Origin of the sequence: Synechococcus sp. UW106 (assembly GCF_900474015.1) — a bacterium.
GTDB lineage: Bacteria > Cyanobacteriota > Cyanobacteriia > PCC-6307 > Cyanobiaceae > Parasynechococcus.
This window is the reverse complement of the sequence record NZ_UCNV01000008.1, coordinates 380,665-486,746: the sequence shown is the minus strand read 5'-3', so window position 1 is coordinate 486,746 and position 106,082 is coordinate 380,665. Positions and strand designations below refer to the sequence as shown.

Genomic DNA, 106,082 nt, shown 5'->3' with positions numbered 1-106,082 from the left:
CGGATCCTGAACATTTTCTTTCTGTTCTCGAAGAATGTTGTGATGCTCGGCGTCTATAAGAGCTGTCTCAGCCTTCGGAGTAGCGCAATGCTTTGAGACCCATCACCAAATGGGTTCGGAAGCTTCCAAGAGCCATCACTTGCTTTGGCGTCCTTGTATCGCTGACGGCATCACCCTGGCCTTCAATCCAACGCAGTAATTCCTGGGTTTGATCAGCCCAGGCTGTGAGGGCTGCCCGAAGCAGTTCGTCATCGCTGAGCTTTCCCTCAGGGAGGACGGATGTGTCCATCGCCGCTCTCAGCAAGGCGCTGAGTTGCTGATGGCTTAACGCGTCAGGAACGAAGGGATCAGAGTCGATGCTTAAGAAAACCTTTAGCCGATCCTTTGACGGTAGTGCAGCGTTGTCGATGGCGATACCCGTTTTTTGACCCATTCCTTCAGTTATGGAGCCCTTGATCCGGGTCAACGCTCAGCCCGCGTGTCGCCAGAGCGATCCGCCGGGCGGCCAAAAGGGCCGGGTAGGCCAGTGCTGAGCGTTGCCCATCGCAGAACAGCGTTGACAGCAACCTCAGCAAAGGATCACTGGGCTTCATGCGACGGCTGAGTTCCGCAATAGCTTCACTTCCATGCCAACGATGCTCGCCTTCGATCAGAACGGCGCCGTCCCTGAGAGGCAGCCCGAGGGCGTTGAGCTCATGGCGGATGCTGTGATCAGCGCGCCCGTCAACAATCCGCAGGTTGGTAATGCCAGCCTTGAGTTCACTGCGTAAGGCGAATTCCCGACAAAATGGGCATCCGCCGTCGTAGATGAGGGTTAAGGGCATTGCTGAATTCTGTCGCGAAGGGCCTTGGTCTGGCGATGCTTCTGGTCTGTTGGTTGTTGGTTTCCCCCCAGCCGTCGTGGGCCGATTGGATGTGTGACGGGGATCGCCTCAGCGTCGAAATCACCCGGGGAGCTGTTGATGTCACCGGTTTGGCGGATGGCATTCCCAATTCCGCTGCGGGAACCCTCCCCGGGGACGGTGTTCTGGTGCGCTGGGGGGATCTTGTCTTGCAGCTTCCGCGCACCAACAATGCTGGAGCACCCAGTTACACCGATGGCCGTTGGTGGTGGCGTGTGGTTGACGCTTCTGAACCGGAATTTTTTGAACGTCGTGGCACGGTGATTCACCATCAATGCGAGCCGGTCTGAGCGTGAACTCAGTTACGGCCGTGGGCATTTTCGCCGGTTCGACTTGCGTGTTCCTCCGTAGCGGTAACCAGCCTGATTTCGAAATTTCGGCCAGCAGGTTTCGCACACCAGGATCCAGCTCGTCTGGAGAGAGGTGGTGACGCGGAAATGCACGTGTCCTGGCCGTCTGCAGTAGTCACAACAAAAGTGTTGGTTTTTCCACAATTTGCTAGGTGATTGTTGCGTCTGATCACCGTCTCGTTGGATCTGCTGAGGAATCTGCTTTTGGGGCACAGCACAGAGCGATTGGCTTCGCATCGATGGGGTTCAAGGATTTCTGACACTGCAAACCTGGCAAATGTATTGCCAGCACAGCATTCTCAAGACCTGATCAGAGGATTCTGTCTGTGCTCGGAAGGCACTGCGAGCTGTTTTCCACGCTGATTCCCGAAACCATTGACCTGGTCGGGATTGTTTGCAGAGCCCTTGTGGAAAAGCTGTGTATAACCCTACGAATCGCTCGGCGCTTGGGCGTTGATGGAGGCTTTCAGGGCTGCCGTTTCATGGGCGCTGAGGTGAGCCTCGACGGCCTCAGGGTTGTTGTTCAGGTAGTGGATCCACTCTTCGTAACACTGCTTCTGTCGTTGATCGGTGATGGAATCAGCGTCTGCAAGAAAGGTGGCGATTGTCTCCCGTTCTTTTTCTGTCCTTGTGTTGAACAGGACCTCCTCGATTTTGGAAAGCCGCGCTTCGATGCGGCTCAGACGGTTGTCGAGGGAGGCATCCTGTTGCGTCATTTTTTCGAGGAACGGATGGTGCCGTGATTGTTGCGGAGAGCCCCAGGGTTGACGCAATAGTACATGCGCACTAAAACAGATGTACTGCTCTGTTGCTCATGTCTGCGAGTTCTCCCTACGCCACATTTCGCGCTGATGAGTGGATGCGTCACTCCTTGATCCGTCCGCGCAAGGCGTTCCCGTCAGCGGCGTCAGGGATGTCGCAGCCTCGTGCAAGGTCTTCCACTTCTGTTCGCTGCTGCGATGCCGTCCAGGGAGAGCTGTTTCTCTTCCCCGTTGTGATGTGTTGATCGAAGGTCTCTGCGACAAACGTTTGCAGGAGTCGCTCTTTGTCTCCTGTTCTGCCAGTGTGCTCTTTGGTTTTTGTTGCCAGACCATGCTGTTGTTCGCCTCCCAGACGGCTCAAGGCGGTCCCACTGTCATCCTTCCGGCCTTGCTGATCACCGGTCTCCTCGTCGCAGCATCACAAGCTTTCGTACCCAAGGGCGGCGATCAGGACTGAGCATTGGCGTTTTGACTCAGCGAAGGGCTGAGAGAACGTCAGCTCCAAAGTCATTGGCATCAAACCCTGGCTTTTTAGGCGTTTGTCCTAAGCGCACGACGACAGCTCGCTGAGATGGGGCTATCAGGAGCAGTTGTCCCTGATAGCCCTCCGCTGAAAAGCTGTCAGAGGGAAGATCATGTCGAGATTTGCGCCGACTGAGCCACCAGTGTGCTCCGTACCCCTTCTTGGATCCTCGTGTTGCTGTTCGGGCGTGCCTGACCCAGTTCTGGGGTAAAAGCTGCTGACCGTTCCAGTTCCCGTCATCCAAGTAGAGCTGACCAAACCGCGCCCAATCTCTTGCGCTGGCCCAGACCAACGACGAGCCAACCAAGGTTCCACTGTTGTCGGTTTCGAGAACCGCCGTCGTCATGCCGAGGGGGCGGAACAACTGTTGTGAGGGAAAGTTCCAGTAACGCTGATCGTCGTCGATGGCGTGTCTCAGGATCCGGCTGAGAATGTTTGTTGTTCCGGATGAATACCTCCACTTTCTGCCGGGTGTCTTCGCCAGGGGTTTGCTGGCGGCGAACTGAGCCATGTCTGCTTCCTGGGTCAGCATCCGCACCAGATCCGAGTTCAGCTCTCCCGTCGATTCCTCGAAGGCCAGCCCGCTGTTCATTCTCAGGAGCTGATCCAGGGTGATGTCTTGTCGAGGGTCCTGCGGGTCGCTCCACTCGGGCACGGTCGGTGGGCGTTTCAGATCCAGATGTCCCTCTCGGATGGCCAGTCCGATTAGGGCATGGGTGATGCTTTTGCTCATCGACCAGCCGATCAGCGGCATCTCGGGAGCGATCCCTCTGGCGTAGCGCTCAGCGATCACCCATCCGTTCTGCACCACCACCACAGCTCGGGTTCGTTTTGGAGTGAGTGGATCGTCTTCGCGAAATGCGCGATTCAGAGCCTTGCTCAGCGCCTTGCTGTCGATCGCCGGTGGCTCTGCACTGGCTGTGGAAACGAGGGGCCACGGCTCACCGGTTGCGGTGGGATCCTTTGAAACAGGGGCTGCTTCGCTTGGTGGCTGGGGGATGGGTCTGCCGTTGATCCGTTGGCTGCAGCCATCTCCATCGTTTTGAACCGCTTCAGCACGAACCAATCCGAATAGGGCACTGGCTTCAACGCGTCCACCGGTCTGGTCGATCTTGGTTTGAATCAGCCCCTTGCTGGCAGCCAGGTCTTCGCTGAGCATCCGATCTGGATCCATTCCAGCCATCAACACGCCACTACACAGCTGTTTCGCGCTGAAGCTTGTTCCTGCTCTCGCAAAGATGATCAGGTGCCGCAGGGGTGGTTCCAGGCCAGCCGCTGTGCTGAAGGCCACTGCTGCAGCGGAGATCAGCACATAGCGCCAATGGTTTTTCGTCACCCAGAACCGCCATGATTGAAGCGGGGGAGATCCCCCGCTTCAATCATGGTTGGAAAGTTGGTATCAGTACACGTCGTAGCTGACACCGCGGTAGCGCAGTTCGCGCCCACCGCTTGGGTGTTGCTGTGGATCGATCGGTTGGTAGGTCACGCCGCGATAGCGCAGCACCTTGGCTTTGACTCCCACTGGCGTGTGCACCCGGTCGATATGGCCCTGATGGCGAAAGGCCCTGGCCATCTGTGTTCTGGCCGTCTCGATGGCCTGATTGCGCACAGTCCGTGCCTTGATCAGTTGAAGTGTGTTCATCTCTCTCTTGCCCGGTGTCCACGCCCCCGTTGCCTGGCGTGAATCTGACTGCGGCCTGCCGAAGAGGCTCAACGTGAGTTCATTATAGGCCTGTTCTGTAACAACGGCTACCGTTCTGCCGTTTCCTTGTGGGATTTGTTGCCAGCATGGGGATGGATTTGGACTTCGTTTGTCCGGAGCAGTTCCCCTGGTTTGCATTTGCGGTCCATCCGCAGCTGGTAAGACAACCTTTGCTGCACATCTGGAGGAGCAGCTTCGAGCTAGGGGGCGTCATCCACTTCTGATCGCCTGCGATGACTACTACCGCAGTGGCTGGTCCTCCGTCTCTCGCTATGGGTTCGACACGGTTGATGCCATCGATGCTGATCAGCTTCGACTGCAGGTGAGCGCTGTTCGCTATCGACAGCTTGATTCCTTGCGCAGTTATGACATGCGCGCCCGAAAGGTTGGCTCCAGGCCGTTGAACCAGCCCTACGATCTGATTCTGGTTGAAGGCTCCTACGGACCGCAACTGCTTCTGGAGGCTGTGCCGATTTCGCTTGTTGTGTACATCGAGACCCCCGTTGTGCAGAGGCTGATCAGGCGGCTTTGGCGTGATGTACGCGACCGCCATCGGCCAGTGATTTATGTGATTCGCCAGATGCTGCGGGAGATGCTCCCGGCTGAGCGGCGCTTCATCTATCCCTTGAAACGCCGTGCCGACGTCATTGTTCGGGACGTCGAATTTGGTTTGAGCGATGTTCTGGGCAGAATTGAATAATCGTGGTTGACTTCTCAACCCGAAAGAGCACCTGATGTTCAGGCTCGATTTCAATTTATTTCTTTTTTGAAGTTGGCTTGTGCAGGTGAAGGGCGAAGGCCCCCACCCTGTTCAGCTCATGCTCTGCGCAGCCCCGGTTTTGAGGGAGGACGGTTCGGGTTTGATGTGCAATTCCACGGGTCCTTATGGGCCGGATTCCTTCATCTCCGACCAGAAGCGAAAGATTCACTCGAATCAGACCACACCCCCATCGCCGTGGAGCATCAAGTTTTTGGCTTGCAGGGGGGATTTGCAGAGTGGTCACTCTGGGTTTTCTTTCTTTTTGACCAGATCCATTCCATTCACTTCGGCGACCACCTGATTGGCCCAACTTGCATGGACTACGCGATATGTCCCCAATGTCGCCATGGACTTGGTGCGAGCGTTGACAAATGCCTTGAACTCAGTCTTAAAGCAAATTTCACGCCTCCATTGACAGTCATTGTCTTGTCGTTCGATGCAATACATGCTGAAAACCTCGTTCAGCACATACAAGCCATGCAATGTTCATACACCATGAATATTCGGACTGACTTCGGGATCGTTTCTTTGATTCCTCACAGTGGTGTTTGGTAGAAGTTGGTATTGCCGCTGCGCTCTGCCACCCATCGAGCGTGTAACTTCACTTTCCCTACCAGAAAACTTAGAAGTCGCATGGAATTTGTGGATGTCTGAATAGTGCTCGCCACGGCACTACAGATTTGGATCTTTCGCTCCATCATCTTGGAGTCAGGTCGGGAAGAAGACCTGAAAGCCGGGCAGAGCGATGTCCGACGAGATCTGTGATTTGATCTCAGTTTCGTCTGGGGTCAAGTCCGTTCTCTTTTATTAAAATATGGTCGTGTCTGCGCACTTATGGGTCGGCCTTGCAATCTATTTGTCTGTTCGAATCGCTCCGGTGGTGCATCATCGTCGGCCACGCAAAATTGCACAAATAAACCCCTGCCAAAGGCAGGGGCGATAATTCAACAGGTTTCGAACTACTTGGTGTAAGAAACGCCCCGGTAGGTGAGAGTGGGGTGGTTGTCGTGGACGAGTTCCTGCCGGCAAGTGTTGTAGTGCTCACGTCGGTAAGTGAGTTCAACGCAGGCCTTAGGAGCAGTAGTCGCTCCGGCGTAGGTGTGGCCTCGATAGAGAAGTGCAGTCATGGATGTTCCTCGAAGAAATCCAAGTCCCCGTTCCGTGGCTTGGAGTGTCTGCGCCCCACAGGAGCGGGGTGAACGTTTGTAGCTGTTGCTACAGAAATTATTGGTGTCTCCTTGGCGGCTGTCAAGACCTGCTGGCAAAAAGAAACCCCCGCCATAGGCAGGGGTTTCAGTTTCAGGAGTCTTTATTTGTGAAGCTGCCCTCGTGTGGGCTCTGCAGACTTGTCTCTTGAGCAGCCGCCAGCATTGGCGACGTTTGCAAAAGCCGCCATGGTCATCACGGCGAGAACGATGGTGCCACCGATAAAAGCAAGGTTCGGGGAGCGCTTCATCTGGGGTGTGGCTTAGAGCCCGCGAACCCTATCCACCTTGTTGCCCTTATCGCTTTAAGGCCTGAGTCGGCCGATGCCATATCCAGTCAACAGACCAACGGCTGCTCCAACGGAACCAGCCGTTAGTTGCATTCTTTCGTCTTTGCTGAGCCGGCCTGCAAACACCAATGCAGCTGAGACGACGAACAGCAACAGAGCGGTGACCAGAACTGCATCCAGTGAATTACTGGCCGGCTTCCCAGGTGGGCCACCACTTCTTTTGCCCGGTTTCGTAGGGGGATGTCCTCCTGGCGGGTTGGTCGCATCAAGTTCACTCTCGATGCGGTTGATTTCCTTTTCCGGCGAGGTCGGATCCATGCACAAATTTTGTCAGGGATCAGAAGTGGCGAAACGCTTGAGGTAACTGCGCAGCGTTGCAAAAAAAAACCCCGCCGAAGGCAGGGGTTTCGAAACGCTTCTCGGGAGTGTGACCTTGTTTCCACCCCGTGAGGCGTTTTTCCTCACAAGACAATGATGCCGAGTGGAAGCGTGCAGTGGGATCGCTAATGGACACCCTCAAGGTTGGCCCCAAGTTGATCCAGGTTGATATCTGCTTCGAGGCTGTTCCTGTCTTTGAGTAAAGGGCCTGGCACTTCCCTTTGGTGCATGTGGGTTGTGGTTGTCGATCTGATTTGATGAGATCAAGTCAGAGCTCAATAGCGTCGCCCCAGGCCGGCGATGCGAGCCGTTTCCATCCCTGGGTCTGCAATGACGCCCAGAGCTGTTCTGCCTCTGACTTCCGAAGGTGGCGGCGCTCCTTCAGCAGCGGTGGGCCCTCTGGCATCCGTCGGCCTCTGTCGATGAACATCTTCGGCTCGTTGATCCATGCCTTCTGATCACGGTGGAAGCGCCAGATCCAGTAGCCGTCGCTGTCGATCAACCAGCCTTCTCCCATCACCGTTTTGCTAGTACGTCAGTACTAATCGCGCTGAGAAGTGGTTGTCAAGTGTTCCCATACACAAGGAACGTTCAAAATGTGGGCAGGCCCATCAGCACACCCCCCCATCGTTGATCCATAGAACAACACCTTTGATGAAGCGCTATTGGTTAAGCGCTGTTGGTGATCGCGGTGCGTTGAGGGATGTTGAACGATCACTGCTTCCAGCTCCCGAATCTCCCTCTCTTTTTTCAGCCTTCAGTTCAAGCAGTTAGACCGTTATTCATCGGTTTGTTTCCAGGGCCAGTGCGCTGGCCATTCTTTTTTCTTCAGCCGATAGGAAATCAGCCCACATCCCGAGGAGGAAGCTCAGGGTGGTTAGAGCACGCACCTGCTCTTTCGAGCCAGGTGCGGTGTATTTGAAGTCCATAAACATCCGATCGGCTGTTTGTTGCTGTTCCTTGCACCGGGCATCGATGGACATCGTCAGATCTGGGACTGGGACTTTTTGATGACTGGTAGGTCGGTTGGTTGGGCTAGTACGTAAACGACAGCTGCCGAGAGGACTGCTGTTACGACAACAGCTGCGGCGATGGCGGAGGTGTAATCAGTCACAGGAGCTCAAACGGCTTGTGTTAAGAGGTTAGGAGTTTTGCAACGGATTGTGAATGGTTGTTTTTGCTCCCTGCTCTGGGGCTCTGCGGTCTAACTTTTCGAAGTTGCTTGCTTGTGGATGGCCATCATCGTGTCGTCCAGCTCCCCGACATCCCGCAAGCCTTCGGCGCTGAACCAAGCTGCGTTCTCCCAGCTAAACCCTTCTCCGAAGGTGTTGTCTGGTGCCGTGATGTACCAGTGACAATCCACGTCCGGGGTGTCGACAGAGCATTGGGACCAATCTGGTTGCCATTGCGGCACCTGCACCCACATCACTGCCGCAAAAACCAGTGAGAACAAGGCTTTCAGCATGAGGCTTCTGAGACGGGTGTGAGACCCTAGGCGAATTCGCGTGACGGGCTCGATCCGATTGCGGCTCTCGGCTTTGCTCAGCTGTCGGGAACGATGTGGGTGACCAGGTCGGCGCAGACCCAGCGGATCGCCCCTGAATCCACGTCAGCCACCTGGAACAAGGTTGGAATCCTTGGATCCCTGGCGCCGCCGTCGACGTGAATCACGTCGGCCATCCACCAGTCGTCGGAGTCGGTGCTGCCGCAGATCACGGTCATTCCTGCTCTGACGGATAAAAAGATTGGCTCCTGGGCTGCGGGGCTGTGGCGCGTCGGAGAGGTTGAGCCCTCAGCAGGCATTAGTCTTGATTAGTTTACTTGTACTATTACGAAAGTGCTGGTTTCTGGGTTGATGCAACACGTCGTGGAGCATCTCGAATTGAGAGGAGGCGCTGTCTTTTGGCACGGATCGTCTGATCCAGCTATCAAGCAATCAGGACCTTCAGAGTCATGGCCTCTTACAACATCAGCATCGAGGGTGGCACCAGCTTTTCATGCCCTGATGACGTCTACATCCTCGATGCGGCAGAAGAAGCTGGTGTCGATCTGCCCTATTCCTGCCGTGCCGGAGCATGTTCAACATGTGCCGGTCGCCTGGTGAGTGGCTCGGTTGATCAGACCGATCAGAGTTTTCTGGATGATGAACAGATCGGCCAGGGGTTTGCTTTGCTTTGCGTGAGCTATCCCACCGCTGATTGTGTGATCAAGGCCAACGCCGAAGAGCATCTGTCTTGATCAGGGTTTGCGGGTGATCACTGGACGGCGCCGCTTCGGATAGAGCTCATGGCACATCGAGCAGACAGTTCCGTCGCAGCCCCGTGCTGTACAGAACTCGCGCCCCCAGAAGATGATCTGAAGGTGTAAGCGGTTCCAGTGCTCCTTCGGAAAGAGGCGCTTTAGATCCTCTTCTGTGCGAGTCACATTGCTTCCGTCGCTCAAGCCCCATCGCTGGGCCAGCCGGTGTATGTGGGTGTCGACGGGGAATGCGGGTACGCCAAAGGCTTGGGCCATCACCACACTGGCTGTCTTATGTCCCACACCAGGTAATGCCTCAAGCTCCTCAAAACTCCGGGGGACATCGCCGTCATAGGTCGTGACCAGAATCTGCGCGAGACGACGCACATTTTTGGCCTTGGTCTTGGCCAGCCCGAGCTGACGGATGAAACCGAGGATCTGTTCATCTTCAAGTGCCGCCATGGCTGCTGGGGTGGGGCCCGCGGCAAAAAGCGCCGGTGTGACCTCATTCACTTTCTTGTCGGTGCACTGTGCACTCAGCAGCACAGCAATCAGCAGCGTGAATGGATCGCTGTGATCCAGGGGAATCGGTGTTTCCGGGTACTGCTCGTTGAGGCGTCGCAAGATCACCTCCACTCGCTCGGGCCTGCGCAAGGTTTCACCGTGGTTTCTGTGATCCTGGCGCGTTTTTCTGCCTGCAGCGTTCCCTTTGGCGATTGCATCGCTTCGTTGCAGCGTTTTACGGCCACTGCACCAGCTGCTTTAGGACCGGCCAATGCGATTCTTGAGCAAGCCAGGTCAGTCTTCGTTGAAGCTGTTCGACTTGAAGCGTTCGGTGGTGTTGCTGCTGGTCATGGTGAGCGTTCTGCTTGCGTCCTGCCGCAACCAAGACCAGGAGCGCGCAACCGATTCGCGGCCGCAGGTGCTCACCACCTTCACGGTGCTGGCAGATCTGGCCAGGAATGTGGCTGGTGATCGGTTGCAGGTGGCCTCAATCGTCAAGCCTGGCGCTGAAATTCACGGCTACCAACCCACCCCCAGTGATATCGAGCGAGCCAGCAACGCAGATCTGATTGTGGAGAACGGACTGGGTCTGGAGTTGTGGGCCCGGCGCTTCACCGCCGCAGCTGGGGATGTTCCCACGATCACACTCTCGGACGGCATGGATCCTCTGCTCATTGCAGAAGATGCCTATGCGGGGAAACCCAATCCCCATGCCTGGATGTCACCCCAGCGCGCCATGCTGTATGTGGATCATCTGCAGCGGGCTTTTACACAACTCGATCCAGCTGGTGCGGAGGTCTACGCCTCCAATGCAACGGCTTACAAAGCCAAGCTTCAGGCTCTTGATGACGAATTGCGGACGGTGATTGCTGCGCTTCCTTCACAACAACGTTTGCTGGTGAGTTGCGAAGGGGCCTTCACGTATCTGGCAGCGGACTATGGGCTTGAGGAGGCGTATCTCTGGCCGGTGAATGCTGAAAGCCAGATCACCCCAAAACGCATGGCACGGTTGATCAACACCGTGCGAGAGCGACAGGTTCCGACCATCTTTTGTGAAAGCACCGTGAGCGATAAAGCCCAACGGGAAGTGGCGGCTGCTGCAGGTGCCCGATTCGGCGGAACTTTTTATGTGGATTCACTCTCATCCCCGGACGGGCCAGCGCCCACCCTGTTGGACCTGCAACGGCACAATGTTGGTCTAATTCGCAAGGGCCTGGACCTGTCCGAGAGCAACCGCTGATGCGTATCGAGGCCGACCAGCTGTGTGTTGACTACAACGGCACTGTTGCCTTGTACGACGCCAGCCTGCATCTCCCCGCGGGTTGCATCTGTGGTCTGGTGGGGATGAATGGTGCGGGGAAGTCGACGTTCTTCAAAGCCCTGACTGGGTTTGTTCGCCCCTCGCGTGGCCGGATTCGGATCAACGGCAGCAGTGTGGCTGATGCTCAGCGCCATCAATCGGTGGCCTACGTCCCCCAGAGTGAGGGTGTGGATGCCCAGTTCCCAGTGTCGGTTTGGGACGTGGTGATGATGGGCCGTTACGGCTCGATGAATCTGCTGCGGATTCCCCGCAGCTCGGATCGCGTGGCCGTACGGGATGCCCTGACTCGGGTCGATCTGCTCGATCTGGCGGAGCGTCCTCTCGGCACCCTTTCGGGTGGACAGCGCAAGCGCACGTTTCTGGCGCGGGCGATCGCCCAGCGCGCTGATGTGCTGCTGCTGGACGAGCCGTTCAATGGGGTTGATGTTCGAACCGAGCAGCTGATGGCTCAGCTGTTTCTTCAGTTCCGGGATGAAGGCCGCACGATTTTGATCTCCACCCATGACCTGGGCCACGTCCGTGATTTTTGCGACCTGGTCGTTTTGATCAATAAGACCGTCCTCGCCTATGGGGAAACCTCGGAAGTGTTCACTCCTGAGAACCTCGCCTTGACCTTCGGGGGAGTTCCGCCGGATCTGCTCACCGGAAACAGCTCCCCCGAAGAGACGTTCTGATTAAAGACCTCTCTGTTTAGTCGGTGTTGGCTCCCGTTTCGGTTGGCTGCACCGGCAGCTTCAAACCGGTTGACTGCTGCAACTGTTTGAGCAGCGTGGCGATCGTGAGGGTTGTGCCTCCTTCTTTCTCTCCGATCAGGCTGACCTCCTCTACCTCAACCGGCTGAACGGTATCGCTGAGCATTTTTAGTAGTGGCTCCAGCTTCTGGAGCAGGAACAGGCGCTTGGCGTCATCCCCGGAACGCTTCAGCGATTCCACCAGATCCCGCAGGCCTTCCGCCTGGGAACGGCCCTGTTCAATGATCGTTGCGGCCTCCCCTTTCGCCTCCGCCATCATCGTCTGACACTCCGATTCCGCCGGCGCGACGATGTCGGCCTGCAGCTGTTCGGTCACCTGCTTGATCCGTTCGGTTTGTACGGGGAGTTCAGCTTCAGCGCGGGCCAGTTCTGCCCCCACGCTCGCTTCAACTTCTGCGACCAGTGCTGCCCGTCTGGTGAGGGCGTCGGTGGTGCGCTTGTCCGCATTTGCGGTGGCGACCGCCAGGTCCTTGTCAAGGCGGCGTAGGTCCGTCATGCGTTTGTTTTCCGCCTGTTGCACAGCCGACTGGGAGGTGGCTTCCGCTTCGGCGATGCGCGAATCCCGCTTCAACTCCACCAGTTGCTTACGGCCAATGGAATCGAGATAGCGAACATCATCAGAGATGTTCTGAATCTGCAGGGTGTCCAGAACCAGCCCTAGCCGTTGAAGGTCGTCTTCGGCTTCCTCCAGCAGCGTTCGGGCAAACGTGATCTTGTCTTCATTCAATTGTTCCGGGGTCAGACTCGACATCACCCCGCGCAGATTTCCTTCCAGGGTTTCCTTAGCAATGTGTCGTATCTGCTCTTGGCTTTTGCCGATCAGACGTTCGATTGCGTTATGGATCCCGGGTTCATCTCCGGAGATCTTGATGTTCGCCACACCGGAGACGTTCAATGGAATGCCTCCTTTGGAGTAGGCATTTTCCACACGTAAATCGATGATCATGTTGCTCAGATCCAGCCGCATGACTTCCTCCAGAACGGGAATCCGCAAGGCGCTGCCGCCTCGAACCGTGCGGTATCCCACGGATTGGCCGCTGCCGGTGCTGCGTCGCAGTCCGGCGAAGATCAACACCTCGCTGGGCTGACAGATGTAATAGAGCTGGCGTAGCAGGATGATGAAGGCCCAGAGGCCGGCAGCACCGGTGAGGCCGATGGCGAAGAACATCAGAAATCTCCTGAAGTACGAGTGGTGGTGCTGTTGCTCAAGGTGGCCAGCAGATCAATGCCGAGGATCTGATGCACCTGATCGAAGAATTGACGCACCACCCGATGGTTGAGCTCCACAAGGCTGGCCAGGCTGGAGGCGTCGTTCCCGTCCAGCGTGGTGATCCGCTTGAGCTGAATGCGGCTGGGCAGTTGCGTTGCCTGGTTCAGCACCATCTCAATTTGCTGCAGAAGAAATACCAGTTCCGCGGTGTTGCCAGCCTCGTCCCACACCTCGGTGAGCAGATCATTCACCAGCGCGCTGGCTTTCACATCTTCAGCCGTAGCGGCGGCCCGGCCCCTGGCTCGTAGTTCCTTGGCCTGTTGATTGGCCTGGGCAGGAAGAACCTCCTCAGCCTGCAGCCGCAGCCGCTCCAATTGGGCACGAACCTGCTGCAGTTTCTGTTCAGCTTTGGCTTGCGCCTCGAGTTCAGCCGCAGCCGTGCGTTCTTCTTCGGATCGCGCCTTCTTTTCCATCTCCGCGATTTTGGTTCGGACGGCGTTGTCTTTTTGCAGCACGGTGGTCTCAGCCTCGGTGCGCACGACCTCGGCTACCTCTTCCATTTCCGCTTCCACCCGTTCGGCCTGACCGATTGCTTCCGCCTCGGCAATCTCGGCGTCTCGCACGATCTGGGCAACGCGTCGACGGCTGATCGAGTTCAGGTAGTCGACGTCGTCCGAAACGCTCTGAATCTTGAGGGTGTCGAGCTGAAGGCCAAGCCGCCGCATGTCTGAACCGACGTCGTCAGCGATCTGTTCGGCGAATCTCAGTCGGTCTTCATTCACCTGCTCGGGTGTCAGCTGAGCAAGCACGCTGCGAAGGTTGCCTTCTAGGTTTTCCTTGGCAACCTGCACGATCTCGTCTTGGTGATGGCCGAGAAATCGTTCAATGGCGTTGTTGCGGATCTCAGGATCCGTGCTCACCTTCACATTGGCAATCGCCTGAATGTTGAGGGGAGTACCGCCATGGGAGTAGGCGTTGCTCACCTCAACAACAACCGGCAGCAGCGTCACATCCATGCGCCGTGCCGTTTCCAGGATCGGTTTCACGAAGGTCCAGCCACCATTGGCAACCACGCGATAGCCCTTCGTTCCCTGCCCCTGGTTTGAGCGTGAACCGGTGACCACGAGCATTTCGTTGGGCCGGCAGATGCGGATCATCCAGCGGCTGATCAGGTTTAGAGCCACAAGGGTGACCAGCACAACGCCGGCTCCCCCGATGATTAACTCACCTTGATTGCGGTTGCTGAACTGAACAGATGGAGGTCCGGTCTGAGCCTGGAACAGTTGCTTCTGCATCCGCTTTTTTGAGATCCATTCCTGGCATAGCGACCGTGTTCCAGATCGACCATCACAACGCTGGCGGTTGAAGGGTCTCAACACGCAGTGTGTGGTTGTCGCTGGCGACCACAATCACCCTTGTGTTGACTGCCAGAGCTCCTTTGCAACTCAGCGCAGGTCTCCGCAAAAAAGTTCCCCGAACCGACAACTCCACGAAACCGCGCTGCTCGGCGTCCATCGCCAAGGTCACCACCCCCTCCAAGCCGATCAAGTCGTCGCTGCGCACCAGGCTGTCGGCTTCCTGTCGGCCGATCAGCCGTAGCAGGCGCGTCGCCGCCAGACCCATACAGCAGCCCAGACTCAGGGCAATCAGGCTGGTGGGCCAGCCAGAACTGTCGCGCACCAGAAGTTGGATCAGGAGTCCGCACAAGCCAAAGCCGGTTAATCCAAACGACCAGAAAGGTGTGCTGAACAGCAGACTGAGCTGTCCCCCTTCGCCATCGACGCCACCGTCATCGTTCAGGGAGAGGCTGATCAGCACCATCCCGGCAAGGAGACAGAACAGGTAGGCGTTGAGCATGGTGAGCGCTGTCAGAGAGCAGTGTCGGGCATGACCTCGATGAGAGCCTGCTCCAGGTCCTGCATGAACAGCTGCATGGACTCGCGTCGGTTCCTGAGGTACCCGTTCAGTCTTGGTCTGACCGGTAAGGCTCGCCCAAGCCGCAGTTCCACGCGCTGTGGTCCGAGGCTCGGCTGCCCTTTCCAAGGCTTGTCTTCGATCCAGCCAATCGCCTCTTCCACCAGAAGCAACATTTCAGCAAAGCGGTCAAAGGCGGACCGATCGCTGATGTAGTGACCACTCACGCTGGTGAAATGCTCCACCAGTCGCATGCGTGTGAGTTGGAGATCGGCTTCCCGAGCCTCCCAGTCCGCCAGACTTCGCTCCAGGGGAGGGAGCTGATCAACACCGTCCCTGTAGATCCGATCCCATGCGGCTTGTTCGATCCGACGGCAACGCTCCTGCAGATTGCCGACGGCATGCAAACCGAAATGGGCTTCGGCTTTGGCCAGGCCATGCAGGCGATAGGCCCCAATCCGTTCGCTGAAAGACTTTTCTGGATCTGGCTTCAGCCGCTCAAGTTGCTCAAGGGCTTTGAGCAGATTCATACCGATCTGAATCAGCCGTTCTCGTCGGGTTGTCTCGGGATTCCCTTGGTAGGCGGCGGCGGTGGGAATGCCCAGGTGGCGTTCCAGGGCATTCAACCGAGCATCGAGGGCCCCCCAGTTGTGCTTCCTCCAGCTGTACTGAATCCCCACAGGCAACACCTCCAGTTGCCTTGAGTCGCCTGCTTTCTCCAGATCCTCAGCAGCCCAGAAGGCCAGTTGGGCGACCCCCGGTTCCAAGGGAGCCATCTCACCGGAGAGATTGTTCGTCGCTCCTTCCGGCGCCACCACCAGGGGGTAGCGCCCCTGAACGAGAGCCGCACGCGCCTGGGCGAGGGCCGGGCGGTCCAACCGGCCGCGATGGATCGCGATGCCGCCACTGCGTTGCAGCAGCCAACCGATCACCGGGCCAGCCCAGATCGGAATGCCGCGGTCGTAGAGAAACCGCAGCAGGATGGGGCGTGCCAGGTGCAGATGGTGCTGCCGTGCCGCTCTGGGTACACGGTTCCAGAACAGATCCGCTAGCACCAGCGGATCGCGGGTGCTGGGGTGGCGGAATGCAATCAGAAGATTGCAAGCTCCCGACTGCTGTGCTGCAAAGGCTCTTGCCAGACCCTCTGACGCATCGCCACTGCTGATTTCCAGCCCTTGACTACGGAAGAGCAAGGGCAGCACCCCGCTGACCACGTCCTGAACGATCCGGCTGGCGCGGGTGGGCAGTCGGCGCAAAGCAGGACGAGCGTTCTGGGTAGAGGCGCGTGGCATCGAACCGGCTGCAGCGCGCCCATACTGATCCGATGGAGCTCTTGCTGGAACCCCTCAGTCACGCCTTCATGGTCAAGGCGCTATTGATCAGTGCCCTGGTTGGGGGCGTTTGTGGGCTGTTGTCCTGCTTCATGACTCTGAAGGGATGGGCGCTGATGGGCGATGCCGTCTCCCATGCCGTCCTTCCCGGCGTTGTTGTTGCCTACGCCCTTGGCCTGCCCTTTTCACTGGGGGCGTTCGTCTTCGGTGTCGGTTCTGTTGCTGCCATCGGCTTTGTCAAGCAAAAGTCGCGGGTGAAGGAAGACACCGTCATCGGCCTTGTCTTCACCGGTTTCTTCGCCCTGGGTCTCGTGCTCATTTCGAAGACCCGAAGCAACATCGATCTCACCCACATCCTGTTCGGCAATGTCTTGGGCATCTCGGCCGGGGATGTACGCCAGACCCTTGTGATTTCCTCTCTAGTTCTGGGGGTATTGCTGCTGTTCCGGCGGGATCTCATGCTCTTCTGCTTTGACCCCACCCATGCCCGATCCATTGGGATCAACACCGGGCTCCTGCACTACATGCTGCTGGGGCTTCTTTCCCTGGCCGCTGTCGCCGGCCTACAGACCGTAGGCATCATCTTGGTGGTGGCCATGCTGGTGACCCCCGGTGCCACGGCTTACCTGCTCACCGATCGCTTTGACCGGATGACTCTTCTGGCGGTGAGCAGCAGCATTCTCTCCAGCGTTCTGGGGGTGTTCATCAGCTACTGGACCGACAGTTCCACCGCCGGTTGCATCGTGCTGGTGCAGACCGCACAGTTCATTCTTGCCTTCCTCCTGGCCCCTGGGCAGGGGGTGCTCCGGCGTCTCTGATCTGTTGATCAGTGGTCGTCGTCGTCCCAGTCGTAGATGTCGTTGAACCGCTGGACGCCGGCTTCACGGAAGTGAAACTCCTCCATGGCAGGCCCCTGCCTCGAGGTCGCTTCCGTGGAACCAGCCTGGTCCCACGGCTCGCGGTAATCCTGATCGTCCTGCATTGTGCGGGACGATTCAGGAGGCTTCGGCGTCATCCCATTTGGCTTTGCCATCCAGCAGTTCGATCAGCTCCTGCAGCCTGCCCATGGTGACTCTTACATCTGCACCGTCGGGAAGGACACCATCGGCCACCACGTTGTAGTGGTCACGGCACTGGTTGCGCAGCTCCTGGAGGCGTTTTTTGGTGATGGTCTTTTTCTGTTCTGCCGTTGCCATGGAGGGTGCAGGTACTGGCACTCATCCCTAGCAGAGCAGGGTGCTGCTTTTGGGGCTACCCGGGAAGGACCTGGCGAAACCCATTGGCTCGACCACGTTGAGCGGGGTTTGGAACAGCTCACTCAACGCGGTCGGCCGCAGCATTTCACGGGGATTGCCGTCGCCCACGATGGTTCTCTGGGTAAGAAACAGCACGCGCTGCATCTCCGGAACAATGGTGTCCACCTGGTGGGTGACTTGAACGATGGAACTGGCTTTATTGCTTTTGATTCGCCCTAAATCGTTCCAACCCAGTTGTTCTTGGTGGTTGCGTCAAGTGGCTGAATCCAGTCCGTTGACAAGACGTTGACAACGACCTGGGAATTCGGCTCGCGTTGACAACGATTCGGCGTCCATGCGAGCCAGTACCATCGCCCCTATCAGCCGCTTGCTGTTCTACCACTTCCATCAGTGCCGCAAACCCGTAGGCGAATGCTTCGCCATGACGCCATGGCGGCTTTGGACAAGATGCTGAGAAAAGGCTGGCGGCGGTGACTTTCCGTAATGCTTGTTGCGACTGTTTAGGTCAGAATTAAGCCAGCATCTCTACTTGGATGAAGCGCCTTCTCGCATTCGGCACCCTTGCCCTGGCATTGGCCGCATGTAGTCCTAATAAAGAAGCCGAAACGTCGTCCACTTCAACAAAACCTTCAATTTAAGATGTTTTCATTAGTTCTGAGACTCTGAACGGAACTGCTTTTAAGTACACTGCAGGCAAACCAGAGTTGCGCCATTACCGGGTTGAAATTTCTGCTGGATGAAAGATTCCTCTTCATACTCACTCAGCTCCAATGATGGTTTATGTGCAAGATGTGAGATCTGGCTCTTTGCTTAATACTCGAGTCCCGCCTGACGGGACTGAAATTAAAACTATTTTCAAGCCCGGCGAGGCATTTGTTGAAGGCGCCAATGAGCCTCATTATGTTGACAATGTTGGGAAGGAACCAACCATTGTTTGGGTGACAGTTGCTTCTGTCGAAGGCATGCCTACAACAGAGTTTATCAACGAGTGATTTTGGCGTAATACCGATTGCGACTGTTTGACTGTGCGTAAGCCCAATAAGGCTTGATTACGCCACCCAATCAATCGAGCCCTAGCCACCCTTCCAGAAACTCCCTGCATTGCCTACGGGCCGTGCAGTTCTCTTGTTGTGAATGGTTGCGGGCCTCTAACTCCGCCAGCTGTTTCAGCCAACTCCAGCGACCGATCGCCAAAGCCTTCTCTTCAATCTCCCCTTGGCTTGCCTTGCGTCTGCGCTTAGCAGCCATCACCCCAAGCGCTTCAACAGCACCCTGCTCAGCAACACCGCATCCATCGCTGTGATGGTCACCGGTGCATGGCATGCGCGTCCGATTCAGTTTTGGTCATCACTTGCGGGCTTCAATGTCCCAGATAGACATCACAGTTCTAGGTGGCGTCAATAAACAACATTTCAGCAAAAACCCCGTCATTGCTGACGGGGTGGAGTGTTTTAGGTTTTGTCGGGGGTTGGATTAGGTCTAGAGCTCCAATGGTTGTCCCTTTAGTGGATTAGCTCTCACACGAAGTAATGGCAAACCCAGATAGGCACGACAGAATTGGAAGGCATAGAATGGTTTGTTGACTGTATTTCCTGCATGCCCAAGGTCCTCTCTTTTGAGGATTGTCAAGGCGAGTTCCCGACGACGGGAGGATATCTGTTCGTCAGGTATACCCTGCATAGCAATGAGGCGAGCACAATCTCGAAGAATATCAGGACCAGAATTGCTCTTGATTGGACCCGTTGAACAGGCTCCTAATAGCAGACAACTAAGAAGCACCGTCAATCTGATTATTCCTGTCACAGATATCTTGGAAATATTACGAACCACTATAAAGCTCATTCAATTGAAGTTGGATTTTCTCGATCACCCTTGTCTGTTCTTTGGTTCTGGCTTCCCATCCAAGAGACTCGAAATAAGCAAGACGTATACTCTCCCACCTCAAACCAAATTCGAGTTTCTCCATTGGTGTGTAAGTAATTGCCATCTCATGGTTCTAAATTCAGTAAACTCTAGTGATGTGGTCTAAGGACTTGAAGGCTGTGTGTGGGATTCAGTTTCGTAAAAGCCGTACCAACGGGGGTAGTTATATCACTAGCTTACAGAGACGTTTTTAAACTTGTAGGTAACGGGAACGCCATCTCTCATCTACTGAGTCTGGTCAATAGCGACAACAACGCCCCATGCTTTCCCCTTGAGGGTCTTGTATAGCCTTTTAGCCCACCAATTCAGGCTGCGAAGCCAGAAGGTCATCACGATTGAGATTGAGCACAGTCGTTAGAACATCATTTTCAGCATCACTGATCAAAAGGCTGCTGCCATCCTGAATGAACTGCAAGTTATAGCCATTAACGTCAATACGATCATTCTGAGCAATAGAGAAATCGCGGATAACATCATCACCCTTCGAGATTTTGAAAGTATCAGCATCTGAACCACCCGTCAGGATGTCATCTCCTTTGCCACCACCAAGGGTGTCATCACCAGATCCACCAATCAGCTCATCGTTATCCTTACCTCCATACAGCGAGTCATTTCCAGATCCACCAATGAGGATGTCGTTGTTATCTTTTGCCTTGAGGTAATCGTTACCAGCGCCACCTTTTATAACATCGGAGCTATCCGCGCCTTGGAGGAGGTCATCACTACCGCTACCAGTAATTTCTTTAGACTCGTCTTTATCGACAGGAATAACCTCAAAAATCTTTGGATACGTAATAATCTTAACACCATCTGCTTCGTATTCAGAAAGATCAAGCCTCGAAGATCTATGAATTGCTATTGTCTCTAACGGATTGTTTGCAAATGCAGCATCGCCGATAGTGGTAACGCTTCGTGGAATCAGAACATTGGTTAGATCATTATCCTTGAATGCCTCATCGCCAATCTCGATTACACTATTTGGGAGAACAATACTGGTTAGATCGTTATACTCGAACGCCTCTGCGTCAATAGTAGTAACATTATTTCCTATCTCAACCGTTGCCAGGTTATTGTATTTAAATGCCTCTTTGCCAATCGTAATAACACTATCCGGGATAACAATATTGGATAATTGGTTGTACTCGAATGCATCTTCTTCAATGATAGTAACACTATTTCCTATCCTAACCGTTTCCAGGTTATTGTATGTAAATGCCTCAAAGCCAATCGTGACGACACTATCTGGTATATCAACACTGGTCAGGTAATTTTGATCGAATGCCTCGTCGCCAATTGTGATCACGCTATTACCAATATTGACGCTTGTTAATTGATTCTCGCTAAATGCTTCTTTGCCAATCGTGACGACACTATCTGGTATATCAACACTAGTTAGATTATTATGTTCGAATGCCTCGTCGCCAATTATAGTTACACTATTTCCAAATTCAACACTGCTGATTTCGTTGCTCCAGAAAGCACCCACGGGAATCGTGGTTATACTATCAGGAATAATGACACTCGTTATATAAGCATCTGCGAAGGCATAATCGCCAATCATAGGGACTCCAATGCCTATTTCAACGCTTTCCAGACTGCTTCCGTAAAATGCGTAATCACCAATTGTGACAACACTATTGGGAATAATAACGCCTGTTATCGATTCGTGTAAAAATGCATTATCAGCAATTGAAGTATAAGCAACTGGTATATCGACCTCTAGCCCAAGCTGTAGCAATTCTAATGCAATTGCCCTAGTTAGAACTGACATTGCGGAAAGCGAGGAAAAGATTACTTAATCTTTTTGCATGATACCATTAAAATTAAATCCATCAATGCTGATCTAGATAGGGTCTAATACAAGTACATCAATCTTCGGGTTGTCAGGCCGTATCAATCCTATAAGCTTAAAATCTGATGACGAATTATCATGCCATAGATCACTTATTTAAGAAATATTTTAGACATTAATTGTTCTTGTAGGGATAGCAAGAAAGCTCGCCATTGCTGACAGGGTGATCTATTTGCGTCTATAGCCTTATCGATACTGACTTAGCCATACAAACTCCATATCAAAAATTGTGGCGGAAAGTTCCTTGTTGAGTCAAGACGTCCACTTTTGCTGAAGAGAACTTTGGAAGAGCTAACTTTGGAAAGCCAATTGAGGGAATTTCAAAATCAAATTCTTCTGAAATTGACTTCACAGCCTCAAAAATAATAAAACCTGCGACACCTATCATCACAACTGCAAACAGAATGGTGTTGAGGTCCATAAGGAAGTCGCTAGAGCGGCTATTAAAAGCCTCAACAATCCGAAACAGAGAGCGTGTAAAACTTAGCAACTGATTACAAAATTTAATAAGTATTTGCACTTATTCGCTTTCTGCTCGCCTGGGATGCAAAAAACCCCGCCTTCCAACGGGGTGAATGTTCTGTCGGGAGATGGATAGCGACAATCGCAACGCCCCCTGCTTTTCCCTTGTGGGTCTTGTATAGCTTTCAGCCCTTGAGACAAGGCATCAGGCTTCCCGACAAGTCCATCAGTGATACATGTTCACGTCTGAACCGCGGGTGTGAATCTTGACCCTTCCGATGCCACCATTATTGACGTTCAATACGTCGCCTTTGTTGATGTTGGTGTTGTAGTGCATCTGTGACTGATCGTAGTAGTTATAGTCGGTTTGATAGTTGTTGTTAGTTGTATAGCGGTTGTTGTTATTGCTATTGATCGCGTTGCCGTGGCCTTGGATGTAGTTGCCGTTGCCGTAGTGAGTCTGGGCCTGAACTTGAGCAGGTGCTGCGATAAGAGTCGCTGCAGCAAGAGCGGTTGCAAAGAGTTTCATGATTTGGTTGAAGTGATTTGTTTTATCCGGGAGGGACTCTCATCTCTCCATGTATTCAGTATCGATTGGGTTGGCTTGACTCACCTCCCCTGTTCGAGGGATTTTCTGGCTAGTCCTCTCCCCCATTTGGGGCAGGCACTCTCTTAGTCAATCGCGCCCACTCCGCTGTTCACGTTCGATCCGCGGGCATGAACATTGACTTCCCCGTCGCCGTGACTTTCAACGTTGTAGACATCGCCCTAATTCTGAATTGTCTCGTCGACGAATTTCCTGCTCCTAACACCCTCCTCTCCAATCCCGCCCCTTCGTCATCACATAACGCCAGCCCAAATTCAGCCGTCGTCACGCTCTGCGCTAACCGCACCACATCACCCTTCTGCAACTTCATCGTGTGCCCCATCCAGGAATCGCAGGGCCCCTGCCGGTCTTCCACTTAGCTCGCCACCACTGCACCCCATACCTCGCCGCATCCAATGAGTGATTGGCGCAGCCGTTAGCAATCCTCTCCACATCTCGTGGATGTCTTGGCAACGTCGGCCATGTAGCCATCAACCCCTCACACGCCTTCGTCCACAGCAGCCACGGCGTTTCGGCATCACGGCCCGCTGCCTGCAACATCGTCCGCACCAAGGCAAGCCCATTGGCCTCCCGTTGGTTCATCTTCCCGGCACGCAAACCGACAACACGCTGCTTTGAAGTCACCAGCAGTTGACCCGCGATCACTACTCGTTGCGTTGAATACTGCGTCGTCAGCCACCACCTTTGTTCTGCCCGGGCGCAGGTTCCAACGGCTCAACCACTCGATGATTCCCGTCGCTTGTTCAGCGTTCGACAGGTAGGTGCCACGGGTCCAATCGCGCTGGCCCCCTGCAGTGCTGGCAGCCACATAGAACTCATCGAGGAGCCATATCGAATCCTTTGGCGCACCTTCTAGATCAGGCAGGCAGAGATAGGCCACCGTTGGGGCAGAGCAACCCCAGTCCATGCAGAAAAACGCCCGCCGCAGTTGGTCTTGAGGGATCCTGACTGGCCGCACATCCCGCAGTGATCGCCGGATGCCAAAGCTCGACCCGAAAAACGCACTCGCAATATCAACATCCAGTCGCCCATGCAGCCACGCATCAAGCAACGCCGGGTCATCAGCCGCTGCAACCTTGATGTTCCGGATGTATTGATCCATGTCCAGGCAAGACCTGGCGGAAGCCATTCTTTTCGACTACTTCCAGCGGCGTTTTGAACAGCTCGCTGAGTTCTTTTGGTCGCAACAACCCAGCTGGGGAGCCGTCTTTCACGATTGTTCCCCCATCGAGGAATAGCACGCGCTGCATCTCCGGAACGATGGTGTCCACCCGGTGGGTGACTTGAACCACCGTGGTTCCCGCGTTGATCAAGCCTTGGAGAATCGCCAGCAGTTGATGACAGGCCCTTAGATCAAGGGCGCGGCTGGGCTCATCCAGCACAAGCACCTCTGGTTGGTGGACCAGGGCGCGAGCGATCAGAAGGCGGCGCCGCTGTCCGTCCGACAGTTCTCCATAACAGCGTTCACGGATACCGTTGAGCTGCAATTGATCGAGCAGATCACGCGCTTGCTCCCACTGCTCAGGGTTTGGCTGCTGATCACGACCGAGCCGCGTTGCACCGAAGAAACTGCTCACCACAACCTCATCAACAGCTGTCTTTGGATGAAGCCGCTGTTCCAGCTCGCTCGACACCACACCCAGGCGGCTGCGCAGCGACCAGAGGTTCACCGTTTCACTGCCGAACAGACGCAGATGGGAGTCGTGTCGAACGATCGGGTAGAGGCTGCGGTCAATCAGTTTCACCAGACTGCTCTTGCCCGCACCATTGGGGCCCAGCACCGTTGTCGACTCCCGCAGCGTCAGTTGCAGATTGAGGTTGTGCAAGACCGGGCGACCGCCCAGCCAGGCCTCGATATTGCGGAGATCCAGCCAGCTTTCAGTGGTCATGGCCCTCCTGAAGCAGCCGTTCAATCACGATCGATAGGCGTGGAGCGACGGGCCGCAGCTCCTGCTGCCGCTCACTCCATATCGAGTCACTAAGCAGTTCGCTTAGGGAGACCAGCTTCATCTCCTGACCCTCCTTCAACTGCAGCTTGTTCAACGGCACGCTGAGGAGGCCGCGGAACAGATGGGCCACCCGGTTGCCGCTGTCATCGCTGAACCAGGGCTCGAGCGCCACGCTGGGTGACCAGTGGATCTCCTCTTGAAGTTCCCGATGCACGGCTTCGATGGCTGTTTCGCCCGGCTCGAGGTGGCCGCCAAACAGTCCCCACTGACCTGGATAGATGATCGTGTCGATGTCGTCACGCAGCTGGAGCAGCCATCGACCCTCCCGCTGCAGCATGGCCAGGGCGACGGCGGGCTTCATGGGGAGTCCTGCTTGAGGCGTGACCACTGAGCCAGTCCCCCACCCCGGCCACGCGCCGTCAGCGTCCCCTGCTGTTCGTTCAGCTCGATCAGCGCAAAGAAGGGCAGACGTTGCGGTGGCGGTGGCGGCAGGCTTCGCCGATGCAGCACCTGACCAGACCAGGAGAGCTCCAACGTCGCGAAGCTGAACACCAGTAGTGGCCTTGAACCTTTCAGATGGGCACTGCCACTGAACTGCAACTTAAAACCGGCCAAACAGACCTGATTGATGATTGTTAGGTCTTGATCGCAGCGTTTGAGAGTCAGGCTTGCCTGCAGCCAACGCAGCAGTGTTGCGGTGCCAGGAGCCGGCTCATCGCCGCTGCGACTCCAGGTCTGCTGCAACATCCAGCATCCCGGTAATGCCTCGATCTGAATATCGCTGCCCCCGCGGCGAATCTGGCGCTCCCGGGCCAGCAGGGCTGCGGCAGGCTTATCAGGCACGGCTGAGATCATGGAGCTCTGCAATCTCCCCATCTTTTCGGAGCCGACCCATGGAGCGCGACAAGCGCCGGACACCTCCCCTAACGGACCTGCTCCTGCGGGGTCTTCGCATCGGCTCCAGCACCATCGCCATTGTCGAACTGCTCCGCAGCGATTGGATTGGAGGTGGTCTTGCCAGCCTGGCCTGGCTGGTCTTCGTTCAGGTGGAGCGGCGTCGTGCCCCCCTCAAGCCTCCGTCCTGAGAATCGAATCAATGCAGTTCGGATGTTGACGGATGTAAGCGTTGAACTCCATGGCCAGCAGGCGCGCCTCAAAGGCGTCGGTGGCGTAGAAGCACGATTCCAGCTTTTCTCCGTTGGATGTCTTGTGGCGCACTGTGTAAGCAGCCCGTCCCTGAGCAATGCTGGCCATGGATGAATCGAGCAACGGTTTCAAGCTGGCACTCCTGCCATGTGGAATTCCATAACCATTCATTCATGTTTGCGTTTCAACGCTTCGTGAAGCTGTTTGAAGCATTCGCCAGTCGTTCCGATCCCTCTGTCCTCATGGTTTTGCCCATGGTCTCTTCCTCTCTGGCGTTCAGACTCGCTCTGGCGTCCCTGCTGTCCTTCGGGACCATTCCGGCCCTGGCCGATTGGCAACCTGTGGAGGAACCGGCGGTCTGGCAGTCGCGTCGGAGCCGCCTGCTGCCGGGTAACGGTTGGATCTTCATGGAAGCACTGGAGACCCCATCTCTCAAAGCGGCTGAATACATTCGCTCTCCCCAAACCGTGGGCGGTGCTGTCGAGGTGGAGGCGGGATTGTTGATCCAGCGTGGAGGACAAGACCGGTGGACCCACCGAGTTCTGCCGATGCGTGCCAACTGCGCCAGCGGTCAGCTTGAGCAACGCGATTCCGACGGTGCGTGGAGTGTCTACCCCGGTCGCGACGGAACTGTGGTTAAGGTCCGCTGGATTTGTGCGTTGTGATGGGTCGGCCTGCTTTTCGTTATGAAAAACCTGAGCGTTTCGGTGAGTCGCTGACCACAGCACGTCCCTGGAACCGTTCCGCTCTGACCGATGTGGAACGCCTTAACGGCCGTGTGGCCATGCTTGGTTTCGTCGCTGCGGTGGTGCTTGAAAAGCTGACCGGATTGGGAATCTCAGGTCAGCTCGGCGCTGCTTTGCGTTGGTACCTGCAGTTGGGTTGATCGATGGCGGTTGTTTCTGTTCTTGAGGACTCGCAACGGTTCAAGTTGGATTCCTCGGATGACGCGATCTTCTACAGCGAGCCCCGCTTTGTTCATCATCTGGATGCCGGTTTTCGGGCTCGCCTGACGACCCTCTATCGCGAGCGCATTCCCCCCTGCGCCCAGGTGTTGGATCTGATGAGCAGTTGGGTGAGCCATCTCCCGGAGGATGTCAGTTACGACAAGGTCATCGGCCATGGCCTCAATGGAGATGAACTGAAAGCCAATCCCCGTTTGGATCAGCACTGGGTTCAGAACCTGAACCAGGAACAGACCCTTCCGGTGGAGGCTGAGTCGATCGATGCCACCCTCATCGTTGCCGGTTGGCAGTACCTGCAGCAGCCGGAGCCGATCGCCGCTGAGCTGTTGAGGATTACCCGCCCCCGTGGTCAGGTGATCGTCGCGTTTTCCAATCGGATGTTCTTCACTAAGGCTCCACAGGTCTGGACCGATGGTGATGACGGCGATCACCTGCGTTACATCGCTGATGTGCTGATGGCACAGGGCTGGCCCCAGCCGGAAATCATTGCCGAAGACACCCGAGCCGAAGGCGTGATGGGTTTGTTCGGTGGCAAGGGTGATCCCTTTTTCGCTGTCTTGGCTCAGAAACCTCTCCTCTAATCCCTTCACTTTTCTCGGAATTGAGTGATGGACGTTGGCCTGAATTGCGGCAGCTTGAGGCGAGAACCACAATCACCATGAGCTTCACCCTTCCGGGTCTTCTCCCCTGGCGGTTCAGGATCGTGTTGATCGGTCAGCAGATTGTTCTTGAGGCTTCTGCAGAGGGGCAACAACTGAGCACCTTTCTTGAACCTGGTGGAAGCCGAATCCGGTGTGGGTACGACCTCATCGATGCCCCGCAATGTGCGTTGATCAAATGATCAGCACGATCTGATCTTGTCCGGCACGTCTCGCCTGTCCCAGCCTGTTGTCATCCTCGGTGGTTTTCTGATTACCGATGAGGCGTATCGGCCCCTCGCCGATTGGATTCATCAAGCCACCGGCGCTCCAGTGCGCATCGTGCCTGCATCCAGATTGGATTGGCTGGCAACGAGTTGGGGCTTCGGCTGGTGTCGCTTGTTGGACCGTGTCGATTCCTGTGTACGCGAGCTTCAGCGCCAGTCTCCGAACGAGCGCGTCACCTTGATCGGTCACAGTTCCGGTGGGGTGATGCTGCGGCCGTATTTGGTCGATCAGACCTTCCTGGGACGCTGCTTCAACGGCGCAACCCGGTGCAACCGCCTGATCACCCTGGGCAGTCCCCATCAGGCTATGCGTGCCACACCGCTACGGGCACGTGTGGATCGTGCGTTTCCGGGTTGCCCTGAAGCTGATCAGGTGGATTACGTGGCTGTTGCGGGTCGGCTTGATCCTCTGGGATCAAATGCATCAACCTTTTCAACCCGCACCTCCGCCCGTAGCTATCGCCAGATCATGGGCGACCCGGATTTAGAGGGCGATGGCTTGGTTCCGGTTCAATCGGCTCTGCTGCGCTATGCCCGTTGGATCGAGCTTTCCGATACGGCCCATGGTGGCTTGTTCGGTCAAAGTTGGTATGGCTCGACGGATCGAATCGACCATTGGTGGTCGCAGCTGGGTGATTGAGCTCCCAGCGGCGTCACGCGATCGGGCATTGTGGCGTGCTTCGGGGATCAAGTTGTGCAGGAATTGAAAGGCTTTGGCGGACAGGCCAGCACGTCCAAGCGGAAATCAAGCAAAAAGCGCAAGCCAGGAACGTCGAACCATCGACGTGACCAATGCCCAATGGGGCGCGATCCCGGTCTCGAAGCCATTCAGGCCCGACAGTGCCTTGCCTTGCCGTTGACCGGTCGCTTGACCCTTTCACAGGTGAAGCGGGCCCACAAACTCCTGGCTGTTCAACATCACCCAGACAAAGGGGGGGATCCCGCGCTGATGACACGGTTCAACACAGCCCGCGATGTGTTGCTTCAGCCAGAGATGGAGCTGCTTGCTGCGTGAGGCTGGTCAGTTGCTATTGCTTCGGCCGAGAACCAACCAGGTGATCAGCATGAGACCACTCAGGCTGACAACGGTGTAAATCCAATCGGCGTACGGCGTCCAGAACAGTCCCGCAACGGGGGCTGTCATCTGTCCCAGACCAGCAGTAGGACGACAAACAACGCACCGAAGACGAGGAAGGGGGTGAGCAGAGTCAGCAGAGACTGTGTTTCGATCTTTCAAGCTGCAGCAAGCGGATCATCCGGCCGTCTGTTTTGATCTGTCAAATCTCTGTCATTCACTGAGATTCAGGCCAGAGCTCGATGCCCACCAACATTCAATGGGATGGAGATGTGAGATGAACAATCGTCAGCGTCAACTTCTGGTTGTTTTCCTGGCTTCGATGGGTTTTGGTTTGTTGGGTGGCCTGGCTTATCGCGTCACGTCCCAATTGATCAGGCCGGGCAAGATTGATCTGGATCGGGCGTCGCCTGATCAACAGATCAGGCCCGCGCTGAAGGGTGCTCCGTTGCCTGCGAAAAACAGACTCCCCAAAGGATCCGACTGTGTCGTTCCTCCTGGTGGTGGTCCGCCTGTCACGAAGGAATTCCAGCCCTGTTGATTCCATCCTTGGTACAGGATCACTGGACAATCTTCAAAAGAAAAAATAAAAAAGTGCCTTCTGGATACCCGGAATTGTTTCAGTTGTTCTCTCTGATACCGAAATCAATGCAACTTGCAGAGAATGTTCCTTCTCTTATTAACCACGTATGAACAGCGACCAGCGACTCAGCTATCTGCACCTGATGAACAAAGCCGCTGAATCTGAAGACAGGCAGAGCTACTTCTACTATCTCAAGCTTGCTGAGGAAACGCTGCAGCGCCAGGATCCTGAAGCTCTCTGGAAGCCTGCAAGCTGATTCATCGAATGATGTTGGCCTTGAAAAATCCGAATCCAAGGCCAAATGATGATGATTTATCGCGATGCAGTGTGACCGCGACATCGAAATCGAGCAGATCGGAGTCTTCGATATCCTCACGCTTCAGGTTGAACGCGTTGTCGGCTTCGAATCGATCGATGATTGAATCGCGATTGGTCTCCAGATAATCCACGACCTGTTTCAGCACATGGTCACGCCAAGCCTCGCTGGCTTCGTTGCTGACTCGATCAGACATGGGGGATTGGAACCTGTCTACAGATTGAACCCAAGCCCAACGTTGACGCGAGTGCCGTAGTTGTAGGGACGAACAGGAGCAAGCCAGGGCGCTGGAGCAACAACGACTCTTCGGCTTAAGGGTGCATACCTCCGGCGTAACGGTGCATAGACCGGGGCGTAAGTGCGGTAGTAGGGGCGATAGGTCTGTTTAACCGCCTTGTTGTAGCCCTTCCGGTATCCCTTGTTGTAGGCCTTCTGCTTCTTGTGGGAGTGGTGATGGTGATCGTTGTGGGCCTGGGCAGCGGGGCTGACACCGATGCCTGCGACTGCAATCAGAAGCACAGCTGTACTGAGACGTTGGGCGAGCGACATGGCCGATCGTTTGACTGATCCGACGCTATCCAGCGTGGATGGGAAAACCATTTCAGCTTTCCGCTCAAATGTGACGGGATGCTCCTCGTCGACAGATTTTCACTCCGTGTCTGTGCGTTGCTCCAGCACAAAGCGCAAAGCCCACAGTCCGGCATAGGAGCTGGTCAGGAGGAGGAGGATCAAAATCAACACGACGCATCCTCATTGGAGGATTGTTTTAGCTGAACTGCGATTGTTCTGTGGATGTAGCAGTTCAATTCACTTCCACCAAGTGCCTATGCCATCGGAAGCAGCCTCGATTCTCCTTTGCCTGGTTGGTTCAAAATAGCGATTCAGGGCTCAATCTTGTTGCCGTTTAAATGGCTTATTTGTTCATATCTTCCAGTACCCGTACCAGTCGGGATGTGGTGGTGCTTCTTCGATATCTGGGTCAGCTGTCAGTTTCAAATGCCACTGACCATTGCCTTGAATCGGCAGCAGATCATCCAGTGCGCTGTCCATCTGAACACCGTGCAGATCATCCTTGTGAACCTGTTCCAGTCCCCTTAGCCAACGCTGGCGAGCCCGCGCTTTTGCGGATGCGGATGAATGCGCCACGATCACTCCGAACGAGTGCTGTTCCGCCATGGACGTGGGGTCATAGGCGCCAAGGTTGATGAACCACAGACGCTGTGCTTGATCAGCAGTGGATGAATCCTGAGCCTGCTCAACAACCTCTACGCAGTGTCCATCGACGTGGTCGATGCAGCGATAGCTGTCGATGTGCAAGCCACGGCGCAGACCGATCCATTCCTGACGCAGGGTCGGCAGCGTGGCGTCGATGGTCTCACCCACCACCCAGCGCACATCGTGTTGCTCGATATGGCACCCCTTGCAACGCCCGCCCAACACCACCAGAAAAAGTTTCTTTCCGGTGGTCATCACTTTGCTGTTGACGTTGCTGTTGACGTTGTTTCTGCATGGGCGACGACGGCGCGGCAGTGGGTGATGAATTCCTCGGCGTTCATCGTGCCCTTGGCCTCTTTGGTCTGGTGGCTGAGGATCTCAAATTGGGCGATGGTTTCGTTGCCAACTGGGCAGACCGTCGGACACCGGCTGCCTTCCAGACGTTCACCGTCCAAGGGCAGTCCGTCGTAGGGATCTCTTCCGTTACAACGGTGAAAGGCTGCATGGATGGCATCAATAGCCTCCTTCACCTGATAGGTCGCTCCTCGTTTCTTGGCGCGCTTGGTGATTGTTACCGCTGTGCGGTTCAGCAGCCGCTTGTAGGTGTCTGCGTCGATGTTGAGCCAGGTGGGTGGCGCAAAAGTCATCGGATGGCTCCTCATGCCAGCCCTCAGCCGTTCCTGGTGCTCAGACTTTTTCAAGCCAGTCCATAAACAACCGCTTGATCTCCTCTTCGTTCGTTACCCGCTCACTCAGAGAGGCGGTCACAGCGCCTGGATATTCACGCTGAACAATCTGTTCAGCCTCATAGGCATCTGTTGCTTCCACAGGCTTGAACCCAGCTCCAACGCCCACTGGAGAGCAATAAAAGACGGGGAAACGACTCATCAGCTCGGTGGTTGAAACCTCCAACCGATAGCAACGATCTTGCGATGGGAGTCGCAGCCAATAAAAAAGGAGCAGGCCCCTCAGCTCGCCCCACCACGACGCATTAGAGGGACCACTGCCCACGCTTTGCACTGCCCACGCTTGGGTTCCCTCACCTGCATCACCCTTGTCCAGGGTTTTTTCTTAAGTCCTGAGCATCAACTCCTTCAGATCAATAGGTTGAGTGCACTTTGCTAAGAAGCTTTGGCTTTTGATTCTGGAGATAAGACAGACAGGTTCATTGCAGCAGCCAAGTCACGTGCGGAGGCTGCGCTGAATGAGCCTGCACCAAAACTCACGGCCCTCGAGAAAGGCATGCTCGAGTCCATGCGACAGGGAGGTAGGCCCGTAAGGCACCGCTGATCTCAGCGCATCAGCAGCCAAACGGCCAAACCTCCTAAACCAAACCCTTTGAAGAACTGAGCCCAAGTCAGGCCGTAGGTGTCGAGTGAGAAGGTTCTCATCATCAGGTTCAGAACCTCTTTGTGCTTCCGGATCAGAAGCGAGCTGTTTGCAGTGTTCAGCTGCGGAACTTGCTTGAGTTTGATCTCCCCGAGCTTTTGCACCTTTGCTGACCGGTTTGACGCGGACTTTAGGGACCTTATTCAAGCTTCACTGCCTCACCCCAGGCCGGATCCTTCAAGCGCTTGCCACCTTGGCTCTGGGATAAGGCGCTAGGTACGCCACCTCCACAATCGGACAAATAGCCCCAGGAGGCAATGAGCACGACAGCTGATTGCCTGATGCTCCACCAGTGACGAGAGTATGTGCATCGAGATCGGAGGAGCCCATGACGGCCGACACTCCACCTGAGCAAACCGCAGAAGCAGCCTGACTTTTTTGGCCCCTGCTCCAACTTTTCAACCCAAACGTGAGCACTTCGTCTGTGACGACACTGTTGGTCGTCTGATCAGTCGACACTCCTCTGCACCGTGCGTAGGTGCCCCGTAGGAGTTCCGCTTCACACCTGGTTCAAATGGCCCCAGGGTTGCTAAAAGCCAGACGCTTCGACCTTCTTTTTTCAGTTCACTGTCGTTCGACTGAGCATCTCGCTTCACGGAACCAGCATCACTGATTAGGTCGACTGCAATGCATAAACGAGCGAGTTAGGCCGTCTTTCCATCGGGGAGGGCGGCCTTCCTCTTTGTGCTCGATGATGGCTTGGAGTTTTCTGCTCAGGGAGTGATGGATCAACAGAACAAGGACAAGGACTATTGGATTGACGAGATCGCCTTTCTCGAGTCGCGTTTAAACGGCAGCCAAGGTGACATCGATAACGATGATCGTGCTGCTTGCGAGGAAGCCTTAAAAGCTGCAAGGGAAAAGCTGGCCTCTTTTCGTTAGCTCAGCTCCCCTGTGCCCCATGGCCATGAATGCCTGTGAAGTTCATCAATCTGGCGACCTTCCTGTGATCAGCACGAGTTGCTTCAAACGATTTTTCAAAGCATCAGGTGAGGGCTCACTGACCTCGTGATTCACCACCGCTCCTTAGGCGCAACATGAGTGGACACTTCATTTGAACCTCCCCCTCCAGGGAGGTTTTTTCTTAGGGACGAACAATGAAGCTGATGCTGCTGCTTGTACTGGGAACGATCGCTCTAGGCACAGCCCTGGGAATGTCGTACCCGGTGATGTGATCGAGACAGGGATGACGGAAGCGAGACATAGGAGTGTTCAACCCATTCCTGTCCTGATGGGCTGGCCTCTCAACCCTTCATCACATCAAGGGTTCAAGCATGAACAAACAAATGCGCTATGCCCTTTTTTCTTCAGGAAGGGAGGCGTCCCTCTTTGGTGTTGCGCTGTCCTTAAGGGCTCGTTCCAAGTGATCGACATGACGTTCTAGGTCGACGACCTTCTTCTCCAGCTCTTGCTCGCGGATATGTTCAGCATCATCAAGGTGCTGACGGCCCCCATTCATCATTTCCGTATAGGTCAGGGCTCTGGGCTTGGTTGGTTCAGTCATCAGTTCTGAAGTGCCAGGGCTCGCTCTTCCAATTCATTGGGCTGCAGCTTGATCATGCTGATGGGCTGAGCCTCACGGCGTAGGCAGCTGTAATCGTTTGCAGCTCATCGTTATTCCACATCCCGGTTATTCCGCATCCCGTTCACTTGTACGCAAAATGCCAGCCCTTGGTCACCCTTCGATCAAGCCGCTGAGTGGTCTGCGGTCTCTTGGAAAGCTTTCTCCTGCAGTTGTTGGACTGCACAGATGGCTTCGTGAGCAGGCCACCCATGGCGTTTCATCAACTCCTCAACCAGGTAGTCAGGCGAGTTTGAGATTCGTGCATTTAATTCAGCCACTGCCCTGTTATCACGGGCTAAAGCAGAGAGCCGAAGTGATCGGAGTTGTCGAGCGTTCGGCTGTTCCATGCCTTCACTCTGCACGTTGGTGGATCGATGCCGGGGGGTGTCTCGACCTGGGATGCTTGTCATAGGGGCTCAGAACAGCTGCAATAACTTCGTTCTGCCCGCTTCCAGGCGCTGCGATCCATCGATACAGCCCTTCACTGCAACGGCAGAAGCAGTCTTCAAAGCACCTGTTCAGACACTCAAGCGCATTGCTCGTTGATCACTATCCCTCCTTGCGGAGTGCCTCCTCTCTCATCCGCTGAACCCGCTCTAAAACGGATTCATTGCTCATCCTGTTGTTGAGGCGTTCCACAAGCAGCGGAAACGCCAGCGGGCTGGGCCTCGGGGTTTCAACGTGCAGCCATTCCTGGCTCGCAGCACGCTCCAAGGCCGCCTCCAGTCGAGAGATCTCTAACTGGTCGTTGAGCACCTCCTGTTGTGCCTGCAGCAGCAACCTGTTTTGTGGTTCATGGCGGGTGAACACATCGAAGAGCAGTGACGCACTGATTTGAAGCTGCCCCGTGCTCTTGCTTGATCCGGGGAATCCTCGGTTCATCAGGCCAGCGATCTGGGCAATGGCTCGGAAGCGTCGCCGTTGCAGCTCGGAAAGATTCAGGGCGTTTTTCAGATCGTGCTCCAGCTTTTGTCGATCGAGTAGCAGATCGATGTGGTCTTCCAGCAGCTCCGCCATGGGGTAGCTCTTCGGTGCCAACAGTTCAAAGCCGTAGTCGTTGACCGACACCGTGATGGTGCCGCGTTCCAGACGGGTCAGCCGCGAAGCCCAGAGAAAGCCGATGCCTTCATGCACGAAGCGACCTTCAAAGGGGTAAGCGAAGAGATGCGTTCCCTCCCGGGTGCGACAGGTTTCGAGCAAGAGTTGTCCAACCGTTGGGAGCACGGAGAGGTCCTGTTGCCGTTCAAACAGGGGCTTTAAAGCCTGCAGTTCAGCGTTGTCGAGATCCCCGCGGCTGGCGCGGTCCACCTCCAGCCGCAGGTGATGGGTGAGCAGATCGGAGAGCGCCATCTGCCCCCCAGCCCAGGCGGGAACCGTGCGCGTTTTCTTGGTGCTCACCTTCACGTAGGCGGTCATGTCCCGCAGGCGAACAAATTCCAGCTGGCGTCCGGAGAAGAAGAACACATCTTTCGGTTTCAGCTGGCTGATGAAGGTCTCCTCCACATGTCCGAGCACGGCACCACGCACAAACCGCACTGTGATCGCCGGTGCAGCCGTGATCGTTCCGACGTTGAGACGGTGCAGGCGTGCGATGGCACTTTCTCGAACCCGGTATCGCTGGTTGGTCGCCTCCCACTCGAGCTTGCGGTACCGGGGATAGGCCCCGAGGCACTCCCCGCCTTGCTCCAGAAACAACATGCACCAGTCCCAGTCGTGTTGGCTCAGATCGGCGTAGGCCGCACAGCTCCGCACGGCTTTCAAGGTCTGCTCGGGATTGAAGCCAGGGCCGCAGGCCAAACCTGTGAGGTGCTGCAGCAGCACATCCAGAGGAGCTTTGGGAGGTTTGCGTTGTTCCACCAAACCTTCCGCGAGTCCCCGACGCACAGCACTGAGCTCGAGCAGTTCCAGGGCATTGGTGGGCATGAACAGCACTTGGGATGTTCCGCCGGGCAAGTGGGCTGATCGCCCCGCCCGCTGCAGCAGTCGCGCCAGATTCTTGGGGCTTCCGATCTGCACCACCTGTTCGACGGGTTGGAAATCCACCCCCAGATCAAGAGAGCTGGTGCACACCACCCAACGGATGCTGCCGGCTTTCACGGAGGCCTCGATGGCTTCACGTTCGCTGCGATCGATGGCGCTGTGGTGAAGGGCCAACCCCTCTTCCATCTCCGGACAGGCAAAGCGCAGACACTGGTGCCAACGCTCTGACTGATTGCGGGTGTTGGTGAACAGCAAGGTGCTGATCCCGGGATTGAGGCGGGCCACCAGCTCTTCGTACATCCGCAACCCGAGGTGCCCGGCCCAGGGGAAGCCATCGATCGTTTCCGGGAGGATGCTCTGAATCTCCGTACCGCGGGCCGGGGCTCCTTTGATGAGCTGCGGTTCTCCTCCTGTTCCGAGGGCGTGGCGTGCCGCTTGGTCGATGTTGCCGATGGTGGCACTAATGGCCCAGGTCTGAAGTTGGGGGCGCAGCTGGCGCAACCAGCTCAGGCAAAGCTCCGTCTGGCTGCCCCGTTTGCTGCCCATCAATTCGTGCCATTCATCAAGGATCACCGTCTGAAGCTGGCCAAACAGCTCCTCCGCCTTGGCATTGCTCAGCAGCAGAGCGAGAGACTCTGGAGTCGTCACCAGAATCTGCGGTGGTGCTTTGAGCTGCTTGGTGCGTTCGCTGCTGCTGCTGTCGCCATTGCGGATGCCCACTCGAATCGGCCAACCCATCGCCTCGATCGGTTCGCGGATTGCCAGCGACAAGTCGCGGCTCAGGGCCCGCAATGGCGTGATGTAGAGGAGACGTATTCCCTTCAACGGCTGGTCGTCTGCCAACATCCGTGCGATCGGTCCCATCACAGCGGCGAAGGTTTTGCCTGACCCTGTGGGCACTTGAATCAACCCGTTTCGTCCGGCCAGATAGGCGCTCCAGGTCTCATGCTGGAACGGGAGAGGGGTCCAGTTTTTGTGGGCGAACCATGCCTTGATTGGGCTCAACCGTGGGTCGTTGGCTTCTGTCTCGGCCTTGGCGTTTGAAGCTGCCATCAGCGGTTCTGGATCAAGGCCATTGCTGTTTTCAACGAATCCGCTTCCTCTGCGGGTTTGTCGCGGCGCCAGCGCAGGATTCGCGGGAACCTCACAGCGATGCCCGATTTGTGGCGTTTTGACGGGTGGATGCCCTCAAAGCCGATTTCAAACACCAATTCGGTTTTGAGCGATCGCGCCGGGCCGAAGCGCTGCAGCGTGTTGCGCCGGATCCATCGATCGAGCTCAAGGATTTCGGCATCGTTCAGGCCGGAATAGGCCTTGGCGAAGCTCACCAACTGCGGCTCTGCCGTGTTGGTCCAGAGGCCGAAGGTGTAATCGGTGAACAGGTTGGCGCGACGCCCACTGCCGGCCTGTGCATAGAGCAGCACAGCATCGAGGGTCATCGGCTCCAGCTTGTGTTTCCACCAGTTGCCGCGTTTGCGTCCGCTCAGATACGGCGACTCCGCGTGTTTGAGCATCAGCCCTTCGGCGTTGTGCTGGCGGGCCTGGTTGCGTTGTTGATCCAGCTCCTCCCAGGTGCCGATCGACCAGGACTGGCTCTGCTGCAACCGCCACGATTCGGGATGCTCGATGTTGCCGAGCAAGTCAGCTAGCTGATTCTGGCGCTGCCTCAATGCCTGCTGGCGAATGTCGATGCCCTGATGTTCCAGTAGGTCATAGGCAATGAATCGCATCGGACATTCCCTTTTCAACGTCGCTCCAACGGTTTTGCGGCCGAGACGTCGTTGCAGCTGATCAAAGCCAAGCGGTGTTGCCTCGTTCTGCTGCCAACAGATCAGTTCACCGTCCAGAACGCTTCCGGACGGCAAGGCCCCGGCGACATCCACTAGCTCAGGAAAGCTGTCGTTGACGAGCTCTTCCCCACGACTCCAGAGATAAACCCCTGAACCGCGGTGAATCAACTGGCCGCGGATCCCATCCCATTTCCACTCCAGTTGCCAATCGTTCACCGATGTCTCCCGAAGCCGTTGGGGTTCCAGGGGACTGGCGAGATAAAACGGGTAGGGCGTGCCACTGGAGCGGTGCTCATCCGGCGTCGCAGGGGCGGTGAGTTGAACGAATCGCTCAGCGGAGGGCTCAAACCCGCCCATCAGCCGTTGCACTACCAGCGTTTCTTCGAGATCAAACGCCTCGGCAATGGCTCGGCTGATCAGGCCTGTCGACACGCCGACACGGAACCCCCCCGTGAGCAACTTATTGACGATGAAGTGCTGGTCGAGCGGGATCCTGTGCCAGAGCCAGATCACCGCATTGGCCTGATCGTCGTCGCTTCTGGCGCTGATGGCCGGCAGCAGGGTTTCCATCCACCAGCTGAGGGGCATGTCCCCCTCACCGCTGGGCAGGCCTGGATCCGTGGCTTCAACGCGCTCTTGCACGGCGGGCCAGAGCAGGCTGATGGTTTCAGCTGAGTCGCCCACTTGGCCGTAGCAGTCGTCGATCAGCCAATCCGGAAGACCGCCGCGCTCACGCAGGATGTCGCGGAGGCGGCGACCGGTGATCAAGCGGCGGCGGCGCTTGCCCAACAGGAGCGTCAACGCCCAAGCCGCTTCCGCTGGATCGACCTCCTGAAAGTGATCCACCAGCGCCTGCACCTTGGCCTTGGTGCCCGTGACCTGATCCAGCTGATTGAACAGGTCCTGAAAGGCACGCATGCGCGCTTGAACGGAATGGAGAAAAAGCCCCGCCATCCTGACAAGACATTTTGTGAGCAGTGCTGGAAATCCGGTGGAGACCTGTGTTGATCTGAGCGACAGCTTCTTGAATCAGCTGGATGGCACTCCTCTGGGACAACCTGGCGCAACAACTCAGCAACGTGCGCGCTAGCGCCTCAGCCAAGGCTGTCGTGACCCCCGTGGCTGGCTCTGGTACTTCGGATGATCCTTCCGACCGTCGTCGTCGTCTTCAGAAGGCGCTTGAGGCCGTTAAAGACAGCGGCAACGCCATGATGATCGAGTCGCTCAATGCCGCGATCGACGGCCGTGAAGCGAACCTAAACCTTCCTGAGCTCCCCGACGGCGTCGCCAAGTTTTAGTCCGCTTCCCCTTCAAACAGGGTCTCCAGCGGTTCCGCATCCACACCCTCCACCTCCCGCAGGTATCGGGCCAGAACGTCGCTCTGTCCATGCGTGACGTACACCTTACGGGCGCCGCTGTCTAGAACGGTCTGGATCAGTCCAGGCCAGTCGGCGTGATCACTAAGCACAAACCCTCGCTCATAGCCCCGGCGGCGTCGGGCTCCGCGCACGGCCATCCAGCCGGAGGCAAAGGCGGTTTGGGGTGACTTGAAGCGGCGCATCCAGCTGGAGCGATGGGCTGATGGCGGCGCCAGGATCAGTCGCCCATGGAGCGGATCCTTGCGGGGCAGTTCGCTGACGGGACGGCTGGGGGTCATGGGAACCCCAGCATCCCGGTAGTGACGGGTCACGGTCTCCACGGCACCGTGCAACAGCACTTCCTCCTCCACGCCGATGGCCTTGAGCTCAGCCAGCAAGCGTTGGGCTTTGCCGAAGGCGTAGCAGAACAGCAGTGACGGCCTGCTGCGATCACCGCTCCACCAGGCATGGATGTCTTGGGCTACCTGCTCCCCGCTTTGCCAGCGATAGATCGGCATTCCGAAGGTGGCTTCGGTGATCAGCACATCGCAGCGCACCGGTTCAAAGGGATCGCAGCTGGGGTCGTCATCACGCTTGTAATCACCGCTGACCAGCCATACTTCACCCTCGGATTCCAGGCGGATCTGCGCTGAGCCGAGCACGTGTCCTGCACTGTGAAACGACACCTTGCACTGGCCGAGCCAGAGTTCTTCGCCGTAGGCCACCGGGTGAAGCGTGATGTCTTGTCCGAGCCTCTGGCGAAGAACCCCTTCACTGGACGCCACAGCCCAATACTCTCCGCATCCGGGCCTTGCATGATCGGCATGGGCGTGGGTGATCAGAGCCCTGGGGACTGGGCGCCATGGGTCGACCCAGGCCTTCGCTGCTCGGCAGTACAACCCTTCGGGAGTGCGTTCGATCAAGCCCCGCTGCTGATCGCTGCAGACAGTCTGAAAGTCCCGTAGTTTGATCGCGTTTGTTGTCATCGCGATGAAACTGCTCGTTGCCGCTCTCTTTGCCTCGGCTTTGGCTGTTCCCAGTTCCGCCCTGGCCCAGAAGAAGATTCCCAAGGCCCAAGGCCATAACCAGTGCCCCCTGGGTTATGTCAACACCTTGGGCACGACATGTGTCTCACCAATCTATTACGAGATGATGCCCACCAACGGTGAAGCCTGCCCTTCCGGATGGATGAATGTTGGCGCTGGTTATTGCCGTAAGAAGTAATCAATTCTGTTGGGGTGTTTTCAGATCACTCCAGCGTTCGAGGGCGTTGATCGATTGAACGCCCTCAAGCCGCGTTGATCCAGGCCGCGTCCATGTGGGTATGGATCGAATGTTTTCATCCCTGCATTGGCTGAGCTGGTCTGGATATTTGTCGGGGAGATCGCATTCCACGTAGTTCAGCTCGCGTCCGGCTTGTTTGCCGAAGAGTTTCATCTGCTCCTTGCAGGCAGGACACCAGTGCGCACCAAAAAATTTGGCCCCGATCTTGTTGAGTTGCTCGGCGAGTTCAATCGTTAACTGTGTTGATTCTGTAGCTGGTTCAGGGATCGGTTGATTCCAGGTTTGCGCAGAAACCTTCATCGATGAACCCAATGTGATGACTGCCAAGAAGGCCAGGATTTCCATAGTCTTCGAACAGCTCACAGGGTGCTTCACGACACGATGTTTTTTGACTTGAAAATCTATTCCAATCCGATGGATTGAACGTCGCAGGCTGTGTCAACCTCACGGGCAAGCTGCTTGAGATCACCGTCGATGTAGCTGACTCCAGTTCGAGGTCCGCCCGATCGGAGTTTGAACTGCTTGCCGGTGGCGATGGAGTAGGTCGCCTTGAGCTGATCAACATTTTTTGTGCCTCGACCCCATTCCTCACAGAGGAACGCCTTCCTCTCTTGCTCGCTCATGTTTGAGCAGGCTGCGAGGAGCACCGCCGTGCCCAGTCCACACCATTGCTGAAAACCTTTGATGGTCGCCTGATCCGGTTTCACCGGCTCATTTCAAGCATGCGCTGCATGGGTTTCAGGGCCTTCAGGCGCACGGTTTCATCCATGTCGATTGCAGGCGTGAGGGTTTCCAGGCAGGCCTTCAGTTTCTCAAGGGTGTTGAGCCGCATGTAAGGGCAGGCATTGCAGCTGCAGCCATCCAGCCCAGGGACGTCGAGCAACGTTTTCTCTGGAACCCGTTGCTGCATCTGATGCAGGATCCCCGGTTCCGTCAGAACGATGAAACTGGGAGAGGCACTTTGTTCTGCGTAGTTCAAGAGTTTGCTGGTGGAGCCAATGAAGTCCGCCAGATCCAGCAGGTTCTGCTGGCATTCAGGGTGGGCAATGACTTCCGCTGAGGGATGTTCGTGCTTAAGCGCAAGCACGGCTTCTTCGCTGAATGTTTCGTGGACGATGCAGCGTCCAGGCCAGAGGGTTAGGTCTCGACCGCTCTGTTGCTGCACCCAGCGCCCCAGGTTTTGATCTGGAGCGAACAGAACCGGCTGATCCGTTGGTAGTTGATTGACCAGATCCACTGCATTGCTGCTGGTGCAGATCAAATCGCTCTGCGCTTTCACTGCTGCTGTGCAGTTGATGTAGCTCACCACAAAGTGGTCGGGGTGTTCCGAACGAAACTGGGCAAAGTCGTCTGCAGGACAGTCATCCGCCAGAGAGCAACCGGCATCTAAGTCGGGAAGGACAACTGTTTTCTCTGGGCTGAGAATCTTGGCGGTCTCTGCCATGAAATGCACACCGCAGAACACGATCACATCTGCATCGGTGCTGGCAGCTTGTCGCGATAGATCCAGTGAGTCGCCAACGAAATCGGCGATGTCTTGAATCTCAGGTTCCTGGTAGTAATGCGCCAGGATCACGGCATTGCGGTCTTCGCGAAGCCGGTTGATCGCCGCAACAAGGGCGGTGTCAGCGCTCATCAGGACCGGTTCAGGGCAGGATGAACACAGCCTAGGCATCCGCTCTGACGCACCTGCGACTTGCCATTGCTGGTGATCTGCATGGCGCCTGGGGCGATGCGGACGAGCAGCTTCTGCAGATCCTCAAGCCCGATGCTGTTCTCTTCGTTGGTGATCTCTCCGATGGCGACCTGCGCCTGACGCGCAGGATCACGCGTCTTCCGTTTCCCGTGGCCGTGATCCTGGGGAATCACGATCGTGGGCGGGATCGCAGTGGGGGCGTCCTTGAGCAGCAACTAGCTGTACTCGGTGATCTTCACTGTGCTTGGCGGGCCATCCAATGGCAGGAGCTCCCCTTGACGATTGTCGGTGCACGTCCCTGTAGTGCGGGAGGTGGTTTTCATCTCTCAAATGCTGTGGAGGCGGTGTACGGCCCGGTGTCGCTTGAGGCGTCCGCCGATCGGATCGTTCAGGCCGCGGCAGATGTGCCCGCCGATCAGCCCTTGATCGTGATGGCCCATTGCGGTCCCACGGGGCTGGGATCGGATGCAGCCAGTCCCTGTGGTCGGGATTGGAAAACGCCAGCTGTTGACTGGGGTGATCAGGATCTTGCCCTCGCCTTGGATCGCATGGCCCGGAATCGACCTGCAGATCTGGTGATTTTCGGCCACATGCACCATGCCCTCAAACGGGGCTCCGGTCTCCGGCAGAACCTGCTGCGCCACCGCCACGGAACGGCACTGATCAATGCTGCCTGCGTGCCGCGCTCCGGGCTTGATGGCCAAGATCGGCCCCTTATGCATCTCTCCTGGGCTGAATTCCAGGGCCCCCAGCTGACTCAGCTGGCCCATCGTTGGTACACCTCAGACGCTGAGCTAATCCATCAGGAGCAGTTGTCGATGGATGCTCCCTCGTCGTGCTGATCTACACCTGCAGCAGCAGCCATGGCTTTGGCCACGCGGCTCGGGATGCGGCAGTGCTGCAGGAGCTTCGACGCCTGCGTCCCGAGTGGACTCTGGTCATGAGTTCGGGGCTCCCACCCCCTGTACTGAAGCGTCTGCTGGGGGATTCGTCCATTCAGCAACGCTCCTGTCGGTGGGATGTGGGCATGGTGCAGGCCGATGCCCTCGGTGTGAATCGCGCCGCCACACTCACTGCTCTTGATCAGCTGGAGCAAAGGCTGCCGGCCTTGATTGAGGCTGAAGCCATCTGGGCGGCGTCGCAGGGGCAGCCGGTGCTGGTCCTCGGGGACATCCCCCCCGCTGCGGCAGCGTTGTCCCAGCGGGTGGATGCACCTCTGGTCTGGATGAGCAATTTCGGATGGGATGACATCTATGCCCCCTTGGGACCTTCGTTTCAACGGCGTGCTGAGGCCGCGGCCATGGCCTATCGCCGTGGTGATCTGTTGCTGCGCTGTCCGTTTGATCTGCCGATGAACTGGGGCCTGCCTGAACGGAGGCTCGGGTTGGTCTGCGGTACGCCGCGAGCGATCCCGGCGGATCTGGAGGCTTTTTGGGATTCCATTGATGTGCCCCTGGTTCTTGTTGGGTTCGGTGGCATCGGCCTGTCCCTTCGCAGTGATCTGTTTCAGCTTTGGCCCAACCACCATTTCCTACTTCCGGCCTCAGCCACGGCCTCGCAACAGCCTGAGCTGGCTGAACTCCCCAATCTCACAGTTCTGCCGGAGGGGGTGCGTCCTGTCGATGTGCTCGGCCGCTGTGCCCGTTCTCTGGGGAAGCCGGGATTTAGCAGCTTCTGTGAGGCGATGGCCCAGGGTGTTGGGCTTCACGTGGTTGAGCGCAGCGGATTTGCTGAAGCGTCGGCCTTGATGGATGGCCTGCAACGGCACGGTCAGCACCGATTCCTCAGCCGGCTGGAGCTGGACGCAGGAGCATGGCACTTGGACCAGCCTTTGTTGGCGCCGACGGAGGCACCTCTTTCTGCATTAGGGGCTCAAGAAGCCGCTTTGGCACTGGTGAGCTGGGTTGAAAAGCATTTTTAATTTTCAGCGTTAAAAGAATCTTTTTCGCGCCAATTCGCGCCCACGCTGATGGCTTGTCCAATTGTTTGACTGGCATATATACCTATTGCTTTGAACCTTTGGTTCGACAAAGTCACCGCGAGTGGAAATTTTTTCCGCCTGAGCACCTCATCCGCTTCTGATGTGCTTCTCGTCCTCTTTTGAGGGCATGCTCTTTGAACGCTTTTTATGGCTATCTCTGCATTCATCGGTCGTCAGACGCTTTCAGCGGCCGTGATCGTCGGAGTTCTGCCTGCAGTTTGTTCTGTTCTGCCCGCTCAAGCCAGCTTGCTGCCCCCTGCCTCGCGGGCGCAGTTGGTTCACACCCCCGAAGTCCAGCCCAGCCTGGCAATTCCCTACGTGATTACGCCCGAACGTCGGGCAATGCTCAACACGATTCGCTTCGCTGAAGGCACCTGGAAAGGTGGTCTGGATGTTGGCTATCGGGTGATGTTCGGTGGTGGCTTGATGCCCTCTCTCGACCGTCATCCCAATCGCGTGATCTACAGCTCCCGCTACTCCAGTGCTGCCGCCGGGGCCTACCAGTTCATGCCGTTCACCTGGAACCTTGTCCAACGCAGCATCGGTGTACGGGGGTTTGGTCCTGAGGCTCAAGATCAGGGCGCTTTGTTTTTGATTCAGCGCCGTAAAGCACTTGTTCTGACCGACAGCGGCGTGCTCAGCCCAACCCTCGCTGCCAAGCTGGCTCCTGAGTGGGCGTCATTTCCCACTCTTGCTGGTCGCAGCTACTACGGCCAGCCCGTCAAAAAATATTCGCGACTGCGGTCGTTTTACGACGTGAATCTTGCTGAGCTCCGACGCCTCCGCGATCTGAAGCGTCAGGCCCTCGTTGCCCCACCTTCGATCTGTACCGGGTCGCGCATCGCGTGCGCAACCCAGCTCTGAGGGGCATCAATTCTCCTCAACCTTCTGTGTCGCTCTGTAGGCGACGCCCCACTGTGACCTGGGCGATCAGATAGGCAGCAATGCCGCCACCGAGGAAGCCAACCGTATTTCTCAGAATGGGCAAATACTCAGATGTTCGCGTGATGACGGGCGCGATACCGAAGACGCCAAACAACATCACCCAAAGTGGTGACAGCAAAAGCATCCAGCCCCAGGCAATCGTTTCATTGTCCTTGCGGGGGTAGGCCGCAAAACCTGCAATTAAGCCTCCAAAAACCGATGTGGTTAGCGTCCATAGCCACTGTTCTTGCGGAAGTCCTGGCACGACCTGACAGCCGCCCCGGTCAAGACAGATCTCCACAGCATTGAGCGCGTCGAGCACAGCTCCGTCTTCACCGTGCTCCTTTACGTAGTACTGGTTGCCGTAACGGGTCTGCAGTTCGACCCAGTAGGTGCGCGGCATCATCGCGAAGTAGGCATCGCCGACGTTGAAGTTCAGCAGATTCCCCCCCCGTGGGTCTGCCACCAGCAGCAGGCTGCTTTCATCCAACCCCCAGAACTCGCGAATGGCTAGTCCTGGCGTGCGTTCGTACTGCGTCAACACTCGCATTTTCCAGCCTGTGCGCTCTTCCACATCACCAAGGGATGCCTCCAACTGGGCCCTTTGGGTATCACTGAAAACCTTGGCGAGGTCGATGACCGGGGTGGGGTGATCTGGCAGCAGCTCGGGGTTGTCGTAGGCATCAGCGGGAGTCACCAGAACACCCAGGCTGACCAGAGCCACCACGACGAAGCTCCATAGATGTTGGATGCGATGTGTTCCCATGGAACTGCTGCAGCGACCGGCATTCTCTCCAATGAAACCGATAGCTGCGGCCTGTCCCGACTGGTTGGCAACGCATCTGCAACAGGCGGGGGGGGCCGTTCCGTTTTCCCGGTTCATGGATCTGGCTCTCAACGAGCAAGAGCATGGCTACTACGGAGCAGGCCGTGCCCGCATCGGAACCCAGGGTGATTTCGTCACGTCTCCATCCCTGGGCAGCGACTTCGCTGCCCTGCTGGCGCTCCAACTCCTGACCTGGCTTGCTTCGCTGTCCAGAACGGATTCTGATCAGCGCCTTTCGATAGTGGAAATCGGGCCTGGGGAAGGCCATCTTGCCCGGGATCTGATCGCCCAACTTCTCTGTTCCGACTCAGCGCTTCTGCCTCAGATCGAGATGGTTCTGGTGGAGGCGAACCCCGGCATGCGTCAGCGACAGCAGGCCCTGCTTCAGCAGGTGGATGGTTTATCGGTGCGGTGGTGCTCCCTTGAGCAGCTGCGAAGTGATCCGGTGCGTGGGGTGGTGATCGCCCATGAGTTGCTGGATGCCCTCCCGGTAGAGCGATTGGTGTGGCGTGATGGATCACTCCAACAGGAGTGGGTTGAACTGGATCAAACCCATGGGCTGCAGACGACCCATCGGCCCCTGCCAGTTGCATTGCAGGACGAGATCAACCGTGTGTGCGTCAATCGCGGCATCCAGCTGCCTCCCCCCGATGCAGAGGAGGGTTGGACCACGGAGTGGAACAGTGCACTGCCCGATTGGTTCGCCACGGTGGCCGACGCTTTGGATGCGGGAGTGCTCCTGGTGATTGATTACGCCCTGGAAGCCCATCGCTACTACACGGCTCGGCGCTCGGAGGGCACCCTCATGGCTGTTCGAGCCCAACAGGCGGGCCTGTCGCCGTTGCATCAGCCCGGCGAGCAGGACCTGACGGCACATATCTGCATCGATGTTGTTGCTGAGGCGGCCAAGGGCAGCGGCTGGTTGGTGGGTGATCAGGCCAAGCAGGGGGAGGCGCTCCTTGCACTAGGACTCGCGGCGCGTCTCCATGACCTTCAACAGCTGCCTGGCCAACGTCTGGCGGAAGCCTTGCAGCGCCGTGAAACCCTGCTTCGGCTGGTGGACCCTTCGGGCCTTGGTGCCTTCCGCTGGCTCACCTATCTCAGGGGATTGCCCGAGGGGGGCTTCAGCCTTGCAGTCGCTCCAGGCAACTCAGAATCTCCTCGCGACTGACGTCATCGCGAATTTCGACAGAACCGATTCCTGTTGGGAGAACGAAGCGCAACCGACCGTCGCGAACCTTCTTGTCACCCTGCAAGCTGTCCAGAACCGCGTCCGCTGAGAGAGCGGGCCAGGCAGTTGGCAGGCCCGCTCTCTCGATTATCCGGCGTTGCCGCTCTGCGTCTTCACGACTCCAGCTACTCCGCAGCACGGCGAGTTCGCCCACCGCCACCATGCCGATGGCGACTGCTTCTCCATGCAACCATGTGCCGTAGCCGCACAGTGTTTCAACCACGTGGCCGAAGGTATGGCCGTAATTCAGGATTGCTCGCAAACCTCCTTCCCGTTCATCAGCCTCCACCACTCGTGCCTTCGCAGCAGCGGATCGACTCAGGATTGAGCTCAAGCGTTCTGCTCCAAGCCCAGAGGGCGTGCTCGGGTCATTGCAGGCCTCCAGCTCATCAAACAGTTCCGTATCTCCGAGAATTCCGTATTTGATCACCTCCGCCATGCCGGCACGGAATTCCCGTTCGGGAAGGGTGTTGAGGGTCGATGGATCGATCAGCACCAGTCGAGGCTGGTGAAAGGCGCCGATGAGGTTCTTGCCGCGGGGATGGTTGACGCCGGTCTTGCCACCGATGGATGCATCGACCATGGCTAGAAGGGTGGTGGGCACCTGGACGACCTGAATGCCCCGCAGCCAGGTTGCTGCTGCAAAACCTGTCATGTCTCCCACAACGCCACCGCCCAGGGCCACCATCAATGAGCTGCGTTCGAGCTTTGCGCTGTAGGCCGCATCGTGAATTTCTGCCACGGTGGCAGGCGTTTTCTGATGTTCGCCGGCGTCAATCACAAGGAGTTCAACACTGAAGCCTGCGTCCTTGAGGCTGTTCAGGCACACGTCGCCATAAGGGGTGGCGACATCCGGGTTGCTGACCACAAGAACACGACGACCCTGCTGGACTCCTGATCCCAGCATCTGCTGGCCGAGGGTGGCCAGGCCGCCTGCTCCGATCACAACGTCGTAGGGATTGCGCTCCAGAGCAACGCGGATGTGATGCAACGGGGTGATTGTGGTCATGAAACCGTTGGAACCCACCTACTCTCGCAACAGTGTCGCTGGTCCAGTGCTCGACCGATCAGGGCTCGACAAATCAGTGCGCAACTCTCTTTCAGCCTGGGCGTTCCTCTTGCCCGCGGTGATTCTGATCAGTCTGTCGGTGTTGGTTCCGGCGTTGATGGCCTTGCTGATGAGTTTCACCGCCACGGGGCTGGACGTCAGTGAACCCCTGCGCTTCGTGGGCCTGGCCAATCTTCAGCGATTGGTGTCGGATCCCATGGCGCGTCAGGTGCTGGTCACCACATTTCTGTATCTGATCGGTGTTGTTCCCCCAATCGTTCTGGGGGCATTGGCGCTAGCTGTTCTGGTCAACCAGGGTTTGCCAGGACGTTCCTTGCTGCGGGGTGCCTTCTACACCCCTGTGCTGGTGTCAATCGTGGTTGCTGCCATCGCCTTTCGCTGGCTTTACGCCGAGAACGGTCTGATCAACGGATGGTTGAGCGTGCTGCTCGGAGATGCCTTTAGCCCGATCGGTTTTCTCACAACCCCACAGCTGGCGCTTCCAGCGGTGATGTTGGTGACCCTCTGGAAGGGTCTCGGTTACTACATGGTCATCTTTCTGGCGGGTCTCCAGGGGATCCCCAAGGAGCTCTACGAGGCAGCTGAGCTTGATGGCAGCGAGGGATGGAGAAAGCATCTCGACATCACCTTGCCCTTGATGGGCCCCTACGTGACCCTTGTCGCTGTCGTGTCGTCGATTGCTGCCACGAAGGTCTTTGAGGAGGTGTTTCTGATGACCCAGGGAGGTCCGGCCGATGCCACGCGAACCATCGTTTATTACGTCTACGACCAGGCCTTTGCTGAATTGGAGATCAGCTACGCCTGCACCTTGGGCTTGGCCCTGTTCCTAGTGGTCCTTCTGTTCACCATGATTCGTCTGGCCTTTGCCGGCGATCGTCCGTTGATTTGACGCTGTCATCGGCCCCGCAAAGTGGCAAGCTGCGAGAGACGGCTCGGACACAATGATCGGTGTTGTGGGAGGTGGTCAGCTGGCACGGATGCTTGTGCAGGCCGCCACGCAACGACAGGTTCCGATCGCGGTGCAAACCTCCAATGCAGCGGATCCTGCTGCCGGATTGGCGGCGCGTCATGTTGAGGCGGATCCCCGTGATGTGGCTGGAACCCGTGAGCTTGTGGTGGGCTGTGACGGCGTCACCTTTGAGAACGAGTGGGTCAACATCGACGCCCTTCTTCCGCTTGAGCAGCAGGGGGTTCGCTTCCGCCCGTCGTTGGCCGCTCTGTCGCCACTTGTCGACAAACTCTCGCAGCGTCAGCTGCTCGACGACCTGGCGATTCCCAGTTCACCCTGGTGTCCGCTCAGTCTGATTTCTCCGGCCCAACCTGCTCTTCCCCAGGGTTGGACCTTTCCTGTGATGGCGAAGGCGTCCCGTGGGGGATACGACGGCAAGGGCACGGTGGTGCTGCGTGATATCGATGCCCTTGCGCAGTTGTTGCGGTCCGTCCCAGCAGACGACTGGCTTCTGGAATCGTGGGTGGATTACGAGCTGGAGCTGGCTCTCGTCGTCAGCCGAGATCAAAAAGGAAGGATCCGCCACTTCCCACTGGTGCAAACCCACCAGCATCAACAAGTCTGTGACTGGGTTCTGGCACCTGCGCCGGTGGACCCGTCGGTGGCGGCTTTGGCATACAACGTTGCGGCATCGCTGATGACGAAGCTCAGCTACGTCGGCGTGCTGGCCTTGGAATTCTTTTACGGGCCAGCAGGTCTGCAAGTGAATGAAATTGCCCCTCGCACCCACAATTCAGGCCATTTCTCCATCGAGGCCTGCACCAGCAGTCAGTTTGATCAGCAGCTCTGCATTGCTGCCGGCCTCCCCGTGCCGGAGCCAGAGCTGAGCAGCTGCGGTGCCTTGATGGTCAACCTGCTGGGCCTGGATCCAGCCTGCCATCCGCCTTTGGATCAGCGGCTTCAGGCGCTTCAGGCCATACAGGGTCTTCATCTGCACTGGTACGGAAAGTCGCCGGAGACACCGGGTCGCAAGTTGGGGCATGTGACGCTGCTTCTCGAGGGCGACACGGTTCTGAAGCGGCGCGATGAGGCCGACTTAGCACTGGCGGCCATTCGCAGGATCTGGCCTCTCCAGAGCGAGAGTCCCGATTAGTGTTGTGGATGAACTGCTGTGTTGGTGACGGCCTTTCTTTAGTGCTCTGATCTGACTCTCTTTCGACTTGGGGAGACTGTCGTGACGGTGACGTAGACCGGCCATGCAGCCGGAAACGAAGCCCCACTTTGTCGCCCCTTCTGGTTCTTCCAGGTCGATCACTGGGGCTCGCACGGCATGGTGGTTCACCCTCTTCAACCTTTGCCTGGGCGTGAAGAAGTTGTCGAAAAATGTGAGAAAGGGCTCTTATGTATTTAATGAATAGCTTAAATGCGGTTAGTTTCGAAAGCTATTTTTCGTAATCCTGTCTTTAGTAAATGAGGTTTTAGGCTTCTAAGTTATTGTCTAGTAGGTTCTGTCGTCTGGTTGTCAACGAGGATGGTTGTTCTTGTTAGTGTGGTAATCCTCTCATCATCCAAGACTCTGCAAGAAAGAACAAAAGGAAGAATGTGCTGATGCAAATGACCAGGGTCTTACCGTTCACTCTGTAATCGTTAGCTCTTGTGGAGTCTAAATTCTTTGCGTTGAGGCTGCACTAACTGATGTTCGAGCAAAGGTGTAATGGTTGATTCAATAAAGCCTTTCGTGATCTAGCTTTCGGAGTGGTTGAACTCTTGGAGTGCATATTGGGCAAGGCATTTGTTTTTTTCTGTATCGGTGAGCGAGATGGTGGTCACGCTTTGATGCCAGTTTCGACGGTTGATCAGTTCGTTGAATTCGGTCAGCGCGTCTTCAAGATCGTCGAAGACTCCTATGCTCTCGGTGCTTTGTGGTCCTTGCCTGACTTCAATTTCAAGGGGCATGGGAGATCTTTGGAGCTTTCGAAGGTTAGCCGCGAAGGGATGTGTAGTCGATGATGCTTACTGCTGTGTGAACATGGCTTGTCAATGACTTGATCGTCTTTAAGGTCTGGATGGTTGCAATGCTTTCATGCGCGATCCTCGGCTTGACGAACTAATTCAAATGGAAACCTGGGATTGGTGGAAAGCTCAGGTTTTTTATCTGCGGGAAAAGAAGGATTATCCGGGTGCCGAAGCCTTGTTTTTAGAGTTCAAGTTAACCGCCCCGGAATCAAAAGCTTGAGTCTGGATTGATCTTGTCAGCATCATGAAAGTTAAGATCTAGTTTCTTTTTATCCAAATTCTCTTTATTAATTAGGTCTTCACTGTCACCTGAATGTCAACTATCCATGCTTTTGCCGCTGTGTTCATGGTGACAGCCGGAATGTCGTGCTTAGACCTTTCCAGCAGCCCCAGGGTGAGCGCCGTCACCTTTCTGCCTGATGACGCAGAAATTGCTTGCCGAGCGATTCTTCCCCAGTGCTTCAAGCGATCCGACTGGGCTGCGCTCTGCGCTGGTGATCCCGACTTTGCGGAGGGCCATCCAGAGTCCTGTCGAGCTTCAGGCTTCCAGCAAATACCACCTCAGGGGCGGTGATGCAATACAGCCCTCTCCAGGTCAGGTCGACTCATGGATGTCACGACAAAAACCTCTTGGGCTGAGCTTCCTTTGCGAGCGACAAGCTTGTACCCCCCATGGATTTGCGTCGATACCCGTAGCTGAAGATCGGGGCTTCTCCCACGGACCCTGCAGATCACAGCAGGGGTAATCGTTTGAATATTCGTCTCCTGAGCCAGCGCCTTCAGCCATGGGATCAATCCCTGCACATAGGTGCTGTGGGTGATGACAACCCGGCCCAAAGCTGAATGAAAACCTGAGAACTGGTGAAAGTTAGCCACTTTGGCTATGCCAGAGAGAGAGCTCCGGAGCTGTGATGCTGAAATCAGTTGACGCTCTTCGCCTCGTGATTCGTGGCCCACTGGAAGATGCGTGCGGCCCTCAGGCGCGCATGCTCACCGCAGAGGTGCACGGAACGGAAGTACGGGGTCTGGCCCTCTGCCCTGGCCGTGTGGTTCGTTTTGTGATGGATGAACGGTTACAGCGTCTGCAGATTGATGATCGACTCCGGTTGACCAAGGCCAGCCGCAAACCAGCTGCCTAGATCAACAGCGTTCTATCGGGGCCATGGTGAGTCCCTCGGCCTGCAGCTGCTGGTGGTACAGCTCGGCTTGCTCTAGGGGGCCACACCAAACCTCAGCTGAACCCTGTCGATCAATCTTGTTCGCAAGGTTCCAGGCGTTGTCCTCACTCATGCCAGGAATGATCTTGCGCAGGCAATCCACCACATGCTGAAAGGTGTTCACATCGTCGTTCAACACGATGACGCGAGCTTGGGGATAGCGCTGGGTCGTCTCCTGGCGCTCCATCACTGCTGAGGAACCGGGGCTGGAGCTGGTCATGACAGTTGCCTCCGGCAGTACGAAATCATGCTTGACCCTAGGTAGGATCTCAACAATCAAGTGGTCAAGCGCATGTTGTTCACTCTGGGTTGGGCTTCCTTGGCCGCCATGTTCAGTTTCTCTATCGCCATGGTCGTCTGGGGACGCAACGGTGACGGAACCCTGAACTTCTGATCGAATCTGTGCTTCAAGACGCACCACTTTTTAGCCAGACCCTAGCGGTCACGGCAGCAGTGCTTCTTGGCTTCGTCAGCGTTGCCGTGATCTACCTCTCAACGATCGAATGGAGAGACCGGCGACGCCGCAAGGGTCCAACCAAATCTTCATCCTGATTGGTTCCATTCGAAGGCAGCTTGTTGCTTATCCGTGTACTGCTCTACTGCTGGGTCTGATTCTTGTTGTTCCTAGCCTGCTGCTCAGCGCGTCCAAGCTCACCCCCACTCTCAATCGCCGAGGAACAGCAGAGCTGTTCGAGATCACAAGAAACGCTCGGCTTGTTCAGAGTTTTGAAGCTGATCCAACGTCTCCCGTCCCTCTGATCTGGCAAAAGCGGCTTTCTCCTGAGGCTGCTCTTGATCGTTGGAAACGCCACGGACGTGCTGTTTGGTGGCTGATCTGGCTGGATGACGGTGAACCCGTTCTTGCTCTCCCGAGCTCATCGGATCCCTCTTCTCTGGATCTTCTTTTTGCTGATGAGCTGCATCGCATCAGCTTTGAGCAACTCCCCCCGCTTGAGTCACGTACACCGTCGCCACTGGAGCAGAACTGCCTGAAGCGTCTCACCAGCGCAACAGCCGTTCAGTGGCAACCATCGGGGTTGGCGTCGATCAGTGGGCCCCTGTTCCCCTCCTTGGCAAGTGTGACTCATGGCTGCCTTCGTGTTGTGCTTCAGGGAGATCGGCTTATGGCTGAGGGGCCTGTCGCCTCCAGCCCCTTTGTGTCCCTAAAGGATGGACAGGCTCGAGGTCGCCCCAATCGTTTTCGGTTCGATTCCTCCTTGGGTTATCTCCAGCTGAACAGCGTTGCTTTGCAGCCACTGCTCGGATCCTTCCTGAACAACCCATTGATCGCTGAGCAGCTGACCAGCCGTTATGGACTCCCTCAGGAGCTTCGTGATGTTCTGCTCGCTGCTCCTGTCGTTCTGCGCGTGGATGGCCTCGACGATGGTCGCTTTCGCGCCTTCTTTCAAGCCAGGTTGATGCTTCCAGCTGATCAAATCGGCAATCTCAAGGCCAGCCTTGATGCTGTTTCAACAGCCTTGTTGCGGCGGGGATTCCAACGTGAGCAACGCCCACTGCTGATGCCCAAGGGGCCTGGCTCCAACCGTTTTGCCGATGTCTGGCTGGATCCCCAGGGTGATCTCAGTGGTGGATGGTCGCTTGGTCCTGAGACGCAGGGACGGGTTGAGTTGCTGCTTGCCCTGGGCGAAGCACCGACTCTTGATCAGGCCCCTCTGAAACGCCATGGTCAACAACGTCTTCGTCTCCGAGGCCGACCAAATGAATTAGTTAGGCTGGGCTGGATTGGACCGGGCTGGCCCAGTGTGATTCGCAACGCATCTCAGCTGGAGCTTGAGATGACAGCACTGCCTAAAGAGCGACAGCCCGGATGGCTGCGGCTTCAGTTGCTACTGCCCTGACCCTGTTCCGCTAAACGGCGCTCCTTTTTCCGCTTCTCGGCCGCAATGGTCTCTTGCACAAGGTCAACCGCCTGGTCCATCCGTTCTCTGTTTGAGCCAAACAGCGACAGATCTTTCTCGACACGATCTGCGGGTAAGCCGAGGCTTTCGGCGAGTTCCTTGCACTGTTCGCCCAGGGCCTGCCTGTCAGGACTGCTGCCATCCACTCCGGCAGCCTCAAGCAGGCGCATCAGTCCTACTGCCATCAATCGCGAATAGTGGCCGTCATCGGGGAGACGTTTGGAGGACAGCCAGGTCTTGATGCTGTCTAGATCTTTGCCTTTGGCCTCATCAATCAGCATTGTGCTGGTCTTACGCAGGTCTGCAGCGTCAAAGCCATTGCTGCTGCAGAGGGCGCTGAACAAGCCTTCTGTCTGGGCTTCCGGCCGATATCCCTTCGTAAAGGTGTCGAACACTGTGCAGAGTCCGACGCTGAAGAGCGCATTGGCTTCAAAGCGACTCTGATGGCTCAGCAGGTGCAGCTCCACCAGCAACTCGTCAGCCAGCCTGCGATACAGCGGTGCGATGACGTGGGGAAAGGACTGATGAAACGACCGTTTGCTGTCCGCGATGGTCTGACTTTCGGCCAACGTGCAGTCCATGAATGAATGGCCGGAACCCTAGCGCCGCAGACATCGCCGTTAGGATCATTCGACCCTGCTCAAGCTCAAATGATCCCGATTGTGATTGAGGAGTCCGGCCGGGGGGAAAGGGCCTTTGACATTTATTCCCGACTTCTGCGCGAGCGGATCATCTTCCTTGGTGAAGCAGTCACGAGTGACTCTGCCAATCGGATCGTTGCTCAGATGTTGTTCCTCGAAGCTGAGGATCCTGAAAAAGATATCTACCTCTATATCAACTCCCCTGGAGGCTCTGTTTACGACGGCCTCGGCATCTTCGACACCATGCAGCACATCAAACCGGATGTGCACACCGTTTGTGTGGGCCTTGCCGCCAGCATGGGTGCCTTTCTTCTCTGTGCCGGCACCAAGGGCAAGCGCAGCAGCCTTCAGCATTCCCGAATCATGATTCACCAGCCTTTGGGTGGTGCACAGGGACAGGCGAGTGACATTCGGATCCAGGCTGATGAAATTCTCTTCCTGAAGGATCGACTCAATCAGGAGCTTGCTGATCGCACAGGTCAACCGCTGGACCGTATTCAGCACGACACGGACCGTGATTTCTTCATGTCCCCTACCGAAGCGGTGAACTACGGCTTGATTGATTCGGTGATCGACAAGCGCCCCGTTCAGGCTGTCGCTTGAAGCGGGGTGGATCCAAAAACGGAGGTTTAAAAAACAACCGTCCCAGCAAGATCTGCCCGGTATGCGCCCGACCATTTGAGTGGCGCAAGGCCTGGAGAAATTGTTGGGATGACGTTGTCTACTGTTCCGATCGCTGTCGTCGACGTAAGAACAAATCGAACCCATAAAAAAGCCCCCGCCTGATTAAGGCGGGGGCTTTTAGTTGTTGGATCTTGGACTCAGTCCAGGGTGACTACGGTGCGGTCTTTTTCAGGAACAGCGGTGAATTCAGCGACAACAGCCTTGAACTCATCACCATTCATGGTTTCCTTCTCAATCAGCAATTCCACCAGGCGGTCGATAGCTTCGCGATTGGAAGCCACGATCTCCACGGTTTCGTCATAACAGCGCTTCACCATGTCGCGCACCTGAATGTCGATCTGCTGGGAAATCGACTCGGAGATTTCGCTACGAGACATCAAATCCCTGCCTAGAAAGACTTCCTGACCACCACCCTCAAGGGCAACAGGTCCAAGATCACTCATGCCTAGCCGGGTCACCATGTTCCTGGCCATCGAAGCCACCTGCTGGATGTCGCCACCAGCTCCAGTGGTGACTTCTTGGTGACCGAAAACAACGTCTTCGGCTGCCCGACCGCCAAGAGCGCCCATGATTCGCGCTTTTAGCTGTGCACGGGTGACAAGGGTTTGCTCCTCATCCGGCGAGAACCAGGTGAGACCTTGAGCTTGACCACGAGGAACCAGGGTGACCTTCTGAACAGGGTCGTGATCCTTAACCAGAGTTCCGATCAAGGCGTGACCAACCTCGTGGTAAGCGATCAGACGCTTGCTGCGACCGTCGGTAAGGGGACGTCCTTCCATGCCGGCGATGATGCGGTCGACCGCGTCGTCGATCTCACTCAGACCGATGGAGTCCTTCCTGCGGCGGGCGGTGAGGATGGCTGCCTCGTTCATCAGGTTGGCCAGGTCCGCACCGGTGAAACCAGGGGTTCGGCGGGCAATGCTTTCTAGAGAAAGCTCTGCGTCAAGCTTCTTGTTGCGGCAGTGAACATCGAGGATGGCAAGACGACCTTTGATGTCAGGAGCATCAACGGTCACCTGGCGATCAAAACGACCGGGTCGCATTAACGCTGAATCGAGTACGTCGGGACGGTTGGTCGCCGCAATGATGATGATTCCGCTATTTCCTTCAAATCCATCCATCTCCGTCAGGAGCTGGTTCAGCGTCTGCTCGCGCTCGTCGTTGCCTCCACCGATTCCCGCACCGCGCTGACGGCCAACGGCATCGATTTCATCGATAAAGATCAAGCAAGGGCTGTTTTCTTTGGCCTTTTTGAACAAGTCGCGGACACGGCTGGCACCAACACCAACAAACATCTCAACAAACTCAGAGCCCGAAAGAGCAAAGAACGGAACCCCTGCTTCACCTGCAATGGCTTTGGCGAGAAGTGTTTTGCCTGTTCCAGGAGGGCCGACCAGCAGCAGGCCACGAGGGATCTGAGCACCCACGGAAGTAAATCGCTCGGGCTGCTTGAGGAAGGTGACGACCTCTTCGAGTTCCTGCTTGGCTTCTGTGACGCCTGCGACGTCGTCAAACATCACGCCAGTTTCGGCTTCCATCATGAACTTCGCCTTGCTCTTGCCAAATTGCATGGCTTGACCAGGGCCGCCAGGCATGTTGCTGTTGCGGCGGGCCAGAAAAATCAGCGCACCGATCAGCAAAAGTGGGAACAGGAGATTGCCCAGCACGCCAAGGGCAGGTGGTGCCGTGCGAGGGGGATGGATATCGAAGCTGATGCCTTCAGTTTTGAGTGTGTTGATCAGCTCCGGAGCAAGGCCTGGGAGGTCAACGCGAAGTCTCTGAACTCTGTTGTCGAGGTCTGGATCGACTGCTTCCACGACTGCATTACGGCCCCCGTCATAGATATCAACGGCGGTCACACGACCTGCTTCGACGTAGTCGAGGAAGCGGCCGTAGCTCATGCGGGCCACCGCTGCATTGCGTGGAGCAACAGTGGTGCCATTGCTGTCTTGGCTGAGGCTATTGATGCCTCCGTTGCTGACCACCTGCCAACCAATCAGCAACACGACGCCGATCGGCAGAAGCCAGAGAGCAAGAAGGCGCCAGCGCTGATTCATGAGCTGAAAGAAATCGTTAACTAGTGTAAAGGAGATGGGCTGGATTTCGGGGGCCTTGTTTAGAGGCTTCTCAGGGCCACAATCGGGTCGAGCTTGGCGGCTCTTCGGGCCGGAACGACGCCGAAGAACAGTCCGATCGATCCTGAGAGTCCCACCGTGACAACAACTGTTGTCGCGCCGATTGCGGCCGGGAGTGGAGTGAATGCAGCCACAAGGCTCACTGTTCCCAGACCAACCAAGGTGCCGATGGCGCCGCCCAGGCTGGCGAGCACCAGCGACTCCACAAGAAACTGCTGCAGCACATCGCTGCTGCGGGCTCCCAAGGCCTTGCGCAGACCGATCTCCTCGGTGCGCTCGCTCACGGAGACCAGCATGATGTTCATGATCCCGATGCCGCCCACCAGGAGAGAGATCCCTCCGATGGCAGCGAGCATCAGAGTGAGGCCTCCGGTGATGGTGCCGACGATGGTGAGGGCATCCTTCTGGGAACGCACCGCGAAATCGTCATCCCGAAGAATCCGGTGACGCTGCCTCAGCAGATTGGTGATCTGGAACTTGGCAGCGCCCGTGCTTTGTTCATCCCTTGCTTCAACACTGATGAAGGTGAGGCTGACGCCGTAAATGGGATCCCGACCGGTGATCCGGCTCACCATTGTTGAGAGAGGGATATAAGCATTCTCATCCTGGTTGCTCCCGAACACGGCTCCTTTCGGGGCCATCACACCGACAACCTTGAAGGCCTGATTGCCAATGCGAACCTGCTGACCGATCGCCGCACCGGTTGGAAACAGTTTTGTCCGCAGATCAGAGCCCAAAACCGCAACAGCCCGAGCGCCTGATTCGTCCTGGGAACTGATGAAACGTCCCTTCGCTACCTCAAAGCTGCGAACCGGCACAAACTCCGGTGTGACGCCGTAGATCGAACTTGTGGCACTGCGCGCCCCGGCCTGAACCACCTGGTTGCTGTTGATTTGGGGCGCCACCCGCTTGACGCTGGGGACTTGTTCCGCGATGGCTTCTGCGTCTTCAAGCACGAGGGTCTTCGGACGCGTTACTCCCTGGCGACGGGTGTTGTTGTTGCCCGGAACCACAAACAAGACGTTGGCGCCGAGATTGGTCAGCTGCTCTTCAGCCAGCCCCTGAGCACCACGTCCAACGCCCACCAGGGTGATCACAGAGGCGTTTCCGATCACGATGCCCACCATGGTGAGCAGGCTGCGAAGTCGGTTGCTCCGCAGGGTGGACAGGGCCATCCGCACCGTTTCAGTGGCGGGCATGCGCCGGTTCATGGTGTGTTGTCGTTCAGAGCAGTGTCGCCTCAGCTTCGTTGCTCACGATGCTCACTTTGACCAGATCAGTGGATCCAGAGACCCCTGCATGGGTGCCTGCGGACTGAATGACGAGATCTCCCTCCTTGAGCAGGTTCAGCTCCCTGGCTTTAACCATGGCCGCGTGAAAGGTCTGCGTGGTGCGTTCTCCCTGAGGGATGACAAGCGGGGTCACCCCCCACACCAGCTGAAGGCGACAGGCAACGGTGCGATCAGGTGTGATGGCCAGGATCGGCGCCGCCGGTCGGAACTTGCTGACGTTGCGTGCCGTTGCGCCACTTTTGGTGAGTGGAACAATCGCCGATGCGTTGAGTTGGCTGGCGATTGTGCTGACCGCACCACTCAACGCGTTGGGAATTGTGCTGGGTAGGTGGCTGTCGATGGAGCGCTGGGGATAGTCCTTCTCGATCCGTTGGGCGATGGTGGCCATGGTCTGCACTGCTTCCACGGGGAAATCCCCCACAGCGGTCTCGTTGGACAGCATCACAGCGTCGGTTCCATCAAGGATGGCGTTTGCCACATCGCTAACTTCGGCACGGGTTGGCCGGGGGCTGGAGGCCATTGAATCCAGCATCTGGGTCGCCGTGATGATCGGAATGCCCAGGCTGTTGGCCTTGCGGATGAGTTCCTTCTGCAGCAAAGGAACTTCCTCCGCCGGCATCTCCACCCCCAGGTCACCACGGGCCACCATCACGCCGTCGCAGAGCGGAAGAATGGAATCGATCTGATCGATCGCCTCAAATTTCTCGATCTTTGCCACGACAGGGGTTTCATGACCGTGGTCACGGATCAGCCCGCGGATTTCCTCCATGTCGGAGGGGTTGCGAACGAAGCTGAGGGCAACCCAGTCCACGCCCTGACTGAGACCGAAAGCCAGATCAGTCTTGTCCTTGTCGGTCAGGGCACGGACGGAAAGCTGAACGTCGGGGAAGTTGACGCCCTTGTTGTTCGAAAGAACACCGCCAACGGTGACGGTGCAATGCAGGGTCTGCTCCGCTTTGTCGACGGCATCGACCTTCATCTCGACACGGCCGTCGTCGAGAAGAATCCTGCTCCCGGCAGTGACTTCGTCGGCCAGCTTGTCGTAGGTCACCGTTGCGATGGTTTTGTCGCAGCTCACCGGTCGTGAGGTGAGCGTGAACGGATCCCCGTTGGCCAGGGTGATCGGCCCCTCAGCGAATCGCCCCAGCCTGATTTTTGGACCCTGAAGGTCCTGGAGGATGCCGATGGTCTGCCCCAATTCTTCAGACACCTGACGAATGGTGGCGATGCGTGCGGCGTGTTCGCTGTGGTCTCCGTGGGAGAAATTCAGCCTGAACGTCGTCGCGCCAGCCCTCACAAGTTCCTTGATGCGCTCTGGACTCTCAGTGGCTGGTCCGATGGTGGCCACGATCTTGGTCCGTCGGTTCAGGTCGAACTGGCCCATATCGTGGCTGAAAATCCTTGCGGAAACTACCATCCGGGCGTTTCCTAACGGGCCCCATGGAGATGAATTCCTATCAGGACGCCGCTCGAAAGACGGCTGCCTACCCGGATGTGGGCTGTAATCCGATTTATCCGACCCTCGGTTTGACGGGAGAAGCTGGCGAGGTTGCCGACAAGGTCAAGAAGGTGATTCGCGATCGTCAGGGTGTCTTTGATGTTGAGACCCGCGAAGCGATCAAGTTGGAACTAGGCGATGTGCTCTGGTACGTGGCTCAGCTGGCCAGCGAATTGGGTTATGACCTAAATGAGGTGGCAGAAGCCAATCTTCAAAAACTGTCGAGCCGAGCTGCCCGTGGGCGCATCGGCGGCAGCGGTGACCAACGTTGATCTGCCCGATGTTTCGTCGTTTTTTTACGATTCTTTTGAGCTTGCCGCTCTTGCTGGGACTGGCACTGCCCTGCGATGCCGCTGAACTGCAACTCAGTGGAGTTCGCTTGGATCCCTGCGGTGAACAGGACCCCGGTAATCAGCCCGACTTGAGCCGTCCGGTGGGTGCCAGCTGCTATGTGCTGACGGGTGACGTTGAGAACAGCAGCCGGGACAGCGTTGTCGACACCGACGTTTACGCACGAATCCTGGACGCCAGTGGTGAACCTGTGCTTCCAAACAGAACCCGGGTGGGATCGATCGGCGACGTAAGCCCAGGTCAATCCCAGTTTGCGTTGCGTATTTCGGTTCCTGCCGGAACGCCAGGACCGTTCGAGATTAAAAATGCCCGGGCTCGTGGTTTCAAGGCGCCTGTTCGAACCCGCGTCGATGCAGACGACGACGATCTGCTGCCGCTTGAACGGGGTATCAATCTGGATTCTTTACCAGGTTGATCCCGACATGTAAAAAGCACTGATGGACTGCCCCACCAGGCTCTGAAGCAGGTTCAGGGCTAGGAACGCCAGGATGGCGGACAGATCGATTCCCCCCAGGGGCGGAATGAGTCCCCGGAAGGCGTTGAGGTAGGGATCGGTGATCGCACTGACGCTGCTCAGCACCGGGTTGCCCCAGTCGAGGTTGGGGAACCAGCTCAGCAGTACCCGAACGATCAAGACCAGGGAGTAAATCTGCAGGGTCTGGGACAGCACCTGCAGCAGGGTGACGGGAAGAGATTCCATGACGAGGGCTGATCTACTCCGACTTTATGCAGCTTCTGTCAGATCGGTTGCTCCGAGATCAGGAAGCACGGAGAAGGTGCGATGGAATTTTTCGGTGAGGGTGATCCAGTAGGAGCGGCCTTCACTTTGACGGCGGCGTTCGATGAACTCCTGTGCCACCAGTTCCTTGATGTGGTCGTAGGCACCCGATCCACGCAGATCCACGAGATCCGATTGGAGAATCCGCTTCTTCAGGGCAATGGTGGCGAGGGTTCGCAACGTCGCGGTGGAGAGATTCACCGGCAGCAGGTCTTTCACGAGATCGCCCATGCCCGGCCTCAGCTGCAGGCCGTAGCGACCGCTCTGCTCAACGATCTCCAGCGCACTGTCTCGCTGGGCGTAGGAGGCGGTGAGAGCCACGAGCGCTTCCTCCACTTCGCGACGCTCGGAGCCCGCCAGCTCAGCCAGTTCGCCGACACTGACGGGTCTGCCCTTCAGATAAAGAACGGCCTCGAGCCGTGTGGGCAGGGATGCAGACGTCATCACAACCCCTGAAGAGCACTCAAGTTACCGTCCTGAAACTCAGAGGAACAGTGCATAGGCAGGGTTGTTTGTTTCATCCCAGTGGCGATACCCCAGGGCACTGAGAAAGTCGGTCCACCCTTCCATCTCCTGTTTCGGCACCAGAACTCCCACCACGATTCGCCCTACGTCGGCACCGTGGTTTCTGTAGTGGAAGATGCTGATGCTCCATCCCGGGTGTAGGGCATCAACGAAGCTCATCAGGGCACCTGGTCGTTCGGGGAATTCGAAGCGATACAGCAGCTCTCGGCATTCCCCGGCGCAGGCCGTTCGCGCTGAAGACGGCAGCCGACCTCCCACCATGTGGCGCAAATGGACCTTGGCGAATTCGTTGTCGCTGAGATCAAGAGAGGGGAAGCCACCCTGCTCTAGTTGGTTCAGAAGGGATGACCGATCGTCCTCATCCTTCACCTGCACACCGATGAAGATCTGCGCCGTGGCCCCATCGGTCATGCGGTAACTGAATTCCGTGAGGCTGCGCTCCCGCAGCAGTTCGCAGAGGCGCCTGAGGCTGCCGGGTGATTCGGGAATCTCCACTGCCAACATCGCTTCCCGCTCTTCACCGAGCTCAGCCCGTTCGGCGATGAAGCGCAGGCGGTCGAAATTCATGTTGGCGCCGCAGGCCACCGCTACGAGATTGCGCCCTGCCTGGTTGCGATCGGCCACGTCCTGCTTGAGACCGGCAATCGCCAGTGCGCCCGCAGGTTCCAGGATGGAGCGGGTGTCTTCGAAGACGTCTTTGATGGCGGCACAGATGGCGTCGGTGTCGACCTGGACCATCCGATCGACAAATCGTTGGGCCAACTCAAAGGTGTGTTCACCCACTTTCCTCACGGCAACACCGTCGGCAAACAGGCCCACCTGCTCCAGTTCCACCCTCTGCCCCTGCTCCAAGGAGCGGCTCAGGGCATCGGCATCGATCGGTTCCACACCAATGACCTCGGTTTCAGGCCAGAGGCGTTTGACGTAGGCGGCGATTCCGGCGATCAGCCCACCTCCACCAACTGCCACATAGATGGCGTTGGGTGGCTGCTCTGCCTGGCGCATGATCTCCATCCCGATCGTCCCCTGACCAGCGATCACCTCGGGATCGTCAAAGGGGTGGATAAAGGTGAGACCTTCGGCTTTGCAGCGCCGCTGTGCTTCTGCGGAACACTCGTCGTAGGTCTCGCCATGGAGCACTACTTCACCGCCGAGGGCGCGCACGGCGCGCACCTTGACCTCCGGCGTCGTGCTTGGCATCACAATCACCGCTCGACAGCCGAGTCGCTTGGCACTCAGCGCCACTCCTTGGGCATGGTTCCCGGCACTGGATGCAATGACACCGCGCTTCAGCTCGTCTGCGCTCAGCTGTGCCATGCGGTTGTAAGCGCCGCGCAGTTTGAAGGAGAACACCGGCTGGAGATCCTCACGCTTCAACCAGACCGTGTTGTTCAGTCGGCGGCTCAGATTGGGGGCGTGATCCAGGGGGGTTTCACGCGCCACGTCGTAAACGCGTGCACGCAGGATCCGCTGCAGGTAGTCGGTCATCTCACCATTCTTCCAAGGGTTCGATCCAGACAGCATCCGGGCTGGTTCCCGTAGATTGCTCGTATTGGAACTGGCAGTGCATGCATCTCGGAGATCTCAAGCATCCGAATGAACTGCACGGACTCAGCCCGGCTCAGCTCGAGGATGTGGCACGGCAGATCCGTGAGAGGCATCTGCAGGTTGTGTCGACCAGTGGTGGACACCTTGGTCCTGGTCTGGGTGTTGTGGAGCTCACACTCGCTCTGTACCAGACCCTCGACCTCGATCATGACCGCGTGATCTGGGATGTCGGTCATCAGGCATACCCCCACAAATTGATCACAGGGCGGTTCAACGATTTCGATTCCCTACGCCAGCAGCGTGGGGTAGCTGGATACCTCAAGCGTTCGGAGAGTGGCTTCGATCACTTCGGAGCCGGTCACGCGAGCACCTCGATATCCGCTGCGCTGGGGATGGCGATGGCGCGGGACAACAAGGGGGAGTCTTACAAATGCGTTGCTGTCATCGGTGATGGTGCCCTGACAGGCGGCATGGCCCTGGAAGCCATTAATCACGCGGGGCACCTTCCCAATACGCCGCTCCTGGTGGTGCTGAACGACAACGACATGTCGATCTCCCCACCGGTGGGAGCCCTATCGAGTGTTCTGAACCGTGCGCGGCTCAGCCCACCGATGCAGTTCATCTCGGGGAGTGTCGAAGAAAGTGTTCGTCACCTGCCGTTTATGGGTGGAGAGCTTCCTGCGGAACTCAATCGCCTGAAGGGAAGCATGCGACGACTCGCTGTTCCCAAGGTTGGCGCCGTGTTCGAGGAACTCGGTTTCACTTACATGGGTCCGATCGACGGCCACGACATCGGTGAGATGGTGCGCACTTTTCAGGCGGCCCACCGTGAGGGTGGTCCTGTTCTGGTGCATGTGGTCACGACAAAGGGCAAGGGATATCCCTACGCCGAGGCTGATCAGGTCGGCTACCACGCGCAATCAGCTTTCGATCTCAATACCGGTAAGGCGATCCCCTCATCGAAACCCAAGCCCCCCAGCTACAGCAAGGTGTTTGGTCAAACCCTCGTCAAGCTGTGCGAGCAAAACAGTCGGGTGGTGGGAATCACTGCGGCGATGGCCACCGGTACCGGGCTGGATCTGCTGCAGAAGGCCATCCCTGACCAGTACGTGGACGTCGGCATTGCCGAGCAGCATGCCGTCACCCTTGCAGCGGGGATGGCATGCGAAGGGTTGCGTCCTGTCTGCGCGATCTACAGCACCTTCCTGCAGCGGGCCTACGACCAGTTGATCCACGACGTAGGAATCCAGAAGCTACCGGTCACCTTCGTGCTGGATCGTGCGGGCATCGTCGGTGCCGATGGGCCGACGCATCAGGGTCAATACGACATCAGCTACATGCGTGCCATTCCCAATTTCACGGTGATGGCTCCGAAGGATGAGGCCGAGCTGCAGCAGATGCTGGTGACCTGCCTCAGTCACGACGGACCAACAGCCCTGCGCATTCCCCGGGGATCGGGTGAAGGCGTGCCCTTGATGGAAGAGGGTTGGGAATCCCTGCCGATCGGCCGTGGAGAACTGCTGCGGGAAGGTGACGACTTGATGATCGTTGCCTACGGCGCCATGGTTGCGCCGGCTCTTGCCACAGCCACTCTGCTTGAGGAAGCAGGTCTTTCGACCACGGTGATCAATGCCAGGTTCCTGCGGCCGCTGGATCAGGCCCTCATTCATCCTCTGGCCCGACGCATCCCCCGTGTGGTCACCATGGAGGAGGGAGCCCTCCCCGGAGGATTTGGGGCCGCCGTTCTCGAGTCGTTGAGCGATCAGGACATCACTGTCTCAATGCTGCGGATCGGCATTCCCGATCAGCTGGTCGATCACGCCACTCCTCAACAGAGCAAGGAAGCTCTTGGCCTAACCCCTGCACAGATGGCTGAACGCATCCTTGAGCGCTTCAGCAAGGCCGCTGGTGATCTGCCATCCAGCGCTTCGGTCAAGGCTCTGCAGGCCTGAAGCGGAAGGATCTGTGTCGGTTCTAATCGTTGGTGCGGGGCCTTCCGGTGCCCGCCTGGCGATCCAACTGGCGCGCAGGGGTGCTGAGGTCACCCTGGTGGATCGCTTGATCGATCCGGAACGCAATGCCTATTCCAGCGGAGCTCTTCCTCTGGAGGCTGTTCGTCGGCTTGGCCTGCCGGATGAAACCATTGCCGCAACCTGGCAGGGCTGGCAGCTGCACGATCCTTCCGGTCTTCTGCATCAGTGGTGGTCTGACGACGATCTGGGGGTGGTGCTCGACTTCGGCAGGCTCCGTTCCTTTCTCTGGTCGGAAGCGCGTCGCCATGGTGTGGAGTTGATTCAAGGCTGTCGGGCAGTTCTGAAAAGCCTCAGCGCAGAGAACGCCACCGTGCAGCTGCAGACGCGTGATGGTGTGGAGTCGTTGCGCTCAGTCCGGTGGCTGATTGACGCCACGGGTGCACGCCGCGATCTGCTTCAGCAGGCTGGTGTCAAGCCCAATCCAGCTGATCCGCTGCTGCAGGGGATCGGAGTCGAGTGGCTGCTTCAAGCCGATGATCGCCACGCCGCTCCCTGGCGGGATCGGATCAGTTTTTTTCTGGGGACGCCCTGGATCAGCCACGGATACGGCTGGATCTTCCCTATGCAAGGACAACGGCTGAAGGTGGGTGTCTGTCACCTTCCTCCTCCCCATCGTCAAACCACTGGCAGCCTGGCGCAGCCCCTGCAGCGGTTGATGCAACGCTGCGGCTTGTCCGACTGTCTCGTTCTGGATCGCCATGGTGGGCCTGTTTCCAGCTCGATCTCTCGATCTGAAGCGCTGGGTGTCGATGCCCTGTTGGCGGTTGGAGATGCGGCAAGTACAGCCAATCTTCTCGGTGGAGAAGGCATCCGCCATGCGATGGACAATGCCGATCAACTGGCCGATCTGTTGATGGCTGATGGGATGCGCGGCGACTCAGCAACCATTGCCCATCGCTACAGACAGGTACTTGATGCCCAGCGGAGCTGGCGATGGTCGGTGTCAGGCCGTCTGGCGCGGCGCACCTGGTGGGGGCTCAACAATTGCCGGGGTGATCAGCGACTCGAGCGTCTGATCAATGGACTTTCTTCCACAGCAAAAGCAACTGCTCTATCTGAGCTGCTGTTTGAGTATCGATTCGAGCGTTACGGCTTACGCCTGTTGCCCTATCTGCTTTGAGCGATGTTGTTTCCGGGAAGGAGCCGTGGCTCCTTCCCGGAAAGGTGTTGCTTCAGAGCACACCGCGGGCTGCAAGGCCCTGGATCGCACCAATGCCGATGATGTGGCCAAGGCTGGTGGTACCGAGCATGGCTGCATGTCCCATTCCACCGAAGAAGGTGGAGTTGGGAAGTGCAGCGCCTTCGTTGGGGTGCTTAATCGTGGCCTTGCCGACCATGATGGCAACCACATTGCAGAGGATCATCACCAGGGCGACCTTGGGAGACCAGGACACTGTGGCGGGAGCGATCGCGAAAAGGTGGGTCAGCATTCGAGCCAATGAGCGACACCTCATCATCCGGGGCTTCCGCCCTCTTGCCTGAGTCTCTTAAGAGTTGTTCACCCTTTCTTGGGGGTCGGTAGCAGCAGTCCGATCACCAGAACGGTGTTGCCGAGCGTTAGGAAGGCTTCTGCACCACCGTGTAACCAGTCGATCTCCACCAGTTCCGCTGAGCAGCAGCGCAGAGCTGCGATGGCGGCAACAATCGTGACGGCTACGAACAGCAGTGTGAGTTGAAAGCCGCGTTCCGCCATCTGCGGAAGTGCCTTACTCCTGTGGAGCCAGAAGAGAAACAACAAATAAGGGATTAGCGAGACCGCAAACAGGGGTGCGGGATCAAAGTTCATTGACCACTCCGTCAGCCACCCGACGCCGTTGGAGCTGCCATGCCGCAAACGCCAGGGTGCTGTTCCCGATCACGGTGAATAGGGCCTGAAGGGTGACCAGGCCTCGCAGAGCGTCGCTGTTGTCAAACAAGTGCCAAGTGCAGGCTGCCATCGCACTCACCAGGGCCGGAAGCATGGCCCAGGCCATGCCTGACAGCCCGCGACGATGCATCAACACGATCGCCACACACCACTCGATCACTGAGGCGACGTGGATCCACCAGGTTCCGAGCGACAACGCGTGCATGGCCCGAATCCTAGGAATCCGTTGATAATGCTTGGAGTGAACAGGCTGCTGCCCGTGGTCCGCCCCGCTGCACCTGTCCTTCTGCTTTGTGGCTACTACGGAGAACACAATCTCGGGGACGATGCACTGCTTCAGGTGCTGGTGTCAGCGCTTCCCCAGTCGCAGCAGTTGTTGATCACAGTTCGTGATCCAGTTCCGGTCCTTGCCCTGGCACCGTCGGCCCTAACCGTGAATCGCCGCTCCATCGTGAGCTGCCTTCGTGCGGCTCTGCGCGCGGATGTGCTGGTGCTTGGGGGCGGCAGCCTGCTTCAGGACAGCACCAGCTTCAGCAGCCTTGTTTACTACCTGCTTCTGATGGCGGTCGCCCGTATCGGTGGTGCCGAGGTGCTTCTCTGGGGCCAGGGCCTGGGGCCATTGCAGCGTCGGATCAGTCGGATGCTGGTGCGCGCTGTGTTGCCGTTCTGCAAGGCGGCGAGTTGGCGCGATCAACGCTCCTTTGAATTGGCTCGGCGCTGGGCGCGATCGTTACCGATGGTGCTGGCCGCAGATCCGGTCTGGCAGATGCCGGCGCGTCCATGGATCGGTGGCGACGCCATCGTTCTGAGCTGGCGTCCGACACCACTCCTGGATCACTCGGGCTGGCGTCGGTTGACGGAGGCTTTGGATGCTCTCAGTGCCGAGTTGGCAGCCCCGGTGATCTGGTTGGCGTTCCATGAGCATCAGGATGCACCGTTGCTGCAGCAACTGAGCGATGCGGGGCTGCTGCCAAAGCGTCTGAAGGGGTGCAGCACAACCCTGGTGCCCCAGTCGCTGGAGGTTGTTTCTGATGTAGTTCAACGGGCACGCCTTGTTCTGCCCATGCGACTGCATGCCTTGATCCTGGCCCGCCTTTCCAACAGTCCGATGGCTGCTCTCAGCTACGACCCGAAGGTTGAGGCCGCCGCTGCCATGGCGTCCGTGCCTTGCACCCCATTGACCTCCTTGCCTTCCGTGGATGCATTGCTGAATCTGTGGCGAGCTGAAGTGGATCGCCCGGCGGATCCCAATCAAACGGAAGAATTGCGATGCCAGGCATCGGCTCACAGCGACCTGCTCAAGCGGATGGCAGTCGACGACCGGAGATCCCATCGAAGCGATGCTCACAATCGCTCGACCAACTGATCTGCGGTTCAGCCGCGATCGTCGTTTCTCCGGAGCAGACCATCCGTAGGTCGCCGCGATCGCAGCGGACCAGAAGCATCTGATTGGCACCGAACCATTCACGGCTGAGGATTGTGCATGGCCAGCCATCGGAATCGAGCCGCAGGTCGTCCGGTCGGATGCCGATGGTCACGCCGTTTTGAGCTGGCAACAGATTCATCTGCGGGCGGCCGATGAACTGGGCGACGTAGGTGCTGGCCGGCTGCAGATAGAGCTCGCGAGGTGTTCCGATCTGTTCGATGCTTCCATTGCGCATCACGGCGATGCGATCCGCCAACGCCATTGCCTCCTGCTGGTCATGGGTGACGTAGACCACGGGTTGGTCACCACCGATCATCAGACGGCGCAACTGGGGACGCAGGTCCTCACGCAATTGCGCATCCAGATTGCTCATCGGCTCATCCAGCAGATAAACCAGTGGATCCCTCAGCAACGCTCTGGCCAGGGCGACCCGTTGGCGCTGTCCGCCGGAGAGTTGTGATGGCCGTTGCTGGGCATATTCGCTGAGTTGCAGCACCTCCAGAACGCGGCTGATCCGCGCATCGCGGGTGCCGGTGGTGCCACCTCGAATTCTCAAACCCAGTTCGAGGTTTTCCCACACGTTGAGATGCGGGAACAGGGCATAGCTTTGAAAGACCATCCCCACCCGGCGCCGTTCAGCGGGAACGTCAACCATCTCGGCATCATTAATGCGAATGGAGCCTTGATCCGGTTGATCGAGCCCCGCGATTAGACGCAAAGCCGTGCTTTTCCCACAGCCACTGGCACCCAGCAGAGCGACGCACTCCCCATCGGCCACGTTGAGGTCGAGCTGCTTGAGAACCGGGCGTTCGCCGAAGCTCTTGCTGATGGCCCGTAGTTCCAGTGTCATCCCTTAATTGCTCCGTTGGTGAGTCCACTGACGATCTGCCGCTGGAACACCAGCACCAGCACCAGCAGAGGTATGGCACCGAGCACAGTCGCGGCTGCGTAGGTGCCGTAGGGGACCGAATAGGTGGATGATCCCGCAATCCGGGCCATCGCCACCGGCAATGTGAGCAGATCGCTGCGGCTTAGCCAGGTGAGGGCCACTGGATACTCGTTCCAGGCAAACAGGAACACCAGGATCGCTGTGCTGGCGGAGGCTGGTGCAATCAAGGGAAGCAGCACCCAGCGCAGCCGTTGCCAGAGAGACAGACCCTCAAGCTTCGCCGCGTCCTCGAGATCGTTGGGTAGGGCTTCGAAGGCAGCGGTGAGCAGAAGCAGGGCTAGGGGCATCGACAGAGCGCTGTAGGGAATGGAAATGGCGATGAGGTTGTTGCCCAGCGAAAACGTGCGGGCCAGTTCGAGCAGTGCCAGAAACAGCAGCACATAGGGAAATAAGGCGGCTCCCACCACGGCGGTCCGGAGGCTTCCCCTCCATCGAATAGGGAGTTTGGCCAGTCCGTAGGCGGCTGGGATCGCCAGCACCAAGGTGAGCAGAGTTGTGAGGGAGGCCACCAGGCTGCTGTTGAACAGGTATCTCCAGAACGGCGGATCGGTGCTCAGCAGATCCCTGTAGTTGTTCAGCGTCCAGCGGTTCCAGAAGCTCAATTGTTCGTTGACCAGAGCATCGGCGGTGGTGAATGAACTCACCAGCTGCCACAGCATCGGTGCAAGGGACCAGACCAGCAGCAGTGCAATCCAGATGGAACGTCGCGTCATCGATCCAGGGGCCTCAACACACCGAAGGTTTTCAGCACCAGTGTTCCCGCCAGGATCAGGGCTGTGAGCAACAGGAATCCTGCGAGCATCACCGTGGCGCTGTAACCGAAATCAAGGAAGCGCATGCCGTTGAGATAGGCATAAAGGGCGATGCTTTCTGTGCTGCCGGCAGGACCACCACCGGTCAACACCTGCACCAGATCAAACACCCCGAAGGCCTGGGCCAAGCGGAACAGAAGGCTCAGCAGGATGTAGGGCAGCAGCAGCGGCAAGGTGACGCGGCGCAGGGCCTGCAGAGGGGTTCCGCCTTCCAGACGGAAGGCGCTGTAAAGGTCGTCGGGAATGCTTTGGAGCCCAGCCAAAAGGATCAGCGTGATGAAGGGTGTTGTCTTCCAGACATCCGCGAAAACCGTCACCAACCAGGTGATCGATGGGGTGGACAACAGATCCAGGGAGTCGAGTCCAATTGTTCGGGCCAGCACCTCGATTGGGCCATAAGGAGTGTTGAAGATCCAGCGCCAGCCCAGGGCCATCATTGTTGTGGGGAGTGCCCAGGGGAGCAGGGTCAGGGCTCGAACGGCGCCTCTGCCACGCCAGCTCTGATGAAGCAGGAGCGCGATGGCCAGTGCCAATAGCAATTCCATTCCCACGGAGATCAGGGCGAATCGCGCGGTCTGCCCCGCATCCAGCCAGAACCGCTGATCAACCGCCAGCCGTATCCAGTTGGCTCCGCCGTTGGCCACCGGTTCCAGTCCGGTGAGGACGGAATCAGCGTGGAAGCTCAGCCAGGCGTAACGAAGCATCGGCCAGCCGAAGACGACGGCGATCAGCAGTAGGGCTGGAACAGCCAGGAGAACGGTCATGGCGTCGCTCCCGCTGCACGAAGCAGGGTCTGGCTTCGCTGCTGACTGGTCGCCATCGCTTCATCAGCGGATCCAGTTTCGGTGAACAATCCGTTGAGTTCGCGCTGCACCACGTCACTGAGTTGGGCGTAGAGGGGTGTTGGCGGACGCACAATCGCGTGGTTTAGCGCTACCTGCAGCTCCGGAAGCACAGGGGAACTCTTCAACATCTCCGGATCGCTGAACAAATTCGCTTGGGTGGGTGAGTAGCCGTTGTTGAGAAAGCGAGTTCGCTGGGAGGCTTCATTGGTGAGGTATCGAATGGCTTCCACCGCCGCCTCCTGATGGGACGACTGACGCATCAAGCTCAACCCCCAGCTGCCCAGGGTCGCTCCGGGTCGTTCGCCCGGTTGCGCCACCATCAGGCTGATGCCAACGTTGCCTTTCACATTGCTGTCGTCCTTCTGCAGTTCAGCCCAGGCATAGGGCCAGTTCCGCATCAGTGCGGCATCGCCGGATTTGAAGGCTTGAAGCGACTCCGATTCGGCGTAATTGGTGACGGCATAGGGGCTGACCCCTGCGCTGATCAAATCGTTCAACCAGGCTGCAGCCCCTGTTGCCTCAGGCGTATCCAGCTGCATGGTGTTGGTGGTGGTGTCCATCCACTCGCCACCGAAGCCCTGCAGCACTTCTAGGAAGTCGCAGCTCAGACCTTCGTACTGACGCCCCTGCCAGACGAAACCATTGGCAACGGCGTTGGTCTGGACCAGCTGTCCTGCAACGGACACCAACTCGTCTGGTGTTTTCGGTGGCTCTTTCATGAGATCCGTCCGCCAGTAGAGCAGTCCCACATCGGCCACCAAGGGCCAGCGGTAGAGATGGCCGTCGTAGTCGTTGCCCAGCCGTGCTCCCTCCACCAGCTGTTCCTGGTCGGCCTGATCAAACCAGGGATCCAGGGGTTCCAGCCATCCCGCGGCGGCATATTTCGGTAGCCAGGTGACATCCATCAACAGCGCGTCGAAGGGTGCATCCCCGAGCAGAAGGCTGCTGATTGCAAGATCTGAAATCGATTCCGTGGTCAACGGACCTCGGATCAAATTCAGATGAATCCGGCCGCGATGCTCGCGGTTGAAGTTTTTCACCAGCTCAGCGCTGGCGTCGGTGAAGGAGGAGGGCATGAGGATGCTCACCTCTTCCGCCCGGAAGGACGCTGACCCGACCAGGCAGCCGAGGGCCATGACAAGCGCCAAGGCCCCGCTCGCTAGCCAGCGGCGCAGCTTCACTGGGCTTTTGAGGGCGTCAGACCTGACATCTGTTCATCGGCCCAGTCACGAACGGTGTAGCTCTCCACGGCATCGGTCATGCGACTCATTCGATCGCGTTGTTCGTCTTCGTCCATTTCCAGCGCCGATTCGATTGCATCGTCCATGCGGCGATTCGAATAGGGGTTGGTCAGAACGGCGCCATCGAGGACAACCGAAGCGCCGGTGAATTCGGAAAGAACAAGAACACCGCCGCGGTTTCGCCGAGCAGCCGCATATTCCTTGGCTACCAGATTCAGTCCATCGCGCAGAGGTGTGATCCAGCAGACATCTGCTTGGCAGAACCAGGCAATCATTTCGTCGTAGGGGATCCGACGGGTTGAAAACCGGATCGGGACCCAATCAATTTGGCTGAAGCGTCCGTTGATCCGCCCCGCCATTTCTTCAATCGACCGTTGCGTGTCTTCGTAGATTTTCATCCCACTGGCAGCGGCGACGCAGGCAAGCATCAGTACAACTTGCCCATGCAAATCCTTGCGTCGTTCCAGCAGGCGTTCGAAGGCCAGCAGCAACTCCTCATTGCCCTTGGTGTAATCAACACGACTCGCGGAGAGGATCAGTTTGCGTCCCTTTTTGGTGTCTTGAACGATCAATTCACCATGGCTTTCAACGGATGGGCTCCAGCACAACTCCTGAATTAGATCAGGAGATGTGCCCACCGGTGAGCTGAGTAACTGAATGGTGCGGCCTTTGTGCTCGAGATGACTGGTGACCGTGCCTTCGGAAAGGGCTGTTCCTACTCCAATGAATTTCCGATCCACTGAAACTTTTGGACCGCGCTTGGCTCCTACTAGGGTGCTGGCGGCACGGGCAAAGTTTTCGGTGTAGCGCGGGATATGGAAACCAACGACATCACAACAGAGCAAACTTTCAAGAATTTGGTCACGCCAAGGCAGGATGGCGAATACATCATTCCCGGGGAAGGGGGTGTGATGGAAAAAGGCAATCTTTAGGTCGGGACGTTCCGCTCGGATGTAACCGGGAACCAACCAGAGGTTGTAATCGTGAACCCATACCGTTGCACCCTCGGCAGCCTCGGCACATGCCGCAGAGGCGAATCGTTTGTTGACCTCTTCAAAGATCTTCCAGTTTGCATTATTAACGTTGAAGTATGTGGGAAATGTGTGCAGGATAGGCCAAAAGCATTCTTTTGATGTGATGTGATAAAAACTGGAGATCTGCTCGTCTTCTAGAGGGATTCGGCAGAGTGTGAATGGAGATGGATTGTCCATTTCAATCCGTTCTGTGCCTTCATTCGACTGATCGTCGACGCGTCTCCAGGCAATCCATGTACCTTTCTCGCAGCTCCGAAAGAGATTGCGAAGGGTAGGAATTATTCCGTTAGGGCTTTTCTGGTCGACCCAAATTCTTGATCCGTTGTTGTCTTTTGATTCGTCAAACGGGGTGCGGTGGTAGAGGATTATGAACGAACTTTGACCCGCACCCATCTATTCGAGCAACACTTCGTTCGTTCCACCATTCAGCAAAAGCTGTTTTTTGTCAAATGGTGGTTTTGTTCTGAAGTGTCGTCAAGGAATCCAGCACTTCCCTGGCGTGACCGTTTGGTCGAACTGCCACCCAGCGCTCACGTAGAACGCCATCGGGATCGATCAGGAAGGAGTGGCGCAACGAATAGGGCGCCATCCAGGAGCCGTAGGCCTTGCTCACGGTTCCGTCAGGATCAGAGAGCAAGGGAAAACTCAGCCCTTCGCTTTCACAGAAGGATTCGTGCTCGTCGACACTGTCGGCGCTGATGCCGATGACCTCGGCACCGGCCTGAAGAAACTCCGCGTGCAGGTTTTCGAAGCCCCTGGCTTCGATGGTGCAGCCACCGGTGAAGTCTCTTGGGTAGAAATAAACCGCCAACCAACGACCGCGCAGATCTCCGGTGCTCCAACGGTTACGGTCGGGTTCGGATTGGCTGGATCCGGGCAGATCAAAGTCGGGCACTGTGCTGCCCGTTTCCAAAACAACACCCCCGAGAGCCGAAGCCCGCGAGGGTGAAAGCGTCAGAGCTGCAATGAAAAGGCCGGACTTGACTAGTAATTCCCGCCGATTCACCCGTTCAAGATCTCAGATCTTGGCCAGGTTAATGCCCAGAGACTTGGCATAGGCGCCGAGGCCTTTCTTCTGGATGGTTTTGAGGGCGCGGGTGGTTACGCGCAGCTTCACCCAGCGGTTGCCTTCCGCCCACCAGAGGCGCCGCTGCTGCAGGTTGGCCTGCTGCAGCTTCTTGGTGCGGATGTGGGAATGGCTCACGGCCATGCCGTTGTTGGCGCGAGTACCGGTGAGCTGACACACCCGTGACATGACGATGTCCTTCTACTGAGAGGTTGTTTGGAGCTGAATTAACAGTTCCAAACGACCAAGTTAGCAAAAGGTCTTCACCTCAAAGGCCTCTCTGCATCAGAGCACCCATCAATTCAGCACTGCGGGTCTGGAATCCGCCAAGTTCATTGGGCTCCAGACCGCCCACGCCCAGCCGAGCCATGTCATAAAGATGACGGGCCACATCCTGGGCGAGGCTTGCTGTGGGTGAGGCTTCCGCCGATCCCACCAGCACGCCACCGGCCCGCAGCTTGAGCATCCCTTCCACCAGGGGATGGCGCCGGTTCACCAGAAGTACGTGATGCTCAGGAAGGCCTGGTAGGCGCTGTTCCATTAAGGCGCCCATGTCGTTCAGCCTGCGCATCTGTTCAGGCAGAAGAATCATCGCCGGAGGTGCCCCTTCCGCTTTCAGGGCCTGTACCTGAACGGTCACCTTCTCATTGGCCAGGGATTCCTTGATCAGATCACGCAGTCGGTCTGATTCCGTTGTTCCATCTTGATCGGTGAGTTCCGCATCGTTGTCTTTCAGGCTCTCGTCCAGTTCCGAGTCGACGCGTTGGAAGGTGAGTTCCTCGTGGCGATGTTCGAGCCAGGGGATGAACTGAGTGTCGATCACCGTTTCCAGCTTCAGCACTTCCGCGCCCTGGGATGTCCAGAGATTGAGCGCACCAGCCTGGGAAACGTCATCGGTGCTGTAGAGCACGCGCTTGTTCTGATCTGCGGCCAGTCGGCTGAGGTATCCATCCAGAGTGGTGAACGCACGGCCATCGCAGGCGATCGGGTCAGCGTCGTCGCCTTCCCCGGCGGCAGCGGTGGTGGCGAACAGGATCAATTCGGCGACCTGCTCGGCGAACTTCTCGTCTTCCATGGCGCCGATCTTCACGAAGGGTGCCAGGGCATCCCACGCCTCGGCATAGGCCTTGGGGTCCTCCTTTTTCAATCCCCGCAGCCGATCTGACACCTTCTTGGCGACAAAATTTCCGATCGAGCGAACGCGTCGGTCGGTCTGCAGAGCACTGCGGCTCACATTGAGAGGAATGTCGGGTGAATCGATCACTCCCCGCAAGGGCAGCAGGTAGCGAGGCACAACTTCCTTGATCGAATCGCTGACGAACACCTGGTTGCAGTAGAGCTTGATTTCGCCCTTCTCCCAGTCGGCACGACCGGTCTGCTTGGGGAAAAAGAGAATTCCCTGAAGGTTGTAGGGGTAGTCGGTATTGAGGTGAACCCAGAGCAGGGGATCGCCTTGAAAGGGATAGAGATAGTTGTAGAGGTCGATGTAATCCTGATCACTGAGATCTCTGGCGCTCTTGCGCCAGGGGGCGTCCATCTTGTTGATCGTTTCCCCCTCGAGCTGCACCGGCACTGCCATGAAGTCGCAGTAGGTGTTGATCAGAGTTCGGATCCGTGCCGGTTCCAGATATTCGAGCTCGTCCTCCATTAGATGAAGGATCACGTCTGTGCCCGGCTGCTCTTTCTCGGCGGCGCTGAGGCTGAAGTTCGGGGAACCATCACAGCTCCAGCGCACAGCTTCAGCGTCGGGCCGAGCTGAACGGGTCAGCAGTTCAACCTTCTCGGCCACCATGAAGCTGGAATAAAAACCAAGGCCGAAGTGGCCGATGATGGCGTCGTTTTCCTGCTTGTATTTCTCCAGGAAATCCTCGGCACTGGAGAAGGCCACCTGGTTGATGTAGCGCTTCACCTCATCGGCCGTCATGCCGATGCCGTTGTCACTGATGGTGACGGTCTTGGCCTCCTGATCCACCGTGATGCGAATGGCACCGTCATCCCCTTCGCTGCAATCGCCCGCCATGGCAGCCATGCGGCGCTTGCTGATGGCATCCACACCATTGCTGACAAGTTCCCGGAGAAACACCTCGTGGCCGGAGTACACGGCCTTCTTGATGATCGGGAAAATGTTTTCGGTGTGGATCTGAATCTGACCCTGTTCCTCCAGCACCGCCATTCCTGTGTCCCGAAAAACCAGACACTAGAGACCGGTTTCACTCCGGCTCAACGGCCTGTTCAGGGGGTTCTCCGTACCTTCATGTGCCCCGCATGCCTGCTCAAGGCGTCTTCTGAAGATCAGGACGCTCTTCCGCAACGATGGCGCCCTCAATCGGACAGACCTGCAGGCAGATGCCGCAATCGATGCAGGTGTCGAAATTGATCCAGTAAAAGTCTGTCCCTTTCTTGTTTTTTCCATTGCCTTGGTCAATGCAGGCCACAGGGCAGGCATCGACGCAGTCAGCGATGCCCTCGCAAACGTCGGTGACGATGGAATGAGCCATGGAGGACCTGCTGATCTGCCGGATCCTAAGGATCGACCCAATCGAGCTGTAGACCGCCCTGTGCTTTCGCCAGCTGTTCAGCCTTCTCCCTGGAATCCAACGGTTCCAGGGCCAACACAGCGGTGCGACCTTGCTGATGCCAACCCCGCTGATGCTCCATGGCCGCTTCCAGGCTTGTGGCTGCTGAAAAGGCCACGAGTACATCGCTCTGTTGCTGGTCTGCTGTATCGAATTCCGAGATCAGTTCCCGGATCGGGTCGATCGCCAGGCTGAACCCAGCGCCATAGGCCTGTTGATCGGTCGCGCCGCAACGCTGCACCAGGTCGTCGTAACGGCCGCCACGGGCAATCACCACAGGAGAGCTGCGGCCATCACAGACCAGCTGGAACACCAAGCCGGTGTACAGCTCGAAATGGGGCTGGAATGTCGGGTCGAGCTGAATCGTTACCGACTGATCCTGAGCTGCTTTTGAGAGATGGGCGCAGAGGCGGCGAAGCTTGTCGAACACCGGCTGATCCCCGCCCATGCTGGCGAGCTGGGTCAGGACCTGGTCGGGGGTTCCGCGGCAGTCAAGGAGGGAAAGAAGCCTGGCCTTGGCGTCCTTGGTCAGGTCGAAATTCTCAATGGCCAGACGGTCGAAATCGATCAAGGCTGTACGGATCTGATCGCGCATCTCACCGTTGAACGGGCTGAGAATCAGATCCATCAGAGCGGTGTGGCCGAGCAACAGCCTTGGTTTCTGGCTGGGCTGCAGCTCCAGGGTCTGAATTGCTGCCATCAACAGGCTGAGCAGTTCCATCTCCGCTTCGCTGCCGCTAACCCCGAACAGTTCAACGCCGCTCTGCAGGTTCTCTTCGATCGATTGCCCCCCTTCATCGGCGGAACGGGTGCGGAACACCGTTCCGGAGGCCCAGAGACGCAACGGCCGTTGGCGATCGGCGAATCGTGTGCAAGCCGCTCTGGCGATGGATGCCGTCATCTCTGGCCGTAGCCCGAGAGGGTCATCTGCAACGAGACGAACGATGTCTGAACTGTCGATGGCGCCCCCGGCCATCAACGTTGCCAGACGCTCAACCCGCGGTGGCGACACTTCCTCATAGCCCCACAGACGGAAAACCGATGCAAGACGTTCCGTCAGCTGTCGATTGGTCTCCACCTGACGTGGATTCAGATCCTTTGCGCCAGCTGCAGGTTGCAGCGCCATCTCACGTCCTCGCGGCCACGACTCAGGATCCCATGGCCGTGACCTCCGGGGCACCGAAGGCGGCTCCAGGAAGCGGTTTCACCTGAGACAAGCCATCCCTGATTGCGTGATGCAAGCCAGGACCAGCCGCTACGACTCGGCCGCTGGTGAGATCGAAGGGTTGATTCCCATATCCCGTGACGGTTCCCCCCGCTAGATCCACCAAGGCCACGCCCGCAGCCAGGTCCCAGGGAGACAGGCCCCGTTCCCAGTAGCCGTCCTGGCGGCCAGCGGCCACGAACGCCAGATCAACCGCTGCAGCGCCGCCTCGACGAACGCCATGGGTGCGGTGGGTGAACCAGCAGAACTCGGCGTAGTTGTTGTCGAGACGGGTGTGGCGGTCATAGGCAAACCCGGTAACGAGGAGAGCATCCTCGAGCCGATCACAGCTGCTCACCTGAACTGCCGTGTCGTTGCAGAACGCCCCGATTCCCGGCGCCCCCCAGTACAACTCCTTGAGGAAGGGCACGGCGATGGCACCAAGAATGGGTTGTTGCCCCAGGGTGAGCCCGATCGAGGTGGCAAAGAAGGGATAACCGTGGGCGAAGTTGGTGGTCCCATCCAGGGGGTCAACACACCACCTCAGACCGTCCTGCTGTCCTGTTGCCCCGCTTTCTTCCGCCAGCACCGCGATCTCAGGGGTCTGGTCCGCCAGCATCTCCAAGACGATGCGTTCAGCTGCAACGTCGGCATTGGTGACCAGGTCGCCGATGCGCCCTTTACTTTCGATCGATGACAAGCGTCCGTAATGGCGCATGAGCTCTTGGCCACCGGCATCGGCCGCCGAGCGGGCCACGGCCAGATAACGCTCTAGATCGCCTGGGCTGAGTCCGCCATCGCGGGCGGCACGGCTGCAGATGGACTCCTGCATGGTCACTCTTCTTCGATGGGGATCCGTGTGGTCACGCGTCCTTTCCCAAAGTGGCGCCCGAATTGCAGCTCGTATACCTCGTCTTCGTCTTGGGTTTCTGCTTCGAGAGGAGCGACTGCCCGGGCTACACAGAGCAGGCCGTAACCCTGGGACCTCAGCTCCTGAGAAAGACCCATGGCCTCGCGCTGGTCGAGGGTTCCGCTTTGCACCCGAACGGCACAGGTGGTGCAGCATCCATTTCTGCAGGAGAAGGGAAGTGGGTCTCCTTGCTCTTCGAAGCTCTGCAGGATGTACTCACCCTCTAGGACCTCGTGGGTGATGGTGCGACCCTCCTGGCGCCAGTGAATGGTGATCCTGTGGCTGGGACGCATAAAGCTCTGCCGGCAGTGCCCTGCTACATTCTCACCTGCCCCATTTAGCCGGTGGAGAGCTGGCCGAGTGGTCGAAGGCGCAGCACTGGAAATGCTGTATAGGGGCAACTCTATCGAGGGTTCGAATCCCTCGCTCTCCGCTTCTCCGGTCCGCAAGGTCCGGATTTTTTTTGTCCATCTGAGACGGCGCGTCAGACCAACGCACGGCCGTCAAACCTTGGCGAGGCTGGAGCTTGAGTGTTCCTAACAGCTGCCTTGTTGGTGAGGGGTCGGGATCAGCCGAACCGACCGGAGACATAGTCCTGGGTGGCTTGCTGTTGGGGCGCGTTGAAGATCTTGTCTGTGTCGTTGAATTCCACGAGGTAGCCCACTTTTCCGGTTCCGCCTTCGACGGCTTCGGCGTTGAAGAAAGCCGTCATGTCGCTGACACGGACGGCCTGCTGCATGTTGTGGGTCACGATCACGATGGTGAAGCTCTTCTTGAGCTCATGCATCGTCTCTTCGATCTTCAACGTCGAGATTGGATCCAGGGCTGAACAGGGCTCATCCATCAAGATGATTTCTGGCTGGATGGCGATGGTTCGGGCGATACAAAGACGTTGTTGCTGTCCGCCAGAGAGTGAATAGCCGCTCTCATTGAGTTTGTCTTTGCATTCATCCCAAACTGCTGCCTGCCGTAGTGATTGCTCAACGAGTTCATCCATATTTCCCGTATATCCATTGATGCGCGCGCCAAAGGCAATATTTTCGTAGATGCTTTTCGGGAATGGGTTGGGTTGCTGGAAGACCATCCCGATACGACGCCGCACCTCTACAGGATCAACATTGGATCCGTACAGGTCGGCTCCACCAAACAAGATGCTTCCCTTGAGCGAGCATGAATCGATCAGGTCATTCATCCGGTTCAGGGATCGAAGAACCGTTGACTTTCCGCAGCCTGATGGGCCGATAAAAGCTGTGACCTTGCCGCGAGGAATGTCACAAAAGACATTTTTTACGGCTTCGAAGTTGCCGTAGCTGATGGTGACGTTCTGTAGAGAAAGTGCTGTGTCTTCGCTCTTCGTGCCGGGGTCTTCGACTGGGTTGATGGTGGTCATTGATTTAAGTGAAAAGCGGTTTATTTGGCTGCAAATCGCGCCAGCCATCGAGATAAAAGATTGAGCGTCAAAATCATCATCACCAGCACAAACGAAGCGGCCCAGGCCAATTCGTTGTGAAATTCATAGGGCATGATCGCAAAGTTGTAGATCATCACGGAGAGGGTCGCTATGGGAGCGAAGATGCCCTCAGGGGAGAGCAGATCTGACCAGAAGGGTGAGAAGAGTGCTGTGAAGATCAAGGGAGCCGTTTCCCCTGCGGCTCTTGCGATTCCAAGAACCACCCCTGTCGCGATCGGGGTTAAGGCGGCAGGGAGTGTGATTCGCGTAACTGTGACAAATCTGGATGCCCCAACTCCCAGGGCAGCACGACGAAGGTCATCGGGTACCAGCTTCAGACCTTCGTCGGTCGTTTTAATGACGGTGGGGAGCATCAGCACCGCCAGGGCCATGCCCCCCGCAACGGCGCTGTAGGCATTCCCGAAGAGAATTCGGCTACTTACGATGGTTCCGTAGATGAACACGCCAGCAATGATCGATGGCACACCAGCCAGCACATTGGTGCCGAACCGAATGAATTGAGCGAACCATCCTGAACTGGAGTATTCGGCAAGGAAGATGCCACCGCCGACGCCCACTGGAACGGCAATCAATCCAGCGATGCCTGTCACCACGAGGGTTCCAACAATGGCGTTGGCGATACCGCCTTCCTCCAGTCCCGGTGGTGGTGGAAGTTGCGTCAGTAGGGAAAGATTGATCTGGCTGCCCCCTTGTACAAGCACGTAACCCAAAACCAGGATCAGGGGCAGAACAGCGATCACAGCAAACAATGCCGCCACGAAGGAGAGCAGGCCGCTGCCGATGTTTCTACGCAGAAAATGCTTGTAGCTGAGATCAGGAGCTGACTCTGATTTTGTCTGGGTGAGCGTTTGCGTCATGTCAGTACTTCAGGCTCAAGCGCTTCACAATCCACTGGGCAAAAATATTCACGCACAACGTCAGGATGATCAGCACAAATGCTGCATACATCAGCGATGACACTTGGGAACCATCCGCTTCGCCAAATTGATTCGCGAGCATCGCTGCGATGGTGTTGCCCGGTGCCAATAGCGAAAGGCTGAAATTGTTGGAATTGCCGATGATCATCGTGACGGCCATGGTCTCGCCCATGGCTCGGCCCAGTGCCAGCATCACGCCACCAATGATTCCAGAAATCGCTGCCGGGAGAATCACATTGATGATCGCTCCCCAACGAGTTGTCCCAACGCCATAGGCCGCTTGTCGGAGCTGTGTCGGTACCTGATTTAGGCAATCACGGGAAATAGCCGTGATGATCGGAAGGATCATCACCACCAGAATCAACACGGCTGGGATGGTGCCTGGCCCCATCGGTGGTGTGCTGAAGAGTGGGAACCAATTGAAGAGCTCATAGAGAAGCTCAAGCCCCGGACGGATGAATGGTTCCAGCACAAAGATGGCCCACAGGCCGAGTACTACGGATGGAATTGCGGCAAGAAGTTCCACCATCAGGCCGATCACACTGCGAATCCGGCTGGGGATGATGTTTTCGGTGATGAAAATGGCTGTTCCAACCCCCAAGGGCACAGCGACCAACAGGGCCAGCAGTGATGTAATCAAGGTGCCGTAGATGGCCGCACCGGCGCCGTACTGGTCATCCACCGGGTTCCAATCCGAGGTGATCAGAAATTTCCATCCGTAGCGGGCCATGGATTCGAAGCTTCCTTGGAACACGACGATCAGGATGGAGAACAGAACGATCGCCACCACCGATGCCATGGTGATGGCCAGATTCTTGAAACTGACGTCCACCATTTTTTCGAACGGTGGACGTCTTCGGAGCAGGTATCGGTTGTCCGGGTCGGACATTTACCCAATGGCGCGCCAATACAACGTATGTCCCGATCCTCTTGGCATGATTAAGAACGGCTTAAGCGAGGAGGCTCTGTCTTGCCATTTATCGCGCCTGGGGCTGGAGCAGGTTGGAACCTGCCGTTAGCGTAGAGATCAAGCTTTAAAGGATATGGGGCGGATCGTCGGAATCGATCTGGGGACCACCAATTCGGTTGTCGCTGTGCTGGAGGCGGGTCGTCCCCATGTGATCGCGAATGCCGAGGGCGGACGAACCACCCCATCCGTTGTGGGTTACACCAAGGACCAGGAGCTGCTCGTGGGGCAGCTGGCCCGGCGCCAACTCGTGCTCAGCCCCCGCAATACCTTCTCCAACCTGAAGCGGTTTGTCGGTCGTGACTGGGACGAGTTGGAGGACAGCAGCCTGTCCGTGCCCTACACAGTTCGTGCCAACGACCAGGGTCAGGTTCGCGTCCCCTGCCCGGTGACGGAACGGGAGTATGCGCCTGAAGAGATTGTCGCCAGCATCATCCGCAAACTTGTTGACGATGCTTCTACTTACCTAGGCGAGCCGGTTGAAGCGGCAGTTGTGACTGTTCCGGCCTATTTCAATGATGCGCAGCGTCAGGCCACCCGTGATGCCGGACGGTTGGCGGGCATTTCAGTTGAACGCATTCTCAATGAGCCCACCGCCGCTGCTCTCGCTTACGGATTTGATCGCAGTGCGGTCAAACGTGTGCTCGTGTTTGACCTGGGTGGAGGCACATTTGACGTGTCGCTGCTGCGCATCGCCAATGGCGTCTTTGACGTCAAGGCGACGAACGGTGACACCCAGCTCGGCGGCAACGATTTCGATCAACGCATCGTCAACTGGCTGGCCGATGCGTTTGCTGAGGAACATGCCGTTGATCTGCGGCGGGATCGTCAGGCCCTTCAGCGCTTGACGGAGGCTGCTGAAAAAGCGAAGCAGGAACTCTCCGGTGTGCTGAGCACCCCGATTTCGCTGCCGTTCATTGCTACCGGCAGTGATGGTCCTCTTCACATTGAAACCCGTCTGGACCGTGCCACCTTCGAGGGTCTCTGCCCGGATCTTCTGGATCGTTTGCTCAGTCCGGTCCAAGCGGCACTGCGCGACTCGGGTTGGTCTGCAAACGACATTGATGACGTTGTGCTGGTGGGGGGCGCCACGCGGATGCCCATGGTTCAGCAATTGGTTCGCACCCTTGTGCCCATCGATCCCTGCCAATCGGTGAATCCCGATGAGGTTGTGGCGATCGGTGCTGCCGTTCAAGCGGGGATCCTCACAGGGGAACTCAGGGACCTGTTGCTGAATGACGTCACACCTCTCTCGCTCGGACTGGAGACAATCGGCGGATTGATGAAGGTGCTGATCCCACGCAACACTCCGATCCCGGTGCGCCAGTCAGATGTGTTCAGCACCTCGGAAGCCAACCAATCGTCCGTTGAAATCCATGTCTGGCAGGGGGAGCGCCAGATGGCATCGGACAACAAATCTCTTGGTCGTTTCCGCCTCTCCGGCATTCCACCGGCTCCGAGGGGTGTGCCTCAGGTGCAGGTGGCATTCGATATCGATGCCAATGGCCTACTTCAGGTCAGCGCCACTGACCGCACCACGGGGCGCAAGCAGTCGGTTTCGATTCAGGGCGGTTCGAATCTCAACGAGGAGGATGTGACCGCTCTGTTGGCGGAAGCGGAGGCACGGGCCGATGAGGATCGGCGCAAACGCAATCAAATTGAGCGTCGCAACCGTGCCCAAACGTTGCTTGCTCAGGCGGAACGGCGTCTGCGGGACGCTTCGCTGGAGCTGGGCCCCTACGGCGCTGAACGGCAGCAACGGGCTGTTGAAATGGCCATGCGCGATGTGCAGGACTGCCTCGCCAACGACGACCTCCAGGAGCTGGATCTATGTGTAAGCAGTCTTGAGGAGGCTCTATTCGGTCTGAACCGTCGTCTTTCGGCCGAACGTCAGTCCGATGGCAGTCCGCTGCAGGGGATTCGCAACACCCTCGGTTCCCTAAAGGATGAGTTGTTTGCCGATGATTGGGATGACGACCCCTGGGGCCCCCCCAGTCGTCCGGGTGAACGTGGCCGAGGCTTGAGCCGTCGTGACCCTGCACCTTGGGACGATGACATCTACCGCTGAGCCTGATTACTGGTCTTTGCTGGGGGTTGATCCCGACTGCACAGACCAGCAGCTGAAACGGGCGTTTCGCCGCGAAGCACGCCGTTGGCATCCGGATCTGAACAGCAATGATCCCGTTGCTGAGGAGCGCTTCAAGCTGGTCAACGAGGCCTATGCGGTGCTCAGTGATCCCCGCCGCCGCGATGCTTGGCAACGGGGCGGTGGTACGGGTGCGGGTGTTGCCGATCCCTTCGCGCACGGGTTCCCCGATTTCGAGGACTATCTCGAAGTGATTTTTGGCGGGGCGGGAGGGCGATCAACGACAGAGTCCGACATGGAGCCAGATCCCCCCTTCCGGGGTGATGACGTCAGAAGTGAAACCAGAAGAACTGAACCTCCGGTTTCAGCTCCGCCGCCACCGCCACCCGTGCGTGCTGTGGAGGATCTCGAATCGGTTGTTCATCTCACCGCTGATCAGGCTCTGCAGGGAACCCAGGTGGAACTGACGCTCGACGACGGCACGGTGATCGAGTTGAACACGCCTCCCTTCGCTGGTGATGGCTGGCGACTTCGGCTTGAGGGCGTCGCCCCTGGGGGTCGTGATCATTTCTTGCAGCTCCGTGTTGTGACCGAAGACGGGCTTCGGATCGACGGTCTTCGCGTGCTCTACAAGCTGCTGTTGTTTCCGCCGGATGCTGCCCTTGGCTGCGCTGTGGATGTGCCCACGCTGGATGGACCCGTGACGCTGCAAGTTCCTCCTGGGTCATCGAGCGGACGCTTGCTGCGTCTTCGAGGTCGTGGGCTGCAGCTTGAGAACGAACGGGGGGACCAACTGGTGGAGATTGTTGTGGTGATTCCTTCAGATCTGGGCGATGCGGAACGGGCTCTTTATCGCCGCCTTCAGGAACTGGCGAGCGAATCCGAGCAGGTTGGATGACGATGGGTGAGACTCCGGTCCGATTGATCTGACGTTTTCTCGATGCGCGTCCACGTCCTGCTCTTTGATGCCGGTACGGATAGTGAAGGCATCCACTCGCTTGAAATTGCCGGACGCACTGTGGTTCTTCTGTTTGAGAACCCCGACGATGCCGAGCGTTATGCCGGTCTTCTGGAGGCGCAGGACTTTCCAGTTCCGACGGTGGAGGCCCTGGACCGTGAAGACGTTGATTTGTTCTGTCGTGAGGCCGGCTATGAGGCCCGCGTGATCGAGTCGGGTTTTGTGCCGAGCAATGACGAGGAGCGCCTGTTCATGGCGCCGCCGCAGAGCAACCGCGATGTGAGCAACTGGAAGGACGACGCCAACTCTGACAACCCAATCCCTGACAACGCCGTCCCTGAGCAACACGACGCTGAACCTGCGCGCCAGGGACTGGAGACCGAGCCCGAGTCAAATCCTGAACTCGATGAACTGCGTCGGCGGCTGGAGGGCCTGCTCTGAACCATGGCCCTGTTTGACCCTGATCTCCAGCCCTCCAGCGACCGCGGCCATCTGTTGACCGAGCAGAGCAATCAGCGCAGTTCACGGTTGGATCAACTCGACACCCTTGAGCTCGTCGCCCTGTTTGCGGACGAGGATCGGCGTCCCCAAGAGGCTGTCGCCGCGGCCACTCCTGACCTTGCTCAGGCCGTTGATGCCGTTTCTGAGCGACTTCGTGCCGGCGGTCGTCTTTTCTATCTCGGTGCTGGCACCTCAGGCCGGCTGGGGGTCTTGGATGCCGCGGAGTGCCCACCCACTTTTTGCAGTGATCCCGAACAGGTGCAGGGGGTTCTCGCTGGTGGTTCAGCAGCGCTGTTGCGCAGTTCCGAAGGGCTCGAGGATGTTGAGGATGCCGGACGGGCTGACCTGGAGGAGCGGGGGTTCTGCTCCAAGGACTGTCTTGTGGGGATCGCCGCAGGGGGCACCACTCCATACGTTCGCGGCGGCCTGGCGTTTGCGACAAGCATTGGCGCTCTGGCGATTGCCATGGCCTGTGTTCCGACGGAGCAGGCTCCCCTTCCCTGCGATATCGACATTCGTCTGCTAACCGGCCCTGAGCTGCTGACTGGATCCACGCGGATGAAGGCCGGCACCGCCACAAAACTTGCCTTAAACACGCTGTCGACCGCCGTGATGGTGAAGCTCGGCAAGGTCTATGGGAATCGGATGGTGGATGTAGCCGCAAGCAACAGCAAGTTGGTGGACCGATCGCTGCGGATCCTGAGGGATCTGGCCGGTGTCGAGCGGGAGCGTGGGCTAACGCTGCTTGAGGACGCCGGCGGATCGGTCAAACTCGCTTTGTTGATGGCGGCTGCTGACTTGTCTGTCGACCAGGCATGTGAGCTGCTTCAGCAGCATGACCAGCAGCTTCGCTCGGCACTGGCCTCCTGCGGAGCTCAGCTGATGGAGGCCTGATCGAACGATCCCCAGTAAGGGGAGGTGAACAGATCGAGCTTTGATCGGGTCTCGGCTGGCACCTGTTCCTTGGGCGTGATCAAGGCATTGGCGAGGGCTGTGTGGGCCGTCGAAGCAGGAGGCTTTTGCTTCAGCTGCTGCATCAAACCGCTCAGGATCGGTTCGGTGGCCGAGGCATTGGCCTGCAGGTTGCTAATCACCATCTCCACAGAGACCGCGTCATGGTCTTCATGCCAGCAGTCAAAGTCGGTGACCATGCTCAGGGAGGCATAGGCCAATTCGGCTTCCCTGGCCAGGCGGGCCTCGGTGTGATTGGTCATCCCGATGACTGAACAACCCCAGGAGCGGTAGAGCTTGCTTTCGGCCTGAGTGGAAAAGGCGGGGCCCTCCATGCAGAGATACGTTCCTCCTCGATGCAGCTTTTGACCCTTCGGCAAGCCCTTCTCGGCGGCATCGGCCAGCAGGGCACTTAACTGCGGGCAGAAAGGTTCGGCAAGGCTGACGTGAGCCACACAGCCGTTCCCGAAAAAACTGGATGGCCTTTGACGCGTGCGGTCAATGAACTGATCCGGTACGACCATGTCCCGCGGATGCAAATGGCCCTGGAGTGATCCAACCGCGGAGAGGGAGATCAACCAGCGCACCCCCAGCGACCGCATCGCCCAGATGTTGGCTCGGTAGGGAACTTCACTGGGCAGCAGCTGGTGATGCCGGCCATGGCGGGCCAGGAAGACGGTCTCGACCCCCTCAAGCTCTCCCAATCGCAGTTGATCGGATGGCGCCCCGAAAGGTGTTTGTATCGCACGTTCTTCCACCTGGCTTAAGCCGGGAATCGAATACAGGCCGCTACCGCCGATGACACCAAAGCGGGCTCCCTCGAGATCTGCCATGCCACTACTCTCACTACACTCCAGTTTTGCTCGCGCGATCATGACTAAGGCCTTGATGGACACGGAAGCAGGCCTGATCGAGCTCGAGCTATTTGATGCCGATGCCCCGAACACTGTCGCCAACTTCGTGAAGCTGGTGAAAGACGGCTTTTACGACGGCCTGGCTTTTCACCGGGTGATCCCGGGTTTTATGGCCCAGGGAGGATGCCCCAACAGCCGTGAGGGCGCCCGCGGCATGGCTGGAACCGGAGGTCCCGGTTACCAGATCGATTGCGAGATCAACCCGCAGAAGCACCAGGCCGGAACCCTCGCCATGGCCCATGCCGGCCGCAACACCGGTGGTTCGCAGTTCTACATCTGCCATGAGGCCCAGTCCCACCTCGACGGTGTCCATACAGTGTTTGGCCACACCGGCAACATGGATGTGGTGTTGAAGCTCTCCAACGGCTCCCGGATCAACAAAGTGACGATCCAGGAGGGCTGATCAGCGCCGCGTCCAGTGCAGGAGTGACGGGCCGTTTTCGATCAGTCCGTCACTGCTCATGTCGATCAGCTCATTGAGCTGATGCTCCAACCTCTCAAGATTCTGGGGCGGGTGGAGTGCCATCCGCTCGGTCGGAACCCGCATAAGTCCCACCCGTTCGGTAGCCGCCAGAGCCGCCAGGCTTTGCAGCAGGGGGCTGGCATCTCCACCATCTGGGGACAGTTTCCAGACGAATTGCGGACGGTCCCAGAGCGCCAAGAGACGGGGCTCATGCAGGGCCTCGAGGCTGAAGCCATGGCGATGCGCGATTCCCTCCACTTCCAAGCGAATGGTGGGCCAGCTTTCCGGGCCAACGTTCACCGCCAGCGCCAGAACCACACAAGGACTCTCAGATTCGAAGAGATGTCCGAGCTTCTCTCGCTTGGCCGCTAAGTAGTCGGCGTTATGAACGCCTGGGTCCATCACCAGCGGCACCCGCTCTTCCACCTGAAGGCCATAGCCACCGAGTCCGGCAATCTTGCGCGGGTTGTTTGTGAGCAGGCGCAGCCGATGGATACCCAGGTCAGAGAGAATCTGGGCGCCGACGCCGTAGTTGCGGAGATCCGCTGGGAAGCCGAGGCGTTCATTGGCTTCAACGGTGTCTAAACCTGCTTCCTGAAGGCTGTAGGCCTTCAGTTTGTTGATCAGGCCGATGCCACGTCCTTCCTGCCGCAGGTAGACGACTACACCCTCCCCTTCCGCTTCGATCTGGCGCAATGCCGCCTCCAGCTGGGGCCGGCAGTCACAACGCAGCGAGCCAAAGGCATCACCGGTGAGGCATTCGGAATGCATGCGCACCAGTACTGGCTCACGCAGGGCATTCGGTTCGCCCTTGATCAGAGCAACATGTTCAGAACCATCCAGTTCGTTGCGATAACCCACCGCCTGGAAGGTCCCGAAGCGGCTCGGCATCTGTGCCTGGGCCAGTCGGCGGACAAACCGCTCGTTCTCCAGCCGGTAACGGATCAGGTCAGCAATGCTGATCAGCTTCAGCCCCCACCGATCGGCGTAGCTGCGCAGCTCCGGCAGCCGGGCCATCGAGCCATCGCTGTTTTGGATTTCGCAGATCACCCCCGCAGGGCTGAGGCCTGCCAGCTGTGACAGATCGACGGCGGCTTCAGTGTGGCCAGCGCGCTTCAGCACGCCACCAGGGCGGGCGCGCAAGGGAAAGATGTGCCCGGGTCTGCGCAGTTCAGCCGGCCGAGTGGCCGGATTGAGCGCCACCTGAATTGTGGCGGCGCGGTCTTCGGCGGAGATTCCCGTGGTCACCCCATGCTCAATTCCGGCATCGATGCTCACCGTGAAGGCCGTTTCGTTGGCGTCGGTGTTGCGATCCACCATCAGCGGCAGATCGAGTTCATCCAGCCGTTGTCCCTCCATGGCGAGACAGATCAGGCCGCGCGCCTCGGTGGCCATGAAGTTGATCGCCTCTGGAGTTGCGAACTGGGCTGCGCATATCAAATCACCTTCGTTCTCCCGCTGTTCGTCGTCCACCACGACAATGCACTCACCATTTCGGATCGCCGCGAGGGCATCGCTGATGGCATCAAACGCAATGGGATCGTTCGCGGAGTCAAGGGAACTGGGGTTCAGGAGCCTGGTCGCCGGTTGATGACCTCATTATTGATCTCTGTACGATCAGCCGTTGGTTGGTTGATTCAATGGCAGGCAACAAAGCGTCGGCGGTTGAAGCGATGGCAACGTTGAAGGGCGGACGGGTTGCTGTCATTGGCGCCTCCGGCTATGGCGGCCTGCAGACCATCCGTCTGCTGCAGGGACACCCGGGTCTTTCCGTCAGTTTTCTCGGCGGTGAACGCAGTGCCGGCCAACGCTGGAGTTCTGTTTGTTCCTTCCTGCCCCTGCCGGATGACCCGATGGTGGAATCGGCAGACCCCGATCGGATTGCGGCCTGCTCCGACTTCGCCGTTCTGAGTCTTCCCAACGGCCTGGCATGCCAAATGGCGCCACAACTGTTGGAGCGTGGTGTGCGGGTTGTGGATCTTTCCGCCGACTTCCGCTACCGCTCCCTGGACCAGTGGCTTCAGGTGTATGCCAAGGAGGCCGGATCTCTCAATCGAAAGGATGCCGAGCTCTGCAGCAATGCTGTCTATGGCCTGCCTGAATGGAACGGCCCTGCGATCGCCGAGGCGAAGTTGGTGGCAGCTCCCGGATGTTTCCCCACCGCGAGTTTGCTGCCCTTGCTCCCTTTTCTCAAGCAAGGTCTGATTGAGACGAACGGCATCGTGATTGATGCCAAGACCGGCACCTCCGGTGGTGGACGGGTGCCAAAGGAAGCGATGTTGCTGGCGGAAGCCTCTGAATCCATTGCGCCCTACGGCGTGATCGGTCATCGCCACACCTCAGAGATTGAACAGATGGCGACGGAGGTGGCTGGGCAGGAGGTGCGTCTTCAGTTCACGCCGCACCTCGTGCCGATGGTTCGTGGTCTGCTCTCAACGGTGTACGCCCGACTGCGCGACCCCGGCCTCACCGCTGAGGATTGCACCACCGTTCTGGACGCCATCTATAGGCACCATCCCTGCGTTGAGGTGCTCCCAGTGGGCACCTACCCCGCCACCAAATGGGCGCGGCACACGAATCGCGCCCTGCTGTCAGTTCAGGTGGACACCCGCACGGGCCAGCTGGTGTTGATGAGTGCGATCGACAACCTGATCAAGGGCCAGGCGGGGCAGGGCGTGCAATGCCTGAACCTGATGGCCGGTCTCGCGCCTGAGACGGGTCTGCCTCTGCAGTCGTTCTATCCCTGACGCCAGGTTGGCTTCAGGCCAGCAAGGGCAGCAGGCAAGAGCAGGTGTTCCTGCTCCTGGATCCGTTTGGCAAGCGTGGCGTGGTCATCACCATCGAGAACGGGGACGGCGGCCTGGGCCAAGATCGGGCCGGCATCCAACTCCTCGGTGACCATGTGAACCGTGCAGCCGGTGAGCTTCACCCCTGCTTCTAAGGCCTGCCCCACCGCGTCCATGCCGCGGAAGCTGGGCAACAACGATGGGTGGATGTTGATCAAGCGTTCAGAAAATCCGCTGATTAATACATCGGTGACGATCCGCATCCAACCCGCCATCACCACCAGCTCCACCTTGTCGGCGTGGAAGAGGCGCACCAGTTCGGCGTCCAACTCGCGACGGTCCTTGATCACGCGATGGTCGAGCACCGACACAGGAATCCCGAGACGTTCCGCCCGCTGCTGGGCACCACAGCCCGGATTGTTCACCACCAGCCGTTGAATCCGTGCGTTGAGCTCCCCCGCCTGGATCACCTGGGCCAGGGCCTCGAAGTTGCTGCCGTTTCCGGATGCCATCACCCCCAGCTGCAAGGGGGCCTGGTCAGCTCGAATGTTGTGGCTAGGGTCAGTCAAAGCGGGGTCCGGTCCATGTCCCATCTCTCCATCCTGCCGACTGTCTTTACCGATCTCGAGCGACTTGTGCGTGCCCTGCGTGATGAGGGCTTAAGTGTTGAGCGAACGACCGAATTACAGGGTTTTGCTGACGATTCCCGCACCGTTGATGTGCTTGCTGTTCATGGCGATGCCATGCCCCTCGGCTGGACCCAGCGGGAGGACGGCACGATCGTGATGCATGGCGACATTCAACGGATCAGCCGCCAGCCTGGGCTTGAACAGCGGTTGCAGCGGGTGACGCGTCGCTATGCCCTGCTCCATGCCATGGACCAGGTGCGTTTTGGCGCGATGGGATCGGCCGACCTGATCCTGCAATCCCACTGACGTGCCATATCCGGTTCAGATCAGGCTCGATCTGAGCCATCCCGAAACGCAGACCATCGGTGTGTCCATCCAATGGACACCTCAGACGAGGCGCCAGACCTTTCAGCTTCCTGTGTGGACCCCGGGGTCCTACACGGTGCGCGATCACGCTCAGCACCTTCACAGCCTGGAGCTGCTGGCCAACGGCGAAGAGCTCGCGGTGCGTCGTTTGGCGCCCCACCAGTGGCTCTGTGATCTGCCCGATCTGAGCCCGCTCACGGTCAACTATCAGCTTGAGGCAAGGGATCTGACCGTCCGCACTGGGTTGCTGGATCCTGATTTTGCCTCGCTCTGTCTCGCCGCTGTGGCGATGGATATCGATGGTTGCCGCTGGTCGCCCCACCGCGTTGCGGTGAAGGCTCCGGAGCACTGGAGTGTGCATCTGCCCCTTGAGACCGGTCCTGAGGGGTGGATCGCTACGGATTTCGATGCCCTCGTCGACAGCCCGCTCCATGCCGGTCCCTTTCAGGCGGAACCCTTCACGGTGCAGGGCTGCAGCCATGAGTTGTTGTTAATCGGCGCTCCGCCAATGGGTTGGCCGCCAAACTTTCTAAGCGACATCGAGCGCGTTTGCAGCGCGACCTGTCGCTTGATGGGAACTTCTCCTCCGGCTGGGGATCGCTATCAGTTAGTTCTGCAACTGCTCGACCAGGGCTACGGCGGCCTCGAGCACGATCACAGTGCCGTGCTGCAATTCAGTTGGTCAGCTTTGGCCAAGCCCAAGGGCTACCGGCAGCTGTTGCAGTTGATCGGCCACGAATATCTGCACCAATGGAACGTGCGCCGGCTGCGGCCTGTTGAGCTGCGTCCCTACGACTACGGACAGGCGGTGATCACCGAGGGCCTCTGGTTTGCCGAGGGGATCACCAGTTACTACGACCTGAGCCTGCCCCTGCTGGCGGGGCGTTCGGATCGACCGACGCTGCTCAAGGATCTTGGGGAGGAGCTCTCCAGCGTGTTGATGTCACCCGGATGCTCCGTTCAATCGCTGGCAGCCAGTGCCCGTGAAGCGTGGATCAAGCTCTACAAGGCGACGCCCGCGTCACGGGATACGCAGATCAGCTACTACCGATTGGGTGCCGCGGTGGCCTTCTGCCTGGATGTGCGCTTGCGGCAGCGCGGTCAATCCATGGCTGTCATCCTGCGGGAACTATGGCTAAGGCTTGGCCGTCAGGCCCGCGGTTACAGCCGACACGACATCAAAGCCGCCTTGGCCGAATGGGATGCCGACTTGGCGACCGATCTGGATCAATGGCTGGATCAACCCGAGGCTCTTCCCTTGATCGATTGCGTGGAGGCTCTCGGGCTGCGGATGGATCCAGTTCCGCTCAAGCATCCCGATCATGGACTCACCCTCAAGGATGGAGACGGTGCCGCCTTGATTCAGCGGGTGCGGCGCCAGAGTCCCGGCCAACGGGCTGGGCTTGTGGTGGGCGATGAGTTGCTTGCGATCAATGGCTATCGGGTGCGTCGCGGCAGCGATCTCCCTTCTCTGTTGGAGCAGCAGGACTGCGTGAGCGTCACCTATGCGCGACGCAGTCTCTTGAAGGAGACCCAGTTGTTTCCTGACAAAGGTGTGGACCATTGGTCTTTGGATTGGGATCCTGGGTGCACAACGGAACAACGGCAATTGCGGGATCGATGGTTCGAGATCGTTTAAGTCGTTATTGGAGCGATCTTCGGAGTCGCGTTCAGGAGCATCGGGGTCTCTCGATTACTGCAGCAGCAGCAGGGTCGTTGGCGCTGGGCTTGGTGGGCTGGGTGTTGGTGGATCAGGGTGGGCTGTCCCATGCAGGGGTTCGCCCGTCCCTGATGGAGCTGCTCGACCAGGTGGGGAGGGAACGCGGTCGCCAATTGGAAGAGAACCCGTCCTCCTCGGTGCCTTTACCGCCGAAGTCACGCTCGTGGCGCTCTCCATTGGCTCGACAATGCTCAGATGTCGATACCGCGTTGAGGTCCCGTCTGAACCAGCTCGATGCCCGGTCGAGCTCCTGGCGTGCATTCGTGAAGATCGATCCCACGAATTTCGGTGAGCGCTACGACCAAGACGCGTTCGGTCGTCGGATTGACGCCACTCCCAGGGTGGTGGTGCTGCACGAGACGGTTTATTCACTCGGTTCCGCCTTGAACACCTTCATGACACCCCACCCGCGAGATGAGGATCAGGTGAGCTATCACACACTTGTAGGGCAGGACGGGCGTGTTCTGGATTTGGTGGACCCGTTAAATCGCGCCTATGGCGCCGGTTTTTCAGCTTTTCTGGGTGAGTGGGCGATCACCAATAAGAAGCTCAAGGGCTCTGTGAACAACTTCGCGTTGCACCTAAGCCTGGAAACACCGCCTTCAGGGGCGAACGCCAATGGCACCCATGCCGGCTACACGACCCAGCAATACGACGCGTTGGCTTTGGTGTTGTCGGGTTGGATCCGTTCTTTCAATCTCCCTCCAGCGGCGATCACGACCCATCGCCATGTGGATCTGGGCGGAGAACGGGGTGATCCGCGGAGCTTCGATTGGTCGAAACTTCAGGTGAGGTTGGCGGCTCTTGGCGACCTCTGTGTGACCTGAAGCGTCGTTAGCTTCTTGCTTGCTGTTAGCGCCGCGTTGACAACACTCCCCAGCGACGATCTGGATCGTGTCATCGAAATGGCTTGGGAAGACCGCACTCCCTTCGAGGCAATTGAATTTCAGTTCGGACTCTCCGAGCCTCAAGTGATTGCTGTGATGCGGCAGCACTTGAAATCGTCGTCGTTCAAGCTGTGGCGCAAGCGGGTGAGCGGCCGCAAAACGAAGCATGCTGCGACAAGCCGCTCAGAGCGTTTTCGGGCCAGTTGTCACAAGTAATCAACTCCTGCCTCGTTTCACCGCAGGACGCCTCGCAGGATCCCCTCGACAAGCTCAGCGGGAATGACGCCGGGAGAGAAGTTTGAGGCTGAGTTACGGAGGTTCGGGCCTGAGATCAGCGCTGTAGCCACCGGCCGCATCACTCCCGCAAGAGGGACCCGGTCAGCTCTGGATTGGGGAGGAGTCGTAAAGGCCCTCACGCAGCCATAGAAATCCCTGGCTTCTTTGCACTGGTCAGCCACCTCGGGGGCTACCTGAGCGATTGCTGCTGTTGGGAGAAGCAAGCCAACAGCAAGTGGTAAGAACAGTTTTTTCATCGATCTGCCGTACTGGATCGATGAAAAAACAGACACGGGACTTTCACATCCCCCAAATGGGTGATGGTTGTCGCATCTTTTTCTCCCCTTGTTAAGGGATTGGCGGACTCAGGGATTGGATTGGGGCTCATCCACATCCCAGTTCTTCCCGTGAATGGCCTCTAAACCGTGATGTAGGGGGTGGGTTGGCGGCCGCCGTAAATCAACCCGTGCAGCTCAGGATCTTGCATGTAGCCCAGCACCCGAGAGGGGTAATCCAGCTTTCCGTTGTGGAGATAAGTGAGGGTGGCGATCGCCTTGGCATCCAGATACGAGCGACTCGCCTGCAGCATCAAGCTCTCCGGGAGGCCAAGGGCCAGCTTTAGCCGTTGGAACTTCGCCGCCAAAAAAGTGATGTTCATCTCGGGGTCCAGCAGCTGTTTGCGGGCCCAGGTGATCTCCTCCTTCGTCGGGTTCGCAGGCAGTCGCTTCTGATGGATAAGTTCCGAAACTCCGAGCTGGGCCGGTCCATGGGTCTTCACCAGACCGGAATGGGCGATGAAGGGGAGGCTCTCCCCCGGTTTGGAATGCTGGATCTCGTCGAACAGCACCGCTGTGATCAGCATCGGGTTGACACGATGCGTCTTCGATTCGCGCAGGATGACCGGTTTCAGCTCGCGCAGGCGATCCAACGTTTGCGAACGCAGCGGTTTGAGCTGATCCACGCTGTTTGTGAACAGCTGGGCAAGCTGTGTCTGGGGGCCATGCACACCGAAGCGCCGTTGCAGCAGCTTCAGTTCTTCCGGTGAAAAGTCTGTTGGCTCGAGTCTGTCCTCGACAACCACAGGCACCTGATTCTCGCGATCAGTGACAGGTTGTGCCCACTGTCCGATCAAGCAAAAGCTTGCTGCTGTCGCCAGAAGCGCAGTCGTTAATCGCAGTGGCTCAGCCATGGGGGCTGGAAAACCGGTCAGTGGAAGGTGACATGAAACTAACTGGGGTGTCCTTTTGCGTGGGCATCCCGTCAGATCCTGGATACGTTCAGCAAGACTGCATCGCCCGCCCGGCATGAGCTTCCCGGATTTCAGCGCTTCCGACGCTCAGATTCAATGGCAGCGTTTCTGTGATCTCAGCTGGTACCACGATGATCTTGGGGTCTGGTTGGACATCAGCCGGATGCACGTCAACGCCGCAGACCTGCAGCAGTTGCAGCCGCGGATGGACAAGGCCTTCACCGCGATGCAGGAGCTTGAAGCCGGAGCGATCGCCAATCCGGATGAACAGCGTCAGGTGGGTCACTACTGGCTGCGCACTCCCGAACTTGCTCCAAGCTCAGAACTGCAGCAGCACATCTCCAGGGAAATCGAGTTAATCGCCGCCTTCGGGCGCGATGTGATCAACGGAACGATCAAGGCGCCCAACGGTGAAGCCTTCACCGATGTGCTCTGGATCGGCATTGGCGGCAGCGGTCTGGGTCCGGCATTGATGATTCGAGCTCTGCAGAACCCCGGTCAGGGACTTCCCTTCCATTTCTTCGACAATGTCGACCCCAATGGGATGAGCAACGTCCTGGCGGGTCTTGATGGTCGCTTGGATCGCACGCTGGTGGTGACTGTGAGTAAGTCGGGAGGAACCCCCGAACCGCATATCGGCTTGGAGCAGGCCCGCCATCGGCTTGAAGCGGCTGGAGGCCAGTGGGCTGGTCAGGCTGTCGCTGTGACGATGCTGAACAGCAAGTTGGATCAGCAAGCTCAGTCCGAGGCTTGGCTCAAACGATTCGACATGTTCGATTGGGTCGGTGGCCGCACCAGCATCACCAGTGCCGTCGGCCTGCTGCCTGGGGCCCTGATCGGTTGCGACATCCGCGACTTTCTCGCTGGCGCCTCGCAGATGGATGCCGCTACCCGCGAGGCGGATCTGCGTCGGAATCCGGCTGCCCTGATGGCGGCCTCCTGGTTTGTCGCCGGCGGCGGTCGGGGTCAGCGCGACATGGTCGTTCTGCCTTATCGCGATCGCCTGGAGGTGTTCAGCCGTTACCTCCAGCAGCTGGTGATGGAATCCCTGGGCAAGCGCCTTGATCGCAACGGTGATGTTGTTCACCAAGGCATTGCTGTTTACGGCAACAAGGGATCCACCGATCAGCACGCCTACGTGCAACAACTTCGTGATGGTGTCGACAACTTCTTCGCCACCTTCATCGAGGTTCTGGAGGATGTCAGCGACATACCCTCGATTGGTGGCGAATGCCCCGGCGACTTCCTTGACGGATTCCTGCAGGGCACCCGCTCAGCCCTCACTGAGGGTGGGCGCCAGAGCATGACGATCAGCATGCGCTGCTTTGATGCCCGGCGTCTCGGTGCCTTGATTGCGCTGTTCGAGCGCGCCGTTGGCCTGTATGGCGAACTCGTCAACATCAATGCCTACCACCAGCCCGGCGTTGAGGCAGGCAAAAAAGCAGCGGCGGCGATTCTCGACCTGCAAGGCCGTGTGGAAGCGATCTTGGCCGACGGTGTGGCCCGTTCCGCCGACGAGATCCGCCTGGTCCTCGGGGATGGCACCGATGAATCCATTTTCTGGATCCTGCGTCATCTCACTGGCAACAAGCGGGGTTTCAATGCTCAGGGGGACTGGGGCAAACCAGCTTCTATGCGGTTCAGCAAGAGCTGATTGCGCCTGGTATCAGGGCACCAGGTTGACCAGTTTCCCGGGAACCACAATCACCCGCCGGGGTGCGGCGCCCTCTAACCATTTTTCGGCAACTTCACTGGCTAGGGCGAGCCGTTCTAACTCCTGCTTGTCGGCAGAAGCGGGAACCTGAATCTTGCCCCGCACCTTGCCCTTTACCTGGATCACCAGTTCAACACTGTCTTGAATAAGAGCCGACGGATCGAGGTCTGGCCAGGTTTGGCGATGAACACTTCCGATTCCCCCGAGGCGGCTCCAGAACTCTTCTGCTAGGTGCGGTGCAAAGGGGGCTAAGAGGCGAACCAGGCCGGAGAGGGCCTCCTGTAACACAGGATCACTCAGGGCGGCGACGCCTGTTGCGCTGATGGCATTGGAGAGCTTCATCAGCTCGGAGATCGCCGTATTCAGCTGAATCTCATCGCTGAGATCTTCGCTGACGGCTTCGATGGCGAGATGCAGGGCACGACGCACGGCGCTGTCGGCTTCATGAAGCGAATCCGGCCGTTGCATCGGCTCCATGGAATCGATGCGCGCAGCACCCGCCTCAACAATCCGCCATAGCCGTTGAAGGAAACGGAACTGCCCTTCCACATCGGCGTCATCCCATTCCAGATCTTTCTCCGGAGGAGCCTTGAACAGGATGAACATGCGGGCCGTATCAGCGCCGTAGCGGTCAATCACCGCAGCAGGGTCGACGCCGTTGTACTTCGACTTCGACATCTTTTCGAACAACACCTCCAGCTTGTCGCCGCTGCTGGGGTCGCGGGGATCCTCTGGATCCGCAACATCCGCAGGAGCGATGTACTTGCCGGTTGTCGCATTTCTGTAGGTGATCCCTTGCACCATGCCCTGGGTGAGGAGGCGTTCAAAGGGCTCATTGATGTCAATCAGGCCCCGATCCTTGAGCGCCTTGGTGAAGAAGCGTGCATAGAGCAGGTGCAGGATCGCGTGCTCGATCCCACCCACGTACTGCTTCACCGGCAACCAGCGGTTCACCGCCTCCTTGGTGAAGGGCTTTTCGGTGTTGTGGGGATCCGCAAAACGGAGGAAATACCAGGAGGAACACATAAACGTGTCCATGGTGTCGGTCTCGCGCTTGGCGGGCTTGCCACAGTTGGGGCAGGGCACGTTGACCCAATCGCTCTGCTGACTCAGGGGCGAGCCACCCTTCCCAGAAAGATCAATGCCCCGGGGCAGTTCCACCGGTAGGTCTTCTTTGGGGACAGCTACAGCCCCGCAGTCATCGCAGTGAATAACAGGAATCGGGCAGCCCCAGTAGCGCTGACGGGAGATCAGCCAGTCGCGTAATCGATAGGTGACTTTGCTGCTGGCCCATCCCTGTGCTGCGCCATGGCTGGTGATGGAGGTCTTGGCCTCGGTTGAGGTGATGCCATCGAACTCCCCGGAATGGATCAGTGTTCCGGCATCAGTCCAGGCCTGACCAGCGGCGATCGCCTCCGCAGCCCCCTCTGCATCGATCACCTGCTGAATCGGCAGTTCATTCGATTGGGCAAAGGCGATGTCACGTTGGTCGTGGGCCGGCACGCCCATGACGGCCCCGGTGCCGTATTCGGCGAGCACGTAGTCGGCGATCCAGACCGGAAGAACAGCTCCCGTCAGGGGGTTGACGACGTGACTGCCGATGGGAACACCCCGCTTGGGTCGGTCATCGCTGGTGCGTTCGATCGTGCTGAGCCGCGCCACCTCCCTTTTGAAGGCTTCGACCGTCGCCATCTGCTCAGTGCTTGTCAGGTCGTCGACTAGCTGGTTTTCCGGAGCCAGCACCACGTAGCTCGCCCCGGCGAGGGTGTCGGGCCGGGTGGTGAACACGGTGATCGTCTGGTCCTGGGCCCCTTCAACGCAGAAGGTGATTTCCGCGCCTTCGGAGCGGCCGATCCAGTTGGCCTGCATGGTGCGTACCCGTTCCGGCCAGCCCTGGAGCGCGTCAAGGTCGTTAAGAAGCGGTTCGGCGTAGTCGGTGATGCGTAGGAACCATTGGTTCAGCTGGCGTTGTTCCACCAGGGCCCCGGAGCGCCAGGAGCGGCCGTCGCCATCCACCTGCTCATTGGCCAGAACGGTCTGATCGACGGGGTCCCAGTTGACGGTTGCATTTTTGCGATAGGCCAGGCCCCCTTCGAGCAGCTCAAGAAACAGCCATTGGGTCCAGCGGTAGTAGTCGCTGTGGCAGGTCGCCTGTTCGCGGCTCCAGTCAATCGACAAGCCAAGACGATCCAGTTGCGCCCGCATCTGATCGATGTTTCGGTCGGTCCAGTCCCCAGGATCGACATTCCTCTCGATCGCGGCATTTTCCGCGGGGAGTCCGAAGGCATCCCAGCCCATGGGATGAAGTACAGAGTGTCCCCGCATGCGCTGAACACGGGCGATCACGTCGGTGATGACGTAATTGCGCACATGGCCCATGTGCAAGCTTCCCGATGGGTACGGGAACATCGACAGGGCAAAGAAGCCAGGTTTGTCACTGTTCTCGTCGGTGGCATCCACCCCATCGGTCTTCCAGCTGTCCTGCCAGCGCTGTTCCAGCACTACGGGGTCGTAACGATCGTTCTGCGTACTGGCGTCGACGGCAGGGTTGGCATCGTTCACGGAACCAGCGCTCGGCAAGGTTGCGATCGTGCCACATGCCTGGTGTTCAGCCGAGGGAGCGGATCACAGTGATCTGGCGTCGATTGATCAGCACGGGCCGGCTGGCTGCCATGCGTTCAATGGCCAGAAATTCAGGGTCCTGCCAGATCAGACGCCCCTCGATGGGCTCTTGACCAACCAGCCCGATGCTGAGTGGCAGCTGTTCACGAATCCAGCTCTGCAGCAGCCGAACCCCCGGAAGACTTGGATCAAGTGGAGCTGTCTCCATAGGATTCAGGGGCGATACCGGCCACGCATGCTGCAGTTCAGCAAATATCAGGGACTTGGCAACGACTTCCTGATTGTGGAGGGCCGGCAGGGACAACTGCCCGATGCCATTAGTGATCCCGACCCTTCCTGGGTGCGCCATATCTGCGATCGGCGTTTCGGTGTTGGCGCGGATGGTCTGATCCTGGCGCTTCCACCTCAGGCGGTGGGTGAACTGCGCATGCGGATCATCAATGCTGATGGAAGTGAGGCCGAGATGTGCGGCAACGGCATTCGTTGCCTGGCGCGTTATCTGGCCGATACCGATGGAGATGCGCCAGGCCGAAGTTGGGACATCGAAACCCTCGCGGGAATGATTCGCCCTGAACTCATGGCGGACCGCCAGTTGCGGGTGGATATGGGGCCTCCATTCCTCACGCCTGAAGGCATCCCCACAACACTGATGCCGGAGGACGGTCTGCCCCAGGGGGTGTTGATGCTGGAGGACGATCAACTGAAGGTGGCCGCTGTTGGTATGGGCAACCCTCACGTTGTGATTCCCGTTGAGGATCTCGCCAGCATTCCTTTTGATGCCTGGGGAGCTGCCCTGGAGGTGCATCCAGCGTTCCCGGCCAAAACCAATGTTCATTTCCTTCAGGTTCACAGCCGTGAACGTCTGGAGATCCGGGTATGGGAGCGGGGTGCAGGTCCGACCCTGGCCTGCGGCACTGGTGCCTGCGCCACCCTCGTGGCTGCGGTGTTGCTGGGCCTCGCCGATGACTGTGCCGAGGTTTTACTTCCCGGCGGACCGCTGATGATCGAATGGCGCGATCGAAGTGGTTCGGTGCTGATGACTGGACCGGCGGAGGCAGTGTTTGATGGTGTACTGACGCCAGAGTTGGTTCCTGGTCCGTCTGCCGTGGCTCCCCAGGTCAGTCCCGTTAACCAGGTCAACACCAATTCCTCACCCGCCAAAGAGGTGACGCCTGCAGCGAGTCCAGAGGACGAAGCGGCCGCCCTGGAGCAGGTGCAGAACTTTCTGAACTCCACCTCTCTCGATTCGATGCTCAATCTCGCCAGTGAGTCACTGGAGCAACGCACCAAGGCGCGGTTCGAGCGTGGGACGCCCTGAGCTCTATCTGGATGCTGCTGCCACGACGCCGCCACTGCCGGCGGTGCTCGCGGTGATGCAGCAGCTTCAGCAGTCGGCCTGGGCGAACCCCAGCAGTCTCCATGGAGCAGGGCTGGCAGCAGCGGAGGCCCTCGAACGGGCCCGCTGGTGTACTGCTGATCGTTTTGGTGTCGGCGCTGATCAGCTGATCGTCACCTCTGGGGCGACTGAATCCGTCCATCTCGCCCTTCTCGGCAGTGCCGCGGGTCTTGCTCCCGGCCGTGTGGTGATCTCTGCAGTGGAGCATCCAGCGGTGATCGCTGCGGCTTACCAACTCGAGGCCCAGGGGTGGAGCGTTGCTGAATGGCCTGTCGATGGGCAGGGAGTGGTGCGACTGGACCAACTCGATCAGCTGTTGTCTGCTCCGACGCGGTTGGTGTCCCTGACCGCTGCCCAGGGTGAGGTGGGTGCGCTTCAACCTGTGATCGAGGTTGCCCAGGCCTGCCGCAAGCGCGGCATCGTGATCCACAGCGATGCCACCCAACTCGTCCCGCAGGGCTGTTTCCCGTTCGAGCGGCTCGGGGTCGACTTGTTGACCCTCTCCGCCCACAAGTTCCGTGGTCCCCGGGGCGTGGGCCTGCTGATTCGCGCCCCAGGTGTTGCCCTCTCGCCGCTCCAGGGCGGCGGTGGACAGGAGCATGGTCTGCGCTCCGGTACTGAACCCGTCGCTCTTGTCAGCGGTATGGCAGAAGCTCTGAAGGCGCTTCCAAGCTTTGACCCCGTTACGCATCCCGTTCCCCCTGGCAGCGCAGTGCAGATCCGTCGCCAACGCGATCAACTGCTTGAGCGCCTACTGGAGCTTCCCCAGCTCCGGCTTTGCGGCCCGCCGCTATCAGGCCGTTTGCCCCACCACATCGCGCTTCTGGTGAAGTCGGCCGATGGCATGCCTCTGCCGGGGCGCGACCTCGTGCGGCGGCTTGCAGCTGCGGGAGTGGCCTGCAGCAGTGGCAGCGCCTGCAACAGTGGAAGCAGCTCAGACAGTGCCGCTCTCACGGCCATGGGGATTCCCGAGCCTGAACGGCAGTCAGGGCTGCGCCTGACCCTTGGCCCTTGGCTCTCTGATCAGGAACTCGACGCCGTTCCAGGCCGTTTTGAATCCGTATTGGGGGCTTTTCCCTGACATGCTTTGGCGATGACTCATTCCGACGCCCCCTGTCTCGACCTCCCCGCGGATCTGCTCGCAGCCGAGGAGGCCATGTTGCAAGCCGCTCTGGCAGCGGTGGGTTCCGGCGACGGCCATCGCTGGGCAGCAAGCCTGCGGTTTGAGGGGTTGCGACTGCTGCCGGTGGCGGTGCGTCTGGCCCGTTCACTCATCGTTGCCGGTCAGCAGCTGGTGATGGTCTGGCCCGACGCCGGCGCTGCAGCCCTAGCGCGGCGTGATGCGGAGGATCTCAAAGACGTGATCCTCGACTTCAATCAGCTGAAACGCTCGGACAGCACAACTCCCGATACGCGCCTGCTCCTCGCGGTGAATCCTTCGCCCGCTGATTACGAGGAGTTCCAGGCCTTGTGCGAAAACCATGCCGGAGTGATCCTGATGCTGAATGGACGTCTTGAAGACGCCGCTGTAGGGATCGGCAGCGTGGCCCGGGAGCGCCGCAAGGGTTTCGTGGCCAGTTGGCAACAGGCCTATTGGCTCCAGCCGTTGGATGGAGGAGCGCTGATGCGCTGCTTCCCCGATGACTGGCGTCTCTATCGCCAGGATCCCGATGGGTACCGGCAATTGGAGGTGCTTCCCGAACGCCCGGACCCTGACACCACCGCAGCTCTGCTGGCTGGGGAAGATCCTGACAGCATCAAGCAGCAGCTCTCCGGCGTTGATCGCTTCCTTGATGGTCTTCGCAATTGAGATGCGGTTGGCTTGATCCAGGATCAGACACTCTTTAAGGTTCGTGCCCAAGCTCCCCTTCGATGGTGCTCAACAGGCTGCGATCCTTTTCTCCCATCGATGCAGTGGCAGCTGTTGTCGCCCTGGCAGCTCTGGGTGGAGTGATCTGGTCCCCCAAGCTCTCGAATGCAGTCGCGAAAGCGACTGGTGCCGTGAAGCCTGTGCGGGTCAGCGTGGATGTGCGTCATCTGTACAGCGCCAATCCCGAGCAACTGCTGAATTCAGCCCGGGAGGAAGCGGCGCTCAACATCGTGATACGGAACCAACCAGCCGGCCGTGTGACTTTGGTTTCGGTGGATGACCTCACCAATTCCCTGACGGCAGTTCAGCCCGATGGTTCGGTGGTTGTTGCTGATGCCCCCAGCACCGCCCTCCCCCGACATGCTCGTTTTGTGATGGAGGCCAATGCGGAGATCAAACCTTCCGGTGTTGTGATTGGCGGGACCAAGCTCAAGGTGGGTGTCCCCGTTGAGCTTGAAGGACGTCTCTACCGCTTAAACGGTGTCGTCAGTGGAGTGACGCCTCTGTGATGCGCTCTGCTCTATTCACCCTGCTTTTGTTGGCTCCCCAGTTGCCCCTGAGGGCAGCAACTCCGTTGCTGGCACCGCCACCGGTGGTTCAACGCCAAGGCCAAGTGCTGCTCACCGGTGGAGCCCTTTGTCCGGCATTGCAATCGGCCCTGGAAACCGCTGTAGGTCCGGAAAAGCGGGTGTGGAGCGTCAGTGTTGTGGATCAACGCGGCCAGTTGCTGGCTGAGCTGAACGGGGGGGTTCCCCGTGTTCCAGCATCCAATCAAAAACTGGTCAGCACGGCCTTTGCTCTGGATCGCCTCGGTCCCGACTTCAGGCTGAAAACACAGTTGTTGCGTCATTCCGATGGGACGCTTGAAATTGTTGGGGAAGGGGATCCCGACCTCAGCATTGCGGAGATCCAGAAGTTCGCCATGGTCGCGCTCGGCCAGGGCGGCTCTCGCACCCCGATCAGCCTTTCAACAGTGCCTGTGCAGTTGATGGTGCGAGAGGAACCGCGGCAGCGCTGGTGGCCCGCCGACTGGGACCCCGCGGATCGCTCCTATGCCTACGGCGCTCCGATCACCCGCCTCGCTCTCACCAGCAATGCACTGCATATGGCGGTGATGGATCCAGCGGCACGGTTGCAGCGGATTCTGAATTCCACCATCCGTCAGCAGGGGGGGCAGATCCGTCTTCAGATGGTTGACCAGCAGACCCGAGAAGCGGTAACTGCGCGGAGTGATGAGGCGAGTGTGGTGCTGCACAGCGAGGATTCAGCGCCGATGCATGCTCTGCTCAGCCTTGCCAACACGGAGAGCCATAACTTCACCGCCGAGGTACTGATGCGCGAAGCCGCAGACGCCTGGGACGTGAATCATGCGGCCCTGGCCACCACCCGTTGGATGCAGGCGCAGGGACTTCCCATGACGGGACTGCGGGTGAGGGACGGAAGTGGACTCTCAAGGGGCAACCGTCTCACCAGTCGTTCCCTCTCCGTTCTGCTGTGGCGCATGGCGCAACATCCCCTGGGGGCCTACTACCAGGCGTCGATGGCGATCGCCGGACAGAGGGGAACGCTGCGCAACTATTTCCGGGGTACGTCGCTCCAAGGGCGTTTTTGGGGCAAAACAGGAACCCTGACCGGTGTTCGCTCTATTTCGGGAATTCTTGAAACCGCTGATGGGCCCCGCTACGTGAGCATGATCTCCAACGGGGCCTATGCACCCAACAGCGTGATGGGTCAAATCCTTCTGGCAAGCCAGCGGGTCAGCCGTTGCCCCTCATGGAACGCAGGCGGGATGCCGCACGGTGTGCCCGACTAATCGGCACGGTCTTGGAGTCCTCTCCACCGTTGGCCGCAGGGGTAGCTGAACGGATTGTCTGAATCTTGGATAGCTCCTGACGCCCGGCCATGACCACCTGGGCCATTTCTTTCAAACGCACTTCCAGCTCACCCAGGGTCTGTTCCGCGTAACGGTTAGCGCCATCCTGAACACCGGCAGCCTCCTGACGGCTGCGCTGGATCAGCGATTCGCACTGCTGCTGGGTCTGCTGGCGGAACTGAAGCGCATCGTTGTGGATCCGCTCGGCCTCGTCGCGGCCTTCCTTCTGAAGGCGCAGGGCTTCACGGCGGATGGTTTCCAGGTCCTGCAGTGCTTGTTGGCGGGTGTTCTCGTGTTGCTCAAGGTGTTGACGCTTGAGCTCGGCAATCTCCTTCTCCATCGACTGAAGCTGAAGCTGGGCCTGTTGGCGGTTCGCTTCATGCTGATCAGCGTGTTGCCGCTTGAGCTCAACAGCGTTTTTCTCAATCTGCTGGATTTGTTTC

Annotated in this window: 134 protein-coding genes, 1 tRNA gene and 1 other RNA gene (2 of these 136 only partly in view); 57 read left to right on the top strand and 79 right to left on the bottom strand. The window is 58.0% G+C overall.

The window, feature by feature from the left end:
- Positions 1-59, top strand: partial view of a hypothetical protein gene (locus DXY30_RS07470; RefSeq protein ID WP_115094115.1) — the 3' end only. 211 nt of this gene lie to the left of the window's left edge; the window shows 59 of its 270 coding nt (coding positions 212-270); its start codon lies off the left edge, out of view; it ends in the stop codon at positions 57-59.
- Between the two features lie 8 nt (positions 60-67).
- On the opposite strand, the gene DXY30_RS14445 is transcribed toward DXY30_RS07470, so the two are convergent.
- Entirely contained in the window at positions 68-433 is a 366-nt protein-coding gene (locus tag DXY30_RS14445) for a hypothetical protein (RefSeq protein WP_244281322.1), read from the bottom strand.
- 4 nt (positions 434-437) lie between these two features.
- Positions 438-824: a DCC1-like thiol-disulfide oxidoreductase family protein gene (locus DXY30_RS07460; protein ID WP_115094114.1), complete on the bottom strand. Its 387-nt coding sequence runs from the start codon at positions 822-824 to the stop codon at positions 438-440.
- Here DXY30_RS07460 and DXY30_RS07455 point away from each other — a divergent pair.
- Positions 824-1,192 carry a hypothetical protein gene (locus tag DXY30_RS07455; RefSeq protein WP_244281320.1) on the top strand — a complete coding sequence of 123 codons (369 nt, stop codon included), beginning with the start codon at positions 824-826 and terminating at the stop codon, positions 1,190-1,192. The genes DXY30_RS07460 and DXY30_RS07455 overlap by 1 nt on opposite strands.
- A gap of 488 nt (positions 1,193-1,680) precedes the next feature.
- Here DXY30_RS07455 and DXY30_RS07445 read toward each other — a convergent pair whose 3' ends face one another.
- Positions 1,681-1,968 carry a hypothetical protein gene (locus DXY30_RS07445; RefSeq protein WP_115094112.1) on the bottom strand — a complete coding sequence of 96 codons (288 nt, stop codon included), beginning with the start codon at positions 1,966-1,968 and terminating at the stop codon, positions 1,681-1,683.
- A gap of 286 nt (positions 1,969-2,254) precedes the next feature.
- Between DXY30_RS07445 and DXY30_RS07440 the strand changes: the two genes are divergently transcribed.
- Complete coding sequence (locus DXY30_RS07440) at positions 2,255-2,470, top strand: hypothetical protein (RefSeq protein ID WP_137006814.1); 216 nt, start codon at positions 2,255-2,257, stop codon at positions 2,468-2,470.
- Between the two features lie 16 nt (positions 2,471-2,486).
- On the opposite strand, the gene DXY30_RS07435 is transcribed toward DXY30_RS07440, so the two are convergent.
- Positions 2,487-3,872, bottom strand: a complete 1,386-nt coding sequence (locus DXY30_RS07435) for a serine hydrolase (protein ID WP_244281319.1) — start codon at positions 3,870-3,872, stop codon at positions 2,487-2,489.
- A 63-nt stretch (positions 3,873-3,935) separates the two neighbouring features.
- Positions 3,936-4,178: a hypothetical protein gene (locus tag DXY30_RS07430; protein ID WP_170951180.1), complete on the bottom strand. Its 243-nt coding sequence runs from the start codon at positions 4,176-4,178 to the stop codon at positions 3,936-3,938.
- Positions 4,179-4,347: 169 nt separating this feature from the next.
- Between DXY30_RS07430 and DXY30_RS07425 the strand changes: the two genes are divergently transcribed.
- Positions 4,348-4,938 (top strand): uridine kinase, encoded by a 591-nt coding sequence (locus DXY30_RS07425; RefSeq protein ID WP_115094109.1) that lies wholly within the window; start codon positions 4,348-4,350, stop codon positions 4,936-4,938.
- A gap of 6 nt (positions 4,939-4,944) precedes the next feature.
- Positions 4,945-5,553 (top strand): hypothetical protein, encoded by a 609-nt coding sequence (locus DXY30_RS14065; protein ID WP_170951179.1) that lies wholly within the window; start codon positions 4,945-4,947, stop codon positions 5,551-5,553.
- A 404-nt stretch (positions 5,554-5,957) separates the two neighbouring features.
- On the opposite strand, the gene DXY30_RS07415 is transcribed toward DXY30_RS14065, so the two are convergent.
- The 6 genes from DXY30_RS07415 to DXY30_RS07390 all read right to left on the bottom strand — a co-directional run bounded on the left by DXY30_RS07415 (position 5,958) and on the right by DXY30_RS07390 (position 8,674).
- Positions 5,958-6,125: a DUF4278 domain-containing protein gene (locus DXY30_RS07415; protein WP_115094108.1), complete on the bottom strand. Its 168-nt coding sequence runs from the start codon at positions 6,123-6,125 to the stop codon at positions 5,958-5,960.
- 383 nt (positions 6,126-6,508) lie between these two features.
- Positions 6,509-6,811, bottom strand: coding sequence for a hypothetical protein (locus DXY30_RS07410; RefSeq protein WP_115094107.1), 303 nt, complete (start codon positions 6,809-6,811; stop codon positions 6,509-6,511).
- A gap of 328 nt (positions 6,812-7,139) precedes the next feature.
- Positions 7,140-7,388, bottom strand: coding sequence for a DUF1651 domain-containing protein (locus tag DXY30_RS07405; RefSeq protein WP_115094106.1), 249 nt, complete (start codon positions 7,386-7,388; stop codon positions 7,140-7,142).
- 265 nt (positions 7,389-7,653) lie between these two features.
- The gene (locus DXY30_RS07400) at positions 7,654-7,854 is read right to left on the bottom strand and encodes a hypothetical protein (RefSeq protein ID WP_115094105.1); all 201 of its coding nucleotides are present in this window, start codon (positions 7,852-7,854) and stop codon (positions 7,654-7,656) included.
- Positions 7,855-8,075: 221 nt separating this feature from the next.
- Positions 8,076-8,336: a hypothetical protein gene (locus tag DXY30_RS07395; RefSeq protein WP_115094104.1), complete on the bottom strand. Its 261-nt coding sequence runs from the start codon at positions 8,334-8,336 to the stop codon at positions 8,076-8,078.
- 77 nt (positions 8,337-8,413) lie between these two features.
- The gene (locus tag DXY30_RS07390; protein ID WP_115094103.1) at positions 8,414-8,674 is read right to left on the bottom strand and encodes a DUF3104 domain-containing protein; all 261 of its coding nucleotides are present in this window, start codon (positions 8,672-8,674) and stop codon (positions 8,414-8,416) included.
- Positions 8,675-8,824: 150 nt separating this feature from the next.
- Here DXY30_RS07390 and DXY30_RS07385 point away from each other — a divergent pair, with 150 nt between their 5' ends.
- Positions 8,825-9,109, top strand: coding sequence for a 2Fe-2S iron-sulfur cluster-binding protein (locus DXY30_RS07385; RefSeq protein WP_115094102.1), 285 nt, complete (start codon positions 8,825-8,827; stop codon positions 9,107-9,109).
- On the opposite strand, the gene nth is transcribed toward DXY30_RS07385, so the two are convergent.
- Positions 9,110-9,763, bottom strand: a complete 654-nt coding sequence (gene nth / locus DXY30_RS07380; RefSeq protein ID WP_115094100.1) for an endonuclease III — start codon at positions 9,761-9,763, stop codon at positions 9,110-9,112. It lies immediately after the preceding gene.
- A 199-nt stretch (positions 9,764-9,962) separates the two neighbouring features.
- On the opposite strand from nth, the gene DXY30_RS07375 reads away from it, so the two are divergent.
- Positions 9,963-10,853, top strand: a complete 891-nt coding sequence (locus DXY30_RS07375; protein ID WP_244281332.1) for a metal ABC transporter substrate-binding protein — start codon at positions 9,963-9,965, stop codon at positions 10,851-10,853.
- Entirely contained in the window at positions 10,853-11,608 is a 756-nt protein-coding gene (locus tag DXY30_RS07370) for a metal ABC transporter ATP-binding protein (RefSeq protein WP_115094097.1), read from the top strand. Before DXY30_RS07375 ends, DXY30_RS07370 begins: the two co-directional genes overlap by 1 nt.
- Before the next feature lie 16 nt (positions 11,609-11,624).
- On the opposite strand, the gene DXY30_RS07365 is transcribed toward DXY30_RS07370, so the two are convergent.
- Genes DXY30_RS07365 through DXY30_RS07350 form a run of 4 tightly spaced genes read right to left on the bottom strand, consistent with a single transcriptional unit; the run spans position 11,625 to position 16,102 of the window.
- Complete coding sequence (locus tag DXY30_RS07365) at positions 11,625-12,854, bottom strand: flotillin family protein (protein WP_115094095.1); 1,230 nt, start codon at positions 12,852-12,854, stop codon at positions 11,625-11,627.
- Entirely contained in the window at positions 12,854-14,191 is a 1,338-nt protein-coding gene (locus DXY30_RS07360) for a flotillin family protein (protein ID WP_115094093.1), read from the bottom strand. The genes DXY30_RS07365 and DXY30_RS07360 overlap by 1 nt, the downstream gene beginning before the upstream one ends.
- Positions 14,192-14,243: 52 nt before the next feature.
- Positions 14,244-14,753 (bottom strand): NfeD family protein, encoded by a 510-nt coding sequence (locus DXY30_RS07355; protein WP_115094091.1) that lies wholly within the window; start codon positions 14,751-14,753, stop codon positions 14,244-14,246.
- An 11-nt stretch (positions 14,754-14,764) separates the two neighbouring features.
- Positions 14,765-16,102 (bottom strand): 1-acyl-sn-glycerol-3-phosphate acyltransferase, encoded by a 1,338-nt coding sequence (locus tag DXY30_RS07350; protein WP_115094089.1) that lies wholly within the window; start codon positions 16,100-16,102, stop codon positions 14,765-14,767.
- Positions 16,103-16,134: 32 nt separating this feature from the next.
- Here DXY30_RS07350 and DXY30_RS07345 point away from each other — a divergent pair, with 32 nt between their 5' ends.
- The gene (locus DXY30_RS07345) at positions 16,135-16,959 is read left to right on the top strand and encodes a metal ABC transporter permease (RefSeq protein WP_115094087.1); all 825 of its coding nucleotides are present in this window, start codon (positions 16,135-16,137) and stop codon (positions 16,957-16,959) included.
- Between the two features lie 8 nt (positions 16,960-16,967).
- Here the strand turns inward: DXY30_RS07345 and DXY30_RS13600 are convergent, their stop codons facing one another.
- Genes DXY30_RS13600 through DXY30_RS07335 form a run of 3 tightly spaced genes read right to left on the bottom strand, consistent with a single transcriptional unit; the run spans position 16,968 to position 17,562 of the window.
- Positions 16,968-17,123 carry a hypothetical protein gene (locus DXY30_RS13600; protein WP_170951178.1) on the bottom strand — a complete coding sequence of 52 codons (156 nt, stop codon included), beginning with the start codon at positions 17,121-17,123 and terminating at the stop codon, positions 16,968-16,970.
- 13 nt (positions 17,124-17,136) lie between these two features.
- Positions 17,137-17,337: a hypothetical protein gene (locus DXY30_RS07340; RefSeq protein WP_115021918.1), complete on the bottom strand. Its 201-nt coding sequence runs from the start codon at positions 17,335-17,337 to the stop codon at positions 17,137-17,139.
- A gap of 27 nt (positions 17,338-17,364) precedes the next feature.
- Positions 17,365-17,562, bottom strand: a complete 198-nt coding sequence (locus DXY30_RS07335; RefSeq protein ID WP_115094085.1) for a hypothetical protein — start codon at positions 17,560-17,562, stop codon at positions 17,365-17,367.
- Between the two features lie 578 nt (positions 17,563-18,140).
- Here DXY30_RS07335 and DXY30_RS14440 point away from each other — a divergent pair.
- Positions 18,141-18,389, top strand: a complete 249-nt coding sequence (locus tag DXY30_RS14440; protein ID WP_256359549.1) for a cupin domain-containing protein — start codon at positions 18,141-18,143, stop codon at positions 18,387-18,389.
- 70 nt (positions 18,390-18,459) lie between these two features.
- Here the strand turns inward: DXY30_RS14440 and DXY30_RS07320 are convergent, their stop codons facing one another.
- The 8 genes from DXY30_RS07320 to DXY30_RS07280 all read right to left on the bottom strand — a co-directional run bounded on the left by DXY30_RS07320 (position 18,460) and on the right by DXY30_RS07280 (position 25,033).
- Positions 18,460-18,720, bottom strand: coding sequence for a hypothetical protein (locus DXY30_RS07320; RefSeq protein ID WP_115094082.1), 261 nt, complete (start codon positions 18,718-18,720; stop codon positions 18,460-18,462).
- Positions 18,721-19,612: 892 nt separating this feature from the next.
- Complete coding sequence (locus DXY30_RS07315; protein WP_115094080.1) at positions 19,613-21,091, bottom strand: leucine-rich repeat protein; 1,479 nt, start codon at positions 21,089-21,091, stop codon at positions 19,613-19,615.
- Positions 21,092-21,392: 301 nt separating this feature from the next.
- Positions 21,393-21,593, bottom strand: a complete 201-nt coding sequence (locus DXY30_RS07310; protein WP_115094078.1) for a hypothetical protein — start codon at positions 21,591-21,593, stop codon at positions 21,393-21,395.
- 267 nt (positions 21,594-21,860) lie between these two features.
- Entirely contained in the window at positions 21,861-22,163 is a 303-nt protein-coding gene (locus DXY30_RS07305; protein ID WP_115094076.1) for a hypothetical protein, read from the bottom strand.
- A 595-nt stretch (positions 22,164-22,758) separates the two neighbouring features.
- A complete protein-coding gene (locus tag DXY30_RS14435) occupies positions 22,759-23,343 on the bottom strand; it encodes a hypothetical protein (protein WP_244281317.1) in 585 nt (194 codons plus the stop codon).
- A complete protein-coding gene (locus DXY30_RS07290) occupies positions 23,303-24,130 on the bottom strand; it encodes an ABC transporter ATP-binding protein (protein ID WP_115094072.1) in 828 nt (275 codons plus the stop codon). The genes DXY30_RS14435 and DXY30_RS07290 overlap by 41 nt, the downstream gene beginning before the upstream one ends.
- Complete coding sequence (locus tag DXY30_RS07285) at positions 24,120-24,551, bottom strand: NUDIX hydrolase (RefSeq protein ID WP_115094070.1); 432 nt, start codon at positions 24,549-24,551, stop codon at positions 24,120-24,122. Before DXY30_RS07285 ends, DXY30_RS07290 begins: the two co-directional genes overlap by 11 nt.
- Entirely contained in the window at positions 24,548-25,033 is a 486-nt protein-coding gene (locus DXY30_RS07280) for a hypothetical protein (RefSeq protein ID WP_244281315.1), read from the bottom strand. Before DXY30_RS07280 ends, DXY30_RS07285 begins: the two co-directional genes overlap by 4 nt.
- A gap of 50 nt (positions 25,034-25,083) precedes the next feature.
- Between DXY30_RS07280 and DXY30_RS07275 the strand changes: the two genes are divergently transcribed.
- Positions 25,084-25,275: a hypothetical protein gene (locus DXY30_RS07275; protein WP_115094066.1), complete on the top strand. Its 192-nt coding sequence runs from the start codon at positions 25,084-25,086 to the stop codon at positions 25,273-25,275.
- On the opposite strand, the gene DXY30_RS07270 is transcribed toward DXY30_RS07275, so the two are convergent.
- Complete coding sequence (locus DXY30_RS07270) at positions 25,259-25,444, bottom strand: hypothetical protein (protein ID WP_114989374.1); 186 nt, start codon at positions 25,442-25,444, stop codon at positions 25,259-25,261. The genes DXY30_RS07275 and DXY30_RS07270 overlap by 17 nt on opposite strands.
- Positions 25,445-25,590: 146 nt before the next feature.
- Here DXY30_RS07270 and DXY30_RS07265 point away from each other — a divergent pair, with 146 nt between their 5' ends.
- From DXY30_RS07265 to DXY30_RS14685, 6 genes are all read left to right on the top strand, one after another.
- Positions 25,591-26,001 carry a hypothetical protein gene (locus DXY30_RS07265; RefSeq protein WP_115094275.1) on the top strand — a complete coding sequence of 137 codons (411 nt, stop codon included), beginning with the start codon at positions 25,591-25,593 and terminating at the stop codon, positions 25,999-26,001.
- Complete coding sequence (locus DXY30_RS07260; RefSeq protein ID WP_115094064.1) at positions 26,001-26,222, top strand: chlorophyll a/b-binding protein; 222 nt, start codon at positions 26,001-26,003, stop codon at positions 26,220-26,222. Before DXY30_RS07265 ends, DXY30_RS07260 begins: the two co-directional genes overlap by 1 nt.
- Positions 26,223-26,225: 3 nt before the next feature.
- On the top strand, positions 26,226-26,882 hold the full coding sequence (locus tag DXY30_RS07255) for a methyltransferase domain-containing protein (protein ID WP_115094062.1): 657 nt from the start codon (positions 26,226-26,228) through the stop codon (positions 26,880-26,882).
- Between the two features lie 77 nt (positions 26,883-26,959).
- Positions 26,960-27,142, top strand: a complete 183-nt coding sequence (locus DXY30_RS07250) for a hypothetical protein (protein ID WP_115022111.1) — start codon at positions 26,960-26,962, stop codon at positions 27,140-27,142.
- Positions 27,143-27,158: 16 nt separating this feature from the next.
- Positions 27,159-27,866 (top strand): triacylglycerol lipase, encoded by a 708-nt coding sequence (locus DXY30_RS07245; protein ID WP_244281313.1) that lies wholly within the window; start codon positions 27,159-27,161, stop codon positions 27,864-27,866.
- Between the two features lie 159 nt (positions 27,867-28,025).
- Positions 28,026-28,241 (top strand): hypothetical protein, encoded by a 216-nt coding sequence (locus tag DXY30_RS14685; RefSeq protein WP_350223173.1) that lies wholly within the window; start codon positions 28,026-28,028, stop codon positions 28,239-28,241.
- Between the two features lie 6 nt (positions 28,242-28,247).
- Here DXY30_RS14685 and DXY30_RS14565 read toward each other — a convergent pair whose 3' ends face one another.
- Positions 28,248-28,370 (bottom strand): hypothetical protein, encoded by a 123-nt coding sequence (locus tag DXY30_RS14565; protein ID WP_256359547.1) that lies wholly within the window; start codon positions 28,368-28,370, stop codon positions 28,248-28,250.
- A 208-nt stretch (positions 28,371-28,578) separates the two neighbouring features.
- Between DXY30_RS14565 and DXY30_RS07230 the strand changes: the two genes are divergently transcribed.
- Together DXY30_RS07230 and DXY30_RS14060 are read left to right on the top strand one after the other, a co-directional pair.
- A complete protein-coding gene (locus DXY30_RS07230; RefSeq protein WP_137006812.1) occupies positions 28,579-28,842 on the top strand; it encodes a hypothetical protein in 264 nt (87 codons plus the stop codon).
- Between the two features lie 148 nt (positions 28,843-28,990).
- On the top strand, positions 28,991-29,140 hold the full coding sequence (locus DXY30_RS14060; protein ID WP_170951177.1) for a hypothetical protein: 150 nt from the start codon (positions 28,991-28,993) through the stop codon (positions 29,138-29,140).
- Between the two features lies 1 nt (position 29,141).
- Here DXY30_RS14060 and DXY30_RS07225 read toward each other — a convergent pair whose 3' ends face one another.
- The 5 genes from DXY30_RS07225 to DXY30_RS07205 all read right to left on the bottom strand — a co-directional run bounded on the left by DXY30_RS07225 (position 29,142) and on the right by DXY30_RS07205 (position 31,303).
- Positions 29,142-29,333, bottom strand: coding sequence for a hypothetical protein (locus DXY30_RS07225; RefSeq protein WP_244281312.1), 192 nt, complete (start codon positions 29,331-29,333; stop codon positions 29,142-29,144).
- A gap of 80 nt (positions 29,334-29,413) precedes the next feature.
- The gene (locus DXY30_RS07220; protein ID WP_115094054.1) at positions 29,414-29,749 is read right to left on the bottom strand and encodes a hypothetical protein; all 336 of its coding nucleotides are present in this window, start codon (positions 29,747-29,749) and stop codon (positions 29,414-29,416) included.
- A gap of 372 nt (positions 29,750-30,121) precedes the next feature.
- On the bottom strand, positions 30,122-30,670 hold the full coding sequence (locus tag DXY30_RS07215) for a DUF1543 domain-containing protein (protein WP_115094052.1): 549 nt from the start codon (positions 30,668-30,670) through the stop codon (positions 30,122-30,124).
- Positions 30,670-31,077, bottom strand: a complete 408-nt coding sequence (locus DXY30_RS07210) for a hypothetical protein (protein ID WP_115094050.1) — start codon at positions 31,075-31,077, stop codon at positions 30,670-30,672. The genes DXY30_RS07215 and DXY30_RS07210 overlap by 1 nt, the downstream gene beginning before the upstream one ends.
- Positions 31,078-31,102: 25 nt before the next feature.
- Positions 31,103-31,303 (bottom strand): hypothetical protein, encoded by a 201-nt coding sequence (locus DXY30_RS07205; RefSeq protein ID WP_115094270.1) that lies wholly within the window; start codon positions 31,301-31,303, stop codon positions 31,103-31,105.
- Between the two features lie 1,224 nt (positions 31,304-32,527).
- Between DXY30_RS07205 and DXY30_RS07195 the strand changes: the two genes are divergently transcribed.
- Positions 32,528-32,686, top strand: a complete 159-nt coding sequence (locus DXY30_RS07195; RefSeq protein ID WP_170951176.1) for a hypothetical protein — start codon at positions 32,528-32,530, stop codon at positions 32,684-32,686.
- Between the two features lie 409 nt (positions 32,687-33,095).
- Here the strand turns inward: DXY30_RS07195 and DXY30_RS07190 are convergent, their stop codons facing one another.
- The 3 genes from DXY30_RS07190 to DXY30_RS07175 form a co-directional block, all read right to left on the bottom strand.
- Positions 33,096-33,308, bottom strand: coding sequence for a hypothetical protein (locus tag DXY30_RS07190; RefSeq protein ID WP_115094045.1), 213 nt, complete (start codon positions 33,306-33,308; stop codon positions 33,096-33,098).
- 609 nt (positions 33,309-33,917) lie between these two features.
- Positions 33,918-36,401 (bottom strand): ligase-associated DNA damage response DEXH box helicase, encoded by a 2,484-nt coding sequence (locus DXY30_RS07180; RefSeq protein ID WP_115094043.1) that lies wholly within the window; start codon positions 36,399-36,401, stop codon positions 33,918-33,920.
- A complete protein-coding gene (locus DXY30_RS07175; protein WP_115094041.1) occupies positions 36,401-38,056 on the bottom strand; it encodes an ATP-dependent DNA ligase in 1,656 nt (551 codons plus the stop codon). Before DXY30_RS07175 ends, DXY30_RS07180 begins: the two co-directional genes overlap by 1 nt.
- A 119-nt stretch (positions 38,057-38,175) precedes the next feature.
- Here DXY30_RS07175 and DXY30_RS07170 point away from each other — a divergent pair, with 119 nt between their 5' ends.
- On the top strand, positions 38,176-38,436 hold the full coding sequence (locus DXY30_RS07170; protein ID WP_115094039.1) for a hypothetical protein: 261 nt from the start codon (positions 38,176-38,178) through the stop codon (positions 38,434-38,436).
- On the opposite strand, the gene DXY30_RS07165 is transcribed toward DXY30_RS07170, so the two are convergent.
- Entirely contained in the window at positions 38,433-39,419 is a 987-nt protein-coding gene (locus tag DXY30_RS07165) for a ligase-associated DNA damage response exonuclease (RefSeq protein WP_115094266.1), read from the bottom strand. The two genes, DXY30_RS07170 and DXY30_RS07165, sit on opposite strands and share 4 nt — an antisense overlap.
- A gap of 67 nt (positions 39,420-39,486) precedes the next feature.
- On the opposite strand from DXY30_RS07165, the gene DXY30_RS07160 reads away from it, so the two are divergent.
- Positions 39,487-39,720, top strand: coding sequence for a hypothetical protein (locus DXY30_RS07160; RefSeq protein WP_115021967.1), 234 nt, complete (start codon positions 39,487-39,489; stop codon positions 39,718-39,720).
- Here the strand turns inward: DXY30_RS07160 and DXY30_RS07155 are convergent, their stop codons facing one another.
- From DXY30_RS07155 to nadA, 3 genes are all read right to left on the bottom strand, one after another.
- Entirely contained in the window at positions 39,721-40,080 is a 360-nt protein-coding gene (locus tag DXY30_RS07155) for a thioredoxin family protein (protein WP_244281311.1), read from the bottom strand. It lies immediately after the preceding gene.
- 101 nt (positions 40,081-40,181) lie between these two features.
- The gene (locus DXY30_RS07150) at positions 40,182-40,487 is read right to left on the bottom strand and encodes a hypothetical protein (protein WP_244281310.1); all 306 of its coding nucleotides are present in this window, start codon (positions 40,485-40,487) and stop codon (positions 40,182-40,184) included.
- Positions 40,484-41,416: a quinolinate synthase NadA gene (gene nadA, locus DXY30_RS07145; RefSeq protein WP_244281309.1), complete on the bottom strand. Its 933-nt coding sequence runs from the start codon at positions 41,414-41,416 to the stop codon at positions 40,484-40,486. The genes DXY30_RS07150 and nadA overlap by 4 nt, the downstream gene beginning before the upstream one ends.
- A 53-nt stretch (positions 41,417-41,469) precedes the next feature.
- Between nadA and DXY30_RS07140 the strand changes: the two genes are divergently transcribed.
- From DXY30_RS07140 to DXY30_RS07130, 3 genes are all read left to right on the top strand, one after another.
- Positions 41,470-42,318: a TIGR04168 family protein gene (locus DXY30_RS07140; RefSeq protein WP_371638745.1), complete on the top strand. Its 849-nt coding sequence runs from the start codon at positions 41,470-41,472 to the stop codon at positions 42,316-42,318.
- Positions 42,312-43,397: a hypothetical protein gene (locus DXY30_RS07135; protein ID WP_115094034.1), complete on the top strand. Its 1,086-nt coding sequence runs from the start codon at positions 42,312-42,314 to the stop codon at positions 43,395-43,397. The genes DXY30_RS07140 and DXY30_RS07135 overlap by 7 nt, the downstream gene beginning before the upstream one ends.
- A 207-nt stretch (positions 43,398-43,604) precedes the next feature.
- Positions 43,605-44,321 (top strand): glycoside hydrolase family 104 protein, encoded by a 717-nt coding sequence (locus DXY30_RS07130; RefSeq protein ID WP_115094033.1) that lies wholly within the window; start codon positions 43,605-43,607, stop codon positions 44,319-44,321.
- A gap of 16 nt (positions 44,322-44,337) precedes the next feature.
- On the opposite strand, the gene DXY30_RS07125 is transcribed toward DXY30_RS07130, so the two are convergent.
- Positions 44,338-45,147, bottom strand: a complete 810-nt coding sequence (locus tag DXY30_RS07125; protein ID WP_115094031.1) for a TPM domain-containing protein — start codon at positions 45,145-45,147, stop codon at positions 44,338-44,340.
- Between DXY30_RS07125 and DXY30_RS07120 the strand changes: the two genes are divergently transcribed.
- Positions 45,146-46,378, top strand: coding sequence for an SAM-dependent methyltransferase (locus tag DXY30_RS07120; protein WP_115094029.1), 1,233 nt, complete (start codon positions 45,146-45,148; stop codon positions 46,376-46,378). The genes DXY30_RS07125 and DXY30_RS07120 overlap by 2 nt on opposite strands.
- On the opposite strand, the gene aroB is transcribed toward DXY30_RS07120, so the two are convergent.
- Positions 46,332-47,447: a 3-dehydroquinate synthase gene (aroB, locus tag DXY30_RS07115; RefSeq protein ID WP_115094027.1), complete on the bottom strand. Its 1,116-nt coding sequence runs from the start codon at positions 47,445-47,447 to the stop codon at positions 46,332-46,334. The two genes, DXY30_RS07120 and aroB, sit on opposite strands and share 47 nt — an antisense overlap.
- A 76-nt stretch (positions 47,448-47,523) precedes the next feature.
- Between aroB and DXY30_RS07110 the strand changes: the two genes are divergently transcribed.
- From DXY30_RS07110 to ssrS, 3 genes are all read left to right on the top strand, one after another.
- A complete protein-coding gene (locus DXY30_RS07110) occupies positions 47,524-48,396 on the top strand; it encodes a carbohydrate ABC transporter permease (RefSeq protein ID WP_170951202.1) in 873 nt (290 codons plus the stop codon).
- 52 nt (positions 48,397-48,448) lie between these two features.
- A complete protein-coding gene (locus DXY30_RS07105) occupies positions 48,449-49,609 on the top strand; it encodes a 5-(carboxyamino)imidazole ribonucleotide synthase (RefSeq protein ID WP_115094023.1) in 1,161 nt (386 codons plus the stop codon).
- 7 nt (positions 49,610-49,616) lie between these two features.
- Positions 49,617-49,800: non-coding RNA, 6S RNA (gene ssrS, locus DXY30_RS07100), on the top strand.
- Positions 49,801-50,199: 399 nt separating this feature from the next.
- Here the strand turns inward: ssrS and DXY30_RS07095 are convergent.
- The gene (locus DXY30_RS07095) at positions 50,200-50,412 is read right to left on the bottom strand and encodes a hypothetical protein (RefSeq protein ID WP_115094021.1); all 213 of its coding nucleotides are present in this window, start codon (positions 50,410-50,412) and stop codon (positions 50,200-50,202) included.
- Positions 50,413-50,539: 127 nt separating this feature from the next.
- On the opposite strand from DXY30_RS07095, the gene DXY30_RS14055 reads away from it, so the two are divergent.
- Complete coding sequence (locus DXY30_RS14055; RefSeq protein WP_170951174.1) at positions 50,540-50,692, top strand: hypothetical protein; 153 nt, start codon at positions 50,540-50,542, stop codon at positions 50,690-50,692.
- A gap of 341 nt (positions 50,693-51,033) precedes the next feature.
- On the opposite strand, the gene DXY30_RS07090 is transcribed toward DXY30_RS14055, so the two are convergent.
- The gene (locus tag DXY30_RS07090; RefSeq protein WP_115094020.1) at positions 51,034-51,309 is read right to left on the bottom strand and encodes a DUF2103 domain-containing protein; all 276 of its coding nucleotides are present in this window, start codon (positions 51,307-51,309) and stop codon (positions 51,034-51,036) included.
- Between the two features lie 74 nt (positions 51,310-51,383).
- On the opposite strand from DXY30_RS07090, the gene DXY30_RS07085 reads away from it, so the two are divergent.
- Positions 51,384-51,611 (top strand): hypothetical protein, encoded by a 228-nt coding sequence (locus DXY30_RS07085; protein ID WP_115021992.1) that lies wholly within the window; start codon positions 51,384-51,386, stop codon positions 51,609-51,611.
- Between the two features lies 1 nt (position 51,612).
- On the opposite strand, the gene clpS is transcribed toward DXY30_RS07085, so the two are convergent.
- Entirely contained in the window at positions 51,613-51,909 is a 297-nt protein-coding gene (clpS, locus tag DXY30_RS07080; protein WP_115094018.1) for an ATP-dependent Clp protease adapter ClpS, read from the bottom strand.
- A 72-nt stretch (positions 51,910-51,981) separates the two neighbouring features.
- Between clpS and petN the strand changes: the two genes are divergently transcribed.
- Together petN and DXY30_RS07070 are read left to right on the top strand one after the other, a co-directional pair.
- Positions 51,982-52,083 carry a cytochrome b6-f complex subunit PetN gene (gene petN, locus DXY30_RS07075; protein ID WP_011364412.1) on the top strand — a complete coding sequence of 34 codons (102 nt, stop codon included), beginning with the start codon at positions 51,982-51,984 and terminating at the stop codon, positions 52,081-52,083.
- 109 nt (positions 52,084-52,192) lie between these two features.
- On the top strand, positions 52,193-53,548 hold the full coding sequence (locus tag DXY30_RS07070) for a hypothetical protein (protein ID WP_115094016.1): 1,356 nt from the start codon (positions 52,193-52,195) through the stop codon (positions 53,546-53,548).
- Here DXY30_RS07070 and psb29 read toward each other — a convergent pair.
- On the bottom strand, positions 53,530-54,177 hold the full coding sequence (psb29, locus tag DXY30_RS07065; protein WP_115094262.1) for a photosystem II biogenesis protein Psp29: 648 nt from the start codon (positions 54,175-54,177) through the stop codon (positions 53,530-53,532). The genes DXY30_RS07070 and psb29 overlap by 19 nt on opposite strands.
- 18 nt (positions 54,178-54,195) lie before the next feature.
- Here psb29 and clpP point away from each other — a divergent pair, with 18 nt between their 5' ends.
- A complete protein-coding gene (gene clpP / locus DXY30_RS07060; protein WP_256359546.1) occupies positions 54,196-54,852 on the top strand; it encodes an ATP-dependent Clp endopeptidase proteolytic subunit ClpP in 657 nt (218 codons plus the stop codon).
- Entirely contained in the window at positions 54,849-55,019 is a 171-nt protein-coding gene (locus tag DXY30_RS07055; protein WP_115022000.1) for a DUF2256 domain-containing protein, read from the top strand. Before clpP ends, DXY30_RS07055 begins: the two co-directional genes overlap by 4 nt.
- Positions 55,020-55,070: 51 nt before the next feature.
- Here the strand turns inward: DXY30_RS07055 and ftsH are convergent, their stop codons facing one another.
- Genes ftsH through pyk form a run of 3 tightly spaced genes read right to left on the bottom strand, consistent with a single transcriptional unit; the run spans position 55,071 to position 59,744 of the window.
- Positions 55,071-56,990, bottom strand: a complete 1,920-nt coding sequence (gene ftsH / locus DXY30_RS07050) for an ATP-dependent zinc metalloprotease FtsH (protein ID WP_115094014.1) — start codon at positions 56,988-56,990, stop codon at positions 55,071-55,073.
- A 59-nt stretch (positions 56,991-57,049) separates the two neighbouring features.
- Positions 57,050-58,279, bottom strand: a complete 1,230-nt coding sequence (locus DXY30_RS07045) for an ABC transporter permease (protein WP_115022005.1) — start codon at positions 58,277-58,279, stop codon at positions 57,050-57,052.
- Positions 58,280-58,292: 13 nt separating this feature from the next.
- Positions 58,293-59,744, bottom strand: a complete 1,452-nt coding sequence (pyk, locus tag DXY30_RS07040; RefSeq protein WP_115022007.1) for a pyruvate kinase — start codon at positions 59,742-59,744, stop codon at positions 58,293-58,295.
- 56 nt (positions 59,745-59,800) lie between these two features.
- Between pyk and DXY30_RS07035 the strand changes: the two genes are divergently transcribed.
- Together DXY30_RS07035 and DXY30_RS07030 are read left to right on the top strand one after the other, a co-directional pair.
- Positions 59,801-60,130 (top strand): nucleoside triphosphate pyrophosphohydrolase family protein, encoded by a 330-nt coding sequence (locus DXY30_RS07035; protein ID WP_115094012.1) that lies wholly within the window; start codon positions 59,801-59,803, stop codon positions 60,128-60,130.
- 8 nt (positions 60,131-60,138) lie between these two features.
- Entirely contained in the window at positions 60,139-60,624 is a 486-nt protein-coding gene (locus DXY30_RS07030) for a hypothetical protein (protein WP_115094010.1), read from the top strand.
- Here the strand turns inward: DXY30_RS07030 and DXY30_RS07025 are convergent.
- The 3 genes from DXY30_RS07025 to ilvA are packed head-to-tail and all read right to left on the bottom strand — an operon-like array spanning position 60,613 to position 63,000.
- Positions 60,613-60,909 carry a YggT family protein gene (locus DXY30_RS07025; protein WP_115022017.1) on the bottom strand — a complete coding sequence of 99 codons (297 nt, stop codon included), beginning with the start codon at positions 60,907-60,909 and terminating at the stop codon, positions 60,613-60,615. The genes DXY30_RS07030 and DXY30_RS07025 overlap by 12 nt on opposite strands.
- A gap of 24 nt (positions 60,910-60,933) precedes the next feature.
- Positions 60,934-61,431, bottom strand: coding sequence for an SMC-Scp complex subunit ScpB (gene scpB / locus DXY30_RS07020; RefSeq protein ID WP_115094009.1), 498 nt, complete (start codon positions 61,429-61,431; stop codon positions 60,934-60,936).
- 39 nt (positions 61,432-61,470) lie between these two features.
- The gene (gene ilvA, locus DXY30_RS07015; protein WP_115094261.1) at positions 61,471-63,000 is read right to left on the bottom strand and encodes a threonine ammonia-lyase, biosynthetic; all 1,530 of its coding nucleotides are present in this window, start codon (positions 62,998-63,000) and stop codon (positions 61,471-61,473) included.
- 80 nt (positions 63,001-63,080) lie between these two features.
- Between ilvA and dxs the strand changes: the two genes are divergently transcribed.
- Both dxs and DXY30_RS07005 read left to right on the top strand, forming a co-directional pair.
- Positions 63,081-65,012 (top strand): 1-deoxy-D-xylulose-5-phosphate synthase, encoded by a 1,932-nt coding sequence (gene dxs / locus DXY30_RS07010; RefSeq protein WP_115094007.1) that lies wholly within the window; start codon positions 63,081-63,083, stop codon positions 65,010-65,012.
- Positions 64,945-66,213: an NAD(P)/FAD-dependent oxidoreductase gene (locus DXY30_RS07005; protein ID WP_371638698.1), complete on the top strand. Its 1,269-nt coding sequence runs from the start codon at positions 64,945-64,947 to the stop codon at positions 66,211-66,213. Before dxs ends, DXY30_RS07005 begins: the two co-directional genes overlap by 68 nt.
- A 52-nt stretch (positions 66,214-66,265) precedes the next feature.
- On the opposite strand, the gene psaK is transcribed toward DXY30_RS07005, so the two are convergent.
- The 3 genes from psaK to DXY30_RS06990 all read right to left on the bottom strand — a co-directional run bounded on the left by psaK (position 66,266) and on the right by DXY30_RS06990 (position 67,165).
- Positions 66,266-66,523 (bottom strand): photosystem I reaction center subunit PsaK, encoded by a 258-nt coding sequence (gene psaK, locus DXY30_RS07000; RefSeq protein WP_115022027.1) that lies wholly within the window; start codon positions 66,521-66,523, stop codon positions 66,266-66,268.
- A gap of 68 nt (positions 66,524-66,591) precedes the next feature.
- Complete coding sequence (locus DXY30_RS06995; RefSeq protein WP_115022029.1) at positions 66,592-66,879, bottom strand: DUF3593 domain-containing protein; 288 nt, start codon at positions 66,877-66,879, stop codon at positions 66,592-66,594.
- Positions 66,869-67,165, bottom strand: coding sequence for a DUF2499 domain-containing protein (locus tag DXY30_RS06990; protein WP_115022031.1), 297 nt, complete (start codon positions 67,163-67,165; stop codon positions 66,869-66,871). Before DXY30_RS06990 ends, DXY30_RS06995 begins: the two co-directional genes overlap by 11 nt.
- 27 nt (positions 67,166-67,192) lie before the next feature.
- Between DXY30_RS06990 and csaB the strand changes: the two genes are divergently transcribed.
- On the top strand, positions 67,193-68,326 hold the full coding sequence (gene csaB, locus DXY30_RS06985; RefSeq protein WP_371638696.1) for a polysaccharide pyruvyl transferase CsaB: 1,134 nt from the start codon (positions 67,193-67,195) through the stop codon (positions 68,324-68,326).
- Here csaB and DXY30_RS06980 read toward each other — a convergent pair.
- The 12 genes from DXY30_RS06980 to DXY30_RS06925 all read right to left on the bottom strand — a co-directional run bounded on the left by DXY30_RS06980 (position 68,259) and on the right by DXY30_RS06925 (position 79,316).
- A complete protein-coding gene (locus DXY30_RS06980; RefSeq protein ID WP_115094003.1) occupies positions 68,259-69,236 on the bottom strand; it encodes an ABC transporter ATP-binding protein in 978 nt (325 codons plus the stop codon). The genes csaB and DXY30_RS06980 overlap by 68 nt on opposite strands.
- Positions 69,233-70,048, bottom strand: coding sequence for a carbohydrate ABC transporter permease (locus DXY30_RS06975; protein WP_115094001.1), 816 nt, complete (start codon positions 70,046-70,048; stop codon positions 69,233-69,235). The genes DXY30_RS06980 and DXY30_RS06975 overlap by 4 nt, the downstream gene beginning before the upstream one ends.
- Complete coding sequence (locus DXY30_RS06970; RefSeq protein ID WP_115093999.1) at positions 70,045-70,911, bottom strand: carbohydrate ABC transporter permease; 867 nt, start codon at positions 70,909-70,911, stop codon at positions 70,045-70,047. Before DXY30_RS06970 ends, DXY30_RS06975 begins: the two co-directional genes overlap by 4 nt.
- Positions 70,908-72,173 (bottom strand): ABC transporter substrate-binding protein, encoded by a 1,266-nt coding sequence (locus tag DXY30_RS06965; RefSeq protein WP_115093997.1) that lies wholly within the window; start codon positions 72,171-72,173, stop codon positions 70,908-70,910. Before DXY30_RS06965 ends, DXY30_RS06970 begins: the two co-directional genes overlap by 4 nt.
- Positions 72,170-73,660 (bottom strand): glucosylglycerol-phosphate synthase, encoded by a 1,491-nt coding sequence (gene ggpS, locus DXY30_RS06960; protein ID WP_115093995.1) that lies wholly within the window; start codon positions 73,658-73,660, stop codon positions 72,170-72,172. The genes DXY30_RS06965 and ggpS overlap by 4 nt, the downstream gene beginning before the upstream one ends.
- Before the next feature lie 52 nt (positions 73,661-73,712).
- Positions 73,713-74,273, bottom strand: a complete 561-nt coding sequence (locus DXY30_RS06955) for a peroxiredoxin (protein WP_115093993.1) — start codon at positions 74,271-74,273, stop codon at positions 73,713-73,715.
- 12 nt (positions 74,274-74,285) lie between these two features.
- Complete coding sequence (rpmB, locus tag DXY30_RS06950; protein ID WP_006850205.1) at positions 74,286-74,522, bottom strand: 50S ribosomal protein L28; 237 nt, start codon at positions 74,520-74,522, stop codon at positions 74,286-74,288.
- 79 nt (positions 74,523-74,601) lie between these two features.
- Positions 74,602-76,506: a molecular chaperone HtpG gene (gene htpG / locus DXY30_RS06945; protein WP_115093992.1), complete on the bottom strand. Its 1,905-nt coding sequence runs from the start codon at positions 76,504-76,506 to the stop codon at positions 74,602-74,604.
- Between the two features lie 100 nt (positions 76,507-76,606).
- Positions 76,607-76,831: a ferredoxin family protein gene (locus DXY30_RS06940; RefSeq protein ID WP_115093990.1), complete on the bottom strand. Its 225-nt coding sequence runs from the start codon at positions 76,829-76,831 to the stop codon at positions 76,607-76,609.
- A 25-nt stretch (positions 76,832-76,856) separates the two neighbouring features.
- Positions 76,857-78,035: an ATP phosphoribosyltransferase regulatory subunit gene (locus tag DXY30_RS06935; protein ID WP_115093988.1), complete on the bottom strand. Its 1,179-nt coding sequence runs from the start codon at positions 78,033-78,035 to the stop codon at positions 76,857-76,859.
- A 22-nt stretch (positions 78,036-78,057) separates the two neighbouring features.
- Entirely contained in the window at positions 78,058-78,945 is an 888-nt protein-coding gene (locus DXY30_RS06930) for an inositol monophosphatase family protein (RefSeq protein ID WP_115093986.1), read from the bottom strand.
- A gap of 2 nt (positions 78,946-78,947) precedes the next feature.
- Positions 78,948-79,316, bottom strand: coding sequence for a 2Fe-2S iron-sulfur cluster-binding protein (locus DXY30_RS06925; protein ID WP_115093984.1), 369 nt, complete (start codon positions 79,314-79,316; stop codon positions 78,948-78,950).
- A gap of 53 nt (positions 79,317-79,369) precedes the next feature.
- Between DXY30_RS06925 and DXY30_RS06920 the strand changes: the two genes are divergently transcribed.
- Positions 79,370-79,456 (top strand) — tRNA-Ser (locus DXY30_RS06920).
- Between the two features lie 135 nt (positions 79,457-79,591).
- Here the strand turns inward: DXY30_RS06920 and pstB are convergent.
- Genes pstB through pstC form a run of 3 tightly spaced genes read right to left on the bottom strand, consistent with a single transcriptional unit; the run spans position 79,592 to position 82,300 of the window.
- Positions 79,592-80,413 (bottom strand): phosphate ABC transporter ATP-binding protein PstB, encoded by an 822-nt coding sequence (gene pstB, locus DXY30_RS06915; protein ID WP_115093982.1) that lies wholly within the window; start codon positions 80,411-80,413, stop codon positions 79,592-79,594.
- Between the two features lie 20 nt (positions 80,414-80,433).
- Positions 80,434-81,351 carry a phosphate ABC transporter permease PstA gene (gene pstA, locus DXY30_RS06910; RefSeq protein WP_115093981.1) on the bottom strand — a complete coding sequence of 306 codons (918 nt, stop codon included), beginning with the start codon at positions 81,349-81,351 and terminating at the stop codon, positions 80,434-80,436.
- A 1-nt stretch (position 81,352) separates the two neighbouring features.
- On the bottom strand, positions 81,353-82,300 hold the full coding sequence (gene pstC, locus DXY30_RS06905; protein ID WP_115093978.1) for a phosphate ABC transporter permease subunit PstC: 948 nt from the start codon (positions 82,298-82,300) through the stop codon (positions 81,353-81,355).
- Between the two features lie 154 nt (positions 82,301-82,454).
- Here pstC and dnaK point away from each other — a divergent pair, with 154 nt between their 5' ends.
- The 4 genes from dnaK to murQ are packed head-to-tail and all read left to right on the top strand — an operon-like array spanning position 82,455 to position 86,817.
- Positions 82,455-84,446, top strand: a complete 1,992-nt coding sequence (gene dnaK, locus DXY30_RS06900) for a molecular chaperone DnaK (protein ID WP_115093977.1) — start codon at positions 82,455-82,457, stop codon at positions 84,444-84,446.
- Positions 84,430-85,362: a DnaJ domain-containing protein gene (locus tag DXY30_RS06895; protein WP_115093975.1), complete on the top strand. Its 933-nt coding sequence runs from the start codon at positions 84,430-84,432 to the stop codon at positions 85,360-85,362. The genes dnaK and DXY30_RS06895 overlap by 17 nt, the downstream gene beginning before the upstream one ends.
- 42 nt (positions 85,363-85,404) lie before the next feature.
- The gene (locus DXY30_RS06890; protein WP_115093974.1) at positions 85,405-85,863 is read left to right on the top strand and encodes a DUF3110 domain-containing protein; all 459 of its coding nucleotides are present in this window, start codon (positions 85,405-85,407) and stop codon (positions 85,861-85,863) included.
- 3 nt (positions 85,864-85,866) lie between these two features.
- Positions 85,867-86,817: an N-acetylmuramic acid 6-phosphate etherase gene (murQ, locus tag DXY30_RS06885; RefSeq protein WP_115093972.1), complete on the top strand. Its 951-nt coding sequence runs from the start codon at positions 85,867-85,869 to the stop codon at positions 86,815-86,817.
- On the opposite strand, the gene mtnP is transcribed toward murQ, so the two are convergent.
- Positions 86,799-87,707, bottom strand: coding sequence for an S-methyl-5'-thioadenosine phosphorylase (gene mtnP, locus DXY30_RS06880; protein WP_115093970.1), 909 nt, complete (start codon positions 87,705-87,707; stop codon positions 86,799-86,801). The two genes, murQ and mtnP, sit on opposite strands and share 19 nt — an antisense overlap.
- A 40-nt stretch (positions 87,708-87,747) precedes the next feature.
- Here mtnP and DXY30_RS06875 point away from each other — a divergent pair, with 40 nt between their 5' ends.
- Complete coding sequence (locus tag DXY30_RS06875; protein ID WP_115022066.1) at positions 87,748-88,191, top strand: peptidylprolyl isomerase; 444 nt, start codon at positions 87,748-87,750, stop codon at positions 88,189-88,191.
- Here the strand turns inward: DXY30_RS06875 and ribBA are convergent, their stop codons facing one another.
- Positions 88,192-89,787 (bottom strand): bifunctional 3,4-dihydroxy-2-butanone-4-phosphate synthase/GTP cyclohydrolase II, encoded by a 1,596-nt coding sequence (ribBA, locus tag DXY30_RS06870; protein WP_170951201.1) that lies wholly within the window; start codon positions 89,785-89,787, stop codon positions 88,192-88,194.
- A 137-nt stretch (positions 89,788-89,924) separates the two neighbouring features.
- Between ribBA and argC the strand changes: the two genes are divergently transcribed.
- A complete protein-coding gene (gene argC, locus DXY30_RS06865; protein ID WP_170951200.1) occupies positions 89,925-90,998 on the top strand; it encodes an N-acetyl-gamma-glutamyl-phosphate reductase in 1,074 nt (357 codons plus the stop codon).
- Here argC and purN read toward each other — a convergent pair.
- The gene (purN, locus tag DXY30_RS06860; protein ID WP_371638741.1) at positions 90,989-91,549 is read right to left on the bottom strand and encodes a phosphoribosylglycinamide formyltransferase; all 561 of its coding nucleotides are present in this window, start codon (positions 91,547-91,549) and stop codon (positions 90,989-90,991) included. The genes argC and purN overlap by 10 nt on opposite strands.
- Before the next feature lie 72 nt (positions 91,550-91,621).
- Between purN and DXY30_RS06855 the strand changes: the two genes are divergently transcribed.
- From DXY30_RS06855 to DXY30_RS06840, 4 genes are read left to right on the top strand one after another with little or no spacing between them, the layout of a single operon-like run.
- Positions 91,622-91,972, top strand: a complete 351-nt coding sequence (locus tag DXY30_RS06855) for a DUF1257 domain-containing protein (protein ID WP_115093963.1) — start codon at positions 91,622-91,624, stop codon at positions 91,970-91,972.
- A 1-nt stretch (position 91,973) separates the two neighbouring features.
- The gene (locus DXY30_RS06850) at positions 91,974-93,671 is read left to right on the top strand and encodes a M61 family metallopeptidase (RefSeq protein ID WP_115093961.1); all 1,698 of its coding nucleotides are present in this window, start codon (positions 91,974-91,976) and stop codon (positions 93,669-93,671) included.
- Positions 93,653-94,579 (top strand): N-acetylmuramoyl-L-alanine amidase, encoded by a 927-nt coding sequence (locus DXY30_RS06845; RefSeq protein WP_115093959.1) that lies wholly within the window; start codon positions 93,653-93,655, stop codon positions 94,577-94,579. The genes DXY30_RS06850 and DXY30_RS06845 overlap by 19 nt, the downstream gene beginning before the upstream one ends.
- 36 nt (positions 94,580-94,615) lie before the next feature.
- Positions 94,616-94,855 (top strand): TIGR03643 family protein, encoded by a 240-nt coding sequence (locus DXY30_RS06840; RefSeq protein ID WP_115093957.1) that lies wholly within the window; start codon positions 94,616-94,618, stop codon positions 94,853-94,855.
- Positions 94,856-94,872: 17 nt separating this feature from the next.
- On the opposite strand, the gene DXY30_RS06835 is transcribed toward DXY30_RS06840, so the two are convergent.
- Together DXY30_RS06835 and DXY30_RS06830 are read right to left on the bottom strand one after the other, a co-directional pair.
- Positions 94,873-95,172, bottom strand: coding sequence for a hypothetical protein (locus DXY30_RS06835; protein ID WP_244281307.1), 300 nt, complete (start codon positions 95,170-95,172; stop codon positions 94,873-94,875).
- Positions 95,173-95,333: 161 nt separating this feature from the next.
- Positions 95,334-96,104 carry a helicase DnaB gene (locus DXY30_RS06830; RefSeq protein ID WP_115093953.1) on the bottom strand — a complete coding sequence of 257 codons (771 nt, stop codon included), beginning with the start codon at positions 96,102-96,104 and terminating at the stop codon, positions 95,334-95,336.
- A 115-nt stretch (positions 96,105-96,219) separates the two neighbouring features.
- Between DXY30_RS06830 and DXY30_RS06825 the strand changes: the two genes are divergently transcribed.
- The gene (locus DXY30_RS06825; RefSeq protein WP_115093951.1) at positions 96,220-97,818 is read left to right on the top strand and encodes a glucose-6-phosphate isomerase; all 1,599 of its coding nucleotides are present in this window, start codon (positions 96,220-96,222) and stop codon (positions 97,816-97,818) included.
- 12 nt (positions 97,819-97,830) lie between these two features.
- Here the strand turns inward: DXY30_RS06825 and leuS are convergent, their stop codons facing one another.
- The gene (gene leuS / locus DXY30_RS06820; RefSeq protein WP_170951172.1) at positions 97,831-100,440 is read right to left on the bottom strand and encodes a leucine--tRNA ligase; all 2,610 of its coding nucleotides are present in this window, start codon (positions 100,438-100,440) and stop codon (positions 97,831-97,833) included.
- A gap of 46 nt (positions 100,441-100,486) precedes the next feature.
- Positions 100,487-100,708, bottom strand: a complete 222-nt coding sequence (locus tag DXY30_RS06815; RefSeq protein WP_115022083.1) for a hypothetical protein — start codon at positions 100,706-100,708, stop codon at positions 100,487-100,489.
- Positions 100,709-100,735: 27 nt separating this feature from the next.
- On the opposite strand from DXY30_RS06815, the gene dapF reads away from it, so the two are divergent.
- From dapF to dacB, 5 genes are all read left to right on the top strand, one after another.
- Positions 100,736-101,818, top strand: a complete 1,083-nt coding sequence (dapF, locus tag DXY30_RS06810) for a diaminopimelate epimerase (protein WP_115093947.1) — start codon at positions 100,736-100,738, stop codon at positions 101,816-101,818.
- Entirely contained in the window at positions 101,805-102,977 is a 1,173-nt protein-coding gene (locus tag DXY30_RS06805; RefSeq protein ID WP_115093945.1) for a cysteine desulfurase family protein, read from the top strand. The genes dapF and DXY30_RS06805 overlap by 14 nt, the downstream gene beginning before the upstream one ends.
- A 12-nt stretch (positions 102,978-102,989) precedes the next feature.
- Positions 102,990-103,706 carry a DUF1995 family protein gene (locus DXY30_RS06800; RefSeq protein ID WP_115093943.1) on the top strand — a complete coding sequence of 239 codons (717 nt, stop codon included), beginning with the start codon at positions 102,990-102,992 and terminating at the stop codon, positions 103,704-103,706.
- A 62-nt stretch (positions 103,707-103,768) separates the two neighbouring features.
- Positions 103,769-104,275 (top strand): DUF4330 domain-containing protein, encoded by a 507-nt coding sequence (locus DXY30_RS06795; protein WP_115093941.1) that lies wholly within the window; start codon positions 103,769-103,771, stop codon positions 104,273-104,275.
- Complete coding sequence (gene dacB, locus DXY30_RS06790; RefSeq protein ID WP_115093939.1) at positions 104,275-105,579, top strand: D-alanyl-D-alanine carboxypeptidase/D-alanyl-D-alanine-endopeptidase; 1,305 nt, start codon at positions 104,275-104,277, stop codon at positions 105,577-105,579. Before DXY30_RS06795 ends, dacB begins: the two co-directional genes overlap by 1 nt.
- Here dacB and DXY30_RS06785 read toward each other — a convergent pair.
- A protein-coding gene (locus DXY30_RS06785; RefSeq protein WP_115093937.1) for a hypothetical protein crosses the window boundary here: on the bottom strand, positions 105,524-106,082 show its 3' portion. It continues 548 nt past the right edge of the window; 559 of the gene's 1,107 nt are visible here — the last part of the coding sequence; its start codon lies beyond the right edge, outside the window; it ends in the stop codon at positions 105,524-105,526. The two genes, dacB and DXY30_RS06785, sit on opposite strands and share 56 nt — an antisense overlap.

Bases quoted from the DNA above. Each gene is read 5' to 3' on its own strand.
- DXY30_RS07415 (WP_115094108.1), bottom strand. From the start codon at position 6,125: ATGACTGCACTTCTCTATCGAGGCCACACCTACGCCGGAGCGACTACT.
- DXY30_RS07215 (WP_115094052.1), bottom strand. From the start codon at position 30,670: ATGACCACCGGAAAGAAACTTTTTCTGGTGGTGTTGGGCGGGCGTTGC.
- DXY30_RS14055 (WP_170951174.1), top strand. From the start codon at position 50,540: ATGCGCGATCCTCGGCTTGACGAACTAATTCAAATGGAAACCTGGGAT.
- csaB (WP_371638696.1), top strand. From the start codon at position 67,193: ATGCTTGGAGTGAACAGGCTGCTGCCCGTGGTCCGCCCCGCTGCACCT.
- DXY30_RS07290 (WP_115094072.1), bottom strand. From the start codon at position 24,130: ATGACCACTGAAAGCTGGCTGGATCTCCGCAATATCGAGGCCTGGCTG.
- DXY30_RS14565 (WP_256359547.1), bottom strand. From the start codon at position 28,370: ATGACAGCCCCCGTTGCGGGACTGTTCTGGACGCCGTACGCCGATTGG.
- dnaK (WP_115093977.1), top strand. From the start codon at position 82,455: ATGGGGCGGATCGTCGGAATCGATCTGGGGACCACCAATTCGGTTGTC.
- DXY30_RS06830 (WP_115093953.1), bottom strand. From the start codon at position 96,104: ATGGCTGAGCCACTGCGATTAACGACTGCGCTTCTGGCGACAGCAGCA.
- DXY30_RS07155 (WP_244281311.1), bottom strand. From the start codon at position 40,080: ATGAAGGTTTCTGCGCAAACCTGGAATCAACCGATCCCTGAACCAGCT.
- DXY30_RS07320 (WP_115094082.1), bottom strand. From the start codon at position 18,720: ATGCCATGCACCGGTGACCATCACAGCGATGGATGCGGTGTTGCTGAG.
- DXY30_RS07305 (WP_115094076.1), bottom strand. From the start codon at position 22,163: ATGAAACTCTTTGCAACCGCTCTTGCTGCAGCGACTCTTATCGCAGCA.
- DXY30_RS07170 (WP_115094039.1), top strand. From the start codon at position 38,176: ATGGCACTCCTCTGGGACAACCTGGCGCAACAACTCAGCAACGTGCGC.
- DXY30_RS07130 (WP_115094033.1), top strand. From the start codon at position 43,605: ATGGCTATCTCTGCATTCATCGGTCGTCAGACGCTTTCAGCGGCCGTG.
- DXY30_RS07070 (WP_115094016.1), top strand. From the start codon at position 52,193: ATGGAGAGACCGGCGACGCCGCAAGGGTCCAACCAAATCTTCATCCTG.
- DXY30_RS13600 (WP_170951178.1), bottom strand. From the start codon at position 17,123: ATGCAGGACGATCAGGATTACCGCGAGCCGTGGGACCAGGCTGGTTCC.
- DXY30_RS07025 (WP_115022017.1), bottom strand. From the start codon at position 60,909: ATGGAATCTCTTCCCGTCACCCTGCTGCAGGTGCTGTCCCAGACCCTG.
- DXY30_RS07095 (WP_115094021.1), bottom strand. From the start codon at position 50,412: ATGCCCCTTGAAATTGAAGTCAGGCAAGGACCACAAAGCACCGAGAGC.
- DXY30_RS07365 (WP_115094095.1), bottom strand. From the start codon at position 12,854: ATGTTCTTCGCCATCGGCCTCACCGGTGCTGCCGGCCTCTGGGCCTTC.
- DXY30_RS14435 (WP_244281317.1), bottom strand. From the start codon at position 23,343: ATGGATCAATACATCCGGAACATCAAGGTTGCAGCGGCTGATGACCCG.
- DXY30_RS07260 (WP_115094064.1), top strand. From the start codon at position 26,001: ATGGGTCGGCCTGCTTTTCGTTATGAAAAACCTGAGCGTTTCGGTGAG.
- DXY30_RS14060 (WP_170951177.1), top strand. From the start codon at position 28,991: ATGAACAGCGACCAGCGACTCAGCTATCTGCACCTGATGAACAAAGCC.
- mtnP (WP_115093970.1), bottom strand. From the start codon at position 87,707: ATGGCAGATCTCGAGGGAGCCCGCTTTGGTGTCATCGGCGGTAGCGGC.
- DXY30_RS06795 (WP_115093941.1), top strand. From the start codon at position 103,769: ATGGTGCTCAACAGGCTGCGATCCTTTTCTCCCATCGATGCAGTGGCA.
- DXY30_RS07410 (WP_115094107.1), bottom strand. From the start codon at position 6,811: ATGGATCCGACCTCGCCGGAAAAGGAAATCAACCGCATCGAGAGTGAA.
- DXY30_RS07340 (WP_115021918.1), bottom strand. From the start codon at position 17,337: ATGGCAACGGCAGAACAGAAAAAGACCATCACCAAAAAACGCCTCCAG.
- DXY30_RS06975 (WP_115094001.1), bottom strand. From the start codon at position 70,048: ATGACGCGACGTTCCATCTGGATTGCACTGCTGCTGGTCTGGTCCCTT.
- DXY30_RS06875 (WP_115022066.1), top strand. From the start codon at position 87,748: ATGACTAAGGCCTTGATGGACACGGAAGCAGGCCTGATCGAGCTCGAG.
- htpG (WP_115093992.1), bottom strand. From the start codon at position 76,506: ATGGCGGTGCTGGAGGAACAGGGTCAGATTCAGATCCACACCGAAAAC.
- DXY30_RS06855 (WP_115093963.1), top strand. From the start codon at position 91,622: ATGTCCCATCTCTCCATCCTGCCGACTGTCTTTACCGATCTCGAGCGA.
- DXY30_RS06995 (WP_115022029.1), bottom strand. From the start codon at position 66,879: ATGAACTTTGATCCCGCACCCCTGTTTGCGGTCTCGCTAATCCCTTAT.
- DXY30_RS07210 (WP_115094050.1), bottom strand. From the start codon at position 31,077: ATGAGGAGCCATCCGATGACTTTTGCGCCACCCACCTGGCTCAACATC.
- DXY30_RS07120 (WP_115094029.1), top strand. From the start codon at position 45,146: ATGGAACTGCTGCAGCGACCGGCATTCTCTCCAATGAAACCGATAGCT.
- ilvA (WP_115094261.1), bottom strand. From the start codon at position 63,000: ATGACCGACTACCTGCAGCGGATCCTGCGTGCACGCGTTTACGACGTG.
- DXY30_RS07310 (WP_115094078.1), bottom strand. From the start codon at position 21,593: ATGGACCTCAACACCATTCTGTTTGCAGTTGTGATGATAGGTGTCGCA.
- DXY30_RS07390 (WP_115094103.1), bottom strand. From the start codon at position 8,674: ATGCCTGCTGAGGGCTCAACCTCTCCGACGCGCCACAGCCCCGCAGCC.
- DXY30_RS06815 (WP_115022083.1), bottom strand. From the start codon at position 100,708: ATGGAGACAGCTCCACTTGATCCAAGTCTTCCGGGGGTTCGGCTGCTG.
- dxs (WP_115094007.1), top strand. From the start codon at position 63,081: ATGCATCTCGGAGATCTCAAGCATCCGAATGAACTGCACGGACTCAGC.
- DXY30_RS07205 (WP_115094270.1), bottom strand. From the start codon at position 31,303: ATGAGTCGTTTCCCCGTCTTTTATTGCTCTCCAGTGGGCGTTGGAGCT.
- DXY30_RS07375 (WP_244281332.1), top strand. From the start codon at position 9,963: ATGGTGAGCGTTCTGCTTGCGTCCTGCCGCAACCAAGACCAGGAGCGC.
- DXY30_RS07445 (WP_115094112.1), bottom strand. From the start codon at position 1,968: ATGACGCAACAGGATGCCTCCCTCGACAACCGTCTGAGCCGCATCGAA.
- DXY30_RS07195 (WP_170951176.1), top strand. From the start codon at position 32,528: ATGGATCAACAGAACAAGGACAAGGACTATTGGATTGACGAGATCGCC.
- DXY30_RS14685 (WP_350223173.1), top strand. From the start codon at position 28,026: ATGGGGCGCGATCCCGGTCTCGAAGCCATTCAGGCCCGACAGTGCCTT.
- psaK (WP_115022027.1), bottom strand. From the start codon at position 66,523: ATGCTGACCCACCTTTTCGCGATCGCTCCCGCCACAGTGTCCTGGTCT.
- DXY30_RS06890 (WP_115093974.1), top strand. From the start codon at position 85,405: ATGCGCGTCCACGTCCTGCTCTTTGATGCCGGTACGGATAGTGAAGGC.
- DXY30_RS07190 (WP_115094045.1), bottom strand. From the start codon at position 33,308: ATGACTGAACCAACCAAGCCCAGAGCCCTGACCTATACGGAAATGATG.
- DXY30_RS07265 (WP_115094275.1), top strand. From the start codon at position 25,591: ATGGTCTCTTCCTCTCTGGCGTTCAGACTCGCTCTGGCGTCCCTGCTG.
- DXY30_RS07355 (WP_115094091.1), bottom strand. From the start codon at position 14,753: ATGCTCAACGCCTACCTGTTCTGTCTCCTTGCCGGGATGGTGCTGATC.
- pstA (WP_115093981.1), bottom strand. From the start codon at position 81,351: ATGACGCAAACGCTCACCCAGACAAAATCAGAGTCAGCTCCTGATCTC.
- DXY30_RS06825 (WP_115093951.1), top strand. From the start codon at position 96,220: ATGAGCTTCCCGGATTTCAGCGCTTCCGACGCTCAGATTCAATGGCAG.
- DXY30_RS06835 (WP_244281307.1), bottom strand. From the start codon at position 95,172: ATGAAAAAACTGTTCTTACCACTTGCTGTTGGCTTGCTTCTCCCAACA.
- DXY30_RS06990 (WP_115022031.1), bottom strand. From the start codon at position 67,165: ATGCACGCGTTGTCGCTCGGAACCTGGTGGATCCACGTCGCCTCAGTG.
- DXY30_RS14445 (WP_244281322.1), bottom strand. From the start codon at position 433: ATGGGTCAAAAAACGGGTATCGCCATCGACAACGCTGCACTACCGTCA.
- DXY30_RS07230 (WP_137006812.1), top strand. From the start codon at position 28,579: ATGAACAATCGTCAGCGTCAACTTCTGGTTGTTTTCCTGGCTTCGATG.
- DXY30_RS07030 (WP_115094010.1), top strand. From the start codon at position 60,139: ATGTTTCGTCGTTTTTTTACGATTCTTTTGAGCTTGCCGCTCTTGCTG.
- purN (WP_371638741.1), bottom strand. From the start codon at position 91,549: ATGGCATCCGGAAACGGCAGCAACTTCGAGGCCCTGGCCCAGGTGATC.
- DXY30_RS07255 (WP_115094062.1), top strand. From the start codon at position 26,226: ATGGCGGTTGTTTCTGTTCTTGAGGACTCGCAACGGTTCAAGTTGGAT.
- DXY30_RS06940 (WP_115093990.1), bottom strand. From the start codon at position 76,831: ATGGCTCATTCCATCGTCACCGACGTTTGCGAGGGCATCGCTGACTGC.
- DXY30_RS07345 (WP_115094087.1), top strand. From the start codon at position 16,135: ATGGAGCTCTTGCTGGAACCCCTCAGTCACGCCTTCATGGTCAAGGCG.
- pstB (WP_115093982.1), bottom strand. From the start codon at position 80,413: ATGACCACCATCAACCCAGTCGAAGACCCCGGCACGAAGAGCGAAGAC.
- DXY30_RS07180 (WP_115094043.1), bottom strand. From the start codon at position 36,401: ATGGCAGCTTCAAACGCCAAGGCCGAGACAGAAGCCAACGACCCACGG.
- DXY30_RS07045 (WP_115022005.1), bottom strand. From the start codon at position 58,279: ATGAACCGGCGCATGCCCGCCACTGAAACGGTGCGGATGGCCCTGTCC.
- DXY30_RS06935 (WP_115093988.1), bottom strand. From the start codon at position 78,035: ATGGCGCTGCAACCTGCAGCTGGCGCAAAGGATCTGAATCCACGTCAG.
- DXY30_RS07275 (WP_115094066.1), top strand. From the start codon at position 25,084: ATGGAGCGCGACAAGCGCCGGACACCTCCCCTAACGGACCTGCTCCTG.
- DXY30_RS07160 (WP_115021967.1), top strand. From the start codon at position 39,487: ATGAAACTGCTCGTTGCCGCTCTCTTTGCCTCGGCTTTGGCTGTTCCC.
- DXY30_RS07360 (WP_115094093.1), bottom strand. From the start codon at position 14,191: ATGCAGAAGCAACTGTTCCAGGCTCAGACCGGACCTCCATCTGTTCAG.
- aroB (WP_115094027.1), bottom strand. From the start codon at position 47,447: ATGACCACAATCACCCCGTTGCATCACATCCGCGTTGCTCTGGAGCGC.
- DXY30_RS07385 (WP_115094102.1), top strand. From the start codon at position 8,825: ATGGCCTCTTACAACATCAGCATCGAGGGTGGCACCAGCTTTTCATGC.
- dapF (WP_115093947.1), top strand. From the start codon at position 100,736: ATGCTGCAGTTCAGCAAATATCAGGGACTTGGCAACGACTTCCTGATT.
- DXY30_RS06970 (WP_115093999.1), bottom strand. From the start codon at position 70,911: ATGACCGTTCTCCTGGCTGTTCCAGCCCTACTGCTGATCGCCGTCGTC.
- DXY30_RS07250 (WP_115022111.1), top strand. From the start codon at position 26,960: ATGAGCTTCACCCTTCCGGGTCTTCTCCCCTGGCGGTTCAGGATCGTG.
- DXY30_RS07370 (WP_115094097.1), top strand. From the start codon at position 10,853: ATGCGTATCGAGGCCGACCAGCTGTGTGTTGACTACAACGGCACTGTT.
- dacB (WP_115093939.1), top strand. From the start codon at position 104,275: ATGCGCTCTGCTCTATTCACCCTGCTTTTGTTGGCTCCCCAGTTGCCC.
- DXY30_RS06980 (WP_115094003.1), bottom strand. From the start codon at position 69,236: ATGACACTGGAACTACGGGCCATCAGCAAGAGCTTCGGCGAACGCCCG.
- DXY30_RS07035 (WP_115094012.1), top strand. From the start codon at position 59,801: ATGGAGATGAATTCCTATCAGGACGCCGCTCGAAAGACGGCTGCCTAC.
- DXY30_RS07350 (WP_115094089.1), bottom strand. From the start codon at position 16,102: ATGCCACGCGCCTCTACCCAGAACGCTCGTCCTGCTTTGCGCCGACTG.
- DXY30_RS07175 (WP_115094041.1), bottom strand. From the start codon at position 38,056: ATGCGTGCCTTTCAGGACCTGTTCAATCAGCTGGATCAGGTCACGGGC.
- scpB (WP_115094009.1), bottom strand. From the start codon at position 61,431: ATGACGTCTGCATCCCTGCCCACACGGCTCGAGGCCGTTCTTTATCTG.
- pstC (WP_115093978.1), bottom strand. From the start codon at position 82,300: ATGTCCGACCCGGACAACCGATACCTGCTCCGAAGACGTCCACCGTTC.
- pyk (WP_115022007.1), bottom strand. From the start codon at position 59,744: ATGGGCCAGTTCGACCTGAACCGACGGACCAAGATCGTGGCCACCATC.
- DXY30_RS06845 (WP_115093959.1), top strand. From the start codon at position 93,653: ATGGTTCGAGATCGTTTAAGTCGTTATTGGAGCGATCTTCGGAGTCGC.
- DXY30_RS07270 (WP_114989374.1), bottom strand. From the start codon at position 25,444: ATGGCCAGCATTGCTCAGGGACGGGCTGCTTACACAGTGCGCCACAAG.
- murQ (WP_115093972.1), top strand. From the start codon at position 85,867: ATGGCCCTGTTTGACCCTGATCTCCAGCCCTCCAGCGACCGCGGCCAT.
- petN (WP_011364412.1), top strand. From the start codon at position 51,982: ATGTTGTTCACTCTGGGTTGGGCTTCCTTGGCCGCCATGTTCAGTTTC.
- DXY30_RS06930 (WP_115093986.1), bottom strand. From the start codon at position 78,945: ATGCAGGAGTCCATCTGCAGCCGTGCCGCCCGCGATGGCGGACTCAGC.
- DXY30_RS07315 (WP_115094080.1), bottom strand. From the start codon at position 21,091: ATGTCAGTTCTAACTAGGGCAATTGCATTAGAATTGCTACAGCTTGGG.
- DXY30_RS07285 (WP_115094070.1), bottom strand. From the start codon at position 24,551: ATGAAGCCCGCCGTCGCCCTGGCCATGCTGCAGCGGGAGGGTCGATGG.
- DXY30_RS07405 (WP_115094106.1), bottom strand. From the start codon at position 7,388: ATGGGAGAAGGCTGGTTGATCGACAGCGACGGCTACTGGATCTGGCGC.
- DXY30_RS07085 (WP_115021992.1), top strand. From the start codon at position 51,384: ATGCTGAAATCAGTTGACGCTCTTCGCCTCGTGATTCGTGGCCCACTG.
- nadA (WP_244281309.1), bottom strand. From the start codon at position 41,416: ATGAGCGCTGACACCGCCCTTGTTGCGGCGATCAACCGGCTTCGCGAA.
- ggpS (WP_115093995.1), bottom strand. From the start codon at position 73,660: ATGGGTGCGGGTCAAAGTTCGTTCATAATCCTCTACCACCGCACCCCG.
- ftsH (WP_115094014.1), bottom strand. From the start codon at position 56,990: ATGAATCAGCGCTGGCGCCTTCTTGCTCTCTGGCTTCTGCCGATCGGC.
- argC (WP_170951200.1), top strand. From the start codon at position 89,925: ATGGCAACGTTGAAGGGCGGACGGGTTGCTGTCATTGGCGCCTCCGGC.
- DXY30_RS06800 (WP_115093943.1), top strand. From the start codon at position 102,990: ATGACTCATTCCGACGCCCCCTGTCTCGACCTCCCCGCGGATCTGCTC.
- DXY30_RS07460 (WP_115094114.1), bottom strand. From the start codon at position 824: ATGCCCTTAACCCTCATCTACGACGGCGGATGCCCATTTTGTCGGGAA.
- DXY30_RS06925 (WP_115093984.1), bottom strand. From the start codon at position 79,316: ATGCGTCCCAGCCACAGGATCACCATTCACTGGCGCCAGGAGGGTCGC.
- DXY30_RS07220 (WP_115094054.1), bottom strand. From the start codon at position 29,749: ATGTCGCTCGCCCAACGTCTCAGTACAGCTGTGCTTCTGATTGCAGTC.
- DXY30_RS07400 (WP_115094105.1), bottom strand. From the start codon at position 7,854: ATGTCCATCGATGCCCGGTGCAAGGAACAGCAACAAACAGCCGATCGG.
- DXY30_RS07395 (WP_115094104.1), bottom strand. From the start codon at position 8,336: ATGCTGAAAGCCTTGTTCTCACTGGTTTTTGCGGCAGTGATGTGGGTG.
- DXY30_RS07125 (WP_115094031.1), bottom strand. From the start codon at position 45,147: ATGGGAACACATCGCATCCAACATCTATGGAGCTTCGTCGTGGTGGCT.
- DXY30_RS07105 (WP_115094023.1), top strand. From the start codon at position 48,449: ATGATCGGTGTTGTGGGAGGTGGTCAGCTGGCACGGATGCTTGTGCAG.
- clpP (WP_256359546.1), top strand. From the start codon at position 54,196: ATGGCCGGAACCCTAGCGCCGCAGACATCGCCGTTAGGATCATTCGAC.
- DXY30_RS07430 (WP_170951180.1), bottom strand. From the start codon at position 4,178: ATGAACACACTTCAACTGATCAAGGCACGGACTGTGCGCAATCAGGCC.
- clpS (WP_115094018.1), bottom strand. From the start codon at position 51,909: ATGACCAGCTCCAGCCCCGGTTCCTCAGCAGTGATGGAGCGCCAGGAG.
- DXY30_RS06895 (WP_115093975.1), top strand. From the start codon at position 84,430: ATGACATCTACCGCTGAGCCTGATTACTGGTCTTTGCTGGGGGTTGAT.
- rpmB (WP_006850205.1), bottom strand. From the start codon at position 74,522: ATGTCACGGGTGTGTCAGCTCACCGGTACTCGCGCCAACAACGGCATG.